83 protein-coding genes and 1 tRNA gene are annotated in these 101,466 nt (G+C 41.8%); 45 read left to right on the top strand and 39 right to left on the bottom strand.

Annotated elements, in window-relative coordinates; all coding sequences use genetic code 11:
* Nucleotides 1–115: 115 nt before the first annotated feature.
* Complete coding sequence (locus HWQ44_RS24910; RefSeq protein WP_292724359.1) at nt 116–796, top strand: DUF3800 domain-containing protein; 681 nt, start codon at nt 116–118, stop codon at nt 794–796.
* A 358-nt stretch (nt 797–1,154) separates the two neighbouring features.
* On the opposite strand, the gene HWQ44_RS24915 is transcribed toward HWQ44_RS24910, so the two are convergent.
* The 4 genes from HWQ44_RS24915 to HWQ44_RS24930 form a co-directional block, all read right to left on the bottom strand.
* Nucleotides 1,155–1,436 (bottom strand): hypothetical protein, encoded by a 282-nt coding sequence (locus HWQ44_RS24915; RefSeq protein WP_292724360.1) that lies wholly within the window; start codon nt 1,434–1,436, stop codon nt 1,155–1,157.
* A gap of 187 nt (nt 1,437–1,623) precedes the next feature.
* Nucleotides 1,624–3,030 carry an NAD(P)(+) transhydrogenase (Re/Si-specific) subunit beta gene (locus HWQ44_RS24920; RefSeq protein WP_292724362.1) on the bottom strand — a complete coding sequence of 469 codons (1,407 nt, stop codon included), beginning with the start codon at nt 3,028–3,030 and terminating at the stop codon, nt 1,624–1,626.
* On the bottom strand, nt 3,027–3,320 hold the full coding sequence (locus HWQ44_RS24925; protein WP_179066403.1) for an NAD(P) transhydrogenase subunit alpha: 294 nt from the start codon (nt 3,318–3,320) through the stop codon (nt 3,027–3,029). The genes HWQ44_RS24920 and HWQ44_RS24925 overlap by 4 nt, the downstream gene beginning before the upstream one ends.
* A gap of 79 nt (nt 3,321–3,399) precedes the next feature.
* Complete coding sequence (locus HWQ44_RS24930; protein WP_292724365.1) at nt 3,400–4,572, bottom strand: Re/Si-specific NAD(P)(+) transhydrogenase subunit alpha; 1,173 nt, start codon at nt 4,570–4,572, stop codon at nt 3,400–3,402.
* Between the two features lie 760 nt (nt 4,573–5,332).
* Here HWQ44_RS24930 and HWQ44_RS24935 point away from each other — a divergent pair.
* The 11 genes from HWQ44_RS24935 to HWQ44_RS24985 all read left to right on the top strand — a co-directional run bounded on the left by HWQ44_RS24935 (nt 5,333) and on the right by HWQ44_RS24985 (nt 15,014).
* Nucleotides 5,333–5,845: a DUF2808 domain-containing protein gene (locus HWQ44_RS24935; RefSeq protein ID WP_292724367.1), complete on the top strand. Its 513-nt coding sequence runs from the start codon at nt 5,333–5,335 to the stop codon at nt 5,843–5,845.
* Nucleotides 5,846–5,977: 132 nt separating this feature from the next.
* Complete coding sequence (rpmH, locus tag HWQ44_RS24940; RefSeq protein ID WP_094327629.1) at nt 5,978–6,112, top strand: 50S ribosomal protein L34; 135 nt, start codon at nt 5,978–5,980, stop codon at nt 6,110–6,112.
* A 25-nt stretch (nt 6,113–6,137) separates the two neighbouring features.
* Nucleotides 6,138–6,560 carry a ribonuclease P protein component gene (gene rnpA / locus HWQ44_RS24945; RefSeq protein ID WP_292724368.1) on the top strand — a complete coding sequence of 141 codons (423 nt, stop codon included), beginning with the start codon at nt 6,138–6,140 and terminating at the stop codon, nt 6,558–6,560.
* Nucleotides 6,547–6,939 (top strand): PH domain-containing protein, encoded by a 393-nt coding sequence (locus HWQ44_RS24950; protein WP_292724370.1) that lies wholly within the window; start codon nt 6,547–6,549, stop codon nt 6,937–6,939. Before rnpA ends, HWQ44_RS24950 begins: the two co-directional genes overlap by 14 nt.
* Nucleotides 6,940–7,122: 183 nt before the next feature.
* Nucleotides 7,123–8,274, top strand: coding sequence for a membrane protein insertase YidC (yidC, locus tag HWQ44_RS24955; RefSeq protein ID WP_292724371.1), 1,152 nt, complete (start codon nt 7,123–7,125; stop codon nt 8,272–8,274).
* Complete coding sequence (locus tag HWQ44_RS24960; protein WP_292724372.1) at nt 8,271–8,798, top strand: R3H domain-containing nucleic acid-binding protein; 528 nt, start codon at nt 8,271–8,273, stop codon at nt 8,796–8,798. The genes yidC and HWQ44_RS24960 overlap by 4 nt, the downstream gene beginning before the upstream one ends.
* A gap of 209 nt (nt 8,799–9,007) precedes the next feature.
* Entirely contained in the window at nt 9,008–9,523 is a 516-nt protein-coding gene (locus tag HWQ44_RS24965) for a DUF177 domain-containing protein (RefSeq protein ID WP_292724374.1), read from the top strand.
* Between the two features lie 348 nt (nt 9,524–9,871).
* Nucleotides 9,872–11,383, top strand: coding sequence for an AAA family ATPase (locus tag HWQ44_RS24970; RefSeq protein WP_292724376.1), 1,512 nt, complete (start codon nt 9,872–9,874; stop codon nt 11,381–11,383).
* A gap of 315 nt (nt 11,384–11,698) precedes the next feature.
* Nucleotides 11,699–12,250 (top strand): SH3 domain-containing protein, encoded by a 552-nt coding sequence (locus HWQ44_RS24975; RefSeq protein WP_292724378.1) that lies wholly within the window; start codon nt 11,699–11,701, stop codon nt 12,248–12,250.
* 260 nt (nt 12,251–12,510) lie between these two features.
* Complete coding sequence (locus HWQ44_RS24980; protein WP_292724379.1) at nt 12,511–13,983, top strand: peptidoglycan-binding protein; 1,473 nt, start codon at nt 12,511–12,513, stop codon at nt 13,981–13,983.
* A 128-nt stretch (nt 13,984–14,111) separates the two neighbouring features.
* The gene (locus HWQ44_RS24985; protein ID WP_292724381.1) at nt 14,112–15,014 is read left to right on the top strand and encodes a GTPase; all 903 of its coding nucleotides are present in this window, start codon (nt 14,112–14,114) and stop codon (nt 15,012–15,014) included.
* Nucleotides 15,015–15,031: 17 nt separating this feature from the next.
* Here the strand turns inward: HWQ44_RS24985 and HWQ44_RS24990 are convergent, their stop codons facing one another.
* Complete coding sequence (locus HWQ44_RS24990; protein WP_292724382.1) at nt 15,032–18,058, bottom strand: SMC family ATPase; 3,027 nt, start codon at nt 18,056–18,058, stop codon at nt 15,032–15,034.
* Nucleotides 18,059–18,401: 343 nt separating this feature from the next.
* Complete coding sequence (locus tag HWQ44_RS24995; protein ID WP_292724383.1) at nt 18,402–18,596, bottom strand: hypothetical protein; 195 nt, start codon at nt 18,594–18,596, stop codon at nt 18,402–18,404.
* A gap of 161 nt (nt 18,597–18,757) precedes the next feature.
* On the opposite strand from HWQ44_RS24995, the gene HWQ44_RS25000 reads away from it, so the two are divergent.
* The 3 genes from HWQ44_RS25000 (at nt 18,758) to HWQ44_RS25010 (ending at nt 23,761) form a co-directional block, all read left to right on the top strand.
* Nucleotides 18,758–21,031: an NACHT domain-containing NTPase gene (locus HWQ44_RS25000; protein ID WP_292724385.1), complete on the top strand. Its 2,274-nt coding sequence runs from the start codon at nt 18,758–18,760 to the stop codon at nt 21,029–21,031.
* 404 nt (nt 21,032–21,435) lie between these two features.
* Nucleotides 21,436–22,158 carry a conjugal transfer protein TrbI gene (locus HWQ44_RS25005; RefSeq protein ID WP_292724386.1) on the top strand — a complete coding sequence of 241 codons (723 nt, stop codon included), beginning with the start codon at nt 21,436–21,438 and terminating at the stop codon, nt 22,156–22,158.
* A 361-nt stretch (nt 22,159–22,519) separates the two neighbouring features.
* Nucleotides 22,520–23,761 carry an S-layer homology domain-containing protein gene (locus tag HWQ44_RS25010; protein ID WP_292724387.1) on the top strand — a complete coding sequence of 414 codons (1,242 nt, stop codon included), beginning with the start codon at nt 22,520–22,522 and terminating at the stop codon, nt 23,759–23,761.
* A gap of 105 nt (nt 23,762–23,866) precedes the next feature.
* Here HWQ44_RS25010 and HWQ44_RS25015 read toward each other — a convergent pair whose 3' ends face one another.
* Nucleotides 23,867–25,216 (bottom strand): ATP-binding protein, encoded by a 1,350-nt coding sequence (locus HWQ44_RS25015; protein WP_292724388.1) that lies wholly within the window; start codon nt 25,214–25,216, stop codon nt 23,867–23,869.
* A gap of 287 nt (nt 25,217–25,503) precedes the next feature.
* Here HWQ44_RS25015 and HWQ44_RS25020 point away from each other — a divergent pair, with 287 nt between their 5' ends.
* On the top strand, nt 25,504–25,821 hold the full coding sequence (locus HWQ44_RS25020) for a DUF3155 domain-containing protein (protein ID WP_292724389.1): 318 nt from the start codon (nt 25,504–25,506) through the stop codon (nt 25,819–25,821).
* Nucleotides 25,822–26,271: 450 nt separating this feature from the next.
* Here HWQ44_RS25020 and HWQ44_RS25025 read toward each other — a convergent pair whose 3' ends face one another.
* Both HWQ44_RS25025 and HWQ44_RS25030 read right to left on the bottom strand, forming a co-directional pair.
* Complete coding sequence (locus tag HWQ44_RS25025) at nt 26,272–26,802, bottom strand: cofactor assembly of complex C subunit B (RefSeq protein WP_292724390.1); 531 nt, start codon at nt 26,800–26,802, stop codon at nt 26,272–26,274.
* A 148-nt stretch (nt 26,803–26,950) separates the two neighbouring features.
* Nucleotides 26,951–27,298, bottom strand: a complete 348-nt coding sequence (locus HWQ44_RS25030) for a PadR family transcriptional regulator (protein WP_292724391.1) — start codon at nt 27,296–27,298, stop codon at nt 26,951–26,953.
* Nucleotides 27,299–27,973: 675 nt separating this feature from the next.
* Between HWQ44_RS25030 and HWQ44_RS25035 the strand changes: the two genes are divergently transcribed.
* The 5 genes from HWQ44_RS25035 (at nt 27,974) to rpsN (ending at nt 32,688) form a co-directional block, all read left to right on the top strand.
* Nucleotides 27,974–28,552: a DUF3611 family protein gene (locus HWQ44_RS25035; protein ID WP_292724393.1), complete on the top strand. Its 579-nt coding sequence runs from the start codon at nt 27,974–27,976 to the stop codon at nt 28,550–28,552.
* 597 nt (nt 28,553–29,149) lie between these two features.
* Nucleotides 29,150–30,430 (top strand): serine--tRNA ligase, encoded by a 1,281-nt coding sequence (gene serS, locus HWQ44_RS25040; RefSeq protein ID WP_292724395.1) that lies wholly within the window; start codon nt 29,150–29,152, stop codon nt 30,428–30,430.
* A 103-nt stretch (nt 30,431–30,533) separates the two neighbouring features.
* Nucleotides 30,534–31,634: an RIP metalloprotease RseP gene (rseP, locus tag HWQ44_RS25045; RefSeq protein WP_292724397.1), complete on the top strand. Its 1,101-nt coding sequence runs from the start codon at nt 30,534–30,536 to the stop codon at nt 31,632–31,634.
* On the top strand, nt 31,610–32,308 hold the full coding sequence (gene nth, locus HWQ44_RS25050) for an endonuclease III (RefSeq protein ID WP_292724398.1): 699 nt from the start codon (nt 31,610–31,612) through the stop codon (nt 32,306–32,308). Before rseP ends, nth begins: the two co-directional genes overlap by 25 nt.
* A 77-nt stretch (nt 32,309–32,385) precedes the next feature.
* Nucleotides 32,386–32,688, top strand: a complete 303-nt coding sequence (gene rpsN, locus HWQ44_RS25055; protein ID WP_292724399.1) for a 30S ribosomal protein S14 — start codon at nt 32,386–32,388, stop codon at nt 32,686–32,688.
* Between the two features lie 69 nt (nt 32,689–32,757).
* On the opposite strand, the gene HWQ44_RS25060 is transcribed toward rpsN, so the two are convergent.
* Complete coding sequence (locus HWQ44_RS25060; RefSeq protein WP_292724400.1) at nt 32,758–33,087, bottom strand: hypothetical protein; 330 nt, start codon at nt 33,085–33,087, stop codon at nt 32,758–32,760.
* 81 nt (nt 33,088–33,168) lie between these two features.
* On the opposite strand from HWQ44_RS25060, the gene aat reads away from it, so the two are divergent.
* From aat to HWQ44_RS25075, 3 genes are all read left to right on the top strand, one after another.
* A complete protein-coding gene (gene aat, locus HWQ44_RS25065; protein WP_292724402.1) occupies nt 33,169–33,744 on the top strand; it encodes a leucyl/phenylalanyl-tRNA--protein transferase in 576 nt (191 codons plus the stop codon).
* Nucleotides 33,745–33,837: 93 nt separating this feature from the next.
* Complete coding sequence (locus HWQ44_RS25070) at nt 33,838–34,020, top strand: DUF5615 family PIN-like protein (RefSeq protein ID WP_292724403.1); 183 nt, start codon at nt 33,838–33,840, stop codon at nt 34,018–34,020.
* On the top strand, nt 34,007–34,177 hold the full coding sequence (locus HWQ44_RS25075; protein WP_292724405.1) for a DUF5615 family PIN-like protein: 171 nt from the start codon (nt 34,007–34,009) through the stop codon (nt 34,175–34,177). The genes HWQ44_RS25070 and HWQ44_RS25075 overlap by 14 nt, the downstream gene beginning before the upstream one ends.
* Before the next feature lie 69 nt (nt 34,178–34,246).
* Here the strand turns inward: HWQ44_RS25075 and HWQ44_RS25080 are convergent, their stop codons facing one another.
* The 3 genes from HWQ44_RS25080 to HWQ44_RS25090 form a co-directional block, all read right to left on the bottom strand.
* The gene (locus HWQ44_RS25080) at nt 34,247–34,810 is read right to left on the bottom strand and encodes a Uma2 family endonuclease (protein ID WP_292724407.1); all 564 of its coding nucleotides are present in this window, start codon (nt 34,808–34,810) and stop codon (nt 34,247–34,249) included.
* A gap of 49 nt (nt 34,811–34,859) precedes the next feature.
* Nucleotides 34,860–35,537: a hypothetical protein gene (locus tag HWQ44_RS25085; RefSeq protein ID WP_292724408.1), complete on the bottom strand. Its 678-nt coding sequence runs from the start codon at nt 35,535–35,537 to the stop codon at nt 34,860–34,862.
* Nucleotides 35,538–35,922: 385 nt separating this feature from the next.
* Entirely contained in the window at nt 35,923–36,594 is a 672-nt protein-coding gene (locus tag HWQ44_RS25090) for a LuxR C-terminal-related transcriptional regulator (RefSeq protein ID WP_292724410.1), read from the bottom strand.
* Nucleotides 36,595–36,694: 100 nt separating this feature from the next.
* Between HWQ44_RS25090 and HWQ44_RS25095 the strand changes: the two genes are divergently transcribed.
* The 4 genes from HWQ44_RS25095 (at nt 36,695) to HWQ44_RS25110 (ending at nt 41,521) form a co-directional block, all read left to right on the top strand.
* A complete protein-coding gene (locus tag HWQ44_RS25095; RefSeq protein WP_292724412.1) occupies nt 36,695–37,351 on the top strand; it encodes a DUF3386 domain-containing protein in 657 nt (218 codons plus the stop codon).
* A 145-nt stretch (nt 37,352–37,496) separates the two neighbouring features.
* On the top strand, nt 37,497–38,006 hold the full coding sequence (locus HWQ44_RS25100) for a HugZ family protein (RefSeq protein ID WP_292724414.1): 510 nt from the start codon (nt 37,497–37,499) through the stop codon (nt 38,004–38,006).
* Between the two features lie 186 nt (nt 38,007–38,192).
* Nucleotides 38,193–39,077, top strand: coding sequence for an alpha/beta hydrolase (locus HWQ44_RS25105; protein ID WP_292724416.1), 885 nt, complete (start codon nt 38,193–38,195; stop codon nt 39,075–39,077).
* Nucleotides 39,078–39,214: 137 nt separating this feature from the next.
* Nucleotides 39,215–41,521, top strand: coding sequence for an FAD/NAD(P)-binding protein (locus HWQ44_RS25110; RefSeq protein WP_292724417.1), 2,307 nt, complete (start codon nt 39,215–39,217; stop codon nt 41,519–41,521).
* A gap of 113 nt (nt 41,522–41,634) precedes the next feature.
* On the opposite strand, the gene HWQ44_RS25115 is transcribed toward HWQ44_RS25110, so the two are convergent.
* Entirely contained in the window at nt 41,635–44,388 is a 2,754-nt protein-coding gene (locus tag HWQ44_RS25115) for a zinc-dependent metalloprotease (RefSeq protein WP_292724419.1), read from the bottom strand.
* A gap of 931 nt (nt 44,389–45,319) precedes the next feature.
* Here HWQ44_RS25115 and HWQ44_RS25120 point away from each other — a divergent pair.
* The gene (locus tag HWQ44_RS25120) at nt 45,320–45,715 is read left to right on the top strand and encodes a hypothetical protein (protein WP_292724420.1); all 396 of its coding nucleotides are present in this window, start codon (nt 45,320–45,322) and stop codon (nt 45,713–45,715) included.
* Nucleotides 45,716–45,840: 125 nt separating this feature from the next.
* Here the strand turns inward: HWQ44_RS25120 and HWQ44_RS25125 are convergent, their stop codons facing one another.
* On the bottom strand, nt 45,841–46,092 hold the full coding sequence (locus HWQ44_RS25125; RefSeq protein ID WP_292724421.1) for a hypothetical protein: 252 nt from the start codon (nt 46,090–46,092) through the stop codon (nt 45,841–45,843).
* A gap of 357 nt (nt 46,093–46,449) precedes the next feature.
* Here HWQ44_RS25125 and HWQ44_RS25130 point away from each other — a divergent pair, with 357 nt between their 5' ends.
* The gene (locus HWQ44_RS25130) at nt 46,450–47,898 is read left to right on the top strand and encodes an AAA-like domain-containing protein (RefSeq protein WP_292724423.1); all 1,449 of its coding nucleotides are present in this window, start codon (nt 46,450–46,452) and stop codon (nt 47,896–47,898) included.
* A gap of 295 nt (nt 47,899–48,193) precedes the next feature.
* Here the strand turns inward: HWQ44_RS25130 and HWQ44_RS25135 are convergent, their stop codons facing one another.
* The 3 genes from HWQ44_RS25135 to HWQ44_RS25145 all read right to left on the bottom strand — a co-directional run bounded on the left by HWQ44_RS25135 (nt 48,194) and on the right by HWQ44_RS25145 (nt 50,267).
* Entirely contained in the window at nt 48,194–48,571 is a 378-nt protein-coding gene (locus HWQ44_RS25135; RefSeq protein WP_292724424.1) for a hypothetical protein, read from the bottom strand.
* 192 nt (nt 48,572–48,763) lie between these two features.
* A complete protein-coding gene (locus HWQ44_RS25140; protein WP_292724425.1) occupies nt 48,764–49,402 on the bottom strand; it encodes a ThiF family adenylyltransferase in 639 nt (212 codons plus the stop codon).
* A gap of 34 nt (nt 49,403–49,436) precedes the next feature.
* Nucleotides 49,437–50,267, bottom strand: a complete 831-nt coding sequence (locus tag HWQ44_RS25145) for a hypothetical protein (protein ID WP_292724480.1) — start codon at nt 50,265–50,267, stop codon at nt 49,437–49,439.
* A gap of 100 nt (nt 50,268–50,367) precedes the next feature.
* On the opposite strand from HWQ44_RS25145, the gene HWQ44_RS25150 reads away from it, so the two are divergent.
* A complete protein-coding gene (locus HWQ44_RS25150; RefSeq protein WP_292724427.1) occupies nt 50,368–50,748 on the top strand; it encodes a hypothetical protein in 381 nt (126 codons plus the stop codon).
* A gap of 354 nt (nt 50,749–51,102) precedes the next feature.
* Here the strand turns inward: HWQ44_RS25150 and HWQ44_RS25155 are convergent, their stop codons facing one another.
* From HWQ44_RS25155 to HWQ44_RS25180, 6 genes are all read right to left on the bottom strand, one after another.
* Complete coding sequence (locus HWQ44_RS25155; RefSeq protein ID WP_292724428.1) at nt 51,103–52,074, bottom strand: helix-turn-helix domain-containing protein; 972 nt, start codon at nt 52,072–52,074, stop codon at nt 51,103–51,105.
* A gap of 77 nt (nt 52,075–52,151) precedes the next feature.
* The gene (locus HWQ44_RS25160) at nt 52,152–53,585 is read right to left on the bottom strand and encodes a vWA domain-containing protein (RefSeq protein WP_292724429.1); all 1,434 of its coding nucleotides are present in this window, start codon (nt 53,583–53,585) and stop codon (nt 52,152–52,154) included.
* Between the two features lie 255 nt (nt 53,586–53,840).
* On the bottom strand, nt 53,841–54,020 hold the full coding sequence (locus HWQ44_RS25165) for an SEC-C metal-binding domain-containing protein (RefSeq protein WP_292724430.1): 180 nt from the start codon (nt 54,018–54,020) through the stop codon (nt 53,841–53,843).
* A gap of 113 nt (nt 54,021–54,133) precedes the next feature.
* Nucleotides 54,134–54,202, bottom strand: a tRNA-Phe gene (locus HWQ44_RS25170).
* Between the two features lie 32 nt (nt 54,203–54,234).
* Nucleotides 54,235–54,960, bottom strand: a complete 726-nt coding sequence (locus HWQ44_RS25175; RefSeq protein ID WP_292724432.1) for a hypothetical protein — start codon at nt 54,958–54,960, stop codon at nt 54,235–54,237.
* Between the two features lie 471 nt (nt 54,961–55,431).
* The gene (locus tag HWQ44_RS25180; RefSeq protein WP_099100993.1) at nt 55,432–55,632 is read right to left on the bottom strand and encodes a hypothetical protein; all 201 of its coding nucleotides are present in this window, start codon (nt 55,630–55,632) and stop codon (nt 55,432–55,434) included.
* 733 nt (nt 55,633–56,365) lie between these two features.
* Between HWQ44_RS25180 and HWQ44_RS25185 the strand changes: the two genes are divergently transcribed.
* Entirely contained in the window at nt 56,366–63,460 is a 7,095-nt protein-coding gene (locus tag HWQ44_RS25185; protein ID WP_292724434.1) for a cadherin domain-containing protein, read from the top strand.
* Between the two features lie 106 nt (nt 63,461–63,566).
* Here HWQ44_RS25185 and HWQ44_RS25190 read toward each other — a convergent pair whose 3' ends face one another.
* The gene (locus HWQ44_RS25190; RefSeq protein WP_292724435.1) at nt 63,567–63,845 is read right to left on the bottom strand and encodes a hypothetical protein; all 279 of its coding nucleotides are present in this window, start codon (nt 63,843–63,845) and stop codon (nt 63,567–63,569) included.
* A 544-nt stretch (nt 63,846–64,389) separates the two neighbouring features.
* Entirely contained in the window at nt 64,390–64,881 is a 492-nt protein-coding gene (ruvC, locus tag HWQ44_RS25195; RefSeq protein WP_292724437.1) for a crossover junction endodeoxyribonuclease RuvC, read from the bottom strand.
* A 174-nt stretch (nt 64,882–65,055) separates the two neighbouring features.
* Here ruvC and HWQ44_RS25200 point away from each other — a divergent pair, with 174 nt between their 5' ends.
* Nucleotides 65,056–66,426: a gluconeogenesis factor YvcK family protein gene (locus tag HWQ44_RS25200; protein WP_292724445.1), complete on the top strand. Its 1,371-nt coding sequence runs from the start codon at nt 65,056–65,058 to the stop codon at nt 66,424–66,426.
* Nucleotides 66,427–66,501: 75 nt separating this feature from the next.
* On the top strand, nt 66,502–66,957 hold the full coding sequence (gene tsaE / locus HWQ44_RS25205; protein WP_292724447.1) for a tRNA (adenosine(37)-N6)-threonylcarbamoyltransferase complex ATPase subunit type 1 TsaE: 456 nt from the start codon (nt 66,502–66,504) through the stop codon (nt 66,955–66,957).
* A gap of 833 nt (nt 66,958–67,790) precedes the next feature.
* Here tsaE and HWQ44_RS25210 read toward each other — a convergent pair.
* Nucleotides 67,791–68,966: a patatin-like phospholipase family protein gene (locus HWQ44_RS25210; RefSeq protein ID WP_292724449.1), complete on the bottom strand. Its 1,176-nt coding sequence runs from the start codon at nt 68,964–68,966 to the stop codon at nt 67,791–67,793.
* Between the two features lie 614 nt (nt 68,967–69,580).
* Nucleotides 69,581–70,900, bottom strand: a complete 1,320-nt coding sequence (locus tag HWQ44_RS25215; protein ID WP_292724451.1) for a dihydroorotase — start codon at nt 70,898–70,900, stop codon at nt 69,581–69,583.
* Nucleotides 70,901–71,306: 406 nt separating this feature from the next.
* On the opposite strand from HWQ44_RS25215, the gene lepB reads away from it, so the two are divergent.
* From lepB to HWQ44_RS25240, 5 genes are all read left to right on the top strand, one after another.
* Nucleotides 71,307–71,948 (top strand): signal peptidase I, encoded by a 642-nt coding sequence (gene lepB, locus HWQ44_RS25220; RefSeq protein ID WP_292724452.1) that lies wholly within the window; start codon nt 71,307–71,309, stop codon nt 71,946–71,948.
* Nucleotides 71,949–72,169: 221 nt separating this feature from the next.
* Nucleotides 72,170–72,964, top strand: a complete 795-nt coding sequence (locus HWQ44_RS25225) for an MOSC N-terminal beta barrel domain-containing protein (RefSeq protein ID WP_292724454.1) — start codon at nt 72,170–72,172, stop codon at nt 72,962–72,964.
* A gap of 537 nt (nt 72,965–73,501) precedes the next feature.
* Nucleotides 73,502–77,248 (top strand): ATP-binding protein, encoded by a 3,747-nt coding sequence (locus HWQ44_RS25230; RefSeq protein ID WP_292724455.1) that lies wholly within the window; start codon nt 73,502–73,504, stop codon nt 77,246–77,248.
* Complete coding sequence (locus tag HWQ44_RS25235) at nt 77,245–79,080, top strand: EAL domain-containing protein (protein WP_292724456.1); 1,836 nt, start codon at nt 77,245–77,247, stop codon at nt 79,078–79,080. Before HWQ44_RS25230 ends, HWQ44_RS25235 begins: the two co-directional genes overlap by 4 nt.
* A 258-nt stretch (nt 79,081–79,338) precedes the next feature.
* Nucleotides 79,339–80,718 (top strand): response regulator, encoded by a 1,380-nt coding sequence (locus tag HWQ44_RS25240; RefSeq protein ID WP_292724457.1) that lies wholly within the window; start codon nt 79,339–79,341, stop codon nt 80,716–80,718.
* 125 nt (nt 80,719–80,843) lie between these two features.
* Here HWQ44_RS25240 and HWQ44_RS25245 read toward each other — a convergent pair whose 3' ends face one another.
* Entirely contained in the window at nt 80,844–81,518 is a 675-nt protein-coding gene (locus tag HWQ44_RS25245) for a response regulator transcription factor (protein WP_292724458.1), read from the bottom strand.
* Nucleotides 81,519–81,673: 155 nt separating this feature from the next.
* Nucleotides 81,674–82,771: a HAMP domain-containing sensor histidine kinase gene (locus HWQ44_RS25250; RefSeq protein WP_292724460.1), complete on the bottom strand. Its 1,098-nt coding sequence runs from the start codon at nt 82,769–82,771 to the stop codon at nt 81,674–81,676.
* A 253-nt stretch (nt 82,772–83,024) separates the two neighbouring features.
* Between HWQ44_RS25250 and HWQ44_RS25255 the strand changes: the two genes are divergently transcribed.
* Nucleotides 83,025–84,470, top strand: coding sequence for a deoxyribodipyrimidine photo-lyase, 8-HDF type (locus HWQ44_RS25255; RefSeq protein ID WP_292724462.1), 1,446 nt, complete (start codon nt 83,025–83,027; stop codon nt 84,468–84,470).
* A 186-nt stretch (nt 84,471–84,656) separates the two neighbouring features.
* Complete coding sequence (locus HWQ44_RS25260) at nt 84,657–86,201, top strand: hypothetical protein (protein ID WP_292724463.1); 1,545 nt, start codon at nt 84,657–84,659, stop codon at nt 86,199–86,201.
* A 94-nt stretch (nt 86,202–86,295) separates the two neighbouring features.
* Here HWQ44_RS25260 and HWQ44_RS25265 read toward each other — a convergent pair whose 3' ends face one another.
* The 4 genes from HWQ44_RS25265 to HWQ44_RS25280 all read right to left on the bottom strand — a co-directional run bounded on the left by HWQ44_RS25265 (nt 86,296) and on the right by HWQ44_RS25280 (nt 93,510).
* Nucleotides 86,296–87,273: a hypothetical protein gene (locus HWQ44_RS25265; protein WP_292724464.1), complete on the bottom strand. Its 978-nt coding sequence runs from the start codon at nt 87,271–87,273 to the stop codon at nt 86,296–86,298.
* A gap of 34 nt (nt 87,274–87,307) precedes the next feature.
* Nucleotides 87,308–88,528: an MFS transporter gene (locus tag HWQ44_RS25270; RefSeq protein WP_292724465.1), complete on the bottom strand. Its 1,221-nt coding sequence runs from the start codon at nt 88,526–88,528 to the stop codon at nt 87,308–87,310.
* 819 nt (nt 88,529–89,347) lie between these two features.
* Nucleotides 89,348–90,160, bottom strand: a complete 813-nt coding sequence (locus HWQ44_RS25275) for a hypothetical protein (protein WP_292724466.1) — start codon at nt 90,158–90,160, stop codon at nt 89,348–89,350.
* A 677-nt stretch (nt 90,161–90,837) separates the two neighbouring features.
* Complete coding sequence (locus HWQ44_RS25280) at nt 90,838–93,510, bottom strand: calcium-binding protein (RefSeq protein ID WP_292724468.1); 2,673 nt, start codon at nt 93,508–93,510, stop codon at nt 90,838–90,840.
* Nucleotides 93,511–94,616: 1,106 nt separating this feature from the next.
* On the opposite strand from HWQ44_RS25280, the gene HWQ44_RS25285 reads away from it, so the two are divergent.
* Complete coding sequence (locus HWQ44_RS25285) at nt 94,617–94,850, top strand: hypothetical protein (RefSeq protein WP_292724469.1); 234 nt, start codon at nt 94,617–94,619, stop codon at nt 94,848–94,850.
* A complete protein-coding gene (locus HWQ44_RS25290) occupies nt 94,843–95,124 on the top strand; it encodes a hypothetical protein (RefSeq protein ID WP_292724471.1) in 282 nt (93 codons plus the stop codon). The genes HWQ44_RS25285 and HWQ44_RS25290 overlap by 8 nt, the downstream gene beginning before the upstream one ends.
* 333 nt (nt 95,125–95,457) lie before the next feature.
* Here HWQ44_RS25290 and HWQ44_RS25295 read toward each other — a convergent pair whose 3' ends face one another.
* From HWQ44_RS25295 to HWQ44_RS25310, 5 genes are all read right to left on the bottom strand, one after another.
* On the bottom strand, nt 95,458–96,675 hold the full coding sequence (locus HWQ44_RS25295) for a glycosyltransferase family 4 protein (RefSeq protein WP_292724472.1): 1,218 nt from the start codon (nt 96,673–96,675) through the stop codon (nt 95,458–95,460).
* A 161-nt stretch (nt 96,676–96,836) separates the two neighbouring features.
* Nucleotides 96,837–97,028, bottom strand: a complete 192-nt coding sequence (locus tag HWQ44_RS33650) for a response regulator transcription factor (RefSeq protein ID WP_366931400.1) — start codon at nt 97,026–97,028, stop codon at nt 96,837–96,839.
* 3 nt (nt 97,029–97,031) lie between these two features.
* The gene (locus HWQ44_RS25300; protein ID WP_366931401.1) at nt 97,032–97,469 is read right to left on the bottom strand and encodes a hypothetical protein; all 438 of its coding nucleotides are present in this window, start codon (nt 97,467–97,469) and stop codon (nt 97,032–97,034) included.
* Entirely contained in the window at nt 97,466–98,302 is an 837-nt protein-coding gene (locus tag HWQ44_RS25305) for a trypsin-like peptidase domain-containing protein (protein WP_292724474.1), read from the bottom strand. Before HWQ44_RS25305 ends, HWQ44_RS25300 begins: the two co-directional genes overlap by 4 nt.
* Nucleotides 98,303–98,359: 57 nt before the next feature.
* Nucleotides 98,360–99,262: a trypsin-like peptidase domain-containing protein gene (locus HWQ44_RS25310; RefSeq protein WP_292724475.1), complete on the bottom strand. Its 903-nt coding sequence runs from the start codon at nt 99,260–99,262 to the stop codon at nt 98,360–98,362.
* A gap of 588 nt (nt 99,263–99,850) precedes the next feature.
* Here HWQ44_RS25310 and HWQ44_RS25315 point away from each other — a divergent pair.
* Both HWQ44_RS25315 and HWQ44_RS25320 read left to right on the top strand, forming a co-directional pair.
* Nucleotides 99,851–100,726 (top strand): uroporphyrinogen-III synthase, encoded by an 876-nt coding sequence (locus HWQ44_RS25315; RefSeq protein ID WP_292724477.1) that lies wholly within the window; start codon nt 99,851–99,853, stop codon nt 100,724–100,726.
* An 83-nt stretch (nt 100,727–100,809) separates the two neighbouring features.
* Nucleotides 100,810–101,109, top strand: a complete 300-nt coding sequence (locus HWQ44_RS25320) for a 2Fe-2S iron-sulfur cluster-binding protein (protein WP_292724479.1) — start codon at nt 100,810–100,812, stop codon at nt 101,107–101,109.
* Nucleotides 101,110–101,466: the final 357 nt, after the last annotated feature.

The raw sequence follows: 101,466 nt of genomic DNA on the forward strand, positions 1-101,466 counted from the left end.
GCTCAAAAGACTAGCTGCTAGCTAGCTAAAAAAGATATCAAATGGGTTCTATATAAGTCACCTCATGTCGATGCATTCTCTGTATTTACTTATCTTTACATAGTCTGGTTTTTTTATGCCCACCTACTTAGTATCAGAGTTTAAAAGTCGCTGGTTTATTCCTCAAGAACAACCCTTGCACGGTAATGAAATACGATCTCGCAAAAAAGGCTTTGCTTGGTTAGGTAAGCTTCAAAAACCAGAGCAAGATAGATTTTTGGAAGACTTGACACTTACTATCATTAGTTGTCCAATAATTGTTCATGCCTGCGTAGTGTCTCGTCAAGGATATCTCAATCGTTATCTTGAAAAGTATGGTGAGGAAACCTGGGAGATGATGAGAAGTGCATTCTCTATTGTAGTTGAACGTAGTGCCAAGTATGCTGGGATGAATAATGGTAGTCTAATGGTTTATTTTGAAGCCGCAGGAAGAAACGAAGATACTTTACTTAAGCAATACTTTCATGATTTAAGAGCAAAAGGACACCCTTTTGATGCTAATAGATCGGATAAATATTCACCTTTATCTGCTGAAGATTTATCAAACACACTACGTGGAATAGACAGTAAGACGAAGGCAAACGCAATTATGCAAATTGCTGATTTATGTTTGTATCCCATCGTTCGTAGCAAAGACAATCCTGATAACCAAGCATTTTTGTCCCTCAAGAATGCTGATCTACTTGTCGATTGTCGCTTGACACATAATCAGATTAATACATTAGGAATTAAGTACTATTGCTTTGACAACCCCTAAAAACAACAAAACCGCTTTGTTAGCGGTTTGTGATGCGGCAGTCATACGACTACCCCTAGGCTGTGCCTAATTACTATAATATCTTCTAACTTGCTGATTGTCAACTCAGAATCACTTAATGGAAATTTGGAGGTACGATCGCTTTTTTAACAAACCGCCAAGACACACAGTAATAAGAGGCGATCGCTTCTTGTTTTAAAGTTGAATTAGGTACTCGGATTTCTGTTTATTGCTACTACAAGAAGAACTGCCACTGGATAAAATCATTGTATTGGCATAGTGTCATTTCATATCCTTTGACTAATTTTTGGCTTCTTCTTGAGTTTCTTGTTCTAGTTTTTGTGTTGGTGTAGCTAGATTAGCTAAATAGTGAATGAGATGAACCAAATAGTGACTTGTGTGGTTGATTCATTCTTTTTTCTGTATACAATGCTGCTAAGTGCATATAATGCTGTGTCATTTCATATTGGTGCAGTTTTCTTTCATCCTCTTCGGCTAATTGTTCGCTTCTTTTTTGAGTTTCTTGTTCTAGTTTTTGTCTTGGTGTAGCTGGATTATATGAGCCAAATAGTGACTTGTGTGGTTGATTCATTCTTGCTCCTGTATATAATGCTGCCAAGTAAATAGGATTGTTACTCATTCAAGAAAAAACCTCTTGTAGTAAATCGTAAGACTTTTATTATAGAAATTTTATATAGAAGAATTACGGTATTAAGATTATTTTTGAGTAAAAAACTTGCCCTAGGAATATAACACCCCCAAGGCAAGCAAATTCTCTAATTCTTTCTTTACTTCGCGCCCTTTGCGCCCTTCGCGGTTCGTTTCTCTTAAAGTTGCTTCACTTCCGAAACCAACTTCGCCACCATATCCTTCGCACTACCAAAAAGCATCGTAGTTTTATCCTTGTAAAACAACTCATTATCTACACCAGCAAAACCCGTACTCATCCCGCGCTTAATCACAATCGTCTGCTTCGCCCGATCTACTTCCAAAATCGGCATACCATAAATTGGGCTATTTGTATCACTCCGCGCTGCCGGATTTACCACATCATTTGCCCCAATTACTAAAGCGACATCCGCTTGATCAAACTGGGGATTAATATCATCCATATCGTACAACTGCGTATAAGGCACATTTGCCTCTGCCAACAACACATTCATGTGCCCCGGCATTCTCCCAGCAACGGGGTGAATGGCATACTTGACATCAACGCCCATTTTTTCTAACTGATCTGACAATTCCCGAACGCTATGTTGCGCTTGAGCAACTGCCATACCATAACCGGGCACGATTACCACAGAACGGGCATAACCCAACATCATCGCTCCTTCTTCAGGATCGATACTGCGGACGCTTTGATCGGTTGCACCACCACTAGCAGCACCACCACCAGAACTAGAACCTGTACCAAAAGCGCTGAACAGCACACTAAATAACGAGCGGTTCATCGCCTTACACATAATCTCGGTGAGGATTAAGCCAGATGCTCCTACTAAAGCACCAGCGATGATTAACATATTGTTCATCACTACGAACCCCGCCGCCGCCGCCGCCACACCTGACAACGAGTTCAACAGCGAGATTACTACTGGCATATCGCCGCCACCAATGGGGATGACGAACATCACACCCAGCACTAATGAAACGCCAACCACTCCCAAGAATATGGGTAAACTATCTGGTGTGATGATTAAGTAGGCACTACCTACTATATAAGCACCCAGAAGCAAGAGGTTAAATGGTTGCTGGAAAGGAAATGTAATCGGGGAACCGCTAATTAAACCTTGCAATTTGGCAAAGGCGAGAAAACTACCTGTGAAGGTAACACCACCGATTAACACATCCAACAGCATGGAAATGTTGACATCTAGGGGTATCGCCTGAGAACTATCCAATAACCGCCAGAATTCGGCAACGGCTACTAATGCTGAAGCTGCACCACCCAAACCGTTGAGTAAACCCACCATTTGGGGCATTTCGGTCATTTGGACTTTGTAGGCTACGATCGCACCAATTCCCGATCCAATCGCCAAGCCCAACAATATCATCTCGTAGTTCAACACATGTTGATCGAGCATTGTTGCCACAATTGCTAGTAGCATCCCCACAGCCGCGACGAGATTACCGTTTCTCGCTGTAGCAGGTGATCCCAGCTTTTTCAAGCCCAGAATGAATAACGATGCAGCGACTAAGTACGTCAGCTGAATGCCAGTTGGTAAAAAGTCGCTCACGCCTTAATCTCCTTCTTCTTGAACATTTGCAACATTCTGTCTGTCACTAAAAAACCACCGACAACGTTGACTGTTGCTAATACCACAGCAATCAAACCAAGAATTACTGACACATTCGTTTCTCTAGCACCAGCAGCAACTATTGCTCCCAGTACCGAAATGCCAGAAATCGCGTTTGAGCCTGACATCAAGGGCGTGTGTAAAGTCGGTGGTATTTTGTTGATGACTTCAAAACCGATAAAAGATGCCAAAACAAATACAAACAAAGCAGCAAGTAATGCCTCTGTCATGAAATCAAAACTCCTTGTGTAAATGGGCATTGGGCATGGGGCATTGGGCATTCTCCTTGTCCCCTTGTCTCCCCACTCCCTAATTAACCGCTGGTTGTTGAGTATTCGATGCTTGTAATGCATCCCGCACTCGTTGATTGCGAATTTCACCTGCGTGGGTAACGCAAGCTGCATCAACGATGTCGTCGCTAAAGTCCACCTGTAAAGCTTTGTCTTTAATTAGCAATTGCATCAACGATGTTACGTTCTTGGCATACAATTGGCTGGCGTGAATTGGCATTGATGATGGGAGATTGATCGGGCCGATAATTGTTACACCGTTCCACACAATATCTTTGCCGGGTTCGGTGCAGGCGCAGTTACCACCCTGATCAGCAGCCAAATCCACAATTACTGAACCTGGTTTCATTTGTGCCACCATTTCTTCTGTAACTAGTCGTGGTGCTTGTCTCCCAGGCACTTGAGCAGTAGTAATCACTACATCAGAATTCTTAACGTGTTCGGCGACAACTTCTTGGGTACGTTGTTTGCTAGCCTCAGAAATTTCCTTGGCGTAACCGCCAGCAGCGACGGTTTCTTCGTCTAATTTGACTTCAACGAATTTTGCCCCTAAGCTTTGCACTTCTTCTTTGACAGCGGGACGGATATCAAAGGCTTCTACTACTGCTCCCAAACGTCTGGCAGTAGCGATCGCTTGCAATCCCGCTACACCAGCGCCCATAATAAATACTTTCGCTGGTGCGATCGTACCTGCGGCTGTGGTTAACATGGGAAAGTATTTCGGTAACGCAGCAGCGGCAATTAATACTGCTTTGTAACCAGCCAATGAAGCTTGCGAGGACAAAGCATCCATACTTTGCGCTCTGGTAGTACGGGGAATCATCTCCATACTCAAGGCTGTGACTTTCCGATTTGCCAGTTGCTGCGCCACAACAGGATTTCCCAAGGGATTGAGGAAACTGATTAAAACAGCCCCTTCCTTTAACAAATCAATTTCTGAGCGTCCATCTTCTCGTTCTTGCGGTGGGCTGACTTTCAGCAGAATATCTGTTTCGCCCCATAATTTAGCAGTATCGCTGATTATTGTAGCTCCTGCTGCTTCATAGTCAGGATCGCTGAAAAAAGATCGCTCTCCTGCACCTGTTTCTACCCATACTTCCAAACCTTGTTTTACCAGTCGGGCAACGGTGTCAGGAATTAATGCCACACGACGTTCACAAACTTCAATTTCTTTAGCAACTGCTATTCTCATGAAATCTCCTGAAGATAAATACCTAATCTCTGCCAAGTAAGCGATTGTCCAGATGATCCGTGTGCCGCACTCATAGTACTTAGGCAGGAACATCAGCCATGAATTTTACTTGTAGATTGAACCTTGAATCTTTCCTCTCCCACTCTTAGCTCTCCAGGCAAAGCCTCACTTTGCCGCTCGCAGATGTCATATTTTCAGATAGTTGCAAACAGGGTTACGTATTGCACATCCTAAATTGATTCCCAAATTTTGCATCTTTATCTTCAGCTTGTTTTCGGGATTGAGAAATTTTGGTATTCCTTTCTTATAGAGTAATATTGACCGAATTTTGAAAGCTTTATAATTTCCCAATCAAATTTTAATGATTACGACTTTCATTCCAACTTATTTTAATCAATCTATCTCAACTTAACTGGCGATCGCTGATGGCACGGCTCAATTTTTATAACAAAATTATCAAATTTAGATACACTTATACATATTTAGAAACACAATCTAATCCCAACTGTGTTTCTATTTAGTTCAAAATTTGACCAACCTTGTCATCAAATCAGCACTCTATAAGGGTAATGAAGTAAATCGAGTATATGGTAAATTAATAACTAAGTAATTTTGCTGTCGCCCAAAACTCAGGGAGGATGGCACCTTTTGTTGTTATTGAACGTCAATTGTCAGGAAGTCGGTAGTAAAGTTTAGTAACGAATACTAACACACAGTTCTTTAGATAACTGATTTATATTTTGGTAGAGGAAGCTCAATTATGCGACGTTTACTTTCTGCTTTAGCTGTGACTAGCTGCTTGCTGACTGGATTTCCAGCTATGACGTGGGCAGATAGCCTACCAGGATTTACCCTGTTTAGTGGTGTCAAATCCGAAAATCAACTGCCCTTCCGATTAGATTTTGGTGGACAAGCTAATGGTTGGGATCGATATATATTGAGGATTCCAGCCCAAAAAATGAAATTGGCTGTTGGTCAATTTGCCATTACCTACCCTGATTATTACAAAGGAACTTTTGACCAGAAACAAATTGAAGTCAGAGTCAAAGGCAAAGCAGTTCCGCTTTCTGAGGTGAAGTGGGACAAAGAAGGTAAACTAATTAATATTTTTCCCCAAGAGCCAGTGCCAGCAGGTAGTGCAGTTGAGGTAGTCTTATCTAACGTGAAAAACCCAGCCTTCGGCGGAGTTTACTATTTTCGCTGTCAAGTTCTCTCCCCTGGCGATGTGCCACTACTACGCTACATGGGAACATGGATTTTGAGCATCAATTAAGAGTGGGGAGTGGGAGATGAAGGAGACAAGGGGGACAAGCAGAATAACCAATTCCCAATTCCCAATTCACTAATAAAGTGATACAATTAGAGATTGTGAGTTTTTATAAAAATCACGTAATAGGAGAACAGTATGAAAAGAACACTGGGCGGCACTAGTCGTAAGAGAAAAAGAACCTCTGGTTTTCGTGCCAGAATGCGGACACCAGACGGCAGAAACGTAATTAGCGCCAGAAGAAGAAAGGGACGTCACCGTCTGAGCGTTTAGGGCATATCAAGCTAAAAGAGCATCTGTGGCTTTGCCTAAAGCAAATCGATTAAAATCCCGAAAGGATTTCCAGGCAGTTTTCCGGGAAGGAATTCGGCGTCATGGCTCTTATTTAACATTGAGAGCCTTAAAGCCGTTATGTTTAACAAAACTTTCTTTGGACACTGCCACCCAGACTACACAAGCAACTGACTTAAGAACTCTTGCCAGCACGCGGATTGGCATTTCTATAAGCACAAAAGTCAGCAAAAGGGCGGTAGTTCGTAACCGAATCAAACGGCAAATTACTGTTGCTTTACACAAGTTGCTACCAAAATTATCACCAGGATGGCGGCTAGTGGTGATTGTCAAACCCACAGCAGCAGAATCTAAGTGCGTAAGCCCACAATTTCTGCAAGAATTAGAGCAGTTGTTGGCACAAGCTGAGGTGTTCGATGGGAATTCGTGAAGATGTTTATTATGAAGGTGGCCCCCATATTGGGGATTTAATTATCAACCTGCTGATTGGACTAACCATTGTAGGGATACCATTAACAGTCGGGGCAATTGTTAGGGCATTGTGGCTGCGTTTCCGCATCACCGATCGCCGAATTACCGTAATTGGAGGTTGGCAAGGGCGCGATCGCACTGACGTAATTTACTCAGAAATTGTCAAAATAGTCAAAGTTCCCCGTGGCATTGGCTTTTGGGGAGATATGGCGATAACTCTAAAAAACGGCAGTCGTCTCGAATTGCGTGCAATTCCCAATTTTCGGGAAGTCTATGACTACATCAACGAAAGAATTGCCGCCAAAAATCCCGAATATATCGCCGCTGCCAACAAGTGATGAGAATAGGGAGTACAGACGCGATTAATCGCGTCTGTAGGGAGTAGGGGAAGAAGTAGCAATGCCCAATGCCCGATGCCCCATTTAAATGTGCGGCTATCCGTAGCGAAAGATAGTCGCCGACAAATGATGATTTAGATAAATTAGATTCAGTTTACAGTACCTCAGGTTGAATTCAGAATAATGGATTTTGGTATCGGCTTTCTCTCGAACAACGTGATGCTGCCAATCATAGATTTTTTCTATGGTATTGTGCCTAGCTACGGATTAGCGATCGTTGCTTTGACCTTGATAGTCCGCTTTGCGCTCTATCCCCTGAGTGCTGGCTCAATTCGCAATATGCGGAAAATGCGAATTGTACAACCTCTAATGCAGAAGCGGATGGCAGAAGTCAAAGAGCGCTATAAAGATGATCCGCAAAAGCAGCAAGAGGAAATGGTTAATGTCCAAAAAGAATTTGGCAACCCTTTGGCAGGCTGTTTTCCATTACTAGTACAAATGCCAGTCTTGTTAGCCCTGTTCGCCACTTTGCGGGGTTCGCCTTTTGCAAGTGCGAACTACAGCGTTAACCTGCAAATCTTTCCCGCAGAACAAATCGAACAAATTCAACCGCAAGCCTTTGCCACTGCTCCTCAAAATATTTACGTTGCAGATGGGGAACACGTTAAAGTAGCTGCAATCCTTCCCAGCGGAAACAAATTAGCCGTGGGAGAACAAACCAAGATACAGTATCAGACTGTTGAAGGTAAACCATTTCAGCTGCTTTTAGCAGAACACCCAGAAAATAAGCTGATTCCTGATTGGAAAGTCACCAAAGGGGAAGATAGGATAAAAATTGATGCCCTGGGCAATGTAGAAGCTTTACAACCGGGAGAAGTTACTATTCAAGGAACAATTCCTGGACTAGCAGCAGAAAAAGGCTTTCTATTCATTGATGCCTTAGGCAGAGTTGGCGCACAAGATGCAGATGGCACAATCCACTGGGATATCGTCGCCATGATCGTCTTCTTTGGAATCAGCCTTTATGTTAGCCAAATGCTTTCTGGGCAAAATTCCAGCGGTGGCAATCCGCAGCAGGATACAGTTAACAAAATCACCCCTGTGATCTTTTCTGGGATGTTTTTGTTCTTTCCCCTACCAGCTGGGGTGCTGATGTATATGGTGATTGGTAATATTTTCCAAACCGCACAAACCTATCTTCTTTCCCGCGAGCCTCTACCAGAAGAACTGCAAAAAATCGTGGAAACCCAGGAGAAAGAAGCAGCAGTCACAGAACAAAAAGCACTGCCGTTTGAACCAAAAAGTGCTAAGAAAAAGGCGACAGGGGGATCATGAGCAACATTCCGATGCAGCGAGGTCAGCAGTGGTTAAAAACGCTGCTAGAACTCACTGGAATACCTGCTGAGATTCAGGGTCATTTAGAAACTGCCCAATCTCAAGACAGCGATTCCCCAGAACCAGATAACTACTGGTTGACTATTGACCAAACCAATTTGACATCAGAACAAATCCAGCTATTAATTGGTGCTGATGGTTCTGTGTTAGATGCGATTCAGTATCTAGCAAATTCGGTTTTAAACCTCAGCCAACCCTCGGAGGAACAAGCCTCTTACACCATTGAGTTAAATGGCTACCGGGTCAAAAGAGAAGCTGAAATTCGCGCATTAGCAGAAGCAGCAGCCGATGAAGTGCGCTTTTCTGGTAGAGAAGTGGAAATTAAATCCCTTAGTTCTGCTGAAAGGCGGCAAATTCATACCTTCTTGAAGGAATTTGGAGATTTAGAAACCTTCAGTCGCGGTAAAGAGCCGCATCGTCATTTAGTTGTGCGTCCGGCTTCGTTGGAAGGAGTTACGAGTTAAGAGTCATTCAATTTTGGATTTTAGATTTTAGATTTTTCCTTCAATCCAAAATTGAAAATCTACAATTGTCAGAGTTAGGAGTTAATTGAAAACTCAGAACTATATAATTTCAAAATTTCTCTTGTTCTTAAGAGATAAAATAAAGATGTAATATCAGTATAATTGCTGATAATCAAGATAAATTTTAGTGAGGATGTCTCACAAATCCTATGGACGCAATTTTTATTCCGCAGCTAACTAAAGCCCCGGAGCGGACAGAGGAAGTTCAAGTTGAGGAATTTCTGCCTGGTCTGGAAACGTTGACACCAGTTCGCGGTCATGTGCGCGTGCAGCATCATGGCAATTATCTGGAAGTGTCCGGTCAGGCAGAAACAATTATTACTTGTACCTGCAACCGCTGTTTGCAGCAATACAATCGCCGTTTAGGGCTTGATACAAAAGAAATCATCTGGTTAGACGAAACTGCAAATCAGCCAAATGATTTGCCCTTAGAAAGGGAAGTCGTTATGGAAGATTTGCTTGAAAGCTTACCACCCGATGGTTATTTTTATCCCAACGAATGGTTGTATGAACAGATGTGCTTGGCAGTACCCCAGCGGCAGTTATGCGATCGCAATTGTCCAGGTATTCCTGCAACTACTGTTGATAGTTCTGATAGTCCTGAAACTCCAGTTGATAACCGCTGGGCTTCTTTGCAAGCACTGAAAAAGCAACTTCCAGGATAGTAACTTATCTAGTAGTTTACTCAGTTAATCTATGAGATTTATATAGAACCCGATTTTTTGAAGAAGTCGGGTTTTTAATTTATTTTTTTGCTTAAATAGTATATTTAAATATGTTTTCATAAAAAGATTTTTTTAAAATTGTAAAATTCTCAAATATCGTCATAATATAATGGTAAAAAAATTAAGAAATTCCTTAATAAAAGTCAGTAATTATTTTTATACTGAATGAACGCCACAACAGTGCGATCGCACTGGCAACTGCTATTAAATGGTAGATGTTGGTTTTTTAGTTGTTAGAGGTGATACAAACCTGAACAATGAGAGAATAACCAATAACCACAGCCAAATATGAACTTCCGTGAAGAGTTTAAGCTGCTGCTACGCGCCCGCTACCCCTTAATTTATATTCCCACCTATGAGGAAGAACGGGTAGAAGCAGCTATCCGGGAAGAAGCAACCAACCAGGGTAATCGCCCAGTGTATACCTGGGATTTTGTCGATGGCTACCAGGGAAACCCCAATGATGTTGGGTTTGGGCGACGTAACCCATTGCAAGCTTTAGAATTCATCGAAAAATTACCAGCTTCCGCACCTGCGGTATTGATTTTACGAGATTATCATCGCTTTTTAGATGATGTAGCGATCGCTCGCAAACTCCGCAATCTGTCCAGACTCCTCAAGTCGCAACCCAAAAATATTGTGCTACTGTCGCCGCGCATCGCTATTCCTGACGACTTAACGGAAGTGTTGACAGTCGTCGAGTTTCCCTTACCCGCCGCCCCAGAAATTAAAACTGAGGTGGAACGGTTACTACAAAGCACTGCTAACTCCCTTTCTGGGAAAGTATTAGATGATTTGGTGCGCTCTTGTCAAGGACTTTCGATGGAACGGATTCGCCGGGTTTTGGCAAAAGCGATCGCTACCCACGGAGAATTGCAGCCAGAAGACGTGGATCTGGTTTTGGAAGAAAAGCGCCAAACTATCCGCCAAACCCAAATCCTAGACTTCTACCCCGCCACTGAGCAAATTTCTGATATTGGCGGACTGGATAACTTGAAAGACTGGCTGATTCGTAGGGGAGGCTCATTTACAGATAAAGCGAGACAGTACGGATTACCGCACCCCCGTGGTTTAATGTTGGTGGGTATTCAGGGAACAGGTAAATCGTTAACAGCAAAAGCGATCGCTCATCACTGGCATTTACCTCTGCTACGTCTGGATGTGGGTAGGTTATTTGGTGGTTTGGTGGGTGAATCAGAATCTCGGACTCGGCAAATGATTCAAGTAGCTGAAGCCCTAGCTCCCTGTATTTTGTGGATTGATGAAATAGATAAAGCCTTTGCTGGACTTGGTAGCAAAGGTGATGCCGGAACAGCCAGCCGGGTGTTTGGCACTTTTATTACTTGGCTAGCCGAAAAAACCTCACCCGTATTTGTCGTCGCCACCGCCAACGACATCCAAGCCTTACCGCCGGAAATGCTTCGTAAAGGACGATTTGATGAAATTTTCTTTGTGGGTTTGCCCACCCAAGAAGAGAGAAAAGCAATTTATGATGTTCATTTATCCCGACTGCGCCCCCATAACTTAAAAAGTTATGACATCGAAAGGTTAGCTTATGAGACGCCCGACTTTTCGGGGGCAGAGATTGAGCAAACTTTAATTGAAGCGATGCATATTGGATTTAGCCAAAACCGCGACTTTGCTAACGACGACATTTTAGAAGCAGCCAGTCAGATCATACCCTTGGCGCGAACTGCCGTAGAGCAAATTCAGCAACTCCAAGAATGGGCTGCTGCTGGGAGAGCGCGTTTAGCATCTAAACACAGTCCTTTAAGCGAACGCCTGCGGCGCACTATGTGAAGACATTCAGCAGTAGCTACAATAATCAGTTAGTCAAAAGTCCATAGTCAATAGTTAATGATCAATTATTATGGACTATTGATTCTTATAGGCATGGGTTACTTGCTTCTCTACTTGTAACCCTTGAGAGCCAGTTCAACGCCACTCCTCGGAACGGAGGAAAATACGCACGTGACTGGCTCCCCTTGACAGTGCCAATTTTGGATTTTGGATTTTGGATAATGGAATTGGTTTTTCGGTTCGAGCAAGGCCCCTATACCTGCTCTCAAATCTAAAATCCAAAATTGTTTGACTCTTAATAATCAGGTTTTGACTATGTTGTCTGGCTTAACAAAATTTCTCCTTGGGTTTTTCTTAGCGATCGCTGTATTAATCGGTGGCGGTGTTGCAGTTGCACTCTATTTCATGAATAGAACTGGTATACCCCCTGCCAAACCCGTTTTTTCCAATGATAGCCCCTCAGTAAAAGCCCAAGCTCCAAAAACAACCGAGGGAGCAGGTAAACCCACCCTGACATCTGGGACAAATACTGAATCGTCTCCAAAATCAACTTCTACTCCCACCGCATCACCTAAAACTACTGCATCACCAAAGCCATTACCATCGGGAGCCTACCGAGGGCGTGTTAGTTGGGCTGAAGGCTTGAGTTTGCGAGCAGAACCAAAGCAAGAAGCTGAACGGACTGGTGGGGTTGCTTTTAATCAAAAAATTATTATCTTGGAAGAAAGCGAAGATAAAGCTTGGCAAAAGATCCGTTTGGAAGGTAGTGAACAAGAAGGTTGGGTAAAAGCAGGTAATACTGAAAAAGTTGATGAAAAACAGCCTGAAAAACCAGAGGATACACAGCAACCACAGCAAGAACAATAACAATCGAGACGTAAGGCAGGCTGCTAATAGCTAGCGGCCGTTATTTTTTTTGATAAGATGTCGCTAAATTTACAACTTTTATAGCCGAAAGCCCACCCAAGTTAAAGGTACTGGGTATTGGGGAAAACTCTTCTCCAGTCCCCATTACCCTTTAACTATTAGCGCTAGGTCAATTACTTGTAAAGAATCATACGAAAAGTAATTATCACACAGAGAAAGTGGTATGCTTTTTTATAGTCATAGCAACTTGAAGAAAGCAAGTGAAAACAGGGGTAGATAGCTATTTAACCAAGCTCGCCTCAGTCTACGAGGCATCCGAAAACATCAAGGTTGTTCCTATCGTAGTTAATTTCAAATTTTTGAATTGGAAAAAGTTATCTACTGGTGCTGCAATGCGTCTTTTATCTGTGGCACTGATTACGGGGCTTCTGAGTATTGCTGGGCAAGCTTTGGCACTTCAGAAAATAGGAAGTAATGGGCCTGAAGTTACCAGTAGCCAGAGGTGTTTAAAAAAGTTAGGCTACTTTAACGGCCCAGTGAGTGGCAAGTTTGCTAGCTTGACTCAAAATGCTGTGATCAAATTCCAGCAAGCCAATAGAATACCTGCTGATGGAGTTGTGGGTACTAATACTCAACGGGCCTTGCAACGAGCATGTCAAAGTAGAACTTCTAGTAAAAATACCAGTGGCACATTGCGTAGGCGCAGCCTACCGCAGGCATCGCCAGTTGGTCAATATCCTACACTCTCTCAAGGCAAAACTGGTACAGCCGTCACAAGATTACAACAGCGTCTACGGCAGTTAGGCTACTTTAATGCTAATCCCACTGGGAATTTTGGACAAATTACTAAAGATGCTGTAATTGCATTCCAGCGAAATTATCGCATACCTGCTAGCGGGATTGTGAATCGACAAACTTGGAACAAACTACTGGCTTCCTCTCCAACCCCAGCCAGATCGAGTCTCTCGACTCCACAAGTGAGAGAACTCCAAGTGCGTTTGCAGCAGTTAGGTTATTTTAATACTAATCCCACTGGGAATATTGGCCCAATGACTAGGGAAGCTGTCATCCAATTCCAGCGAAATTATCGCCTACCTGTTGATGGCATCGCCAATGCCCAAGTTTTGGACTCAGTGCGTAGAGTCTCCACTGGTGGATCTACTACTCAACAACCAAGTAGAAATTATCTGACTGTAGGCGATCAGGGAGAGAATGTCAGATTAGTTCAAGAGCGTTTGTCGCAGTTGGGTTTCTCTAATACCAATCCTGATGGCTTTTTCAACGATTACACCAGAGAATCTGTGATTGCATTCCAACAATCTTCTCGACTTAATTCTACTGGAAATGTAGATTGGCAAACTTGGCAAGCATTAGGGTTGAATAGCTCGACTGGGGGCAATTCTGCCGAGGCTAATGGTTATGTATTAGCTGACACTAATGAATATGTAGCATCTCAGACTAATCGCTATGTATTACCTCCTACTACTGACTATGTAGTACCTGTTAGCAATGGCAACACATTAGTTGCCAATAATCCTTACAGAGTAATAATTCCCATTTCCAGTAATGATACTCTGAGTAAAGTGCAGCAGTATATACCCAATGCTGTCCCGGAGCAATCCAATCTAGGGGATTATGTGAATGCTGGAGCATTTAGCGATCGCACCCAAGCCGAAACGTTAACGAAAAAGCTCCGCTCATTAGGTCTTGATGCACGGGTAAAATACAATTGAAGAAGAATACAGACTTCATAATTCAGAACAAGAAGCTGCCTATATCATGCTAGAGGTAATTAAAATGAGATAGATTTTGGGAACACTATATCTAACGCTTCTTTAGAATAGTGTACTTAATTATAAATATGCAGGCAGACATATTAGAACGCTTAAGTCAGTTTAGCCAACTACCGCGAGAAAAGGTAGAACAACTTAGACATTGGCTTTCTCAAACGCTCAGTTATGAGCCAAAAGTTGGTATTCTTGGCAAGACAGGTGTAGGAAAGTCAAGCCTCTATAACGCCCTTTTTGGAAAAGATGTTGCACCTGTCAGTGATATTGAGAGTTGTACACGAGAGCTTCAGGAAATTTCTGTAAGAGTGGGTTCAGGGAATATCAAACTAGTTGATTTGCCTGGCATCGGTGAAAGTCGAGAACGGGATCTAGAGTACAAAGATTTATATTCTAAACATTTACCAGAATTTGATTTAGTTCTATGGGTTCTCAAAGCAGACGATAAAGCTTTTAGCTCTGACGAGGAATTTTATCACAACATTGTTAAGCCTCACTTGAAACAAGGTAAGCCTTTTATCATTGCGCTGAATCAGGTTGATAAAGTTGAACCCTTTAGAGAATGGGACATAACCAATCATGTTCCTGGGCATCAGCAGCAAAAAAACATTGATGCTAAAAGTAAGAGCGTTGCTGAAAAGTTCGGTATTAAGAGTACAGCCGTTATTCCTGTATGTGCTAATGAAAACTATAATTTGATAACGCTTGTGGAAACAATCACCTATGCACTTCCAAAGGATAAAAAGGTAACTTTTGTGAATGCTCTGAAAGAGGAAAATCGTTCAGAGGAGGCTAAGAATGAAGCGAAGCGGGGTTTTTTCGAGGCACTTGGAGAACAAATAGGAGCTACTCTATTAGGAGATTTAGGAAAAGATATCGGAAAAACTTTAGGTGAAGAAACCGATAAAACTAATGTTGGTAAAGTAGTCAATTACATCGTTGATAACCTTGTCAAAATTTTTTATAGTTGGTGGTAATCCTGACTCCTGAATTCTTAAATTGACAAACTCAACTGCGAACCTTCTTGAGTTTTATTGACTTCAATCCTGGCTTGGAAGGCTTCTTTGAGGTGAGGCATGTGGGTAACGGTGAGGATGCAGGCAAAATCGGAAGCGATCGCATTAATCGCGGCAATCAAGCGATCGCATCCTTCGGCATCCTGTGTACCAAAACCCTCATCTACAATCAACAATTGCAACGCCGCCCCCGCCCGTTGCGCTAACAATTTCGCCAAAGCTAAACGGATGGCAAAGTTAATTCTAAAGGCTTCTCCACCAGAGTAAGTTTCATAAGCTCGTGTTCCTCTAGAATCGGCGATTAAAATATCTAAGGTGTCTATCAGCTTGGCATTTTTCTTAGTTGATTTAGCACTGCGTCCAGCTTTTTGAGTAATAAATTGTACATGAAACTGATTACCACTCAGCCGCGAAAGTAGTTGATTTGTCTCGGCTTCCAGTTGCGGTAACACATTCTCAATCATCAATGCTTGGATACCATTTTTACCAAAAGCTTGCGCTAATTCCTGATAAACCCGATATTCCTGCTTGCAAGATTGTAATTGCTGTTGTTGTTGGTCATACTGAATTTGTAGCGTTTCCAGTTGATGCGCCAGTTGTTCTAAACGCCCCAACTTTGTAATTTGCTCATCGAGTTGCCGTCTGCGTATTGCTAGCTGCTGCTCTAAAGCTTGAATTTGGGCAGATGGGTTAGCTGTTGCTTGTAGTTGCTGAATAATGCTTTCAATTTGTCCGCCAAGTTTTTGCCGCTCGGTTATTCTGGCACTTCTGGATTCCTCTAACTCTTGCAACCTAGTCTGGAGTTGCGGATACTGCTGCTGGGCTGATAGCAGTTGTTGATACCGCAAATGCCAAGATTGAGCTTTCTTTGCAGCCATACGCAGATTGTTGTGCTGCTCGGAACTGTAGCCAATTTCAGTAATTTGACGCTCAAGAGCGGCGATTTGTTTAGCACATTCAGAATCAATCTGATCTTGCTGGATTCTGGCTTGTAATTGGGCAATTTGGGATTGGAGTTCTGGTTTTCGGGCTAATAGTTGCGCTTGTCGCTTAGTTGCATCTTTAATTTGCCCTTGTTTAATTTCTGCCCATCGCCATCGCTCAACTTCACTCCGAGCGAGGGCATGATCTTGTTCATTATAATTAGCTTGTTGCAGATATTGGTCTAACTGCTGGAGTTCGGCTTGTTTATCGGGAGCGTAATCACCAGCTTGGAGCGATCGCTCTAAATGCTGTTTTTCAGCAGCAATTTGTTGTAACTGTTGTTGCACATCAGTTGTAGCTTCTAACTGGGCTGCCAACTGTCCCCGTTGTTCCCGTAAACCATCATAGCCAGCCAATTGTTGGGATATATCGCGATATTCCTGCCTAAGTACCTGAATTTCTCGGTCAGACACAGCCATTTGTTCTCTGACTACCCAAAACTGTCCTTGAGTATCCTCTAACTCACTTTGGGTTTTTTCTACTACTCGACTCCAGTGATGTTCGTCTAAAGGACGCTCGCACAATGGACAAAGTGCTTCAGGATTTTGCAGCATTTGCAATTTCTGCTCTAATTCTCCCAGCAGTTTTTCATAGTCCCGTTGATGAGCTTGCAGACGTTCGATAAAGTGCCGCCTTTCTTGCCCTTTTTCTTGGACTCGTTGCAGATAAACCCGCTTTTTCTCCAGTTCCTCAATCTGAATTGCTACATCCATAACCGCTTGTTGCAGTTGCGGTTGGCGACGGTGCTGGCGTTGCAATTGGTTCTCAGTACTTTGGAGTTGTTCGAGTCGCGCTACTAAACCAGCATGAGTGCGATCGAGTTGGCTTTGTAAAGTTGCTCGTTGTTGTAGCAAGGGAGTAACTTGCATTTGCAATTGATCTAAACGAGCAACATGGTGACGGGCTGCGGTTAGCTGTGACAAAGCGGCTTCTACTTCACCTGATTTAGTGAGAGTTTGTTGAATGTCTCGCTCTTGTTGTTGCAAAGCTTCTAGCTGCGCTTGGGCTTGTTGTAGTTGCCGTTCGATTTCGTGAATTTGTTTGGTAAGCTGTTGTTGCTTTTGTTGGCGATTCTGTTGGGCGCGGGTGTGTTCTTCAAATTTGACAGCAAAACCTTCTTCTTGAGATTGTAAACTTTGATATTGGGCATATCCAGCTTTAATCTCAGCTTCTTGGTGTAATATTTTTTCTAAATCTGATAGCTGAGAGCCAATAGCTGATTGTTCTTGTTGGAGGCGATCGCAATCTTGGGTAAGATTTTGGTATTGCTGCTTTACAAAGCTGAGTTGTTGTTCCCAATTTTGGCGCTGGTGCTGGACAACTTGCAAACTTTGTAATTGAATATTATCAAAAGCTTGCACCTGTTGCAGTTGGTTGAGTTCGGCTTCTAACTCCACTCTTTGCGCTTGGGTGATTTCGCGTTGTTGCAGCTGAATTTTTATCGACTCCAAAGAACGCTCTAACTCTAGCGCCCTTGCTTTGAACTGACGAGAAGATTCCTTTGCCCGTTCTTCTAAATCATCATACTGATTGAGTTTCAACAACTCCGCTAAAATTTCTTTGCGTTCCGTGGGACGCTTGAGCATGAATTCATCTGCACGACCTTGACGTAAGTAGGCAGAATTAATAAATGTATCGTAATCAAGCTTGATGTGTTCTAAAATCAAATCTTGGGTTGCTCTTACCCCTTTGCCAGTGAGTGAGCGAAACCCAGATGGTATTTCTATTTGAAATTCAAGGACACTAGTACCTCCTCGAATTCGAGTACGAATCACCCGATATTTTTGCTGGTTACTTTGGAAAGTAAAATCAACCCGAACTTCTTTTGCACCAGAATAGATGACATCATCTTCAACAGTGGCACGGCTTTCACCCCAAATTGCCCAAGTGATTGCTTCTAAAAGAGAAGATTTACCCGCACCATTGGAACCACAAATACAAGCCGTATGCAAACCACCAAAATCTAAAGTTGCATCACGGTAACTGAGGAAGTTTTTGAGGATAAGTTGTACTGGGATCATTCACGCTATAGCGCCACATCTACTTTTAATAATTAACAGTACAGATGCACTGTTTGTTAGTTTAGCTATCTAGATATCAGGTTTCTAGTCTTGAAGACATCAATTTTACAAAAATTAACAATATGATGAGTGAATTTTTCTTGTTGCATGAAAAAGTTTTGCTGTCTTCGGAGAAAAATGAAACTTTCCTAGAGGCTTTTGTTATTTCTTGCTGTTGTCTGAGAGAAAAACATTCTTATTTGATTTGCGAGAATTGAAAGTTACAGATCCCTAACTTTTCAAAGAAGTCGGGGATCTTTCTTATCGAATTTGTTATTGGCTAGTTGCGTAGGCGTAGCCCGTCTCAGACATCGCGATCGCTTGACCTTGACCGAGGTATCAATAATTCAATATATGTACCTATAGCAAATTTTGTTAAATCTAAAAATTGAGAGCGACTCTTCTCGTCAATAACTGCAAGAGTTAGAGAACCAATCACCGTAATCAGCATTACAGTAGCTAATACTTCATCCCTGAAAGGAAATTTACTGGATAACATTGAAGTACCTCAAATCGTTTGAATCACTACATCTCTAGCTTTACAGGTTAGTGGTTGTTGTATGCTTAAATACAAGCTTGGGATATGAGTGACTTGTGTATGCGATGAGGATGAATTGCCAAAATTGCAGTTAGAATCAGCAAAATTGTAGTGGTTAGGCTATGTCCGCGCGATCGCTTTGCTGTTCTCCAGAAAATATCCAAAAAGCAAAAAGAGCTTTGATCCGCTGTTCCTTAACTCAAAAGGCATTAGCTGATGAGTTAGAAATAACTCGGCAGCCAGTAGGAAAATTCTTTACAGGTAAACCTGTTGATCGCAATCTTTTTGTCCAGATTTGCGACAGGCTAGACCTAGAGTGGGAAGAAATAGTTGCTGAACCAGCTAGTGAACCAAAGGTAAGTCAAGATAATAGCATTGATATTGATGCGATCGTTCAAACAGTACGTCAAAAAATAAAACCTGGCATTCAAGAACGCTGCGGCACAATGCGGGTGCTGGATATGACTCAACCCATTGGGTTGAATGAGATTTATACCAGCGTTAATATTTTGGAGAAAATTACTGGGCGACAACGCTTAGGAATTGATGAATTATTGCAACAGTGTACTAGCGAAGATTTTGACAGATTTGGACTGAGCAGAATTACTCAAAAACGAATACCAGGACTAGAAGCGGTAGAAAATTATCCTAAGTTGATGATTTTGGGTAAGCCAGGAGCAGGTAAAACCACATTTTTGAAGTATTTAGCAATTCAGTGTATTGAAGGTAAGTTTCAGGCTAATCGTGTGCCAATTTTTATCACACTTAAAGATTTTGCAGAAGCTACAAACAAACCGGGATTACTAGAATACATAAGTGAAAATGCCATGAATCACGTTTTTGAAACAGATAGTATTTTAGACAGGCAATTTATAGCGTCTATCCAAGATATAATAACTCAGGGCAAGGCATTAATTTTACTAGATGGCTTGGATGAAGTTAGAGAAGAAGATAATAGCTTTGTCTTAAAGCATATTCGAGACTTTTCTGAACGTTTCTGGAACAATCAGTTTGTAATAACCTGCCGCATTGCAGCACGAGAATATACATTTGAGAAATTTACAGAAGTAGAAATTGCTGATTTTGATGAGGAACAAATTACGACATTTACAACTAACTGGTTTCAGGGTAAAGGTGTAAAAGCAGAGACTTTTATTAAACATCTGAAAGACAATAACCGAATCAAACAACTGGCCGCAAGTCCTCTCCTATTGACGTTACTATGTTTGGCATTTGAAGAGTCAGGGGATTTTCCAGCCAATCGTTCTGAGCTGTATAAAGAAGGACTGGATGCGCTACTAAAAAAATGGGATGCTAAACGCGGTATTCAGCGCGATCTGATTTACAAAAAGCTATCAATCCACCGAAAGGAAGATTTACTCAGCAAAATTGCCCTAACTACGTTTGAGCAAGGAGACTATTTCTTCAAGCAGAAAACAGCGGAACAATATATCATAGATTACATCCGCAATTTACCTGCTGCTAATACTGACGAGGAAGAATTGCAAATCGACAGTGAAGAAATTTTTTGTTCTATTGAGCATCATCATGGCTTAGTTGTGGCAAGGGCTAAAGGAATTTACTCATTTTCACATCTGACATTTCATGAGTATTTCACAGCTAGAGAATTTATTATTGTTAAGCAATCGTCAGAAACATCATTGCAAAGCCTGGTGAAGCACATCACTGAAAAACGCTGGCGTGAAGTCTTTTTGCTAGCAGTTGGAATGTCGCCAAATGCAGACTGTCTATTACTCTTAATCAAAAAAAAGGTTGATTTACTTTTGGCTAGTGATGAGAAATTGCAGCAATATTTAATGTGGGTAAATCAGAAATCCATTTCAGTTGAGGTTCCTTATAAGTTAGCTGCTGTTAGGGCTTTTTACTTTGCCCGTGCCCGCGTCCGTTCCCGTTTCCTCTCCCGCTCTCTCGCCCGCTCGCTTACCCGCTCCCGCTCTCTTGCCCGCGCCATTGCCCGTGCTCTCGATCTCGCCCGTGCCCTCGATCTCGCCCGTGCCATTGATATCGATCTGGCGCGGGATCTCGCCCGAGACCTCTCCCTCGATTCGGATTTCAAGAAAGTACAGCAACAACTTCAGGAGCAAGTACCTAAACGAGACAGTGAGAATGAAATATTTAAGCAATGGTGGAAAGCTAATAGCCAAGCTTGGACTGAGAAATTAAGAGTAGTCATGATTAAATATCGTACTACTTATCATGATTGGCAGTTCAGCGATGGGCAGAAGGAATTATTGAACCAGTATTACAATGCCAATAAGTTTTTGGTAGATTGCCTAAATAGCGATTGTTATGTTAGCCGGGAAGTACGACAGCAAATAGAAGATACCTTGCTATTACCGATCGCAGAGATTAAACAGCGTCAGCAGCAATCTTAAATACCCATATAACAGATAGTGAATCATTCGTTAAAAAAGCGAAAATATTTTCCAAGTCCTAGTAAATCAATCTAAAATGAAAGTAAGAGTTCGCAGTCAGCCGATTCGCCTCTATTCGATGGCTTAGATATGTGGACATGAGTAATAAAACATCATTTTGGAACAAAATGATACTCATCTACGTCGTATAAGTCTCTCGCCTCTTGCTTTTAGTGAAGCACATTAGCAGGATACAAATTCTGAACAGCGATATATACGACGGGCTACGCTCACGCGATCGCACAGACTTCCCATCATAATTGTATCTTCGGAACACGCCTATAGACAGGTTCCAAAACAGTCAGAAACAAACTCAGTGAATCCTCGTCATTAAATACATCACATACACAAAGGATAACCCTCTTATGACTCGCCTACATCAATGGAAATCTGGAACTGCTGCACTTATGGCAATGGCTGTTACTACAAGCCTCATTAGCCCTCTATTGAGCTTGGCTCCTGCTAATGCTCAATATAGAATTGATCAAAACAGAACTGGGCAATACGGAAACGCTACCATTCCTTCTGGAGTTGCTCTTCCTGTAACCTACGAAAAAGAGACAATTACTATTGCTCCTGGGGAAAGTAAATCTATAACCTTGAGAATAGCCAATGACATTATCGACAGAAATAGAAATGTCTTGATTCCTGCTGGTACTAAAGTACATGGACGGCTAGAATCTGTTGACTTAGATAGTTATTCAAGAGATACAAGAAATACAGATGATAACCAAGGAAAAGGCGTGCGGTTTGTCGCTCAAGAATTAGAATTTTCTAATGGTCAGCGTCAGTCGATTAATGCCACCTCTCGGACATACACCACAACTCAAAAAGTTTCACAGGGCCCCAACACCAGTCAGGTTTTAACTGACGCAGCTATTGGTGGGGGTGCTGGTCTTTTAGGTTCACTACTTACTGGTAATCGCAGAATTGACGATTTAAAACCTGTTCTCGGTGCGGCTGCGGGGGCGGGTGCTAGTGTCCTGTTGCGGAAAAAAGAAGGAAATGCTTTTGTCCTCAGACCTGCACAGGATTTAAAGCTCACACTGAATTCTAACTTGAATTTAGTACCTCAATCCCGCTACTAAATTCAACTTCATTCCAGTTGTGAATTTAATCATCCTCCATAGGCGATCGCCACTTTAACTATAGTGTGCGATCGCCTTCATTTTTAAACCTAAAAAATCTGTTTTCCAGCAACTATTCTCTTGATGTATCGTCTTACTCAGTATCCATATTTATTGGAATGCTTGTTTTCTTTTATTAATAAATAATAGGTTGATTACACTACTTTTATTACCAACTTCGTTTAATAGAGAATTTTTGTTTATGACTGTATGACTAAAGTAATGGTTTTTACAAAAAGCAGAAATAATTAGGAACCTTATACTTCAGTAAATGTCTAATTAATTAACAGTAAAAAAATAATTGTCTTGGAGTAAAAAAATAATGTTTAACTTAAATCGTTGGCAATCTAGAACAGCTGCAATCATGGCTTTGAGCGTCACAGTCGGTACTGTAGCGCCTTTCATTACAGCTTCGCCATCTTTAGCTCAAACTACTTTTTCTGATGTTTCATCTAACTATTGGGCAGCACAATTTATTCAACAATTGTCACAGCGAGGTGTAATTGCGGGATTTCCTGATGGTAGCTTCCGCCCTGAAGAACCAGTGACACGCGCTCAATTTGCCGCGATGGTCAACAAAGCTTTCCAAAAAGCACAGCAACGTCAGCCAATCAGTTTTGCTGATGTGCCTAGCAACTATTGGGCATCCACTGCCATTCAGCAAGCTTATACCATTGGTTTCTTGTCAGGATATCCCGGAAATCGCTTTGAGCCTAATCAAGCTATTCCCCGTCAACAGGTTTTGGTTTCCCTCGCTAACGGTCTGGAATATAGTCCCAGCGGTAATACCGAAAGCACTCTGCAATACTTCAACGATGCCTCTAACATCGCTAGCTATGCCCGTAGCCCGATCGCAGCAGCAACTGAAAAGCAAATTGTGGTGAACTATCCGAATGTGAAGTTCCTGAATCCAACTGCAACTGCTACTCGCGCCCAGGTAGCAGCTTTTATCTACCAAGCATTGGTTAGTTCTAACCAAGCCTCAGCAATTAACTCGCCCTATGTCGTGGCTGTCGGGTCTACTACCCCAACGCCTGTATCAGTCACAATTCCCCAAGGGACTGCTATTCCTGTGAAGTATGACAAGGCAGAAAAAATTCTAGTTACAAAGGACGAAACAGCGCCTTTGACATTGACAGTATCCCAAAACGTGGTTACGCAAGACGGATCTGTAGTGATTCCTGCTGGTAGTCAGGTTATTGGTCAACTCAAACCTGCTACAGGCGGTTCTCAATTCATTGCAGAGAAACTGGTTTTGACCAGTGGTCAAGAGTATCAGCTTAACGCTACCTCTGAAGTAATTACCAAAACTGAAACCGTCAAAAAGGGTACTAGTATTGGTTCAATTATCAAGAATACTGTATTGGGTGCAGGTGCAGCAACTGCGGTATCTGCTGTCACTGGCGATCGCGCTATTGCTACAGAAGAAGTTTTGGGTGGTGCTGGTATCGGTGCGTTGGTTGGTCTGTTCTTCGGTAAGAATAGTGTTGACTTAATCGCCATTGACCCAAATACCGATTTACAAATGACAATTAATCAGAATTTGCTGGTTTCACTAAGATAGTCATTAGTCATTGGTCATTGGTCTTTACAAAGGACAAATGACCAACTCTCAACTTCAGTTATTAGCCATTAGTCTTTACAAAGGACAAAGGACAAATGACTAATTTTAAACTTCCGGCAACCAAATAATAAATGTAGTCCCCGGCGTATCGGGTGAAGTTAGCTTAGAGTTGATTGCAGGGCTGAAAACCTCGATTTCGCCCTGCATTTGCTCTATTAATTGTTTAGCGATCGCTAACCCCAAACCTGTGCCGGGGATTTCTGTTTGCGCTTGTACACCCCGATAATGCCGTTCTCCAAGATGTTCTAAATCCTGGGGTGGAATGCCAGGCCCATTATCACTAATGACTATTCCTTGAAAATTAGCTTTTTCTTGCCCCGCCTGAATCAAAATTTTGCCGCCAGTGGGAGTGTATTTTAAAGCATTATCAATAATGTTAGTTAACACCTCTCGTAATGCTTTGACGTTGGCACGTACTAGAGAGGAATTCTGTTGAATTTCTGTTATTAGTTTTAGCTTTCGCTCTTGGGCGATCGCTTTGGCTGATATTAATAATGGTTCTAATATATCTGCTAGCGAACAGTCAACTGCTTTATCTCCAGTTCCCGGCAATAATAGCGGCGGTTTAGCGTCTTTTTGGATAGTAGCTTCTACAAAGACTTCATCTTCCGCCAGATGTAGTGGTGCTAAATCAGCCTCTGTCAAGTCAATTACTTGATCAAATTGTTGCAGTAATTCTTGGAGGCGATCGCTTTCCCGCACAATACTATTTGCCACATCTCGGTTAGCGTCTGCTGGTCGTAGTCGTTTCAATAGCAGTTTGCCAAAAGTCCGTAATGCCGTTAATGGGTTACGAAACTGATGCAACAGGTTATCTAGCAAATCCCGCTGTTTTTCTTGGAGAATTTGTTGCTCACGTAACTGTTGTTCAAACCATGCTCGCCGCTGATCTAAAATACAAGCGATCGCTAATGTTTGGGCTATCCGTTGAATCTGACTTTGCTCATGTTCATTCCATGCCCGGTCTTTCCTACCTGTCACTAGTAACCCCATCATCACACCCTCATAAATCAGAGGTAAAACAATTTGGTTGCTACTAAGTAGGTATTCCTCTTTTAGATCGGGTTGAGAAGCATCTGGTATCTCAGACTCCCGTGACGAGGTTGGAGATTCTGAACCTGCTGTCAATAACTTTCCCTGATGATTGGGTAATACAAACACATTTCCAACTTGAAGTTGCTTGTGTACTGTCGCTTCAGCAATCTCCTCCCCTGGCGGTAATAATGCTGTTTCCGGGTAAATTACCACAGGAATAAGTTTTGCATCGCCTGAAGAAGTCTCTACCAATTCTTGTGTTAGGTACACAATACTTAAAGTTGCTCCCAGCCCTTGGGTTAGCAGTGCTATTTGCTCTCGACACAGAGCAAGAAAATCGGAACTGGCAGACATTAACATTTTTTAGCTCTTGCTCAAGATTACAGATTTTGAGGCATGATGTTAAGAGAGGATACTTAGTTTTTACCTCACTCATTTAATAAAGCTTAACTAAAATTTTCTTAGAGATGGCTTGTTCCAGGGGATTATATCCGAATGGTAATTTTGTTTTCTCTATTTTCAAAGATATTAACTTTCTTACATGAAAAGGTTAAAAGCTATTGATATTTTGAACTAGAACCTATATAATGACGACGGATTTTGTAGCTATAACTACAATCTATAGCTTGAAAGAGGAGGACAATAGATTGGCAAGGAGACGCAAAAGGAAGAGTCGTCGTCGTCAGGAAGGACGGCGCATTTTGGAGCACGTGCCTCAATATAGCATCGAAAGTGGCGAAGAAAAGCCTGTGACAGCAGCGAGAAGATTCATTCAAGCTGAAGGGATTTTGCCACCGGCATTGCTGCTCGTAAAGCGAAATGAACACACCACAGACCGTTATTTCTGGGCAGAAAAGGGACTGTTTGGTGCTCAATACGTGGAGGAAAACCATTTCTTGTTTCCTAGCTTGAGGGTGTTAGAACCTTCGCCAGGTCAGGAACCTGTTGCTTTAGCTACTCGGTGAACCATAGCTGGTCATCTTAGGCATTGAATGTGGCTCCTGACTATTATTAACTGGCAAAATTGCTAAGTTTATGCAAAATTTAATTTTTTTTTAGTTTGTAGCTGATTTGCCAGTAAATCTAGTCCAGGTAATTGGAAAGTGAACTTGTCTCAAACCACGCTAGATTGCATGGGTTGATACTATTTTGATCATCAATAAGGGAGTGGGTATAGAGCCAAGCGCGTCTAAAAGTGCTAGTGAAGTTGCGCTCTTATGCCGTAGATTGTTAGGCAAGCTCTGTCAATGAATTTAAGTTAATGAATTTAAATTTTTTCCCCACGATTTATATCGTGGGGAAAACTGACAAAGCAGAAGTCTTGATTTTCTCCTTCCTACTTTCCATTGCCTAAAGAGTAGGTCAGGTCAGAAGTCTGCATATCATAGTTAAGAGATGGTCACAAAAATCAACAATTATTTCCCAGGCTTTAGCTGTAGAGTCCTCTGTAACTCACTGAGCTCATCTCGATGGGCAGCTACGGTTATCTTACTTGAGGAGGTTTGTTCGCTCTGAGTTGTTTCTACTTTGAGCGACACCTTCTCAAGTCTTCCAGATTTTTTCCAATAAAATAGACCACTTAAAGGCGACAGCAGTACCATCGCCAAAACAAGAGTACTGAGGCTAGGAAAAAGCAGGGATACTACCAGAGATAGACAAACAATCCCAGTAGCTGCCAGTAAAGTTAGAAATATAGCTAAGAACCAGCTGGGGCGAACATTACCTTCAAAAGTCACCTGGTTTTGTTCTCGGTCTACCGCTGCCACTCGATAAGATCGCGATCGAAAATACTCTTTTAATTGAGACATCAAAGCAGCTTCGTCTTGCTCAGATACCAGTTGCGCTATTTCTATGCGGTCTTTAGTCGAAGCACGAATAAAGAAAAACAGCCCAACCGATAACAACAAGGTTAGCAGGAACGTAGATGGCAGAATAGCAGTATCCATAACTAATTGTTAGTGTTTGACTGGAGGAGACTTATTCATTATCAATTATTCGTTATACCAATTTGAACAATGATTGCGACAAATGGAGCGCCAAAAAGCAATTACCAGGGACTCTTCCACAATCCAAAATCCAAAATCTAAAATGGTATTACTTTGTCCTCCTGTTAATGTAGTCAAGCCATTGAAAAGCTAAATCTTGAGCTTGAACTTGCCACTCGGGAGAAACTTGGTACATCCGCCTGGGACGTCCCCGTCCTTCGAGTTTTTTCCAATATCCAGTAATTGCCCCTTGGTCTTCCAGAAATTTGATTGCACTATAAAGTACGGTATCTGAAAGCCGATAGATGGGATATTCAGTTTCTAATTGCTCGATTAATTCGGTTCCGTAGGATTCACCTTGTAATAAAACAGACAGTATGTAACAAACTGCTAGTTCCTGACAAAGGTAAGTTGGCGGAGGATTTTCAAAGAATTGATATATATCCTCAAGTTTCATGGTTATTGAATGGCTAAAAAAATGCCTTAGGGTAAGGTCTACAATTCTTGTAGTCAGTATACAGTGCTACTGCTAAGAGAGTAATACAGATAAAGCTACTTAGATTAGATATCCATTGTGTAAACACCAAATAATCACCCACGCCTGTGAAGTTGTGGGAAGAGTTTGCGAGTTTTAGGGGCACAAAATAATGTATCCCTATCCAAGCTTGATACGGTGTGGTGAGGAGCGAACAGACAGTGGCTAACTCACTATCTTGGTGTCAAGTGATGCCGAACTGGTTAGAACCGCTTAAGCAATAAAATGCCATCGAAGAAATTTTACAGGTAAAATGCTATTTTGTCTGTAAAAGTTAATAAACACTTTGTTTTACAGTGATTTTCCCAATGCGAATTTTAAAAGCTTACGCTAAAGGATATGTCAGGGTTAAAGCTGCTACGCCAGTGAAAACACTTAAGCAGTAACCATTATTGATTTCCTCGACAAGAGAATCTTTTGTCTCTTATGGCAAGTGTGATAGTAAATTTATCAAAGAAGACCTTAAGGCGGAGGCAAAGAAGACGGGGAGAGGGGGAGATACTCTGACGCGGGGAAAGAACTCTTCCTGTCCCCATGTTTCCGCGTCCCCGTTTCCTCGTGTCCCTTAATCAAGCGCCCAGCACATTGGTGATCACTATGTCACAAACTCCCGATGCCCCATCATCTTCCTCAACTCTCAGGGCAATTGCCCAAACTTTTCGCCTTACAGGTTGGATTAGCTTCTGGATTCAGCTAGTACTAGGCGTTGTTTCTAGCATAATTGTGCTGCTGTTCGCCGTCTTTAATCAAAAAACTGGCAGTTCTAGTAATAATCCTGGGACTGGCTTTGGCGTATTTTTAGCAATTTGTGGACTGGTTGTCTTGGGTGGGGGGATTTATTTAGCTTACCGTTACACTAGAATTGGCAAGCAATTAGAATCCTCCAATCCCAGCAACCGCCCTCGCAAAAGTGAGACTGTGCAAGTATTACGCTTAGGGCTGTGGGTGAATTTAGGAGGAACGCTGGTGACTCTTTTGGGGGCGCAGGCGATCGTAGGCACACTGGTAGCAAGATCCATCTCTCCTCAAGCGATAACTACACAATTTTTTGATCCCACCCGAATTATTAGCGGTCTAGATATGCTTGTAGTACAGGCAAACACCAACACCGTCTCAGCACACTTTGCAGGGCTGGTGGCGTCGCTTTGGTTACTCAATCGCATTAACCGACCTTAGAAAGGGGAGTCAGAAGAAAAGGTAAAAGTCAAAAATCAGCAATTGTTTTGACTTCTTTTCTTGCTTACTTTTCTCCTCGTTTTCAGAGGTTGTATGGCGAATAATTCAAATATGTTAATCTTACTTTTCTGAAATTATCGAAGTATAGTGTGAAAACCAATACTAGTTACTTATATTTAGCATCTATCTACAGAGTGATACTATAACCGTTAGAAGCGTCAATTAATTGTTATTAGAGGTCTTACACTAAAAAAAACTATAAATCTGGAAATTTGGTATATAAGTACTTTTTAGTACATTGATGATTGGATTGTGTAGTTCCCTAATCTTTATGGAACGCAATAATAGCCAAAATCAAGCAATGTACTGGAGTGGTTTATCAGGAGTACTTGCTTACTGGCTATCCTCACCTGCGAATACTCAGGAGTTTGGAAAATCGCAGAAGTAATCCCAAATTTTGGATTCTAAATTTTTCTAGCCTTGGCAAGATTGGCAGGGCAAAATTTTTATGGTTGCTTTTCTGCTCATGCCAAGCCAAAATCAGTATATGCTGATGTGTTGGCAGGTAGATAATAGGCTAAAAACTGAGAAAAATCTGTGCTGGATATCAAGCAAATACGGGAAAATCCGCAATTAGTTCAAGAACGATTGAATAGTCGTAGTGGTAAATACGACATCGAACCGATATTACTGTTAGATCGGCAACAACGGGAACTTGAGGGGACGCGTAGTCAACTCCAAGCCCGTAGCAACGAAATTGGTAAAATTGTTGGGCAGAAAATTAAATCTGGGATCAATCCTCAAGATCCAGAAATTCAAGCTTTGCGGGATGAAGGTAACTCTGTCAAGGCTACATTGAGCCAACTGGAACCCCAGGAAAAAGACCTCAAAGCCGAAATTGCTCAACTTGTGTTGGCGCTTCCCAACTTGCCAAGCGACTCTACACCCCTTGGTAAGAATGAGGAAGATAACGTAGAGGTGCGCCGTTGGGGTGATGAGTACATTCCCCAAAATCCGAATATTCTCCCTCACTGGGAAATTGGCGAAAAGTTGGGTATTCTCAATGTTGAACGAGCTGTAAAAGTTGCCCAAAGTCGCTTTGTGACATTGATAGGTGCTGGTGCGGCATTGGAGAGGGCATTAATTCAATTTATGCTGACTCTCCATACTCAAGCTGGGTATGTGGAAGTTAGTCCACCGCTGTTAGTGAATACCGAGTCTTTGACAGCGACCGGTCAGTTACCCAAGTTTGGAGAAGAAAGCTTTAAATGTGCTGATGATGACTTATGGCTGATTCCTACGGCAGAAGTTCCAGTTACAAATCTCTACCGGGGTGAAATTCTCGCTGCTGAAGATTTGCCTATTTACCATTGTGCCTTTACTCCTTGTTTTCGCCGCGAAGCTGGTAGTTATGGGCGCGATATGCGGGGATTAATCCGCCTGCATCAGTTCAACAAGGTGGAAATGGTGAAATTTGTCGAACCCAGTACGTCTTTTGATGAATTGGAGAAATTGGTGGGGAATGCAGAAGCAATTTTACAGGCGTTGCAGTTGCCTTACCGAGTAATAAATTTAAGTACTGGAGATTTGGGATTTGCCTCTACCAAAACTTATGATTTAGAGGTTTGGTTGCCCTCTTCTGGCAAATACCGCGAAATTTCTAGTTGTTCTAATACTATAGATTTCCAGGCGCGACGGGCTGATATTCGCTTCAAAGAGGCGGGGAAAAAAGGTACTCAGTTCGTACATACTCTAAATGGTTCGGGTTTGGCGGTAGGACGGACGATGGCAGCAATTTTGGAGAATTACCAACAACCTGATGGAACGGTGAAGATACCAGAAGTGTTGCAACCTTACTTGGGACGTGAACTTTTGTAATTAGTCATTAGTCATTTACCAATGCCCAATGCCCAATGCCCCATGCCCAATACCCAATTAGAATGGAGATAACTATAGCTTAATATCTTCACTAATTTACTCTATGTCAGTTTTAGCAGCGATCGCAGTCTTGGCTGTTTTGATCTTGGTACACGAGTTGGGACATTTTGTTGCAGCCCGTTCTCAAGGCATTCTCGTTAACCGTTTTTCTTTGGGTTTTGGCCCAGTTCTTTTGAAGTACCAAGGTTCACAAACCGAATATGCTATCCGCGCTTTTCCCTTGGGCGGTTTTGTGGGCTTTCCCGATGATGACCCCGATAGCGATGTTCCACCCAATGACCCAAATCTGCTGCGTAACCGTCCAGTTTTAGATCGGGCGATTGTTATCAGTGCCGGAGTGATAGCTAATTTAATATTTGCCTATTTGGTGTTGGCTCTGCAATTGGGAATTGTCGGCATTCCCAAGGAATTAACCTATCAAGCTGGTGTCGTTGTCCAGCCTGTTAATCAAGAATCTGTTGCCTACCAAGCAGGAATTCGAGAAGGAGATATTATTCTGGCTGTTAACGGTCAAGAACTCCCGGCTTCTGATAAGTCAACTCCTTTGCTGACAAAAGAAATTCAAACTCATCCCAATCAGCAAATCGAACTGAAAATTCAGCGTGAAAACCAACAACAAACCCTGAAATTAACACCAAAACTGGGAGCTGATGGCAAAGGCGTAGTTGGTGTGGCACTCAGTCCAAATGCTACAGCAATTTATCGCCGTCCTAATAGTCCTTTTGAAATTTTCGGTCTTGCAGCTAACAGGTTTCAACAATTATTTGTTGGGACACTCAGCGGTTTTGGACAGTTGATTACCAACTTTCAACAAACTGCTGGACAAGTTTCTGGGCCAGTTAATATTGTCAAAATAGGTGCAAAGTTAGCTGAGGACAATAGCGTAAATCTGTTGTCTTTTGCAGCAATTATCAGCATTAACTTGGCTATTATCAACATTTTGCCTTTACCCGCTTTGGATGGCGGACAACTCGCTTTTCTGCTGATTGAAGGTTTGCGCGGTAAGCCTGTGCCTGCCCGGATTCAAGAAGGTGTAATGCAAACTGGTTTGGTGTTACTCTTAGGCTTAGGAATTTTTCTGATAGTCAAAGAAACTACCCAATTAACTAGCCAATTGGAATGGGTGCAAAAATTATTCCAGTGAAAATAGCGAGTAGTGAAAAGAAAGTTTCACCTTTAAGAAAGCGATCGCTAGAAATTTTAGCTCGTCTGAAGCGTCTTTATCCAGATGCTACCTGCTCTTTGAATTACTCAACGCCAGTACAATTATTGGTGGCAACGATTCTATCTGCTCAGTGTACTGATGAGCGGGTAAATAAGGTGACACCAGCTTTATTTGGTAAGTTTCCTGACGCTGAAAGTTTAGCGATCGCTGACTTAGTAGAGTTAGAAAGTTTGGTGCGTTCAACTGGATTTTATCGCAATAAAGCCAAGAACATTCAAGCCGCCTGTCGGATGATTGTCACTGAGTTTAACTCTGTTGTCCCCAACCAAATGGAACAGTTGTTAAAGCTTCCAGGTGTGGCGCGGAAGACGGCAAATGTAGTCCTAGCTCATGCTTATGGCATTAATGCTGGCGTAACAGTAGATACTCACGTCAAGCGCCTCAGCGGACGTTTGGGTTTAACTGAAGCAAAAGACCCCGTTCGGATTGAGCAAGATTTAATGGGTTTATTGCCTCAGCCTGATTGGGAAAATTGGTCAATTCGGCTAATTTATCATGGTCGTGCGATTTGTAAAGCCCGCTCTCCCGTGTGTGTTGCTTGTGAGCTTGCCGATTTATGTCCTGCTGCTAATAAGCCAGTGGTTGTAGGGTAAGCGACACAAGTAACCCCAGAATTGATGGGGAGACTGTAGAATGGAAAACGGTGTCTTTAAATTAAGTTAGAGAATTTATGGCAAAAAAGAGCTTGATTGAGCGCGAAAAAAAGCGCACCAGGTTGATAGAAAAGTATGCTGACAAGCGAGAAGCGCTTTTAGAAGAGTTCAGAAGTGCAGCATCTCCTCTGGATAAGCTAGAAATCCACCGGAAGATTCAACAGCTACCCCGGAATAGTGCGCCCACCCGCCACCGCAACCGTTGTTGGTTGACTGGTCGTTCTAGAGGTGTTTACCGCGATTTTGGGTTGTCTCGGAACGTGCTACGAGAATGGGCGCATGAAGGTCTTTTGCCTGGAGTTGTTAAGTCTAGTTGGTAGTCAAGAGTCATTAGTCATTAGTCATTGGTAAATAACAAAGGACTAATGACAAAGGACAAATGACAAAAATTATTGACCACAACACTTATCAATTCCCAGACTTTCTAAGAGTAGATCGCTGACGGCGTTGGCGATCGCAAACTCTCCGTAAAAACTATTAGAAAAATCATACGACTGCATCTCTGTGACAATGGCAATTACCAGAGAACCAAGGTCGTTTTCTCCTTCCATCCGTTGACGCACAAAAATCTGTGCGGCTCGTTGGGCAATATTTTGGTTTACGGCTTCGGGGATAAATTCTGTATCTAGCCACCGTTGTAAACGTTCTCGTAACCATTCACCTTCGAGCAACGGATTTTCAGGCAGTGGTAGGGTGATGGGTGGAATTGGTTGAGTCATCTTTTTTTTAACGCAGAGGAACGCTGAGGTTGACTAGTAGCATCAAATTGCGTTTCTAAGAGTGTTTTTTTATATTTATTTATGCAATATGATATCGCCGCTATTGTTGAGGGCTATGCACAAGGCTATTTTCTCATGGCTGATGAACGCGATCGCTTGAGTTGGTACGCAAGTCGCGATCGGACTTTTATTCCTTTGGATGAGCGGTTTCGTTACCCCAAGTCTTTACAGCGCGTTCTGAATCAAGAACGGTTTACTGTGGCGATTAATCGGGACTTCCAAGCTGTGGTGGCTGGGTGTGCTGACAGAGAGACAACTTGGATTTCACCGGAATTGGAAAAGATTTACTGGCTACTTTACCAGAGTGGTTATGCTTTTAGTTTTGAAACTTGGCAGGGTGACGAGTTAGCTGGGGGAATTTTAGGGATTGTCATCGGCGGGGCTTTTATTGGCGAGTCGATGTTTTACCGCATTCCCGAAGGTTCAAAGGTGGCGATGGTAAAGTTGGTGGAAAGATTGCGTCAGAGGCAATTTGTATTTTTTGATGCCCAAATGATGAATCCGCATTTGCAAAGATTTGGTGCTTATCGGGTTGAGGATAAAGAGTATCAAGTTTTACTCAAGCAAGCGTTGCAATGTCGTTGTGCTTTGATGTAAAGGCTGACAGATTTTTTAAAACAGCTTTTCTCTGTTGTGTAAGGGAATTTATATGTACGCTTCACGTAAGCTCAATCATCCCGTTTTGGTCGCATGACGATCTGGATAGATGCACATCTCTCACCTGCAATTGCAACTTGGATCACCATCACATTCGGCATAACTGCATTAGCTTTGCGTGATGTTGGGCTGAAAGATGCCGAAGATGCTGAGATTTTCGAGGCAGCTAGGGCTAGAGGAGTCATCTTCATCACCAAAGACAGTGACAAAGCTTGACTTAGTTGATCGTTTTGGAACACCGCCACAAGTTATCTGGTTGACCTGTGGCAATACGTCAAATGACCGATTGAAAGAGATTCTGAATTCAACATTGCCAGAAGCATTAGACCTTTTGCAATCTGGTGAAGCGTTAGTCGAAATCAGAGGAGATTAAGGGTATACACTCGCCATAGATTAGGTTCTTTAGTATAAACCCAAGATTTTCTTCCACATTCACCAATAGTCACTCCAGCAACCACCTAAATAAACCTTCTACTGTTAAGCTAAAGTCTTGAGCAAATTCTGGCACTGGTAACTGTGTTCCGAGTTCTTCGTAAAAAGTGGTTGGTTGATCTGGCAAGTAGACAAACACAGATTGTTCTTTAGGATCAATCAGCCATCCCATCTGAGTACCATACTTCAGGCAATGCAAAATATTCTTGGTAACTTTAGTTTGACTTTGATCGGGAGATAGAATTTCAATTGTCCAATCTGGGGCAATTGAGAAAACGTTAGCAATCCCACCATTATCTTTTCGGGGAATTCTATCCCACGTAAACACAGAAATGTCAGGCACAATTGAATGTTCGCCAAAAGTACAGCGAAGTTCACAGAAAGCCCGTGCAATCTGTTTAGGTTTTAATACCAAGTTAATTGCAGGTGCTAACTCGGTCTGAATGGCACTGTGTTCTCCTTGTGGCATCGGTTTTTGGATTATCCGCCCATCAATGTATTCACTGGTAGGTTCTGTCTCTGGCAAATCCAGGAATTCACTTAAAGTCAGCGTTTTAGCAGGGATCTGTACCATTTAAGGTTTCCGTCAAAAACTCATTATTCATCCATCAAGATGTTGGAGATTACTTGCACATTTGCAACGTGCGGCGATCGCTAGCAGTGATAGAATTTAACCGATAAAAGTCTTGCAGAGCCAGTGAGTAAGCATAAGAATTTGACTCATCATCATTAACTTTAGGCAGTCTATTGCTTGTAGCTACCTGATTCGATTGATTAGAGTTGGCTTCATTTGACGAACTATTAACTGTCATCGCCAACTCTCCTGATGGGTTGATCGTACCCTGAAAACAATTAAACTCTGATTGCGGCATATACAAAGCACCCGTTACCTTGGCTTGCTGCTTTTGAAATATGATATAACCTTGACCAAGTTGGTTTGCGTTTGGGGATTGACCATAGAGGTAAATCCCATCTTTTACAGGAAAATCTGCTTTTGGTAAAACTCTTGCGCTTTTTGTAGCTCCCTGATCGCCCGGAACCAGCGCTGTGATTAGGGGTACTGTTTTTCCGCCTCCAGAAGCCGCATTCAGTTGACTTCTCTGCTCTCGAACTTTTCTCAGCTGCGACAAAAGAGAGTTTTCAGAGGTTTTGTGAATCTGAGCCGATGATAATCGAGAATCTGTAACTGATACTACTTGAGTCTGCTTGGCTATAAACCCCAAACCGAGAAGTAAGCCTAAGCCCGCGAGGGAAATTGCCCACTTACGGGGAGATAATAACTGATGAAGGTTGTTAAGCACCCTACTTCTCCTGTTAAAAAACTAACTAAGTTCTCTAGAACTTACTTAAAGTATAACCAAGTCCTAATTGTTAAAGACTTTATTCACGACTTATATTACTATTGTCCAAAAAAGAAAACTGTCAAAAACAAAAGTTTTTATTTAATTTGGTCCAACAATCTTAGATTACCATCAGTCAGAGTCTTTATAACAGAAGGCAGATAGCGTAGCGTGTTGTAGAAAGGCTAGAGGGCAGGATTAACCCACGTTTAAAAGCTTGAGATTGAAGTAAGAAGAATTGTATCTTGCTGCACTCTACTCAATACAATTCTTCTTTTAAAACTGGGTTTTATACCCAGAATGAAAGTTTTTATTGATCATTCTTTCCTTTTACCTGCTACCTCCTTCAAGAAACTTGTATATCTTGTAGCTTTGCCACCATTTCTGCACGCGCCGAAACCTTCAACTTCCGAAACATCCTCTTTAAAGCTTGTTTGACGGAATTTTGCGTAATCCAAAGTTTTTCTCCAATCTCCGCATTCGTGAACCCCTGCGCCACCAAATCGGCAATTTCTAACTCACGCGCTGTTAAAGGACTCACTAAAAGAGAATTGGATATTTTGGGTTTTGTGCGTAGGGTTGCCATTTTTGCTGACAAATGAATGCATAAAGCGCTCAAGTCAGCTAAATCATTGCCATTAAAGGCAGGATTTCCCTTGTCACGAGCCAAGTTAAGGGTTCCGACAAGACGACCATCGCAAACAATTGGCCCAGTCATCACATGTTCGTGATCGGAACGAGAGCAAAAATGCTTCCAGTCTCCTGGTGATAATAATAACTGTTCATGAGCGGGAGCATGACGCTCAACCACGTAGCGCCCCACTGGATTGCTTTCTAAGCATACTGCCGGAATGCCTGGAACATTCATATCAGTGCTTGGCTCGTCATTTAGGAAATAAATACCCCAATTTTGCACGCCAAAATGCTCACCAATTTTATCCGTAAGAGCGAGCCTTAATTCTTGCTCATTCTGGACATTGGCGATCGCATGAAATGCAGCGTGTAGAGAATTAGCCATAAGTGTACCCAGTTGGGGACTATCCAAGCCTCAACAATTACTTCTATGCTAATACCAAGGAAACTAAAACGCTAATTACAGTAGCGACTAGGAGAAGCACATGACAGTTACACAACTCTCTGCTCAGGAACTTTTCCGGGCTGCTTATGAAAACCGCTATACTTGGGACAAAAATTTTCCCGGTTATACCGCAAATATTACCTTTAAGCATGATGATAAAGTGTTTACAGGCAAAGTTATCATCAGTGCCAATCTCAAAGCCGAAGTTTTGGATGTAGATGATGAGCCAGCCCAGAAAGCAATTCATGGTCAAGCCTGGGAGATAGCAATTCACCGCGTCCGCCGCAGCTTTGAAGACACCCACAGCGCCAATACCTTTAGCTATGGCAAAACTGACGAAACTGGTGCGGTTGAGCTTTTAATGGGTGGTAAGGCTGAGGGCGATAAATATAAAGTCCGCAATAATGAAGTCTGCCATGTTCACCGTCTAATCCACGGTACTTTTGTGACCATTGACACGTTCAGCAGTCACGACACTGGAGAAGGCTACCTATCTCACCGCTATGACTCTGTGTACCATGACCCCAAAACTGGGGAACAAAAGGGCGGTAGAAGCGAATTTATTGATGAGTATGAAAAAGTTGGTGACTATTTCATCCTAAATCGTCGGGAGATTCGCACCGAGACAGCAGGACAATTTTCTACTCAGGAATTTATTTTCTCTGACATTAAATTGTTGGAACCTGTTGCTGCTTAAGCTGTATTTTAAAATCGAAAAATTAGCGATCGCTCTTTATTTAAAGAGAGCGATCGCTTTTACTTTTTGGGCATTCTATGGCTCGTAGACACCGCTCAATCACGTTAGGATACTTAATGTTCCTAATAAGCGTGGTAATTTACTTATGAGTCAACTTGAAAACATTCAAGCTGAGTACGAAAAATTTCCTGAAGCATTTGAGAGTGTAATCATTAGCACCGTAAGCGCACAGGCAATACCCAATGCTAGTTATGCTCCCTTTGTAATGGATGATTCCAAAAATATCTACATTTACGTCAGTGGTCTTTCGACTCATACCAAAAATCTTTATGCCAATCCTCATGTTAGTGTCTTGTTTATCGAGGATGAAGCTAAGAGTAATCTAATTTTCGCCCGTCGTCGTTTGAGTTTTGATTGTACGGCAACATTGATAGAGCGTGAAACTGACAATTGGAATCAAATTGTTGAGCAATTTCAAGGGCGGTTTGGTGAAATTGTCGAGGTTTTGCGCGGCTTGTCTGACTTTCGGATTTTCCAGCTAACTCCGAGTGAAGGTCGTTTTGTAGTTGGTTTTGGGAGAGCATATCAAATCAGTGGTGATAACCTCCATCAACTTGTTCAAATCACAGGAGATGCCGACAAAAAACAAGGGTAAATTATGAATTATGAATTATCAATTAGCAAATATACTTGGCGATTAGAAATTGTAGCTATACAAACTAAGCCCGCCTGCGCGGACTCTAAGAATTTGAAACCCACGGAGGTAGGTTTTGTCTGTATAGCCGCGAATTTAATTCGCCAGGTCTAGGGATATTTTTACTAAACTAAACTTTTTAATTTTATGCTTCAGTTTCAACCTCCTGGCTTTGGACATAAAGTCATCCATACATCCTTAGGGGCAATGGTTTACTATACCCAAACGAATGCACCTTGGGCGATTGCTGACACTGAAGATTTATCTCCACTACTGTTTCTCCATAACTTTGGTGGTGGAGCATCTGCTTATGAATGGTCTAAAGTTTACCCGGCTTTTGCCTCTAATTACCACATTTTAGCCCCCGATCTCATCGGCTGGGGAGAATCGGCCCATCCAGTCCGGGATTATAAAATTAGGGATTATCTCAGCACGATTGCAGAGTTTATCATTCAAACTTGTCGCCAGCCTGTGACAGTGATAGCCTCATCTCTTACAGCCGCTTTTGCTATCCGTCTAGCTATTGTTCAACCCAATTTATTCAAAGCACTGTTTTTGGTTTCCCCCTCAGGATTTGATGATTTTGGACAGGGTGCTGGACGCAGACTTCCGCTTTCGGTAATCAATGCGCCTCTGTTGGACAATTTTATTTATATGCTTGGTGCAGAAAATGAAATTGCAGTCCGAAATTTTTTACAAAGTTTTCTGTTTGCGAAGTCACAACGAGTATCCCAAGAGATGGTGGAGGCTTATTTAACTTCGGCACAACAACCTAATGCCAAGTTTGCTGCTTTGGCATTTTTGCGGGGCGATCTTTACTTTGATCTGAGTTTATATATTCAACAACTGACAATTCCCACCGTCATTTTTTGGGGAGAAAAAGCGCAATTTACCAACATCAAATTAGGACAACGCTTGGCAAACTTAAATCCAAGAGCAATTCGAGATTTTACTGCGATCGCAGATGCCGGAATATTACCTCATTTGGAAATAACGGAAGTTTTTATTGGTCTGTTGCAGAAGTATCTTTAAGAATTAGGACACATTTTCCTAGTCAAGTTAGAATAGACAACATGGGAGGAATACACTAAAAACCGATAGGTATATAGTATTTAAATTAATTGAGTTAATTGAGAAAATAGTTACCATACACTCTATCTAGCACTGTGATGCATTCTAATGTCCTGATAGCCCATCCTTCAACCACTACGATCGCCCTCGTTGGCGCTGGCTTTAGTGGTTCTCTAGTAGCGGCTCACCTGTTAAAAACTGCCAACCGCCCCTTGTTGATTAAACTGATTGAGCGCAGTCACGACATTGGCAAGGGAGTCGCCTACAGCACCGACACCATCAGCCATTTGCTGAATGTATCCGCAGGCAAAATGAGTGCCTTTCCCGATGATCCCAGTCATCTGCTGCGTTGGTTAAACTATAACCGCACTGAGTTGGCGGCATTTCTGCCTAATGATCTGAACGCCAGCAGCTTTATTCCCCGTCAGATATTCGGGCTTTATGTCCAGTCGATTTTGGAGGAAGCTGAAGCCACGGCATCAAGTAACGTCCGATTGGAGCGCGTTATTGATGAAGTGGTGGCAGTGGAGCCACAAGCCAAAGGTGCGATCGTCTCCTTGGGTAGCAGCCGTACTTTCGTCGCAGACAAAATTGTGTTGGCATTAGGAAACGCACCTTCCGCCCCTCCTGGATCGCAATCCTCTGAGGACAATGACACTCCCTACCTACGTCATGCCTGGTCAGCCGAGGCGTTGGCAGAGCTTGAGCCAGATGCAGCTGTATTGCTAATTGGTACTGGACTGACGATGGTGGATATGGTGGTGTCACTCCACGCTCGCAACCATCGGGGCAAAATTTATGCCGTGTCTCGCCGGGGCTTGTTTCCGCTACCGCATCAATCGACTAAACCCTACCCCCCTTTCTTGACCCCAGATACCGCGCCGAAAACGGTTCGGGGCTTGCTGCGGCGCATTCGCAGTGAGGTGCAGAAGGCGACAGTGCAAGGTTATAACTGGCGATCGGTGATTGATTCCCTGCGTCCCATCACGCAGCAACTCTGGCAACAACTGCCCCGTGTGGAGCAAAAACGGCTTTTACGCCATGCTACCTCCTATTGGGATGTACATCGGCATCGAATTGCCCCCGAAATTGGCAAGATTGTCCAAGCAATGCTGGATTCTGGGCAACTAACTATTACCGCCGGGCGGATTCAGGATTATCAAGCGGCATCTGATGCGGTGGCTGTAACCGTTCGCCAGCGCCAAACACAAAAGAATCAGGTCTTGCAAGTCAGCCGCGTAGTAAATTGCACTGGGGTACAGGCAAATTATCAGCGATCGCCCCAATTCCTAATTGCCAATTTACGCACCCAAGGATTGATCCGCCCTAACGATATTGGCTTGGGTTTGGATACTGCCACTGATGGTGCTGTATTAGATGCTCAGGGCAAGCGTTCAAGCCTACTCTATACCTTGGGCACTCCCCGCAAAGGCAATTTGTGGGAAACGATCGCTGTCCCCGAACTGCGTGAACAAGCTCAGGCATTGGCAGCAACGGTGTTGCAGTCGCTACCTGTGCGGGTGCGTCCCGTTTCGCCCATTTCTCGCGCCACTAAACAAGATTACGGCGACCTTCGAGCCACTATCCCCCAGTCAACGCTGTTGTTTCGCCAATTTTTTGACCCAGAATCCAGCACCTACACTTATCTGATTGCAGACAGTCAAACTAAAGATGCGGTGCTGGTAGATACAGTCTTGGAGCAGGTTGACCGTGATTTACAAGTGCTGGATGACTTGGGGTTGAGTCTCCGCTACTGTTTGGAAACTCACATCCATGCTGACCATATCACTGGTGCTGGTAAACTGAGGCAGCAAACCGGTTGTCAGGTGATGGTGCCCCAAAATGCCATTGCTAAGTCTGCGGATCACTCCCTTGGCGATCGCGAAACCTTAATTGTGGGCGCGGTGCGAATTGAGGCGATCGCTACACCAGGGCACACCGACAGCCATCTAGCTTATTTAGTGAATAATACTCATCTATTAACGGGCGATGCCTTATTGATTCGCGGTTGTGGACGCACAGACTTTCAATCGGGCGATGCGGGTACTCTGTACGATACAGTGACGCAACAGTTATTTACTCTCGCAGAGGAAACCCTGGTTTATCCCGCCCATGACTACAAAGGGCGAACTGTTTCCACTATTGGCGAAGAAAAACGCCTCAATCCCCGATTTGCCAATCGCACCCGCGATCAATTTATCGCCATTATGAGCCATCTGGGTTTGAGCTATCCCAAAAAGATGAACGAAGCCGTACCCGCCAATGAATACTGTGGCGATTTCATGCCTGAAGAGAGTTTCAGCAATGGCATGAGTTTGGCGATCGATGTAGACCGTGAAAAAGTAGAACAAACGCTATCAACCAATACTGAAATTTATGAGGACTACTTTGCCATGTACATTTAGTGAGTGCTGAGTGCTGAGTAGTGAGTGATGGAGATGAAGGAGAAATAACTCCTCCCCTCTGCCCCCTGCCCCCTGCCCCCTGCTCCCTGCCCCCTGCCCCCTGCCTCCTATTGCTACCTAGAAACTAACTGCGCGTTTAATGCTTTAGTAATGCGATCGCCAGAAGCTTCTAAGTGGGCTAAAGTGTAAATATCAAGGCTTTCACCAATTTGTTTGAGTCTGACATCAATGGCTTTTTGCAGTTGGCATAATTCATACCAAGCCAATGTTCGACCATCTTCGGGTGTATTAGTAGTACCCAACATTATCTGGAGCAAAATATTCAGATGTTCCCGTTGCAATGAACGGCGGATGCTAGAAATTGGCTTTGGTTCTCCGGGGGCGAAAACTTCTGTCCAGATGCCTGTTTGTAGGGTGTCGAACAATTCTGGTATGGAAAGCGCTTCTCCAGGCAGAGTTTTTAATTCTATATCTTGTAACCGATTTAGGCGATCGCTGTCTAATAGCGATCGCAATATGGCACTTTGAAAACTCAGAATGCGATCGTGAATTGGATAATCAAGGCGGTTATTAGGTGCAGAACTACCCCAGTGTTCCCAACGCGACGGTGCTAGCTGATTCAGTAATTGTGGTGAAAAGCTGAAAGCATCTTCAGCGAAGACATACTGTTGCAACTTTGTCAATGCTTGACGCTGTTTAAAAAGTGAAACTGGTACAAATGCCCAAGCAGCATCATCACTGCTATGAAGACGCCGAAACGATTGTCCACCAATGTATTTAGAAAGCAAAGTGGCGTTCCGAAAATAATATTTAAGTACTCTATTGAATTTAAGGCGCAGGTTACTATAGCTTTCTCCTTTCGATAGATAACCCTTATCAAGACGCTGCCACATAAAACGAGCATTATCCATTTGCCACTGCGAATAAAGTAGCACATCACTACTCATATCCCAGACATTTGCCAAAGGATTGATGTCCCAGATATCTTCATCAGTTGCGTAAGATAATTCTGGTTGAGGCGATGCCAGTGCAATCTGGTCTAAAAAACTTTTTTCTGATTCTGGAATAGTTACCTCAAGTGCTGTTGATGGACATTTTTTATAACCATACTCAATTGCCCATTCGTCATAAGCCCCAATAACACCTGGAAAATAGTCACCTTGCTGTACTCCCTGTGGTGCTATATTCACAGGTAGATAATCCATCACCGAACCAACTAAACCTTTGGTGTGAGTGATTTCAGTATTATTTAATTCTTCTGGCGCTAACATAGTGCTGCCATAAAAGTTGTGGCGCAAACCTAGAGTATGCCCGACTTCGTGAGCGATGAGAGAACGCAAATATTGATGCACATACTCCTTCCTCGTTTCACTACTTGGTGTAGTGTTTGGCAAAATTGACAACGCCAGCGCCCCCATCGCTGCTTGATTTGAAGATTCCATACCATAGCAGGACTCAGAGGAGGAAAAGTGAGCAGGGGAAGATGATGCAAAGAATCTATCCAGGAATTTCCCCGCGTCTTCATGTCCTTTTGTCTTTTCTTGACATGGGTTTGTCCTCAGTGATGAATTTGTCTCCATCAGTGCGTGATATTCTTGCTGAATTAAGCGCACCATATTGGCATCCACAATGATATCTGCATCCAATATTTCCCCAGTGAATGGGTTGACGCGCATCGGCCCTCTGGCAAAACCTGCATCCAAAGAATTGAACCAGCGAATAGTATTGTAATGTACATCTGCTGGCTTCCAATCAGCATCATCTGGCATTTGTTGCACTTCAATGGCATTTTGAAATCCGGCTTTTTCAAATGCTTTGTTCCACATCAAAACGCCTTCACGAATCGCATCGCGGTATTCTAGTGGCACAGCATTTTCAATCCAATACACAATTGGCCTTTTGGGTGGAGATAAGGGAGCGTTAGGATTAGATGGTTCTAGATGCCAGCGATTAATATAATGTACAAATGATTCGTGAACATTATTGTTAGAGAAATCTTGGAAAGCGGTAGTAAAATATCCAACTCTGTCATCAGCAAGTCTGGGAATATAACCATTGTTTTCTCTCAACTGAGAAAAACTGTAGTGTACCTTCAGAGAAAGTGCTCTGCTATCGGGTACGGTAACTAAATTTGATCCTTCTAGTGATGAAAAACCGTAAATTGAATCAATCTCTACGTTTTCTGGGAAACTGTTAACATCACCAAAATATGACTTGCGTGCATCTAAGCGGTAATCAGCCTGTAAAGAGTATTTCAATAGAGGAGTTAATCCAGGAAAATCCTGCATTAGCAGTTCATTCAGGTTGATCAGAATATTTTGACTCTTTGGATCAATAGTGGCTATTTCCAGTGAATAAAGAACTGAATCGCTAAATGAACGAGCAAGCGATCGCTGTTCTGGTTCACTGTCTGTACGGAATTTCACATTACGCAAAACAAAATGCAATCTATTATTTACTCGTCGGAAGTAGAAGAGAAAATCAGAAAGAGGTAATCCACTATAAATTCCACTTTCCCCAACTCCCGATTCTAATGTTACTATAGCTAGGTAGTCTTTATTTAGCTGCTCTGGTTTAAGTTCTAAGTAAACCTTGCCCGAATCTTCGCTGCAATAAAGTGTAAAGAGTCCTTCTAGTTTATCTATCCGATTAACAATTCCATTAAATCGGCAAAAATCTTCTTTTTTAATCTCAGTAAAATTCTTGTCAGCACTTGCTAATTTTTCAACTGCTGGGAGTTCATTTAATGGCTGTACATCAATATTAGAAGTATTTGAAAGTTGGTTTGCTCCCGCGTAATCATTTGATAGGAACAAGCCATACAGTAATACGATAAAGATTGCTAATTTCGTTATCCAGTATTTCATCCTTTGGCTTTCCACCTGAAGCAGTTCTCGTATTAAGGAAAAATGTGGATTAGTTTGCCGTCTGTAAGTCCTTCAAATAGCTAGGAATTACGATATAAATAAATCCACTTATTCAGATAAACAATGCTTCTAGTACAGCACAGCAGATATCCAACGAGCATCTTAGTTAACCAGACAAGTTGCTTAAGCAACTTGTTAAAGGTAGACAAACTCTCGCCACAGTGTACTAGCCTAAAAGTCATGTGACTATTAACTGTTATTAGTAACTCTTTAGGAATTATCCATTAAGCATCTATGTCTTAAGCTAGATAATTTTTCTAACTAAAGATACATGCTTTTTAATTCTATTTTTATTAAAGACCAAATGTAGCATTAAAAATGTATTTAGTGCTACATTTGGCAGTCGAAGGAATCTCAAGCATGATTTATAAACTAAAGATATAAAATTCTAAAAAAGCTGTTATTAAGCAATTAAATGCTTTTTTCGGATTAATTGTGGAAATTCCTTTAAAATTTGGATGGGCATTCAGATCCCAACCAAATCTTAAAATTCCCAGTCCCTAGAAACATCGGGCGATTGGAAATCGCGGCTACACAAACGAAGTCCGCCTACGCGGACTCTCTGAAACCCGCGCAGGCGGGTTTAGTTTGTATAGCCCCAGACTTCTAGTCTGTTCGCGTAGCGTGCGCCTTAGCGCAGGGCGAGATCCGCCAAAATGGGATGCTCCTAAATCAGCTTGCTTGCCTAGTTCTCGCCCTTTCACTAGATTGACGAAAATCGCTTTGAGTTGTTTGGGGTTGGAATGGGATAGAGCAAGCAATCTAGCTACAAACCGATATTTTTCATAATTGAGATATGCCTTTTGTTAGAAGGATAATTGTTTTTTTATAGTTAGTCTTTACTTGTACTCCAAAAAGCAACCTACTTGGCATGATAAATTTGATTTCTAGGACGATTAGTCACATCAGTACCTTGCTTAAAGGACTTCAGATAAAAAGTTTTTTGGCTGTTGTCATTGTTGGTTTTCTGATGCTGACGACGAATGTTGCTTATGGGCAAAATGATAAAGCCTTAGGTGAAAGAGTTCGCGAACAGGTACAGCAAGATGATTCTCAAAGACCGAAAACAATAGGAGAGTGGAATAAAGAAGCTCGTGAAACCGAAGGTTCTCCTGGTAAACGACTGGAAAAGATTGGTAAAGAGTCAGCAGAAGCCTTTAAACAATTTGGATCTGGGTATGTAGAGGGTGCTCAGAAAACTGCTAATGATGTAGGGGACAGTGCGGTACAGACAGGCAAAGATATCTCTAACCAAGTTCGACGCTAAATGCGTTACCGTACTATATTTGCAGCAAGTCCTAAGAACACCGAACTGTTCTAATACTTGAGTAATGCGCTTACTCTTCCTGATGAGAGATTGTAGGGTTTTTAAGTTGCATAAAATATAAGTCTTTAGTAAGGGCGTACAGCTAACTGTGCGCCCTTACTGCGTGTTGAATCCAACAGATAATCGCTAATTTTGAGAATCGTCACCCTTAGCGAGTCTTGTCTGCGAGAAGCGAGCGTCACAGCCCGTCGTAGACATCGCCTACACCTTGTTGAATGCATCTGCACTGCAAAATCCAGATGAATACCAGATAAGAAATAACTTTCAGTAACACTGAGTAAATCGGTACGAATAAAGTGAACTAAGTTAATCGTCATTCAAATTGCATCTTTACGTCTCTGCATCCCCGTGTCTTTCTAGCGATTTGAACTATGCAGCTTAAAAGCGTATCAGATTATTAAGGCTAACATTTTTTATTTGCAAGTAACAAAAAACTCTTGATCCAGCAGTGTCAGCGGCTTTCCATAGAAGGGGCAAAAATGACAATCAATTATAGTTATGTTTGTTTATACCCACTCATCCAACTCTCATAAAACAATATTGTATATTTTTTTACTAACTTTATAATAGTTCAAGAACAGCTAAGTAACTGTAGAATAACCGTTTGAAAACATGAAACAATGAGGAGATAGCTAAGACGGTAAAGAAAAAAAAGCAGATAGATAATTAGCGATATGAAGCAATCTAAGAGCACGCGAAGACGAGGACTTGTCCTAACGATAGCTGGGTTGAAGCGTTTACAGGCGTCGATTCTGGCTATGGAAAAGGTACAAAATAATGGGCATCGCTTCACTCTAGAAGATTTAGGCGATCGCATGAATGTTTCTACCAAAACTCTAAACCGATTATGGTCGTTGAATACAGGCGTAGATCAAAAAACCCTGAAATTGTGCTTTAGCGCCTTTAACTTAGAATTACGCAGGGAAGACTATGCAATCTTGAGTGAACCGAATCATACTGTAAGTTCTCAAACTCTCTCATTAAGTTTAGACACAGAAGAAAAAGAATTATCTCCGTCTTTATCCTTAGATTCATTTGTTACTCAACATCATAACCAACTCGAAAATCTTTGGTCATACCCAGATGGCCCCGTACCTTTAGATTCCCCCTTCTATGTAGAACGTCACCCTATTGAGGAACTAGTTTATCGAGAAGTAATTCAACCAGGCTGTGTGATCCGGATTCGAGCACCAAGAGAGATGGGTAAAACTTCTCTTGTGCTGCGGCTGTTAGCCTTTGCCAAAATGCAAGGTTATCATCGGGTGAACGTGAATTGCAACCAAATCGATTCAAGCTGTCTAACAGACTTGAACAAGCTTTTGCGTTCTCTTTGCTGGCAAATTGCAATAGAATTAGGCATTGATCCCAAGCTAGATGAAAAATGGGATGAGGAAATAGGCTGTAAGTTGAGTTGCAGTGTATATTTGCAATCTTATTTGCTTAAGCAGAGTAAAAGTCCAGTAGTTTTAGTGTTAAATGAGGTTGACCGTTTTTTTGAATATCCTGAAATTGCTCAGGAGTTCTTTGGTTTGTTGCGCTCTTGGTATGAGGAAGCACGACAAGATAACAACTTGCAGAAACTGAGGCTAGTAGTGGTTTACTCCACAGAAGTATATGTCTCCCTGGATATTAACCGATCCCCATTTAATATCGGACTACCGATCCGGTTACCAGAATTTACTGAGCATCAAGTAGAATATTTAGGCCAACGGCATGGGCTAGACTGGGGCTATAATAACGAAGTTGCCCAACTGATGTCTCTGGTGGGGGGACATCCAGCACTGATTCGGATTGCTCTGTATTATCTTTGCTGTCAAGGAATTACTTTAGAAGAACTGATCCGGGATGCGATCACTAACGGCGGTATCTATCGTTATCATTTATGGCGACACTGGGCAATCCTGCAAGAAAATCCCAGTTTGGTAAAGGCATATATTGAAGTTGTGGCCGCAAAGCAAAGCATTTCTCTAAATCCCATTGACGCTCATAAGCTCGAAAGCTTGGGGTTGATCGCTTATGAAGGCGATCGCATCCTCCCGCGTTGTGAACTTTACCGTGCTTACTTTAAAAAACAACTAGGCGTTGCTGAATTTGAATATAAATCATTGCAAAAACGTGCCTGATCAAAAACTATCAGATACTCGTTTTCTTGTGCCCACCTTACCTCTACAATACAAGCAAGCTAACAAGATGCAACCTTTTGTAGAGAAGGAAAGGAGAAGTTTGAGCGGCAATTTACTCCGCTCAGACTTCTCTTGAGTGTAAGCTTTTTACAATGGATTGTTAAGTTAGTGAGGTAAACTATTTTGATCTATAAGCCAGATAAAAAGCCTTTTTTAATCCTAAATGCTGACGACTAAAGCCTTTATTTTGCTGTAGTTTAAAGCTGCTAATTTTGGTATTTTCAACGAAAAACAATTAACTAGCTGACCAAGAAAGCTGGTAATCTTCAATATCAAATATTCCATTATTAGAAGACATTTTGAAAAATAAGTAATAATCTCCTGGTTCCCAAATACTAAATTCTTGCTCTTGTTCTTGAATATTAGCAGTCGAACCACTATTAGGGATGGTTATGCTAGCAGTTTGTGTTCCGTTATATGCTTTCATCAAAAAAACTTCTAGCAGGCAGAAACCCTGTAATTTAGCTGAATAACGAATTTTGAAACGGATTTTTCCCCCATCCCTTAGAGTCTTTTGAATAGAGAATTTTTCGGTTTGAATGGGATTGGCAGACAGATAAATGCCTTGACCTTGTGTTAATATATGGCTTTGCCTTTGATTGACTGAACTCATGACTTTTTCCTCAAAAAGAATAGACTCTATTGAGCTAATTACATTGTTGACAAATGTTTTTTCCTAGCGCGTTTGTATTTTCTCGCCATCGGCAAGAAAATGCAATGACAGATAAGACAGTTAAGAAGACAGTTAAAAAATAAATTCTGATGGGCGATGTCTGCGACAAGCTGCTAAGAGCTTCTACGCAACCTATAAAAACAGAGATTGAACAGTCAAATCCTTTAGGGTAATGGTGAAGTTACGCTGTTCTGCTGTTGCAATGAATGAGATAATCGCTTCACACGCCACAGCAACGGTTAACATCACCAGGTTTCGTGCCAAAGGATAATCACAGACATCATCATTCACCTCAGAAGGAACCCGATAAACTTCATTCCAAATTACTTCTGCATAATCAGCCGATAGTCCAGCATGAAGACAAGGAATGTTTAATTGTTCAGCATAATCTTTCACTGCTTGACGTGCCACGCTATTGTCAAAGACATCAACAATTAGCTGGCTGTCTTGAAGTAATTGATTTGTATTTGCTGGTGTCAACTCCTTTGTTTTGGCATCAACTTTAGTACCAATTGCTCGATATAAATTGTTTGCCAAGATTTTCGCTTTGAACGCTCCCACATCAGAACGGTAGTAAGGCTGAGTTGAAAGGTTACGCTCCTCAATGCGATCGCGATCTATCACTGTAAGTTTATCAAAACCAGACCGAGCTAAGTTTTCCGCAATGTTAGCTCCTAATGCTCCAGCGCCACAAATTGTTACACGATAGTTCTTCAACTTTGTCATCACAGCATTGCTGCGGTAAAGCTGTTCGTGAAAAAAGATACTCATAATAATTCGTAATTAATTAGTCAGCTTGTTCTCACTAGTCTTGTTGTTCCATGACACCCACTAAGGATTGCAAGTCAAAATCGCGATCGCGTCCACTCAGACAAATACCAGAACTGACAACTGTCAAATCAGTTTTAGCGATCGCACTACTATGGCGAACACCATCAGCAGTTATCCAATCTACTGTCCAGTAATCGTTGCGATCGTGGAATTGATTTAATTCACCGCCACCCATTTGCAAAGCCTTTTTTAGTCGCTTTTCATCCTGTTGGGGTTGAGTAAAGCCCTCAATGCGCCGCGTTGCTAATTCATACACTGTGCGGATTTCTGGAGTAATGCCCTTAAACTGTAATTCTTCAGCAGAAATGAGTTGCTTGACAGCAGATTGCAGAGTTTCAGAAATTGCCGGATCGGTACGGCGATCTACTTCCTCGAACCAGCATGACTGTCCATTCCATCGGGCAATGATTTGCTCAAAGGTAACGCCCTCGGTTACTAAGTGGACTGCGATCGGCTTAACTACTTTCAACCGTTGACGCATATCTACTTCATTAACCGGGTATGCTAACCAAGTTTGTCCCCGCAGCTGGTGTGCTAACCGCAGCCGTATTTGGGGAAAGTGTTGCAGGTATTCTGCAATTTGGGGTAAATCTGCTTCTTCTACAACCGTTGCTGTTTTCTCATCCACAGCCTGAAAGATGCCCCAACCTTCAAATTTACTAGGCTTTGGACTGAAGGTGTAGATCATCCCGGCTACCCGTGTGCGAACTCGTCCACCTTTGACACAGGGCGCAAGGAATTGGGTTGTAGACAATTGTGCTTCTGCGATCGCAATTTGGTTGATTAACTTACGGATGTCAGTCATCATTATCTCTGTTTACGCATAATTACCCAAGATTATTACTAGCAACGGAGTATATAAAAAAACATAATATCGATCAATAAATCCAAAAAATAGAAAAATAATGACTACCCAAATACAACAAATATCAGAATCCCGAAAAAAGTTAGCAGCTGCTTACCGTGCAGTTTACGCAATTGGAGTTTTGTGTATTTTTCTAAGCATAATATTCTTTGTTGCTGGTAGTCGATTGCCTGATTATCTAATATTGGTTTTTTGTTCTTTATTTTTTGGTTTACTTTATTTAGTTCTAGGTTTCTTTGTACAACGTAAATCAAAAATTGCACTAGGTATTGCAGTAGGATTGATGTCGCTAAATGTGTTGACTGGCGTTTACAATTTGATTCAAACAGGTAAACCGTTTGGCTTGGCTATTCCCATGATATTTTTAGGTCAGACTATAGAAGGATTTAAAGCTATAGAAGTATTAAAGTCAAAGACTTGAAGTTAATTTTCATTTTGTTAATCGATAGCCTTTTACTTAGAAAGTAGTACAATTCCTGCGTGCAAGTTGGTGGAGCATTGCGTGTTCTCAGTTACTAAAGGGACTCCGCTGGTGAGTTGTTATACACTCTTTCAAGGATGGCTACTTTTAAGCCTACCTCCCAGGTTCTTCGCACTCCCCGTTCACACACGCCCACTGCATTTGGCAGTGTTACCTTTCCTCTCGTACTAGTATGTAGGCTCCAAGAGTTGGGGCACGCAGGATTTTAATATAATACAATATACTACATAAAATTGGAAGAGATGAAAAGGGAGATTTTGGAGTAGAGCGATCGCTGAATTTTATCAGCAGGACTTAAACTTTAGTTACTGTCAAACAATTGTTCTTGAGGACAAATGCAAAAAAACCACTATTAGTCATTCCAGGCGATCTAATTTTCCATGCACCAATATACGCTCTTTCTGAATCAGCATGTTCCTTTGGAATAGCAAGCTTAATGGATGTATCTGTAATTCTAAAACTAGTTCCCTTGAATATAGGCAATTTCCCAGGAATAGCCCAGTTTTGACTCAGCTGTGTAACAGATAGTTTTTGATCATCCTTCAAATTAAGAAAGACATTATCTGCTGTTATTGCTAAATCAGTAGAGTTAGATAATTTTAGAGCGGAATCTATAAAGACCTCCATCACAGCATAGGATGCAGGTTCTTCTGATCTATTTTCTACAGCAATAATCATATCTACTTGTTCAGAGAATGGCTGATCTTGAAAAAACTGTATTGGAACAGGCTCTTTACCACCAAGAGAAAAATTAAAGTGTAAATCAGGTGTTGTTGCTCTACGAAGAATATCTCTAATCTCATAATCCTCCATTGCGAAAGACTCAAAATTGAAGCGTTTGTAATATTTCTTGTCGGCAGCTTGATGAGGTGCTCTTGTTGTAGCTTGAGGAATTGAAACTACATACAATACATGACCTGGGTTAGTAGTAACCAGTTCTATTTGCTTAATGATAAGTTCGTTGATACGAGGATGAATGTTTGAATTTATAGTCTGTTCTAATCTCTCTTTTGACAAGGTATTAGGATCAAATCCTGTATCAATTTCAGTAGGGATCTGCCCATTTTCTTTTATACCGTAGATAATTCTGCCTCCAGCAGAGTTAGCAAAAGCTGAGACATCTTTGCTAAGTTCTATTTTCTTTTTATCAGTAAGTGGAAAGATTGCAGGACATTCCTTATAATCAAGTTCAAGGCTTTCCTGAACTTTATCTTTTATCATAGAGAGAATAGTTTCTTCAGACCATTCTTTGAGTGGTGTAGTCATCGTTATCTTAAAAGCTCGTAATTGAATGGAGAGCATTGCTCATCATTTCTACTGACAAGCAATGCCATATTCTAACCTTACTTATCCTCTCTTACAGGCAACGGCATATCCAAAATCTCCATCAGCAAATCCAGGCGAGAGGGGCGCGTCAGGAGTGGGACGATGTTCGGCAAACTGTAGTAGTCACCCGCGAAAGTGAACGTATCTACAGGTGCTTGCTGCTGCTTTAATTGACTCTCCACCCAGTTGTAATGAGTACCCACACGGACAATCACCACATTGGGCATTATCGCCAACTCCCGGCAGTAGTTCTTGTAAACTTCACCGAAGTAAGGAGCCGCATTTTCGCCCTCATCCGTCACCAAAATTATCTGGTCAACTACCTGCTTCTTCTTCCGCATTGCTTCCAATGCACAGCCGATGCTAGTACCACCGCCTGCATTGATGTGCTGGAAGGCACGCTCCCAGTCAGTCAACTCTTTGCCCTTTGCCGTAACAGCGTAAGGAATGGTGTCGAAGGCGTAGACAAACAGTTCTGCGTTAGTGATACCAGAGATTAGGGCAGCGAGTTGCTTACCGATCGCGATCGCATTTTCCATTGAACCAGACTTGTCTACCAATAAAGCAGTTGGACGAGCGATCGCACCACGCCGTTTCACCTGTTCGTTTGTCACCTTTTCCAGTTGGGCAACGGTGTCTGCGTCAAAATCTCCTGCGTCTGTGGCAATCTGTGCTTTGAATGCTGAGACACGCCCACTCTTAGACGCTGCTTCCAGTTTGGAATCAATCAGCTTCTTAACTTGTGGGTGATCCATTGCACCTCTAGTCTGGAGAGACTTGAGGTTGTTGATCGCTTCTTGTGGAGACATGCTATTGATTAACGCCACCAAGACAACTGGTGTAAGTTGCTTGATTGCACCAATTGCGATCGTGTAGGGAATTTTGAACTCCACAATCAGCCGTGCCTGTTCTGCCGCACTTTCTGCTTTAGCAAGCTGCTTCAGCACATTTGCTAAGGAACCCTCTGGAGGAGTATCGCGGAACAGAATCGCATTTGCCCGCTCATTTGGCTTGATGTGCAGCGAAGCATATAAGTGCTTCATTGCTTTACGACTTCGCAAAGCGGCGCGATCGAACAGAGCCGGATTGCTCTCCCGTGTCTTCAAGTAACGCCGTACCGCAGTCCGAGCGGAACGAGGCAGTTTATTCTGCTGCTGCTTCATGAAGTCCACCACACGAGCTACCTGATAGGGTGGAAACTCTTGCAGCATCATAAATCCAGCATCTCGGTGTTCAGTCAAATTGCTAGTTAACAAATGAGCAATAAACACCTCCTTGTGGTCGCGGACATCACCATGACGCTGATACCAAACTGCCAGGTGTCCGTAGAAGATGGGATCGAGTTCAACAATTAACTGATGAATTTCTGCGACTTGCTCAAGTTTGCGGTGAGGAGTTGTGAGCAAACTGTTGAGCATTTCCAAACGCAGGTCACGTTCTGCGGTATTCATTATGAACCTCCTCTAGTTGTGATGAATGAGGAGGCAGATGTTGCACGCGAGGTGATATCACCGCGCAAGTTGTAGAAGCATTGTGTATAACTTGTGCAGAGTTATGTAAGCTTCTGCGATCGGGGCGCGGCAACAACTGCCAAGTAAAAGGGACTGGGGATTAGGGATTAGTGACTGGGTAATGAGCGAAAAATTATCAAATTTGCTCTTATTCCCTAAAAGTAGTAGCTGCGTAAGCTGCCATCATATCTGCCGCTATTGCGACAGCACTTTTTGAAAGCTGCGACCAGAACCACAAAGACAAAGGTCATTGTTACCAAGCTTTTCTTGTAGTTCCTTGTCGCCATGAACGAGGCGATTGCCACGTTTGACAGCTTTTTCAGATGGGTAGCCACGACGACGTTTGCTTGATGGTTCAAAAGCAGAAATCGTCAAATTCGTCGAAATTTTCAGGCTCGATGTTGAAAGAATTAATTTTTTTCATCGTACTCACCTCCATATTGAAATGAAATAAGATCACCTCGTGCAAGTCGAAAAAGCTGTTGATTCACACACGGGATTTGAAACCGTAGTTGCTTGAGCTTCAGTCAAGTGCCTTACCATTCGGCTAGTATGTAAGCTTTTTCAGTTAGGGCACGAAGTGAAAATTTTAGGTTTTAGAAAGTTGATTTAAAATAAATCGAATTTCTTTCTTGTTACACTGCTGTTTCCTAACAGCGTAAATCATTCGACCTCTATACATTGCCGCAGAACGATGAATTATCCCTTTGACAACATCCGTCACATAATGAGTTGGTGGCGGTGGAAAATCTTCAAAGGTAATGAAATACCAAATGTCGTTTAGCTTCTGGTATTGATGATAATTATCAATGATGACAATATCACTTTGTTCCTGCTTTTGCTTCTGCTTTCGAGGCACTGTCTCGACTGCACAAAGAATTCTGGTTTCAGGATGGATATAGAAGCGATCGCGTTGGCTTGTATTTAGCTGATTTCGATACCCTTGATAAGGCTTGCTATAGAAACCACCATCAATTATTTCCACATGCCGTTCAACATAGTCCCACACATGATCGATAACATGCTGTCCTGCCATTGTGCTGGGATCTAGCCGTTGACACAGTTGGCTGTAAACCTCATTCCAAGGTTGTCCGACTTGCGATCGCAAAAAACGACGCAGAGGGCCGAGATGGTCTGAAAGATACTTGGATTTATTTATTGGTTTAATCAGGTAGGGATTCAACAATCCATCCTGAATGGCATCCTGGGTGATTTTGTATAATTGCTTCTTAAAGCCAGTCACCTTTTTGAGGCTAATTCTCCTCCCACCGCGAGGACGCTCAATTACAATCTCGCTCAAACGATGTTCGCTCATATCTCACGTTTTTTAAATGCAGTTGTACTAATTGAGTTGTTATTAAACATGAGTTAGCTAACATCATTGAACTCACCTCCGTATTGAGTAAAGGTTATCGATAAATACAATTCAAATAATTGAAATTCCGCACAAGTTAGCAAAGCAGTTTTCACAATTGCCTATACCAATTTGGCTACGCTCCCATCAAAGGGAGCGACAGGAATCGAACCTGTGATCCGTTGCCGGATAGTGTGTAGACTTTACAAGTTAGGGCGCGGAATTAAGTCTTAATTCATTCCGTGCAAGTTCAAGAAGCTTTTTACAGCTACGGTCGCTCTTACCAAATATTGGCAGTGGGCACGCACGCTAAATCTGCGAGAGACTTAGAAATCATGCTTCGCTTATTCGATCGCTCGAATTTTACTACCTTAGGGCCGTTATCAATGTGTATGTATGCTTTTTCTGTTAGGGCACGGATGACTAGGAAATTTAACCATAGACAGCTTCAGGGCGGACGATCAGATCGCCACTAGGACGGCGATCTATTACGTAAGCAGAAAGGCGATCGCTATTCACATCTAAATGCCGAGCAACGCGCTCTTTCACTGCCAGATCATTCATCCCTGCTGCAATTCCCAATTGTGTTTTTGGCACATCAACAGAACGTCCTTCAAATCGAATATGAACCATTGCAATCACCTCTTGTTTTAATTACGAATTGATATTAGTGGATCTGATCGGGATTGAACCGATACCCTCCCTGTGAGAGTTACACTCACACCTCGTGCAAGTTGAAAAAGCTGTGGTTACACCGCAGGAATCGCACCTGCAACTTATCGTTTTAGAGACGATAGCTCTACTATTGAGCTAGTATGTAAGCTTTTTCTGTTAGGGCACAAGTGACATCTAGGAACTCTACCGTTAGAGCTACAGACCCAAGTTTAAATCAAGCCGATGCTCTTATTGAGGCGATGTTACTCGACTTATTGAGTAAGCATTTACGCAACTTCAATCGAAGTAGAGTCTAGTGGAGCCGTCGGGAATTGAACCCGAATCCTGCAACCGTCCGTTTGTTGGTTTCGGAGCAGTCGAACACCAATCGCGGCCCCAACCAAAAGTGGACATTACCGAAAGAGGTTGCTAAACTAATCCCCAAAAAGTAGCATCTATACAATTGTCAAGGTTCCGAGAGGTTTTAGTTTTGCCTTTTGAGGAGGCTTTTATCTTTATACTACATTTGTAATACAAAATCTACATAATGTCAAGAGGATACTACAAATTTTTTAGTAGGACTTACGTACAAGAGATCCCCCAACCCCATTAAAAAGTTAGCTCTCCCTGAGCTTTAGCCAGTTTCAAAGAGTTTTGCCCTGCTGTAAGATTATTAACTCCTGTGCATTGAGCTTTAAGTGGCGTTGCATATTTGCGGATTGTTACCCTCAATTCAATCAACGAAGATCCGATCGCACCGTCTGGAGCAGTCGGTACCTTAGTTTCCTCATTAGTGAGCTTAGGAGGAAACGTCAACGACCCCAACAGTGGAGCAGTAACTGGTATAGCTATTACTGCGGCGAACACTATTAGCGGTTCGTGGTGGTACAGCACTAACAATGGGGAAAACTGGTTGAGTTTGGGTACAGTGTCCAATATCAGCGCTCGCCTGTTGGCAGCAGATGCTAACACCCGTGTTTATTTCCGCCCATCCTCTAACTTCAACGGCAATATCAGCAACGCCATCACCTTTCGTGCTTGGGATCAAACTAATGGAACAAATGGTGGCTTGGCCAGCACAAGTGCTAATGGTAGTTCCACCGCTTTTAGTAGTACTACTGACACAGCTTCAATTACGGTTAATGCTGTCAATGATGCACCTGTAGTTACATCCATTTATCCTTTAAGTATTCCTGAAAATGCTAGCAACGGCACAATCATCGGTACTTTAACAGCTACAGATGTTGATGCAAACACCACCCTTTCTAACTGGGCGATCGCAAGTGGAAATATAGACGCAGATGGTGACGGTAATCAAGCTTTCAGTATTAACCCCAATACCGGACAGTTGGCTATCAATGATCTTGATGACCTTAATCCCCAAAGCAACCCCAGTGTAAATCTGCAAGTCAACGTCAGCGATGGTATTGTAACCAGTGCCAACCAAAACGTTACTATCAAACTCGTACTTAATCCTGGTGACCTCGACACTAGTTTTGGTAATGGCGGTATAGTAACTACTACTTCTAATATTTACGCTCGCTGTGTTGCTATTCAGCCGGATGGCAAAATTGTTGTCTTCGGAGGTTTTGGTCAGTTTGATTTAGCTCGCTACAACATTGACGGCAGTTTAGACACTAGTTTTGGCAATGTAGGTAAAGTTAACACTTCTATCGGTAGCGGAACTGAAGATGGGTATAGCGTTGTTCTCCAGTCTGACGGTAAGATTGTTGTTGCTGGGTATATTTGGGGAGACAGTACCCAACCGAACCAACCAGATTTTGCTCTGGCACGTTATAACGCTGATGGTAGCTTAGATAACAGCTTTGGCAACGGTGGCAAAATTATCAGCAATTTTGGTGAGGACTTCGGTCACAAAGTCTTGGTTCAAGCAGACGGCAAGATTATTTTAGCGGGGTATATCGGCAACGGTAATGCAGATTATGTTTTAGTACGCTACAACACCAATGGCAGTCTAGACACAAGCTTTGGGAATGCTGGCAAAGTCAATGGTACAAAAGGCTATGCCGTTGCAATTCAGTCTGATGGTAAGATCATTGTTGGGGGAACAGCTACCAATGGCAGTGACATTGATTTTGCCCTAACACGCTATAACAACGATGGTAGCCTGGATACAAGCTTTGGCAATAGTGGTAGAGTTTTAGCAGCGATAGGTAGTTCTGGTGAAGAAATCCATACCATTGCAATTCAGTCTGACGGCAAAATTGTTGTTGCAGGAAGAGTATGGAAGTACGTGAATGGTAGTAGCTATAATCAAGATGACTTAGCCATTGCCCGTTTTAATACGGACGGCACTATAGACGCTAACTTTGGCAATGGTGGTAAAGTGATTACGCCTCTTAGCGCTAGCACTAGTGACCGTGCTAATAGTCTGTCTATTCAGCCAAATGGCAAAATTGTTGTTGGTGGCTATATTGATAGCGGAACTAGCAGCCTTAATCGCACCACTGTTCTATTAGCTTACAATCCTGATGGAACTTTAGATAGCAGCTTTGGCACAGGCGGTCAGGTTATAACTTCGATTAAGAGTCAATACGATGAGACTGATGTCGTTGCGACTCAATCGGATGGCAAGATTGTTGTTGTAGGCAGTGTGAATAACAGCTCCTTTGCAGTAGCACGCTTCCTCGGTGTTTCTAACGTAGTACCTCCTGCGGTTGCGAATACAGCACCCACTTTAACTGATACCATCGTCACCCTCAATGCCATTAATGACAATGCAGGTACACCTGCCAGTACAGTCGGCACATTGGTATCATCCTTAGTCAGCCTTAACAGTAATGTTACAGACCCCAACAACGGCGCTTTAACAGGCATCGCAATTACCGCTACTAACACTGATAATGGTACTTGGTGGTACAGCACTAACAATGGCACAATCTGGAATTCTCTGGCTACAGTGTCTGCAAGTAGCGCTCGTTTGCTAGCAGCAGATGCTAACACCCGCATTTACTTCCAGCCTAATGGTAATTTCAATGGTGATATTGGTAATGCTCTCACCTTCCGTGCTTGGGATAAAACTAGCGGTATTAACGGTGGTACTGCTGACACCACAGTTAATGGTAATACTACTGCCTTCAGTAGTGCCACAGACACTGCTTCTATAATAGTCAAATCTACCGCACCTGTCTATCATCAACTGGCAGAGAGTGACTTTAGCCAAGACTGGTCAAATCCAAATTTAATTAATATTGATGATGATTGGAGCAACATCCCCAGCATCAGAGGATTCCGAGGCGATAATTTAGTCAGTAGTACTGGCATTGACCCACAAACACTGCTTACTAATGGTTCTTTAACTCCTGTTGATGTGAATGCTAATCAAAGTAATCCTAGTACTTACACAAATAGCGGTGTTACAGAATTTGTATATGAAAGTAACCCAACTATTGCTCTGCGAGGTTCATCAACAGCTGTAGCACCCCATTTGGTGCTTTATTTAAATGCTACAGGACGTCAGAACGTCCGGCTAAATTTCACGCTCAAAGACATTGATACGTCAACACGCAACTCTATTCAACCAGTTGCTGTACAATATCGCATTGGTAATACAGGGGATTTCATCAACCTGCCAGCAGGTTTCGTCTCTGATGCTTCTAATAACGCCACAACGCCCTATTCATCCGATGCACGAGAAGCACGCTTAAGCGTTTTGTTGCCACCTGAAGTTAGCAATCAGGCGCAAGTGCAAATTCGCTTGATTACAACTGATGCTAATGGGGAAGATGAGTGGATTGGGATTGATGATATCAAGGTGACGAGTACAGCTATTAGTGCTAATCAGGCACCAGTGGCAACAAACGATAGCTATTTAGTTTCGGAAAACTCCTCACTGACGACTGGTGCTGCAATTACAACACTGATTTTAGATAGCGATCGCGGTAATTATATTGGTCAAAGCGATTATTATAGCTATACTCCAGCTACAGGTAATTTTGGGGCTTCACGAGCCTACCCAACAAACACTAGTAGCAATAATGCTGTACGAGTTACTTACACTGAACCTGGAACTGGTGGTAAATCGTGGGATCTTTCATTTGCAGCTCCATTTAACGCACCACTCACAGCAGGTACAACATACACAAATGCGGCACGTTTTCCATTCCAAGCTACCAATCAGCCTGGTTTAAGTGTCAGTGGTGATGGACGTGGATATAACAGCCTGACTGGTGAATTTACTGTTAACCAAATTATTTACGGTGTTGGCAGTGAGATTCTCAGCTTTGATGCCACATTCCGAGAAAATGGTGATGGCGACCCGATAAACGAAAGCTTTAAGGGACGCATCCAATACAATGCTACATCCGGCAATCAACTTCTTGATGTACTTAGAAACGACACCGATAGCGAAAAAACAACCCTGAAAGCAACCCTTGTATCTGGGCCACAAAACGGCAACTTAGTATTCAATGCTGATGGCTCTTTTAATTACACCCCCAACACTGGCTTTAAAGGCATCGATACCTTCGCCTATCGGACTAACGATGGCATTGCTGATTCTAATATTGCCACAGTCTCCTTAAAAGTAGGTGTTAGTGATGCCCCTGTTATCAGCAGTTGGCCAGGATATGCTGCTGGCTACACAGAAAATGCCCCTGCTCTTTTGATTACAGAATCTTATACAACTGTTAGTGACCCAGATTCTGCCAACTTTGAAACTGGTAAATTGACTGTTAGCTTCAAGAGTGGTGGTAGCATCGATGATCGTCTAGCCATCCGTAACGAAGGCGCTAACATTAATCAAATCAATCTCAACGGTAATATCGTCAAGTACGGTACTCTCTTAATCGGTACTTTCTCTGTAGGTACTGGAAGTGAGAGTTTGGTAATTAACCTAAATGCCAATGCAACACCCGTTGCTGTCGAAGCTTTACTGCGTAATATTACTTATGCAAACATCTCTGAAAACCCTTCAACTACTCCTCGTACTATTGAAGTTGTCCTTACAGACGGTGATGGTGGTATCAGTGCTGCGGTGAGTAGAACAGTTAATGTTAAAGCTACCAATGATGTACCAATTATTGGCACGCCAGCAACTAATTTGCTAATTTACGATGAAAAAACTGGCAAGTTCCCCACAGAAGCGGCATCTGCCCCTAACGGCCCTTGGTTTTCTCGTCTGTTCACATCAAACGGAGGTGGTGTAGCTGGTGCGGGTAATTCAGTAGCTAACGGAGTTTCTACTGATAGTAATAATCCTGCTTACGCTGGTTACACTAACCACGGAATTATTAACCAGTACATACCTGGTTCTGGAGAGCAAATTGACTTAACTACCAGTCCTCTCAATGCCGCTTTCCCCATTCTGAATACTCAATCGGGCTATGCCCTTAGCTTTACCGCGCAACTGACTTCAGAAGACCATAGTTCTTCAGGAATTGTAGATAAAAACAATGATGGTAAAGCAGATACTGCTGGTTTTAGCGTAATTGCAATTGGCAACGATCGCAAGGGTATCCAATTAGACTTTTGGACAAACCGGATCTGGGCACAAGAAGACGGCTCCCAAGCTCCCGCTACAAATCCAAACCTGACTTTGTTTACTCAAGCAGAAGGAGTCAACTTTACTACCACTAATCGCGTAAACTACAATTTGACAATTCAAGGCAACTCCTACACTTTATTTGCCGACAATAATCTGATCCTTAACGGCAGACTGCGTGATTATACTGGTTTTGTACCTCCCACCAGAGTTCCTGACATCTATGAAAAATCCAATTTAATTTTCTTGGGAGACTATACGCCTTTTGCCCAATCAGCACTTAAGCTGGGTAGCATTGCAATTACCGCGAATTCTGACTTACCCGGTGTTACAGTCAATGAGGATACTTCAGTCCCAATTCCTGGCATTGTAATTAATGACCTTGACGCTGGAACTTCTGCCCTTACCGTCATTCTCACAGCAACCAAAGGTACAGTTACAGTAAAAAGCGATGTGGTAGGTGGTTTAACCTCAACCAGTATAAGCAACAACAGTAGTAGCAACGTTACTCTCACTGGTACTGTTAGCCAAATTAATGCCACCCTCGCTGATATCGTTGGACTAACCTATCGAGGTAACGCCAATGTCAATGGTGCTGATATCGTTTCCATTGCTGTGAGTGATGGAAATACAGGAGGAAGTACTTCTAAAAACCTACCAATTACTATTAACTCAGTCAATGATGCTGCTGTAATTACTGCCAGTCAAAGCTTCAGCGTTAATGAAAATACCAGCAATGGTACAGTGGTTGGTACTGTAGTTGCTACAGATGTGGATGGCAGCACTTTCTCCAACTGGACAATTATTGATGGTAACTTAGATAGCGATCGCGATGGCCAAGCTGCCTTTAATATCAACTCCAGCACCGGACAAATTACTGTCAACGATAGTGATGACCTCGATTTTGAGAGTAATCCCAACTTCCAGTTGCAAGTTACTGTCAGCGACGGCATTAATGTTAGTACTGTACAAGCCGTTACAATCAACCTTCAAGATTTCAGTGAAAATACTCTATATGGTACAGCGTCAGCCGATCTTTTAACGGGAAGCCTAGCTGATGATATCATCTACGGTTATGCAGGTAGCGATCGCCTTTATGGAGAAACAGGCAAAGATACCATTTATGGTGCTGCTGGCAATGACTCTCTCTATGGTGGTGCTGGCAATGATATCCTCGATGCTGGTGATGGCAATGACTTTCTCTACGGGCAAGAAGGCAACGATCGCCTCATCAGTGGGGCTGGCAATGACTTTCTCTATGGTGGTGCAGGTGATGATTTCCTCGACGGTGGCAATGGCAGTGATTCTCTCAATGAATCAGGTGATGTCAACTTTACCTTGACTAACAGTCAACTGTCTGGGCTAGGTAATGACACCCTCATTAGTGTTGAACGAGTAACTTTGACTGGTGGTATTACTGACAATATTTTAGATGCTTCAGCCTTTAGTCTTGGTAACGTCTCTCTCTATGGTGGTTCTGGCAATGATTACTTGTTAGGTGGCAGTATCAATGACTACCTCTATAGACAAGATGATAGCGATCGCCTCTACGGTAATGCTGGCAATGACTATCTATATGGGGGTAATGGTAATGATAGTCTCAACGGTAGTGTTGGCAATGATTACCTCTACGGAGAGAATGGCAATGATAACCTGATTGGTGGTGCTGGCAATGATTACTTTTTCGGTGGTGTAGGTGATGATGCCCTCGATGGTGGCGATGGCATTGATTCTTTAACTGAATCAAGTAATGTCAACTTTACATTGACTAACACTCAACTTTTTGGGTTAGGTAACGATACCCTCACCAGCATCGAACGAGTAACGCTGACTGGTGGTATTAGTGACAATATCTTGGATGCTTCAGCATTTAGTCTTGGTAATATCTATCTCTATGGCGGTACTGGTAATGATACCATCAACGGTGGTGCTGGCAATGATTACCTTTATGGACAAGATGGCAGCGATCGCCTCATTGGTGGTGCTGGCAATGATTACCTTTATGGGGGTAATGGTGATGACTTACTCAATGGTGGTGCTGGCAACGACTACCTCTATGGGCAAGCGGGGGCGGATATCTTTGTTCTCGCCTCAGGTAATGGTACTGATACCATTTATAACTTTCAGGATGGCATTGATAAACTTGGTTTATTTGGTGGTTTGACTTATGGAGCTTTGACTATCTCTGCAAGTGGCAATAATACTTCTATTCGGATTACTTCCACAAATCAGGTGTTAGCTACTTTAACTGCCATCAATCCTAGCTTAATTGGCGAGAATGATTTTATTCCGTGTGATGTTTAACGTAAGTTTGGAGTGCTGAGTTAGGGGGGGAGGAGTTAGGAGAATGGATTCTTCGTTTTGAATTTTGAATTGATTTGTCTCCCCCTGCTTCCCTGCACTTCTTCTCCTATGCACTAGTCGAAGTCTTTTTACTCAAAGCTTCTGCTTTCATTTTTGCATTCACTTTGGGATATTTACTTAAGACAGAAGTGCTTAAATCTATGTTTTCCGAAGATGATGTTGAAATTGACGAATTAGAGCTAATTTCTTCCGTTTGTTGATCTAATGGTGTTTTTCCTTCCCATGAGTAATTACATATTTTACTATGAAGCAGTGTACCAAATGTAATATTAATTACAAAGGCAAATGAATCGACGAAGATTATGTCTATAGCTCGATTAATCATGAGTCCTCCCTTGATCTGATGAAAGCATCAAGTGATGTTTGAATTTGAATTTGACTACACAAGGCACAATGCTTCTTCCAGAAATCTCCCGAAATACTTGTAACTTAGTTTTGGTAGTCTGATTACATATAAAAAAGGGAAAAGTGATGATTAGGAATTAGCTTCTGCTAATATCTAGCACTTTGGGTATAAAATAAAAATATCACTTTGATTGGATACGACTATTATATAAATCTCTTACACAATATCTGATGAAAAAAGTCATGAATCTGACCATGACTTTAGCCACAATTTATCGGTTTAGTGGCTTATATACTAAGACTTTACTGTATCAATCCTATCTCTCCATACTCTTTTATTTTGCAAATATATTGTTATAAATAGTACGATATCAACAGCATCTATTAAGCAGGATTATTTACTTAATAGATTTTATTATCAGTAATCACCCGAACTTGATATTAGACCTCTCCCCAACCCCAGAGCGGCTACATCTCCATTACAAGTATTTATCTGAATTTATCCGAACATGATATTACAACACCTACAACTGATAAGAAGCAGTCAAAGCTACCGCCAAAGCATCCGCAGCATCATCAGGCTTGGGAATTTCATCTAAATCCAACTCCCGCGCCACCGCTTCTTGCACTTCCGACTTATCGGCATTGCCATACCCCGTTAAAGCTTGTTTAATTTGAGCAGGCGTAAACTCTACATAGGGGAGACGACGCTGCCCCAACACCAAAATGACTATACCCCGCGCCTGTGCAACCAGGATTGTACTTGACATACGATAGAAGAAGAGTTTCTCGATCGCAACCAAATCCGGTTGAAATTCCTCCATCAAGGTGTGTAAATCATCGAATAAGGTACATAGGCGCTGTCCCATTTCTACATCTGCCGACGTTTTAATTACCCCAAAATCCAGCATATTTACTGTAGTCTCTGGCACTTTGTTGAGCTTTTGTGTATAGCTAATTGCCCCAAACCCTAAAATTGCCAGTCCTGGATCTAATCCTAAAATTCGTTTTTCCATTAAAATCACTTTTACCAAGCCAGGGTATTGTTTAACTAGGAATACTGGCAATCTTGACCACTTGCTCTTAGTCTAATGGGATTGACAAATATAATAGTTTCACGCCTAGTGTTTTAAACCAAGTGGTGTACGTTTTCTGTTAATTATTGTTTGTAGCACTGCTCCGAATCAGGTATGTCAAATGGTTTTCTCAGACAAGCCCTCAACGCCCTGCAAAAGCAGTCGCGCTCTCGTACTTCCTATCGGGTTAACCAGTGGTTCAAATGGTTATCCCCTGGACTATCGGTAAAACGTTGGTTGTTGATCAGTGTTGGGGGTGTACTGCTGGCGAGTTTGGGGTTAGCTATTTGGATTAAGCTCACCCCAATTTTTTGGATGATCGAGTTGGTTAGGGGTTTCCTGGGAGTAATCACCAACATGTTGCCCAACTATATCAGCGGGCCTTTGGTGCTGCTTGGCGGTTTGCTGTTAGTACTTTGGGGGCAAACTCGCACCGTCGGCTCAATTACTAAGGTACTGAGAGCAGAAGGTGGCGAGGAACTCATTGATGTCTTGATGGCTCATCGTCGATTGTACCGAGGCCCGAAAATAGTGGTAATTGGTGGTGGTACGGGACTTTCTACGTTGTTGAGAGGACTGAAAACCTACAGCGCGAATATTACTGCGATCGTCACTGTAGCTGATGATGGTGGATCTTCTGGGCGGTTGCGTCAAGAATTTGGAGTGTTACCACCAGGCGATATTCGCAATTGTTTGGCTGCACTAGCAGATGAAGAAAAGTTATTAACAGAATTGTTTCAATACCGTTTTCGGGCTGGAGATGGGTTAACGGGTCACAGTTTTGGCAATTTGTTTTTAACAGCAATGAGTGATATTACTGGAGATTTAGAACAAGCAGTTGCAGCCAGTTCTAAAGTGCTAGCAGTGCGGGGGCAAGTACTACCAGCAACTCTCAGTGATGTTCGCCTCTGGGCAGAATTAGCCGATGGTCGCCGGATTGATGGGGAGTCTAGCATTCCCAAAGCTGGTGGTAAAATTGTCAAAATAGGCTGCATTCCAGATAATCCTCCAGCGGTGCCAGCAGCTATTAAGGCACTTAAAGAAGCTGATTACATCATTATTGGCCCAGGTAGCCTTTACACTAGCCTGATTCCTAATTTATTAGTACCAGAAATTGCCGATGCGATCGCTCAAACAGCTGCCCCCCGTATTTATATCTGCAATATAATGACTCAACCAGGAGAAACTGAAGGCTATACTGTTGCCGATCATATCAGAGCAATTGATGCTGCTTGTGGGCAAAGACGGCTATTCGATGCTGTGCTAATACACAAAAAATCCCCCTCGGAGCAATCACTCATCCGCTACGCCCAACAAAACTCCCATCCCGTTTTCCTGGATAGAGAAGCCGTAATTCAGCTTGGACGAAGGATTGTTCCAGCTAATGTTTTGTATGAAGATGAAACGGGTTTTGTCCGTCACAATCCGCAGAAACTAGCACAAGTGTTGTTACGGTGGTACGGTAAAGGTCATCACGGAAGATAAAAATTAGTCATTAGTCATTACTCATTTGTCCTTTGTTTAGACTAATGACTAATGACCAATGACCAATAATTAATTATGAAAATTTTTCTTGCGGATACAGAGGCGACGCTACGCTTAGGTATTACTCTTGGTGAATCCCTGACCCCTGGGAGTGTAATTTTACTAGAAGGTGATTTAGGCGCTGGTAAAACTACCTTAGTTCAAGGCATTGGCAAAGGTTTGGGAATCGCTGAACCCATTGTTAGCCCCACTTTCACACTGATTAATGAGTACACAGAAGGACGCCTCCCCCTTTACCACCTGGATTTGTATCGCTTAGAACCACAAGAAGTTGCAGCCCTGAATTTAGAAAGTTACTGGGAAGGTGTTGAAGTCATGCTAGGAATTGTGGCAGTTGAATGGGCAGAACGATTACCCTACAAGCCAGATAGTTATCTGAGTGTGAGTTTGACTTATGGGCATGGGGGCACTCGTCAAGTCGAACTCACACCATTCAATTGTGCCATTAGCAAAGTTATTGCCGCTATTTAAGCTCATCTCTCGACTTAAGTCCGAGGGATTTAACTTTTTTAATCACAACACTAAAAAATTTCTGCAAATAGTCAAGGGAGAACTTTACACTCGTCCTATCTGCCACTACCACGCTCGCCACTATCAGTCACTAACATTGTTATATCAACCAAAAAATCTCAAATCAGCTTTTCTTCAATCTAAAATTGGCAGTCAGCCAAGCCGACGCCAGTTACTATAACTTTGGGAAAGTTCGCAACGCACTAACTCTCTTGAAAAAGGGTGTCAATCCAGGCGGGCGTATCTTATCCGAATAGTATTGAACCTACAGTGATTCTTAACTAAATGGGATGTATATTCAGGATTGGCATCTAGTAGCTTTATTACTGTAATAAGCAGTTAAAAACTGATTTAGATGGTTGGTGTACGAATCAAGCAAGTGTAAATAAACTGTTGTTGGGTTAAATGAAAGTTTTTACAGAACTTAATCAGCTTAGTTGAAGTAGATTATTTCTCTACTGTCATTTGGAGAAATAATCTGGATTATTTAGCAGTGAAAGCTAGTAGAGAAAAGTTAAACAATAATCAGCTTCTGTATGAGTCCTCTAACTTTCCTTACACTTAGTATTCCCAAGTTAGGTTCAAAATCTATACATAAAAGAAACTAATTTTTAAATTTGTAAAAATAATTTTAATAATTTTAACTAGCAATAAATTCTTTTATTCACATCTGTAATTAGCACTGACGTTAAGAACATATTAACTAAAAATCTCGTATTTCTACAGAAATTATCGTAGAAATACGAGATTTTTTATCCTAAATTAGCTGACGTTAATATGCCTACGTGAATGCACTAGTTATCTCTAATGAAAGAAGTGATCGCCTTTTTGATCGGGGAACCGTAGTCGTCTCTGGTATAGTACGTAAGACCTTGATCAATAAATGCAGAAGTAGTATCTATTAACTCCTGAAGAATCTCGGAATTAGTGTTATCTATTTCTTCACTGACTTTTTCGCCTGTAAATCGGTTTTTTCGATCTTCTGGAGGTAATACAATCCGAGGATCTTTATAAGTCTCTTTTGGCTTGGGTTTAAATGTCTCATTTAAGTCAAACTGAAGACGTAAATAACGTTTAGAATCATACCCACCCATGATTTGTCGGCAAATTGTACTATCAATCTCAGATGTAGGTTCCATAAAGATGTTAGTAAGATTTTTTACCCAGTCTAAGCCTCTCCATTTGCTTATTTGCTCATATTGATATGGTTCACCAGTTTGACCAGTACCAATAGAAAGGATAGAAATATCTTCCAATCGCAGATTATCGAGTTTATATTTTTGCTTGATTTCTGGAGAGACTGAAGACTGACTGATCCTCATAACTAGACTCAAAGCTGCTAGAGAGGGGTTATTAGCAGAAACTCCGCCATCAATGTGGGGAAATTCCCAATCACCAAATTTTTGTTTATCTACAGGTTCTAATTTATATGCTGGAAATAAAGTGGGTGCTGAAGCAGAAGCGGTACATATTTCCCATAAATAACAGTCATCGTACCATCTGTCTCCTAAATCGGGATGACAATTTGTAAAAAAGGTGGTGTTTCGATATAGCGTATCGTAAGCAAGAATCAAAATCATAGGTTTTTCAATATCCTTTATTCTTGTAGATTTATAGGCATCTTTGAGGACGCTAATAATTCCATCATGAGAATATTTAGATTCTGAGAATACATCAATAATTGATTTGATAATAGACGGCAAGTTTTTATAACGCTCTTTTCTCTCTAGTGGGAATATATCTTTACCTCTATCTCTATACAGTTTAATAAGTTCATTACTCTCCTTTCCTATAGCAATCCCTCCTGCTAATATTGAACCAGTAGAAGTACCAGCAATCAGATCAAAGTATTCGTGTAAAAAGTTTCCTTTCCCCTGATTTCTAATTTCTTGTTCTACTTGTTGAAGTATTCGCGCTGCAACGACTCCCCGAATACCGCCACCGTCTAAAGCCAAAATTTTAAAAGACATAGCAATTCTCCTTGATTATTTCTATGGTTATGTTTCCAGACATAGTTTCTGGGGAATACATGACCTGGATGAAGGTCAAGTATTATCAGATTAGTCGCAATAGGGTTTTATTTTGTTTACTCTTATCCGGTTGAAAGAATACCTAAGTTTTTTTAACGTAGATGTGGTACGCCATCGCGCAGCATCTCGTTAGAGAAAATAAGAATAAATAGGTAATCTTATAACAGGAAGGGAGTAGTTATTGAAGATTTGACTTGAAACACTTGCAAATCAATTCAGGGTTTCAAGTTGCAATTTTTGATACAGAGACAAGTCAATACTTTTTGGTTAAAAGGTAAAGGAGGAAAAACAAAAATTTTCGCCTTTTAGGTTTAACCAAACTGCATTGGTCTAGGGCGTGTTTTTCAAGTCTTAGATCCCCCATTAAAAAGGGTAGCCACTGCGTTTTGAAGCAAGTGGCGTGGATTTAGAGGGATCTCAAACGTTAGGAGGCTAAACGAGTAGTTTGAAAACACACCCTAGTCTTGACTCTGGATAGATGAAAATCTTGCCAGTTCAAGTATGACTTTGATATATAGTTATTCGTCTACTACGTAAGCTTAAATAAATATTTGCTATAAGAAAGTTAAAGCTTTACCCCGCACTTGCGTATTTACCTGGCCTTTGTCATAAACTATTTCACCGCCAACAATAGTGGTTTTAGCCCAGCCGGTTAAGTTCCAGCCTTCAAAAGGACTCCAACGACATTTCGTTAAAAGCTCCTCGCGCCGGACTGGGCGGTATGTGTTTAAATCTACAAGCACTAAATCGGCATCATAACCAGGTGCGATCGCTCCTTTATTGGGAATACCATAAGCTACAGCTACAGCTTTAGACATCCAGTTAACAACTTGGGCAACAGTACACTTTCCCTGCATCGCCGCAGTTAACATCAAAGCTAGGGAAGTTTCTACCCCAGGCATTCCCGAAGGACTATTGGGGTATTCTTGAGCTTTTTCTTCTAAGGTGTGCGGCGCGTGATCTGTAGCGATGAAATCAATCACGCCATCGCGTAAAGCTTGCCAGAGAACTTCGTTATCGTGGGGCGATCGCAAAGGTGGATTCATCTGTGCTAAAGTACCAATCTGCTGATATGCACTAGTATTCAACAACAAATGCTGTGGCGTTACCTCGGCTGTCACCCAACTCGGTTTCTCCTGCCGCAGCAAATCTGCTTCTAGCGCTGTTGACATGTGGAGAATATGCAGACGACGTTGATATTTTTGAGAAAGTTTTAATGCCAGTTGGGTTGCCAGCAACGCCGCTTGATCATCTTGAATTTGGGAGTGAACAGCTGGATCGTGAATGTTGGCAAATTCTTGGCGTCGTTGATTGATTCTAGCTTGGTCTTCGGCATGAACGGCAATCAAGCGATCGCCTTTGGCAAATATCGCAGAGAGTGCTGTTTCGCCATCAACTAGCAACTGACCATGCATCGACCCCATGAAAATCTTAATTCCCGGTGTTGGTTTTGCTAAAAGCAAATCTGGTAGATTCTCTGCTGTTGCCCCAATAAAAAAGCCATAATTAACCAAGGACTTGTGGGAAGCACGTTCTAGCTTATCGTCTAAAGCCTGCTGTGTCGTTGTTAAAGGACGCGTATTGGGCATTTCCAAAAATGTTGTGACTCCCCCTTTAGCACAGGCACAACTAGCAGTGAATAAATCTTCTTTGTGTTCTAGTCCAGGTTCCCGGAAATGCACCTGCGGATCAATAACTCCTGGCAACAAAGTTAAGCCTTCTGCGTCAACTTCAGTGGCTAGTGGTGTTTGGGAGATTTCTGGCGCAACTTCGACTATTTGGCGATCGCGCGTCAACACATCCCCAATCATCAGTTCACCATTGGGTAAGATTATGCGAGCGCGGCGAATCAGTAAAATTTGTGGAGATGACATAGGGATAACTTTGTTCAGACAGGGGGCTATGTATTACAGAGAACTATGCTTTTAGGTTAAACTGATTCGCGATCAGAGTAACCAATTTTTGCCACGCGTTAAAAAAAAGTTTATTTTTAATTTATGAAGAACCCCGTCAATCAATTTTGGATTTTAGATTTGGGATTTGGGATTGAGCGTAGCATAGAAGGGATGCGGCTTAGTTATTTTACATTGGTTTCGCCCACCAGAGGCGAGTCATGACCCAGAACAAACACCCCAATCCAAAATCTAAAATCCACAATCTAAAATTGGTAGTCAAGATGCAAACATGACTAGGAAATTAAAATTTTCCCGTTAAGATTAACAGATAAAGTCTCACTAGGCGAGTTAATTACCTACATCTCTCATCAAGTTAAGTAATTTCATGCATAATCAAGTGTCTGATAACAACTCTAGTCAACAACCTGATAATTCCTGGATCGCAGAGCTAGGTAGAACAATTGTATTGAGTATTGTTCTAGCTCTGGGAATTCGTACCTTTGTTGCAGAAGCACGGTGGATTCCTTCTGGATCGATGGAACCGACTCTGCATGGTACGCCAAACCAGTGGGAGGCAGACAAAATCATTGTCGATAAGTTGAAGTATAAATTTGCTGACCCCCAGCGGGGAGATATTGTAGTATTTTCACCTACCAAAGAGCTACAAAAAGAACAATACCAGGATGCTTTTATTAAACGTGTAATTGGCTTACCTGGAGAAAAAATACAACTTAAGGATGGCAAAGTCTATATCAACAACAAACCCCTTCCAGAAGCCAATTACCTCAGTTCTGGGCAGACCACAGTCATTGATGTTTGCCAATCAGGGCCACAGCCACCTTTTTTGGCAAAACCCCAGACTATACCAGCCGATTCATATTTAGTACTAGGTGACAATCGTAACAGTAGCTACGATAGCCGCTGCTGGGGTGTTGTTCCCCGTCAGAATATTATTGGTCGTGCTGTAGTTCGCTTCTGGCCTCTAAATCATGTTGGAGGAATAGATAAATCGCCAATATATCCATAATTAACAATATTGATCAAATGGATTAAGTAACAAAATAATTTTAGATTTTAGATTGGAGACTGCTAAATCGCCAATCTTTAATCCAAACTCCGTCTTGAAAAGTGATGCTCCTGTGTCGCTAACAGGTGCCTACGGCGGGTTGCGCTAAGGCCAAAAGCCGGCGCTCCGACTTTTGTCTCCGACACGCTACGCGAACGCAAAATCCAAAATCCAAAATTGCTATGACGCCTTACCTAGCAAAGATTTTGCTGTATCCAGTTAAGTCACTCGATGGTGTTGAAGTTGAGAACGCTAAAGTTCTTGCCAGTGGCGCACTACAGTATGACCGTGAATTTGCCATTTTTGACGAACAGAGTAGATTTGTCAATGGCAAACGTCACGCTAAAATCCATTTGTTAAGGGCGCAATTTGCACTCTTAAATAGAACTATCTCGTTGCAAATCCCAGATAGCGACTTCCAACAAATTTTTCATCTGGATCAGGAACGGCCAGCATTAGAAGCGACTTTGAGTGATTTTTTTGAGTTTGCTGTCATATTGGGACAAAACTCTCTGATTGGTTTTCCTGACGATACACACTCACTTGGCCCAACGGTAATTAGTACGGCAACCTTGGCCGAGGTAGCTTCTTGGTTTCCCGGTTTAAGTGTAAATGAAATGCGGCGGCGGATGCGTGCCAACATCGAGATTGGGGGTGTACCAGCATTTTGGGAAGATCAGCTATTTTGTGAACAAGGTGATTTAGTCTCCTTTCGAGTGGGAGATGTCCACTTTTTTGGGGTTAACCCATGTCAGCGTTGTATAGTCCCAATACGCGATTCTTACTTAGGGGAAACTTACCCAAACTTTCAAAAAATTTTTACAACCCAGCGACAAGCAACTCTGCCAGATTGGGTTGCTTCATCACCCTTTAATCATTTTTACAGATTGAGTGTTAATACGCAATTACCCCCGTCGTCATCTGGAAAAATTTTACAAATCGGCGATGAGGTTGACATACTTCCACAACAAATTTAACATTTATTTAAAATAAAAAATACTAAGTAAATTTTTTGGGATTTTTTTGTTTTTACTGTGTATTTGCATGACAATTTTAAAATTGTTGTACTTAAATACAAGTTTTTGTACACGTCCAGAGGTTTTGAGAGCAGAAAATCAAGACATCAGCAATTAAAAATTAAATTTAGGATTGAGTGCTAATGGCGACCTGAATTTTAGAATGGCATACTGGAGCTTATGGGTTAAATTTCAGTTCATCCGAGAAAATCTGTTGACATATTGCCAGATAAAACTGAGTAAATTCAGGTGCGATGGCGTATCTGCCCAACCTAATCGATGTCTACGACAGACTACGCCTAAGCAAAGTTTGAAAACTAGGCGTTGGAGGAACTCAGCTAGTCAAACAAGTATACAATTAGATTTTTGGTTCTTTTTTATACAAATAATATAAAAATATGTGATTATAAGGGGGTATAACCGTAATTATGCTGTAGTTAAATGTAGCTTATATTGCAAAAATGCCCCTAATATATGCTGGGGAAGAATTAAACAACAATGTTATCCAAACTTCAGCCCGTCAAATCTATTAATCGCTTTGTTGGCAAAGTTTATGCCAAAATGCCCTTGAGGTATGTTCTGATTGTGCCCTTTATATTGCAAATTTGTGGGGCGGTGGGACTTGTGGGCTATCTTTCGTATCAAAACGGCCAAAAAGCGGTAAAGGAACTTGCTACGCAATTAGAAAATGAAATCTGCGATCGCATTGAACAACATCTTGATAGCTATTTAACAACCCCGAAGCAAATCAATCAAATCAACTTAGATGCAATTGAATTAGGTTTGCTTAACCTTTCGGACTTTAAAACCACCGGAAATTACTTTTGGAAACAAATGCAGGTTTTCAATGTTGGTTACAACAGCTTTGCCAATCCCAAAGGTGAATTTATCGGTGTTGAACGTCTAGATAATGACCAGATATTGATTAATGAAGTTAGCGAAAAGTATGGTACAGGGAAACTTTCTGTTTATAGGACAGACAATCAAGGAAATCGCCGCCATTTGCAGGAAGTCAAAAATTACGATCCTCGCGTGGAAGCTTGGTATACAGATCCAGTTAAGGTAGGCAAACGAGTTTGGAGTCAAATTTATCAATGGGAAGATAAACCAGAAATTTTATCCATATCTTCCAGCTATCCTGTTTACGATAAAAATCGCAAATTTGTTGGGGTGATTAGTGTTGATTTGCTGTTGTCACAAATTGGCAAATTTTTAGCCAAGTTAAAGATCAAAGAGTCGGGTAAAACTTTTATTTTAGAGCGTTCTGGGTTAATAGTGGCTTCTTCCACTAGCGATCCACCATATACCATAATTAATGGTAAAGGAAAACGTCTATCAGCATTAAATAGTCAAAATTCTTTAATTAGACTCACAACACAGTCTTTGATCAAACGCTTTGGCAATCTTGGGTTTGTTGCGGGAAAACAACAGCTAAGTTTTACCGCCGATGGGATGCGTTATTTTGTGCAGGTAAAAAGTTGGAGGGACGATCTGGGTTTAGATTGGCTAATCGTAGCAGTGATTCCCGAAGACGAATTTATGGAGCAAATTAACGCTAACACCCGCATCACCATTTTGCTGTGCATAGTTGCTTTTTTAGTAGCCACAAGAATTGGGGTTTTGACTGCGCGTTGGGTAATTAAGCCGATTTTACAATTAAACACATCAGCTAAGAAAATTGCTGAAGGTGAATGGGAGCAAACGCCAGAAATTCAGCGTTCCGATGAGCTGGGGGAACTAGCCAAGTCATTTGAAACGATGGCAAAGCAACTGCAAGCATCCTTTAGTGCTTTATCAGCAAAGAATGCCCAGATGCAAATCTTAAATGAGGCACTATCTCACAGTCAAAGTCGGCTCACTCAATTTTTAGAAGCCATACCGGTAGGTGTATTTATCATAGATGCTGAAGGTAAACCTTATTATACAAATCAAATTGGGCAGCAAATTCTTGGTCAAGGAGCGATGTCTAACGACAAATCGCTAGGCGTCCACGCAAAAGTTAGCGCCCAAAAGTCAGAAATATCTCAAGCTTACCTTGCCGGGACAGATCAACTTTATCCTAGCGATCGCCTGCCGATTTTGAGGGCATTGCAAGGAGAAAGTACCAGGGTTGATGATATGGAAATTCGCTATGATGACAAAATTATTCCCATTGAAGTTTTGGGAAAACCCATCTATGATGAATCCGGAAATCTAGGTTTTGCGATCGCCACATTTTTTGATATCGCCCAACGCAAACAAACAGAAAAGTTATTAGCAGAATACAATCGCACCTTAGAGGCTCAAGTAAAAAAACGTACTGAAGAGTTTCAGCAAGTTATCGAGCAACTGCAAACTACCCAAGAAGAACTGATTCAATCGCAAGAAATTGCTGCACAAGAACAACAAGCAGCCATTCGAGAAGCCGCACGAAGCGCTGCTGCCAACCTCGCCAAAAGCGAATTCCTGGCTAACATGAGCCACGAACTGCGTACCCCACTTAACGCCATTCTTGGTTTTACCCAAGTCATGAGTCGAGATTATTCACTATCTGGCGAACATCAAGAAAACTTAGCAATTATTAATCGTGCTGGCGAACATCTGCTCAACTTAATTAACGACATTCTAGAAATGTCCAAAATTGAAGCCGGCAGAATCACATTAAATTGCAGCAGCTTTGACTTAATTCATCTGTTGAAGAACTTAGAAGAGATGTTACACCTGCGTGCTGCATCTAAAAATTTAGAATTACGGTTTGAATATGCACAAGACATCCCTAAGTACATAGAAACGGACGAAAATAAACTGTGTCAAGTCTTGATCAACCTCTTGGGAAATGCCATTAAATTTACTGATATAGGGAGGGTGACACTACGGGTGAGACTGGGGACTGGGGACTGGGGGCTGGGGACTGGGGACTGGGGACTGGGGACTGGAGAGCAGGGAATAGAGAGCAGGGAGCAGGGAGCAGGGAGCAGGGGGGAAAGAGATAATTATTCATTCTCCCCCTTACCCTCTACTTCCTACCCTTCTGCCTCTTGTGCCCAATCCCCAGTCCCCAGTTCCCAATCCCTAATCTTCGAGGTACAAGACACGGGCTGTGGTATTGCCCCACAAGAAATTGACTTGCTGTTTGAGGCTTTTGAGCAAACTGAAATTGGTAGAAAATCACAACAAGGGACGGGACTGGGTTTAGCGATTAGCCGCAAATACGTGCAACTGATGGGAGGAGATATTACTGTCAGCAGTATGCCTGGTGTCGGTAGTACATTTGCCTTTGATGTGCAGATTGCTCTAACTTGCCCCAGAGAAATCCCGAAAAACCAAATTAAATCCAAAATTTTAGCTTTAGCACCTACTGAAAAAGCATACCGGATCTTAGTAGTTGACGACTCCAAAGAAAGCCGTCTGTTGCTAGTTAAAATTCTTACATCTCTAGGCTTTGAAGTCAAAGAAGCTACAGATGGGACTGAAGCGATCGCTAATTGGGAATCTTGGCAACCACACTTGATTTTTATGGATATGCGAATGCCCGTCATGGATGGCTATGAAGCCACAAGAATGATTAAAGCAAGAGAAATAGCAGATGGGGTGGGCAATACGTTGCGGAGGTTCCCAAAATTGAAACAACTGGCGTCATCGGGGAGCCAGTATGCGGCAGGGTTCCTTGATTCAGGCGACTGCAAGGTTCTCAAAGTTGTACGCAAAGCATCTCCCACAGGAGAAGCAACTGGTGTCATGGAAAATCATGCTTCTGATGCCTCCGCGTTTGCAAAGCGGACGCCAAGAGCCTTAGCTCCCCCTTGCGACTTCTCTGGAGCAACACAGGATTGCTCCAATACACACACGATCATTATTGCCCTAACTGCTAGCGCCTTTGAGGAAGAACGCCAGAAAATTTTGTCCATTGGCTGCGATGATTTTATTCGCAAGCCATTCACACAGGAAGTATTATTGGAAAAACTGAGTCAACATCTGGGTATAAAGTATACCAACCAAATACAAACCACAAGCACAGCAGTTGTCGATCAACCTACACAGATATTTGTCAGTGTTGCCGAACTCCTAAGCCATTTATCACAAATGTCACCTGAGTGGCTCCAACAAATCCACTATGCCGCAGCTAGCTGTAGCGATGAACTGATTTTAGAGTTACTCAAGCAAATTCCATCAGATAATGGTCAAGTTTTCCAAGTTCTTAGGGATTTAGCAAATAACTACCAGTTTGAGAAAATTATGGAATTGACTAGAACAAACATAGAATGAATTACGACCATTTAGACCCTGATAAAAAAGATATTTTGATCGTTGACGATATGGCTGATAACCTCCGGGTTTTATCTTCTATATTGACAAGGGAAGGGTATAACGTTCGTAAAGCCTTGAATTGGCAAATGGCATTAACAGCAACTCAAACAGTATTACCGGATTTAATACTACTCGATATTATGATGCCAGAAGTAGATGGCTATGAAATTTGTCAGACCTTAAAAGCTTGGGAGCTAACAGCCGATATTCCGGTGATTTTTATTAGCGCTTTAGATGATGTTTTTGACAAAGTTAAAGCTTTTAAGGTGGGTGGTGTAGACTACATTACTAAACCTTTTGAGTTTCAAGAAGTTTTAGTACGCGTCCAGAATCAACTGGCATTGAGATCGGCACGATTAGAAATATTGAAACTAAATATCGAACTGGAACATCGAGTAAAACAGCGAACTGAGGAGCTAGAAAAAGCTCTACAAAAACTTCAGCAAGAAATCAATTCCCGGCAAAAATTGCAAAGTCAACTGCTAGATATAGCACTGCATGATTCTCTGACTGGATTACCAAACCGAGTTTTGTTTATTAGGCGACTAGAAAATGCTCTCAATCGGGCGAAGCAAGAATCTAGTTATCAGTTTGCGGTACTTTTTTTGGACTGCGATCGCTTCAAAGTAGTCAATGATTCTCTTGGTCATCCGGTGGGAGATGAATTGCTGATAGCCATTGCTCGTCGCCTGCAAGCATGTTTGATACCTATTGATACTTTAGCGCGATTAGGTGGGGACGAATTTGGGATTCTCTTAGAGAATATCACAGATATCAACATAGCAATCCAGGTTGCCGAACGGATTCTACAACAGCTATCACTTGCTTTTAAACTGTCAAGATATGAAGTATTCATGAATGCCAGTATTGGTATTAGTTGGGGCAATAAAAATTACGAACGCCCAGAGTATTTGTTACGAGATGCTGATACGGCAATGTATCGAGCGAAGGCTCAAGGAAGAGCCAAATATCATGTTTTTAATCCAGCGATGCATCAGGAGGCTATTCAGCTTTTAGAGTTAGAAAATGATCTGCGAAGGGCTGTTGAAAGGCAAGAATTTCTTGTTTACTATCAGCCAATTGTTTCCCTGACTACAGGCAGGATTTCTGGATTTGAAGCCTTGGTACGTTGGCAACATCCGATTCGTGGTTTAGTTTCTCCCACAGAATTTATTCCTGTGGCAGAAGAAACAGGTTTGATTAATGTTATCAATACTTGGGTATTACAGTCAGCTTGTCATCAATTAAGTATCTGGCAACATCATCTAGTGACACCAGAACCCCTAACTATTAGTGTTAATTTGAGTGCTAGATTATTTTTACAACCCAATTTAGTAGAACAAATTGACCGAATAATTTATGAAAATAAAATAAATCCTGCATACTTGGAATTAGAAATTACCGAAAGTGTAATTATGGAAAATACTAATGCGATTAAAATAATTCTTCAACAACTAAAGCAGCGCAAAATAAAGTTGATTATGGATGACTTTGGTACAGGATATTCCTCTTTGAGTTACCTGCACAGCTTTCCTTTGAATGCACTGAAAATTGATAAATCTTTCGTCAAACGGATGCAGGAGAACAAAGAGAATATGGGGTTAGTACCAGCAATGATTGGCATTGCCAACTCAATGGGGATGAGTGCTATCGCAGAAGGCGTCGAAACACAAGAACAGTTAGCCCAATTGAGAAGTTTAAACTGTAATTTTGCTCAAGGATATCTGTTTTCTCAACCCATAGAACAACAATTAGCTCTTAAGTTGCTCACCTCAGCACCTCAATGGTAGCTATCAAGTGGCATCTGGAAAAATTCAATTGTCGATCCTCGGCTAGATAATCTGCACGTGCTATCTACTATACTGCTTACAGCAGTTCATCAGATTTGCAAAGGTCAATAGCTTCGATAGTCTGCAAAATTCTCTAGTCACTATGAGAGTTAAACTATAAATATAAGCATTTCGGTGAAATCGATCAACAAATTTCAGGGTGATTTCAAAGAAGGATTTACTATCCTCAATAATTATACGCATAACTTTTGATCAATAATGCATTTTAATCAAACTAACCATCAGAAAAGAAATATTTTGGTGGTCGATGATACTCCAGATAATTTGCGGCTTTTATCGGCGATGTTGACTGCACAAGGTTTTGAAGTTCGCAAAGCCTTAAACGGTAAAATGGCACTGACTGCGTGTCAAATGGTTTTGCCCGATGTGATTTTGCTGGATATTAATATGCCAGGTATGGATGGCTATGAAGTTTGTCAACAACTGAAAGCTGACGATAAAACTTGTGAAGTCCCAGTAATTTTTATTAGCGCCCTCGATGATGTTGTAGATAAGGTAAAAGCCTTTGATGTTGGTGGTGTAGATTATATTGCCAAACCTTTTCATGGTGCAGAGGTGGTGTTGCGAATTGAAAATCAGATTAATTTACGTTTGCTGCAAGTTAAACTGCAAGAAAAAAACTTTCTACTCCAACAGGCTCTTGACAACTTGAAAACTTCTCAAGTTAAACAAATTCAGAACGAAAAGATGGTGGCGCTAGGACAGTTAGTAGCTGGGCTGGCTCATGAGATTAATAACCCGATCAGTTTTATTTATGGGAATCTCCAATATGCTGGTCAATATGTAGAAGACCTAGTGAATATGATTGAGGTCTATCAACAGGAATATCCCAAACCCACACCAAAAATTCAGCAAGTAGCCAAAGATGTAGACCTAAATTTTATGATTAAGGATCTGCAAAATCTCATAGGTGCAATGTATAGAGGCTCCGATCGCATTCGGGAAATTGTACTGGCGCTACAACACTTTTCTCGGCATGATGAAGCAGAGATGAAGCGGGTAAATATCCATGAAGACATCGAAAATACTTTGGTGATGTTACAACATCGGCTCAGGGAAGCAACCGAGCGTCCGGCAATTATTGTAGTGAAAGATTATGGTAACTTGCCCCTAGTAACTTGTTATGCGAGTGAACTAAATCAAGTATTTATGCATCTGTTGAATAATGCTATTGATGCAATAGAAGAGGGAGTGGGGAATGGAGAATTCGGGGCCCCCTCTGGGGATAAAGGGGAATTGAGAGTAGAAAATCAATCTTGTATTCCCTACTCCCTACTCTCCACTCCCCAAATTCGGATTCACACAGAGGTAACAGACTTAAATATGGTCAAAATTGCGATCGCTGATAATGGTTTTGGTATTGAAGAGTCGTTGCGATCGCGTTTATTTGACCCATTTTTTACAACAAAACCTGTGGGCAAAGGTAGTGGGCTAGGATTATCCATTAGTTATCAGATTATCGTGCAAAAACACCGAGGAAATATTAGCTGTACCTCATCTGTTGGCAAAGGAGCAGAGTTTGTGATTGAAATTCCCATAGATCAACCTGATATTTTATTACAGGTTTCAAAATCTTAAAAGGGACTGGGGATTGGGGATTAGGGGCTGGGCACAAGAGGCAGAGGGGCAGGAAGCAAGGGGCAAGGGGAAGAATGAAATTACCTCTTTCCTTCCCAGTTCCCAGTCCCCAATTCCCAATAAATCTAATTAATCAATAATTCTGGTGCTACCAATCCTTTTTGGATAGCTAATACTGCAGCTTGAGTGCGATCGCGTACTTCTAGTTTCTGTAAAATAGCATGGACATGAACCCGGACTGTACCAGGGGCAATGTAGAGTATTTCAGCAATTTCTTGATTGCTTTTGCCAGCTGCTACCAGTGCCAAAATTTCTTGCTCTCGCTTAGTTAAAGGATTTTCTAAGGTTTCGTCAGTTTTTGCGGGCTGCACCGCCATAGAATTGCCCTCAAAAGCGGCTCTAATTTCTGTTGTTGCCGTTTGATCCCACCAAGAAGCGCCTGCTGCAACCGATCGCACCGCCAATATCAGAGACTCAGCAGGAATACCTTTCAGACAGTAACCTTGTGCCCCGGCAGCAATTAACCGCGAAATCAGGGGTTTTTCAGAACGAGACGTTAAAACGAGAATTGGTAAATTTGGGTGTTTCTGCTTGATTTGGCGACAAGCCTCAATCCCGCCAATTCCCGGTAAACCTATATCCAGCAAGACCAAATCTAGAGGATAGCGATTTGCTAATTCTAGAGCTTGTTCTCCATCTTCCGCTTCTGCGACAATCTCCAAACTAGTTTCTTGCTGTAACCGCATCCGCAGACCAAGCCGAAACAATTCATCATCTTCAACGAGTAAGATTTTTGTCATTAGTAATTGGGCATTAGGGACTGGGGACTGGGGACTAGGGATTGGGAACTGGGGATTGGGGATTAGGGATTAGAAATTAAGGATTAGGGATTGGGGATTGGTTATTAATTCTTCTTCCCCTGCTTCCCCTGCCTCCCCTGCTTCCCCTGCTCTCCTCATCTCCCTGGCGGTGGACAAGCAGGGAGTCGAAAACCAAACAGTGCGCCCCGTGGTGAGCGATTCTCTGCCCAAATTGTACCCCCATGAGCAGTAATAATTTGCCTGGTTAAATAAAGCCCTAGTCCAGATCCTGAGACGTGGCGATCGCTATTTCCTTGATAAAATCTCTCAAATAAGTGGGGTAACTCTTTTTCAGTAATGCCAGAACCAGTATCGAGTATTTTTACCACTTGATCGCTAGAATAACCTTCAAAGACTACTTCCACTTTACCGCCACGAGGGGTATGGTTAATGCCATTACTCAGGAGATTGGTGAACACTCGCCCAAGTTGCAAAGAATCACCATTTACCCACAGAAAACTACGAAAATCTGATTCGCCATAGTGCAAAGAAATATAAACCTGACGTGTTCTCGCTAGTTCAGTCAGGGTAGCTATGATCTCCTCTGCAACTGTCACCAAGTTAACAGGTGATATCTGTAGTTTCAGCCCTTCGGCATCATTGCGGTACACATCTAAAAGAGTTTGAACTAATTGCAGTGTACTCCGATGACTACGAGCCATTGTTTGTAAGACTTTTGCTTGCATTGGCGTAATTTCACCAAATTGCTCATTTTGAAAATATTTCAGCGTTTCAATTGCACCTAATAGAGGTGTTTTCAAATCATGCGTTAGGGTAGAAACAAAATCTTCACGCATGGTAGCTAGTTGTTCTTGCGAACGTAATTGTGCTTGCGTATAAGCGATCGCTTCTTCATTGCGGTGGTTGCGATCGCTTAACCAACCCGTTACCATCAACGCCAACACTGCAATCAACCTATTTGCCAGCGTTGGGAGATTAATTATTTCTCCTCCGGGAACAAACAAATTCAACAATGTTAATCCTGTAGCTGCAAGAGTGATCCCTAAAACTGCTCTCCGATTCAATCGAGAATCTGCTAACAAAATCGTCCCTGTGTAGAGGTAGCCAAATACGTACTCAGGGGGTGTCAAATATTCCAGTACTATCACGATAGCAAAGGCGATCGCTATTAGCCCATAAGTCTCCCCACGCTCATTGATAGCTTTTTTCATAGTCAATAATTGACTTAACATAATGATTTATAATTTACTCAGGACTTACGCGCATTAGCCTAACTTCACTCCACAACTGAATCTCTCTCAAATCACCCACTCTACTGCCTGATATTTTAAACACCTACCCTTGAAAAATCCCCATTGCCCTTTATTCCCAGAGGGGGCCCCAAGTTCCCCAATCCCCACTCACTGAATAAATTTATCGCCAGAATGATGCTCATTGGTACCACTAGCATCTAAGCTAGTACGGGTGAACTATATCCAGCATAGAATGTCTGACTTAATTCTGTTTTGGCATCGGCGTGATTTACGCATTTCTGACAATACGGGACTGGCTGCGGCAAAACAGCAGAGTCCGAAGGTGGTGGGTGTGTTTTGCCTTGATCCGCATATTCTAGAACGGGATGATGTTGCTCCTGTGAGAGTAACTTATATGATTGGCTGTTTGCAGAAACTCCAAGAGCGATATGCTCAAGTTGGCAGCCAGTTATTAATACTCCACGCTGATCCTGTACAAGCTATACCAGCTTTAGCAGAGGCAATAAATGCCAAAGCTGTTTTTTGGAATTGGGATGTAGAACCTTATTCACAAGAACGCGATCGCACAATCGTAAATGCCCTCAAAGAAAAAGGTATTCAATTTCTTAACCAAAACTGGGATCAAATCCTCAACTCCCCAGATGAGATCCGCACTGGTGGTAACAGCCCTTACACGGTTTACACCCCCTTCTGGAAAAATTGGATTATCAAACCGAAGGCTCAACCAGTAGAAACACTGCAAAATATTGAAGGGTTAACAGAAGCTGAACAGGAAATTGCCAAACTTGCAGGAGCGATGGCATTACCTTCAGCAAAAGATTTAGGATTCATTTGGGATGAACAATTGATTATTTCACCGGGAGAGGCAGCGGCGCAAGAACGATTAGAAGAATTTACTAATAGAGCTATTACTGAATACCAAGAACAGCGAAATTTCCCCGCAGTGGACGGTACATCACAACTGAGTGCAGCTTTAAAATTTGGCGTAATTGGCATTCGCACCGTTTGGCAAGCCACTATAGAAGCATTAGAAAATAGCCGCAGTGAGGAAACAGCAGTTAATATCCGCACATGGCAACAGGAATTAGCTTGGCGGGAGTTTTATCAACATGCAATGTATAACTTCCCCGAATTAGCTGATGGTGCTTTCCGCGATACCTTTAAGAACTTTCCCTGGGAAACTAACGAAGAACAATTCCAAGCTTGGTGTGAAGGAAGAACAGGCTACCCCATTGTGGATGCAGCAATGCGCCAGTTAAATGAAAGCGGCTGGATGCACAACCGCTGTCGGATGATTGTCGCCAGTTTTCTCACCAAAGACTTGCTAATTAATCCCCAATTGGGAGAAAAATACTTTATGCAGCACCTAATTGATGGTGATTTATCTGCCAATAATGGCGGTTGGCAATGGAGTGCTTCTAGCGGTATGGATCCCAAACCTGTGCGAATTTTCAACCCAGCTAGTCAAACACAAAAATTTGATCCAGATGGTGAATATATTCGGCAATGGGTATCAGAATTGCGGTCTGTAGATACAGAATATTTAGTTACTGGGAAAATTCCACCTTTAGAACGTCATGCTGTTGGTTATCCTGATCCAATTGTGGATCATAAAATACAACAACAGCAGTTTAAACAGCGTTATCAACAGCAAAAAAATATTAGTAGTGGTGAGTAGAATTGTGAGTTTTTTAATATAAATATCCGAAAATAACGTAGGCACAATTCATGAATTTTGCTCATCAATAATTTTGAGTAAAGCATAATTAATTTATGAAGATATCTAATGTTTAGTTAATGGCGATATGGTAACATATACAAATGTTGCTACGTTCCATCTTAGTTTGCTGCTCTTTAACTACAAATGGATTTTAAAAGTTTTTCTGAGCTACGTGAGTTTATTCGCCGCTACAACTCAACATCCGTTATAGAAATTGGAGCTAAGAAATGCTGGCAAAACTGGGAACCGAAAAAATACTCCGATCCTTTAGATTGGTTGCATAGCAATACTGAACGTAACTATGCTGTCCGACTTATGTTACTAGCTAGTGGAGGTAATCCCTATCGGCGTGGGGATATTAGTGTTGAGGCGTTTGACAGCTTAATTAATGCTTACCACAATTGGGAACAACATACTATTTCAGACAAACGTATTCTTGATAAAGAAGCAGAAGCCCTATTAACTTCTATCCAAAAGTGGGAAATTGAACATGAGAAGATAACACGTAATTGGTCGTTAAAATTGAGTAATATTTTGGATTTAGAAGTAATTCACACTCATGTAGCTGGTTTATTTTTACAAAGGCTAGTAGCTTTTCAAAATGCAGGTTTTGGATACCCAGTTGCTCGCATATATCGAACTATAAAAATGATTGAGCTACTGGATAAACATTCCGATCAAAAATTTTTAGATGATTTTTTAGAGCGCACAAAGCTAAGTCAAATAAATTATTTCAAACAAATTATAGGTTGCTTAATGGTGTTTGGCAATTTTTATAATGGAAAAGGATTTTGGGATTTTTCTCAATTTCTCGATATAGATGATAAAGTTCAAAAACAAGGTATTAACCCAGAAAATATAAAAATATTTGTTAAGCAAAATAGTGAGCTTTTTTCCTCGCAAGCCGATAATTCCTTTCGGAATAAAATCAATCAAACACTTAATAGTGTTCCTGATTATTATCAGCCTCTATTTTACAATTATTTTCTAGAAGTTCCTTTTATTAAATTGAATAATGAAAGATTCTGTTTGCCAGATCCCTTCTCTTTTTCTGAATCTTGTTGGAATCAGATTAGAGGACTTGTTTTCGAGGATAGTACTAGAAAAAAGTTAGAAGGATTATTAAGTCGCTCATTCGAGGATTATCTTGAAAATACACTTCTTCCTTTTATTATTCCTAATTCTTTTAAGAGAATTCCCGAAGTCAAAAATTCTACCTCTAGCAAAGATAAGCGTGCTGATTTTCTCATTGAAACTTCAAGTTCATATATCGTATTAGAATGCAAAAGTAGTATTATGTCTGCCGATACAAGCGCCTATTTTCATGCTGATAAACTTGCTGATGTTTGGTGTCGAATTCATTCTGCATTCGAGCAAATTTGCAACACAGTAGAAGCTTTAAATCTTTACGATAAGCCAGTGATTCCTCTTGTTTTGACTTTTTATGACAGTATTGCTGCATCTACAGTATTTGAGGAGATAGTAAAGCAAACTGACTATTGCTCTCGTATGGGGTTGAATATACCGCCAATTGTGTATTCTCTACATGAGTTTGAACATTGGATTTCCGATAGAAGTCTTAATAATTGGGCAGAATCAATTCTTTCAAAACAGAATGCTTCTTATCCTATACAACGTGATAATAAAGGACATAATTATGGACACTTAAACAATATTTCAATTCTGTAAAATTTATCTATAATAACTCAGATAAGTTATTATTTTATTCTAATTTTACAATTCAGCTTACTGGAGTTAAACTAGTTACAACGCTAACATTATATTAGGTCTTTACAGGTAAACGAGAAATTGTCCATAAGATGAGCAGGAAGATTAAGTAAATTACGCCAACCAGCCCAAACTCAATTAGAGGAATATAGGTTACTTCGTAAATTCTCCCCAAGCCGCGTTCAGTCAGTGCATAAACAGCCAGTACACTCACTAAAAAGGCTCCGTAGATAGTACGTTTAGTCGATATACCCACAGGTAAACCGTGAAGCTGAGTAAGCACGAGAATGCCAAGAAAACCAAAGAGAAATGTTGGCCACTTGCTTTGTCCTAGCATCAACGACACAATCACACTATGTAAAACCACCGTAATTTCCAAAGAAAACGTCCACCAACGGTTTACATGGGTGCGGTTAAAGATTAACGACGATTGCAGCAGAAGCAAGAACATATAGAGAAAACCAATTAAGTGCCCCAAGGTCGCTTCCATTGGATGATACCAAAAGGTGTAGATAGCGGCGAAGGAGAAAAAATAGCCGTGGTACAGTTTGATAATTTGCAAAAACTGTTGATGGAATGGCACAGAATTACCAAAAAACAAACCACGTCGAGGCGTTTCTAAAATTAGTACGAAGACCAGTAGGAGGACAACTGCACCTTGAGAAGCCCAAATTGAAGTATCTTGAGCTAGAGCATCGTACCAAATATAGGTTTGGAGAAAGTGTAAAGCAATGAATACACCATTAATGGCAAGCATAAGGTAATTTATCGGGTGCAATGCTGATTTGTATTTCAACTGCGATCGCTGCGCCCACAAGATACACGCCCAAATGCTAAACTGATGCCCAAGATACATACCCCAAGCCGTCGCTCGACTCCAAAAGGTTGGTTGGGGAAGCTTCCAATAGTACCAGTTTAATCCTTGGTCAGGAAGTTTAATGATGCTTGCAGGAATGCTCCCACCGATCCAAATTGCGTAGGTGAGGAGGATGCTGATAAAGATGCCTAAAAATAATACTCGGCGACCTGTCATATTAATTCGTAATTCTTAATTAAGACCTAGATTTTCAAGCTACACGTTCTGTTTTTGATTCAGATGCACTTTGAGTCACTCGCAAACTAAGAGTCAAAGCTACTAGCATTGCTAAAAATCCACTCAAAAAAGGAGCAGAAATCCCAAAATTCATAAAACTAACCCCTGCCCATGTTGGCCCACCGATGCGTGCTAAAGCAGAGCAAGAACTGGCAATTCCTAATATTTGTCCTTGTTCTTCTGGGGCTGTCATCTGGGAAATCAGGCTGTTTAATATCGGTTGGCTAACACTAATTCCCCATGCCATAAGCGTGGAGGCAACCAACAATAAAATTAAGCTTTGTGAGAATCCAATTAACAGTAATCCTAAACCTAACCCTAATATCCCCAAGTTAAGTAACTTGATTTCACCCAATTGTTTCTTGAGGAATCCGATTAGTCCTCCTTGAATGATTGTGCTGACAATCCCCATGAAGGCAAAAAGATAACTAGTTTGTTGAGGGCCCCAGTTTAATTGCTGCTTAGACCATAAAGCTAATGTAGAGTCCATAGCTGCAACAGCAAAGGTGACTAAAAAGTAGATACCAACAAGCACACAAAACTGTGGACGCTGTGATAGTTGTAGCAAGTTCAGCCGTCGCTGACGGTGGCGATGAACTTGAATTTTGGCTTTAGTTTCAGAATTTAGGGATTCTGGAAGTAATATCAAAGCACAAACGAATGCCAATAAAGATAATCCGCCTGCAAACAACGAGGGTAGATGAAAGTTAGCGTTGTTCGGATCTGACCCGATTAAAAGACCTCCAAAAGCTGGGCCAAGAATAAACCCAAGACCAAAAGCTGCCCCGATTACACCCATGCCACGAGCTCGATTAATTGGCGTGGTAATATCTGCGATGTATGCCTGAGCAGTAGCAATATTCCCTGCCATAATCCCAGCAAGACTACGAGCAATAAACAAAATCCATAATGAGTTAGCAAAGCCTAAGCCTGCGTATGCAATTACCGAACCGAATAAAGTCAGTAATAAAATCGGACGGCGACCGTAGCGATCGCTAAATCTGCCCCATAATGGTGCAAATAAGAACTGCATTAAAGAATAAATAGCTATCAGCAGAGTTGCTTCGTTAGGTTTTGCGCCGAATTGTTCAGCATACAACGGCAGTATCGGCAGGATAATTCCAAAACCAAGCAAATCTATAAATACAGTCAAAAATAAGACGAATATAGCCCTGCTATTCTTTTTACTTTCCATAGTGCAATTCACTTTTAGAAAAAACATGTGTAATACCAATTACCTGTGAGGTTGCATAGCACAAGGGGCTTAAGCCTCAAGTCTGACCAAGCGTGATTTTATGCAGCTTCTTAGAGAATTGGTATAACTTGGATTAGTTTTATAGACATTAGGCAAGGCTTAATAATAAAAGCCCATTGAATGCAACCAGTAATCAGTTCAAGCAAAATGATTGAATTTGAGTGTGGTTAAGCAAAATAGCGTGGAACAAACCCATTATAAAAAGCAAGCCGATAATACTACTAATAAAAGCAACTACGATCTCGTGCTTCCGTATAGCTTTTTGTATCTTAGTCTCTATGATGTGTTCTAATTCTTTGTATGACATTGACTTTAATTTGGCTAAAGATAAGAATTCTGTGGAACTTACGTCTGACAGAAGTTTGAGTATGTTCAAAACATCAAGTTGTTTATTCAATGACGCTAAAAGCATAGCTTGCTTCTCTGTAAGAGTACGCGGACTCGTTACTGCTGCGCTAACGTAATTCGTAATTACAATCAGTGTTAAGCGATTTCCGGAAAATAAATTACCTAATAGATAGATTGAGTCAGTTCTGATTCCATACTGGGAAAATGACTGTTCTAACTGTCCTGCTAATTTCTTATTCCGAAATTTCCTTAGCTCTGGACTTATCACTGATAGCGACACGAGAAAGGGAGTCTGCGTCCCTCTATGGGAAAGCAAGCTACGCGCAGCTTCTTGTAAAGAGCATCTTGCAGACCACCCAATCAGAAATTTTTCTGTGGGCCGCTGTATACTTTTTAATTACGAATTATGAATTATGAATTATTTTGCCAAGTGCGTTGGCGTAGTTTCAAAACAGCACCTGAAATACCAACAGCTAATATCGCCAAGGTATAAGTTGGTTCGGGAACTGCAAGAATGCTTACCTGATTTATGGCCAAGCCAAATTGGGGAGCAGAACTACTAAAAACTAGTCGTGAGATGTTTGGAGTGTCACTACGAACCCCCAAGAACACTGCCGAATTATCTAATGCTAAGGACGAAATATTTGGAACTGAGAAACTAGCCAGCAGGTTATTGGTGCTATCAAAAGCGTTGAGAAAAGTTTCAATTTTCAATTTACTACTGTCTATAGCTATCTGAGCCCCAGCACCAAAAACAGGCTGGGCAAAACTAATTGTTAAAGGTTCACCATTCCCCTTAGTACCAGGATCAGGAGTACCAGGAGGAAGAGGGATAAAACCTGTTGGATCTATACCTCCAAAGAGAATAAAATCACCTGAAGCGAAGTTACTCCGAATGCCAGGGGAAGGTAAAGTTTGAAAAACAAACGGTGGAGTAACCCGAGGATTATTAGTTGGAGCTATATTGATATCTAATCCTAAACCACTTTGGGATGTTGTTGAGAAAGAGTTAGGTAAGAAAACAGAAAAGTCAGGAGCAGAAGGATTGAATACTTTACCTAAACTTTCCCAATTAACTTGATCGTTGCCTCCTAAACCAGCGCGTTCCGTTACTAAAAACGTAGCTGCCTTAACTGGTAACGGGAGAATCGTTAATATAGCTGTAAGTACGGTTAAATATTTTACAGACAACTTGTTGAATAATGGATTGATTGTAAATTGCACAAAGCTCACTCCTTAATTTTGTAGAATAATATCATCAAAATGGAATAAGTCAAAATCAAAAATTAAGCAGTCAGTTACTTAGAGCAAACGTACAGTATTTATAAAAGCCTTGTCCTAAAAGGCTTTTAGTTAGAAGATAGCCTAAATTATCAAACGCCAAGCTCCTTACTGTTAAAGGATTCTTAGACGTTAGATGCGTTTGCCATAGTGTGTTAGGTCGATAAAGTTGAAGCAACTACCGTGTTCAATGAACGTGTTGCAAAAATTTTGGGTCTTCAGTATCTTTGATGGCAAACTATTAGTTAAACACCAAAATTTGACTTTAAAGTCAAGCTTATAATGTCTAAATCTGAGAAAAACCCAAAATTTTAAAATATAACGCCTGTTTTTGTCCTACAGCAATATTTTTAGGTTTCTAGGGGATTGATTTAGCATATCATGTTCTGAAAAACCAAACTTTTTGAGGGCTAGCTGGTGAGAGTTGACACAATTCATACTTTTACCAGCCAACCTCATTCTATTTTTGCAACACACTTTTACCCTGGAGTACAAATATGATTACTCGTGTCTGTACTACTCTCAATCTGTAATGGGTAAACTAATAGTTAGTATTTCCACAAATCTACAACAAAGGGCAAAAAGCTTTAACTTGTCATGGAGATGTGATGCGTAGAACTTTACACCAACTGAATACTCACATTGGATGAGAGATTTTCAATGAAGGCAAACTGAGTTTCTTTGAAAGACAAGTTACCGCTAGAGGCATTATAGGAAAAGTCGTTGAGGCTAGTAGTACCAAACCCTGCTTTAGAAACTTGGATTACGTCGCTCTGACCAAAGTTGTAATCTTTGATAGTGTCAAGACCTTCATTAACGCTGTTGAAAATAAACTTATCTGCACCAGAGCCACCTGTGAGAACATCGTTACCTAGTCCACCAGTGATGGAGTCATTACCGAAGCCACCGGAGATAGTGTCATTACCATTTCTACCTTCTAATCGGTTATTTTGGCTATCACCAGTAATGCTGTCACCTGCATTTGTACCGATGAGATTATCAAAGTTGAGTACATTAAATGTTATTGTCCCCAGACTAGGAACGTTAAGGGCAGAGATAGTTTGTTCCTGTAAGTTAGCGTTGATAGATACACCAGCAACAGATTGGGAGGAATCTATGGTGTTATTAGCAACACTAGCATCAGCAATAACTGTTTCTACTTTAAACACTGTGTCTGTGCCGAAGCCACCAGCTTTGGTAATTTGTCCTACACCTGATAGGGTGATGGCTTTACCTAGTTTGCTGTAGTCTGCGGTATCAAAGCCATCACCACCATTAATGCTGTCGTTACCCTGACCACCCTTAAAGGTGTCATCGCCTGTACCACCTATCAACGTGTCATTGCCTTCTCCACCATCAATCAGGTCATTGCCACCTCTACCATCAATTAGGTCATTACCAGCAAGACCAGTTAATTGATTGTTTTGCCCGTCGCCTTTAAGACTGTCATTGTTAATTGTGCCGATAACATTGTCAAAGTTGACTACATTAAATGTCAATGTTCCTAAACCAGGAACGTTCAGGGCAGAGATAGTTTGAGCTTCTAGGTCAGCAACGGCAGCTACCCCAGGCAAAGATTGAGACGCATCTATAGTGTTGTTGGCAACGCTAGCATCAGCAATCACCTTTTCTACTTTAAAGACTGTATCTGTTCCGAAACCACCAGCTTTGGTAATTGTCCCTACACCTGACAGGGTTATTTTTTTACCTAAACTGCCGTAGTCTGCCGTATCAAAGCCATCTCCACCATTAATGCTGTCATCACCTCGACTACCCTTAAATGTGTCATTGCCCGCATTACCTGTTAATTTATTACTTTGGCTGTCGCCAGCAATGCTGTCATTTGCATTTGTGCCGATGACATCATCAAAGTTGACTACAGTAAATGGCAATGTCCCTAGACCAGGAACGTTATTGGCTGTCAAAGTTTGGCTTTGTAAATTAACGGTGATAGATACACCAGCAACTGATTGAGATGCATCTATGGTGTTATTAGCAACACTAGCATCGGCAATAATCTTTTCTACTTGCAAGAGTTGGTCTTGCCCCAATCCACCAGCTTTAGTAACTGTCCCTACTCCTGAGAGGGTAATAGTTTTACCTAAGCTGCCATAGTCTGCGGTATCTGTACCAAGTCCACCATCAATACTGTCGTTACCCTGACCACCCTTAAAGGTATCATTGCCTGCACCACCTAACAACGTGTCATTACCATCTCCACCATCAATCAGGTCATTGCCACCTCGACCATCAATTAGGTCATTACCAGCAAGACCAGTTAATTGGTTCTTTTGTCCGTCGCCTTTAAGACTGTCATTGTTAATTGTGCCGATAACATTGTCAAAGTTGACTACATTAAATGTCAATGTTCCCAGACCAGGAACGTTCAGGGCAGAAATAGTTTGGGCTTCTAAATCAGCAACAGCAGCTACCCCAGACAAAGATTGAGACGCATCTATAGTGTTGTTCGCAACACTAGCATCAGCAATTACCTTTTCTACTTTCAAGAGTTGGTCTTGCCCCAATCCACCAGCTTTGGTAACTGTCCCGACGCCTGATAGAGTAATGGTTTTACCTAGTTTGCTGTAGTCTGCGGTATCAAAGCCATCACCACCATTAATGCTGTCGTTACCCTGACCACCCTTAAAGGTGTCATCGCCTGTACCACCTATCAACGTGTCATTGCCTTCTCCACCATCAATCAGGTCATTGCCACCTCTACCATCAATTAGGTCATTACCAGCAAGACCAGTTAATTGATTGTTTTGCCCGTCGCCTTTAAGACTGTCATTGTTAATTGTGCCGATAACATTGTCAAAGTTGACTACATTAAATGTCAATGTTCCCAAACCAGGAACGTTCAGGGCAGAGATACTTTGAGCTTCTAGGTCAGCAACAGCAGCTACCCCAGACAAAGATTGAGACGCATCTATGGTGTTGTTGGCAACACTAACATCAGCAATCACCTTTTCTACTTTAAAAACTGTGTCTGTTCCCAAACCGCCAGCTTTGGTAATTGTCCCTACACCTGACAGGGTTATTTTTTTACCTAAACTGCCGTAGTCTGCCGTATCAAAGCCATCTCCGCCATCAATACTGTCATCACCTCGACTGCCTTTAAATGTGTCATTACCCCCATCACCAGCCAACTTATCATTGCCATCTCCACCATCGATTAAGTCATTTCCAAGACCAGCAGAGATATTGTCATTGCCTCCACGACCAAAAATCTGATCGTCATCACTACTACCCAACAAAAAGTCATCGTTAGGAGTACCAACAATAGTGGACATAATATATAACCTTTATAGTTTTGCAGATCAAATTCATTTGATCGTTGTAATACTCGCATATTACAATAATCAGAATTATAAATTTCTGATGAAATATACTTAAATATAATGAATGCTATTTTATATATCTGGTCAGAGAAAAATAGGATTTTTCTCTGAAATTATTTAAACCTCTTCATGGGCCTCAAAAATGCAGGCGTTCTGGTACTGGAAATATTGGAAAGCAATAATATTTAAGACTTACACACTATACAAACTAATCGTAATATGCATGAATGAAAATAGGTTATTTCAGGCTTTTATTAATTTTATTTGATAGTAAATAAACCATATTATAGGGGCACACATCTGTACATTGATATCAACTTAAGAGGATACAAGCCCATATTTGCGCTTATGTAAGTGTCAATTCTCGATGGCGCTTACGCCTTTGTTTAACAAGAAAGAATAAAGAAGCCAGTCGCCAGAATTCATAATTGAATTTGTAACTCTTGCTAGACTTCCTTCGGTGTGAGCGCTCAGTCGAATGCTGAATAAACGGTGAAACACCAGCACAAACGCATCTAAAGTAGTCTTGTTCACAACTAAGTTAAAAACCAATAAAAAATTAACATTTCTTGTTTTATTTATTTTCTCAGCCGCAAAGCATCTATACCTAAACCCTCTGTCAAGATGGATGGCTTAATGCGATTAATTTCGGTTTTGTTGAGAATAGGATTTTCTTCTTGACAAGATGTGGTCGCCCTGTGTTTAATGTGAAGACAATAAGAAATAATTTGCTTTTAGACCCTGCCTGGGGAGGGTCATAGAGAAAAATATCCTAGGAAATCTACTAAACAGACTTAATTTAGAGATTTCCTGCAAATAAATTCTCCAATCTTATGGTAAGATTTATTATAATTTATACATATTTATACGGATTAAGGCAACGATCGCACCTAGGTTGAAATTGCCGAACTCTCAGCCTAATTTGTATAACTTCCGATACATTACCGCAAATGCGCTGATATTTTAATTTCCTCTCTTCATAAATTCCGCAAAAACACCGTTACGCTATTTGTGCTTGTGATCAAAACTTAGAGCATCCAGTTTATGAGGGCGTGTTTATGACCAACCCTGTAAAGACGGTTATCCAAGTCAATGTGGAGATGGCTCTAGAAGTAGCTCAAGAATTGGAGCAAGCTCCATACACTCAACTCAGTACTTATTGTTTGGAGATTTTACGGGAAATAGGATGTGCTGGTATTGAACTCCCAGTTAACTTACAAACTCGCGATCAGCAGCTAAACTTTATCACAGGCTTTGCATCTTATGCTTTTGGGGAGGTACAAAGTGTATAAAACATTAATTGATGATATATTTTCTGATTCAGAAGGGGCAGAAGAAACTACTTTTCCTGCCACAGATGAAGATTTATTAATCTTAACAGAAAAATTTTTAGGGTTTGAAATTCCCTCAAAGGTTTTCTTGCAAGCTATAGCTATTGCTGATTACGACGGCGCAGCTGCTTTTCGTTACGTTGATAATTATTTGACTACTCTCAAGAATAAGAATAAGCGTAAGCATCAGAAATTACTTGTGTTAGGTTGTTCGACTAGGTTTGAGAATAATTGATGTGCTTATTCACAAACTAACTAAAAACCAATCCGATTTAGATAAGATAATTTGCACGACCTATGTAGAGACGTTGCAATACAACGTCTCTGCACATATTTGTCCCACACCGATAATATCATGTTCGGGTAAAGACTTATCATTTAGACCGCAGGGGTGCAGGGGGCAGGGAGCAGAGACAAAGAGCTTTTCCTGACTTTTGCACAGATGCGGTAATCATAAGTAATTAACCGGACTTGATATCAGATAGAAAAATTAGAATTTATCTAGAGTTAGTGGTGGAATCTTTGTTAGACCAAGGATTTTTATGTATGTGCTAATGACGAATTAGTATTACTCTCTCCCAAGACAAACTTGTTCATAGCTTTTACCAGCAATATCCCAAGTGAATTCTGTTTCTACCAATTGTCTGCCATTATGAGACAATTCTGAACGCAGATGTGGCCGATCAAATAGTTGACTAATAGCGGTGACGTACTCTGCTGATTTATTGGCTCGTAATGCCCGTGATGGTTGACTAGCAACATCTACAGCTAATCCTTCTAAGCCGCGATCGCTAGCTACTACAGGTACACCAGCTGCCATTGCCTCTAAAGTTTTATTTTTAATGCCAAACCCAGTCCGCATGGGTACAACGCAGATGGTGGCTTGATGTAAATATTCTACCATTGAAGGCACACGCCCAATCACATTAACTCCTGGTTTTTGGTCGAGTGCTAAAACTTCTGGTACTGGATGAGAACCGACAATATCAAAAGTTGTATCGGGATATAATTTTTGGATTTCTGGTAAAACTTCGTTGCTGAAAAAGCAGACAGCATCAATGTTTGCTAAATTATCCATTGCACCGATAAAAATTAAGCGTTGCCCCCCTGGATCGGTGATCCGGTTGGGGAAAGAAACTAAATCTACGCCATTGGGAATAACTGTAATTTCACTATTGGGATTAAATTCTTGTAGTTGAATTTTATCTTCTTCTGTTGTCGCGACAATTGCCGAAAATTTTGCACAATAGTTTTGCTCATAACGACGCAAAAGTGGTAAGTTAATTTTATCTCTGAGTGAATTTTCCGAAATGCCAGTTGCTAGTTGGTTACGACAAGTAGCGTAAACAGAACTATGAACATTAACTATAGTTTTTAGCTGTTTCTGAAAATGTGGCGGCACATAAATTTCATTGACACTATGTTCGCAAGTAATCACATCACATTTCTCCGCTTCCACCCAGTTATCAATCCATGTTTGCATTTCAACTGAGTAGCGATTAAGTACACTTGGCGGTGTCCCTTGTTGCAAAAATCTCCCAAATCGCTGTATTTTCTTCAATATTCCGGTGGTTCCAGAATCTGGCGGGCGTTCAAAAATTGCTAGATGATCCACACAATCGCGTAATCCTGCTACTTCTGCATCTGTAACATCGCCATCGCGTTGAGTCGCGAGGGTAACAGTATGGCGTTGACTCAGATATTTAAGTAAATTAAATGTCCTGACTTGGGTTCCCCCGCGCGTTGGTGGGTAGGGAAAGGTGGAAGATAGCATTAAAATGTTCATAAAAGTGATAAATCAAATGTGATACATACACCATGACCTCATTGGAGGCTGTATGTCATCATTTGATTTATCAAAAAGAATTCAGGAGTCATATCAAGTCCGGTTGAATACTTATCATTAGGGCTGACACCAGGACGTGGGGACACAGAAATAACCACAAATCACAGCATAATCAAACCGAGTCGCACGCCTACAGCAACAGCCTCGGTACGACTGGAGACACTAAGCTTTTGAAAAATGGATGAGAGATGAAATTTGACGGTATGCTCAGAAATATGCAAATGTTTAGCGATCGCTTTATTTCCCAACCCTGACCCAAGCATTCCTAAAACCTCTATCTCCCTTGGTGTCAAGGTTTATACAGGATTTGTTACCACTTTTTCGCGAATAGACAGTAATTCTACAGCATCCGGGTGGAATACTACTAAACCAAAAGCGATCGCCTCCACAGCCGCAACAATTTCTGACTCTGTACTAGTACTGGGCAATATCCCCCGGATACCAGAACGTAACCCCGTCTCTAAGTCGATGCTGTCAAGTTCTTCAACAATGACGATCATTCCTAATGGGTATTGCTGTTCTTGAATCAGCAGCAATTTTTCCCACACCGATTGTTGAAGATTACTACTCAAATCTACCAGCACCACATCTGGTTGTAATTGCCCAACTTCCCTCGCCAATACATCCAAATCGGATGCACTCCCCACAACTGTCAGCCGAGGATTGGTAGTTACCACAGCTGATAACCCCGCCCGCACTACAGGGGAAGTAGCAACTACCATCACTCGGATCATGTCGCCTCCACAGCAGTTTTCCCAGACTGCACGGCAACATAAATCACTAATTGCTGTCTACCGCGTAGGAGTTGTAGCGGCACAGATCCTTTACTGTCATGAAGATATTTGGTTAAGTCATTCATGCTAGTAAATAATCGCCCCGAAACTCCAATTAAAACATCGCCGATTTGCACACCAGCAGTTTCCGCTGCACTACCAGGTAAAATCGACAACACTAATAAACCCAAGCTACGCCTACCTAAAAGCACAGGTTGCAGTGTAACTCCCAGCTGCGGACGACTATTACCCTCTAAAAAACGCTCAACGGTGTTGCTGGGAACTGCTACAGCCAAACCATTAACAATCATGGTGTTAATTCCCACAACTCGACCGAGACAGTCGGCAAGTGGCCCCCCAGAATTACCAGGATACAACTGCAAATCGGCTATAACTGCTTGTGGATTATTTGCATAGATAATTCCAGTTGTCACAGCACCACTTTCAGCAAAGGGATTACCCACCGCCAAGACTAATTCACCCACTCGTAGCGCCTCTGAATTACCAATGGTTGCAGCAGTTAAATCAGTGGCGACAATTTTCAGGGCTGCTAAATCCTGCTGTGGATCGAATTGTGTACGCACCGCATCAAATACCCTGCCATCTGCCAATTCCACAGTTGCGCGGTTGCTGGTTGCCACATGGGCATTAGTGATAATTAGTCCGTCAGATTGCCAAATTACACCAGAACCGACTCCCAAAGAGCCACTTTTCACTTTGACAGTGCGATCGCCTAGTTTAGCAGCTACCTCTGTCAATTCAGCAGCGATGTTAGTTAATGTTGTGTTTGCCATCTATTTCAAAATTAGGAATTACGTAGCTTGCTTCTCGCCGGAGGCGAGTATTACGAATTACAAAGGTCGTTCACCAACTGCGATCGCTAACTCAATTAACACTCCACCCCGAACAACTTGCACATTGACAGTTTTACCAATGCGATCGCTACTATTGAGCAGCGCCAATACATCACCTGTATCACCCACAGTTACGCCATCGAACGTTACCAAAACATCGCCAAGCAGTACACCTGCATTCTCAGCAGGCCCCGCAGCCTCAACGTTGACAACAATTACCCCAGTTGCAGAAGTTAAATTGAGAGCAGTTTTCAGATTCTTTGGTAAACGTACAGGTTGCATTCCCACACCCAAGTAGCCCTTAGAAATACGTCCTTTTGCTACTAATTGGTCAACCACGCGATCGACTGTCGCAGTGGGGATAGTCAGAGCAGTACCACGCCGCCCCGATGTATTCATCCCTACCACAAAACCAGCAGCATCTACAAGCGGCCCACCTCCAAAGCCAGAGTATAGAGTGATGTCTGGGCGAATGAATTGGTCAATATTCCCGCCATTCATACTCCGCCAAGCACCGCTAACTATGCTGACTGCACCCATCGCTGCTCTTAAGTCACCTTCGCTACCTCTTGCCAGTCCTAGTACCAAATGACCGACTTTAAGCGCTTTGGCATCGCCAACTTTTGCCACAGGTATTTCTACATTTTCTAGTTTAAAAACAGCTATGTCGGTGCTAGAGTCATGACCGACGAGTGTTACTGGTGCAGTGTTACCATTCGGTAGAGTGATGGTGATATCGTCATAGCGCTGGAGGCACTCATCAGAACTAACAATGATGCCATTACGCCAGTGAATGCCGCTTGGGGAAACACGTGTACCCCCATTCACAGCAACTACAGCACTTCCAGCTTGTTCTACGGTATCAGCTAAACTGTTGGACAAAGCCAGTAATGAAGACATAAGATTTTTCCGCGAACGTTTTTAGATATTCATATCGTGTCGTTTTATCAACACAGATGGCATCGGAAAAATGGGGAGAATTTATCCTAGAAAAATGGCTAGGATTTATATAAGTTTTTTGGCGTTCCTGAATAAACATCTCCAGAAATTAAATATGCGTTATCCAGAACCCTTGTAGAGACGCAGCAGTGCTACGTCTCTAGATTCTTTTTCAGATTTGAAGCGATGTATATGACTATCCTTGGTGAAAGGGAAAATTCCAGTCCTTTTAACCCAGAATTTAAGTTTTGGACGGGATATCGGTCAGCACGACACTTTGACTCTTAGAGGATGTTTAAAAAGTCTTAAAGTATACTAAAAACCCCTCTCCAAACCTCTCTCCGTTTCGGGGAGAGGCTTTAAATCTTACTCCCCAACGCTAGTAGGGAAGGGGTTGGGGGTTAGGTTTTTGAGGCTTTTATGTTACCAAAAATACTTTTCAAACATCCTCTTACAAAAATCTGGGTGATCACAAGCGGAGCAAAATATTACGCACACCGAGTGTATTGCGTTCTAAGGTGGAATAGCAATGAAATGGGAGACAAACCAATGCACACCCAATCAAGAGAAATCAACCTGCTGACTCCATCTAGTAACTTACCTCTATATGGCAAGAGAATTTTAGTAACAGCACCGAGAAATTATGCTTATAGGTTATCCGAACAAATCATCAAAAAAGGTGGTTTACCTGTTTTCATGCCTACTATCGAAACCTGCTATTTATCAAACTACACTAAGTTAGATGCCGCTTTAGCCCATATAAACGAATTTGATTGGATTCTCTTCACAAGTCGAAACGGAATCGCGGCATTTTTTCACCGCATAAATGATTTGAATATTCCTATATCTGTAGTGCAAAAATGTCACTTATGTGCTTTGGGAAAAGATGCAGAAAGCTTATTATCTTTTTCTGGCAAGGTGGATTTAATCCCAACAGAATCTAGCCCAGCCGGAATTGTCGCTGAATTAGGGAAACTGCCGCAAATTCGCGAGAAAAAAGTGCTGATCCCGGCTCCAGAAGTTGTTGGTTTACCTGAGCCTGATATTGTACCCAATTTAATTACAGATTTGCAGAAATTGGGCATAGAAGTAACTTGTGTACCCGCATATATTACGCAGGGTTTAGACAAAAGTATCTACAGTATGGAATTAAACCTGATGCGTCAAGCAATGATCAATGTAATTGCCTTTAGTAGCACCGCAGAAGTAGAAAGCTTTTTGACAATGGTCAACTCGCAAAGCGATTATGAACATTGTGTTGTTGCATGTTTCGGCCCTTATACAACTGCTAATGCCCGAAAGTTGGGTATGAATGTTTCTATAGTGTCTAGGGATTATAGTTCCTTTGAAGGATTTGCAGAAGCGATCGCAGGATTTTTTACTCTTACTTCCAGTTCACATTCAGCGCTTCAGGATATAGAGTGATCAACTAAATTTCACTCTAGACTAGCTGCACATAAACCCGTAGTATCGAAAATGGAGTTTATATTGAGTTAGGAATTTTTTACATGGCAACTTACAATGTAACATTACGTACTCCAGATGGCGAAAAAGTAATTGAAGTCCCTGATGATGAGTACATCCTAGAGATCGCTAACGAAGAGTATCATCTGGACTTGCCCTATTCCTGTAACGCTGGTTCTTGCTCTACCTGCACCGGGAAGCTGATTTCAGGTACAGTTAACCAAGATGATCAGAACTTCTTAGACAACGATCAAATTGACGAGGGATGGGTTCTTACCTGCGTTGCCTATGCCACTTCTGATTGCGTTATCGAAACCAATCAAGAAGAAGCGCTTAACGCTTAACTAAGAAATGTGGATTTAATAAAGAGCAAGTTTTGTAGGGGAGGCAGGATGAACAACGGTTACCCTGCGGGTTCTTTCGCCCTCGGTGCAGCCTCTCATAGAGAAGCAGACGCACTAAAAGGCATCATAACTGCTGTTGTGTTAGGATGAATTTCCTTAAGACATCTCAAATCTAAGGTAGTGCCGTATTCTCGGCGGTAACATACCTTACTAGATTTAAAATTTTGCACTTTCCTAGAAAATCTGTATAGGCTAAGTAATTCACACTAAAAAGTGCTCCCCAAAAGGGGGCGCTTTTTATTTAACGTGAGTTCGACGGTTAGAAAACGGCAGGAGGTAGTGCAGGTAAATCTTTTG

Source organism: Nostoc sp. JL34 (genome assembly GCF_017114945.1).
GTDB lineage: Bacteria > Cyanobacteriota > Cyanobacteriia > Cyanobacteriales > Nostocaceae > Nostoc.

What these genes read in the sequence shown, in the direction of transcription:
- aat (WP_292724402.1), top strand. Translation starts at nt 33,169, where the DNA reads ATGCAATATGATATCGCCGCTATTGTTGAGGGCTATGCACAAGGCTAT.
- HWQ44_RS24925 (WP_179066403.1), bottom strand. Translation starts at nt 3,320, where the DNA reads ATGACAGAGGCATTACTTGCTGCTTTGTTTGTATTTGTTTTGGCATCT.
- HWQ44_RS24910 (WP_292724359.1), top strand. Translation starts at nt 116, where the DNA reads ATGCCCACCTACTTAGTATCAGAGTTTAAAAGTCGCTGGTTTATTCCT.
- HWQ44_RS25130 (WP_292724423.1), top strand. Translation starts at nt 46,450, where the DNA reads ATGAAGCAATCTAAGAGCACGCGAAGACGAGGACTTGTCCTAACGATA.
- HWQ44_RS25320 (WP_292724479.1), top strand. Translation starts at nt 100,810, where the DNA reads ATGGCAACTTACAATGTAACATTACGTACTCCAGATGGCGAAAAAGTA.
- rpsN (WP_292724399.1), top strand. Translation starts at nt 32,386, where the DNA reads ATGGCAAAAAAGAGCTTGATTGAGCGCGAAAAAAAGCGCACCAGGTTG.
- HWQ44_RS25280 (WP_292724468.1), bottom strand. Translation starts at nt 93,510, where the DNA reads ATGTCCACTATTGTTGGTACTCCTAACGATGACTTTTTGTTGGGTAGT.
- HWQ44_RS25300 (WP_366931401.1), bottom strand. Translation starts at nt 97,469, where the DNA reads ATGATCCGAGTGATGGTAGTTGCTACTTCCCCTGTAGTGCGGGCGGGG.
- HWQ44_RS25125 (WP_292724421.1), bottom strand. Translation starts at nt 46,092, where the DNA reads ATGACGATTAACTTAGTTCACTTTATTCGTACCGATTTACTCAGTGTT.
- HWQ44_RS25270 (WP_292724465.1), bottom strand. Translation starts at nt 88,528, where the DNA reads ATGGAAAGTAAAAAGAATAGCAGGGCTATATTCGTCTTATTTTTGACT.
- rpmH (WP_094327629.1), top strand. Translation starts at nt 5,978, where the DNA reads ATGAAAAGAACACTGGGCGGCACTAGTCGTAAGAGAAAAAGAACCTCT.
- HWQ44_RS25105 (WP_292724416.1), top strand. Translation starts at nt 38,193, where the DNA reads ATGCTTCAGTTTCAACCTCCTGGCTTTGGACATAAAGTCATCCATACA.
- nth (WP_292724398.1), top strand. Translation starts at nt 31,610, where the DNA reads ATGGGTGCAAAAATTATTCCAGTGAAAATAGCGAGTAGTGAAAAGAAA.
- tsaE (WP_292724447.1), top strand. Translation starts at nt 66,502, where the DNA reads ATGAAAATTTTTCTTGCGGATACAGAGGCGACGCTACGCTTAGGTATT.
- HWQ44_RS25030 (WP_292724391.1), bottom strand. Translation starts at nt 27,298, where the DNA reads ATGAAACTTGAGGATATATATCAATTCTTTGAAAATCCTCCGCCAACT.
- HWQ44_RS25090 (WP_292724410.1), bottom strand. Translation starts at nt 36,594, where the DNA reads ATGGCTAATTCTCTACACGCTGCATTTCATGCGATCGCCAATGTCCAG.
- HWQ44_RS25110 (WP_292724417.1), top strand. Translation starts at nt 39,215, where the DNA reads ATGCATTCTAATGTCCTGATAGCCCATCCTTCAACCACTACGATCGCC.
- HWQ44_RS25225 (WP_292724454.1), top strand. Translation starts at nt 72,170, where the DNA reads ATGACGCCTTACCTAGCAAAGATTTTGCTGTATCCAGTTAAGTCACTC.
- HWQ44_RS25095 (WP_292724412.1), top strand. Translation starts at nt 36,695, where the DNA reads ATGACAGTTACACAACTCTCTGCTCAGGAACTTTTCCGGGCTGCTTAT.
- lepB (WP_292724452.1), top strand. Translation starts at nt 71,307, where the DNA reads ATGCATAATCAAGTGTCTGATAACAACTCTAGTCAACAACCTGATAAT.
- HWQ44_RS24930 (WP_292724365.1), bottom strand. Translation starts at nt 4,572, where the DNA reads ATGAGAATAGCAGTTGCTAAAGAAATTGAAGTTTGTGAACGTCGTGTG.
- HWQ44_RS24970 (WP_292724376.1), top strand. Translation starts at nt 9,872, where the DNA reads ATGAACTTCCGTGAAGAGTTTAAGCTGCTGCTACGCGCCCGCTACCCC.
- HWQ44_RS24985 (WP_292724381.1), top strand. Translation starts at nt 14,112, where the DNA reads ATGCAGGCAGACATATTAGAACGCTTAAGTCAGTTTAGCCAACTACCG.
- HWQ44_RS25100 (WP_292724414.1), top strand. Translation starts at nt 37,497, where the DNA reads ATGAGTCAACTTGAAAACATTCAAGCTGAGTACGAAAAATTTCCTGAA.
- HWQ44_RS25235 (WP_292724456.1), top strand. Translation starts at nt 77,245, where the DNA reads ATGAATTACGACCATTTAGACCCTGATAAAAAAGATATTTTGATCGTT.
- HWQ44_RS25115 (WP_292724419.1), bottom strand. Translation starts at nt 44,388, where the DNA reads ATGAAATACTGGATAACGAAATTAGCAATCTTTATCGTATTACTGTAT.
- HWQ44_RS25285 (WP_292724469.1), top strand. Translation starts at nt 94,617, where the DNA reads ATGACCAACCCTGTAAAGACGGTTATCCAAGTCAATGTGGAGATGGCT.
- yidC (WP_292724371.1), top strand. Translation starts at nt 7,123, where the DNA reads ATGGATTTTGGTATCGGCTTTCTCTCGAACAACGTGATGCTGCCAATC.
- HWQ44_RS24960 (WP_292724372.1), top strand. Translation starts at nt 8,271, where the DNA reads ATGAGCAACATTCCGATGCAGCGAGGTCAGCAGTGGTTAAAAACGCTG.
- HWQ44_RS25150 (WP_292724427.1), top strand. Translation starts at nt 50,368, where the DNA reads ATGACTACCCAAATACAACAAATATCAGAATCCCGAAAAAAGTTAGCA.
- HWQ44_RS25215 (WP_292724451.1), bottom strand. Translation starts at nt 70,900, where the DNA reads ATGTCATCTCCACAAATTTTACTGATTCGCCGCGCTCGCATAATCTTA.
- HWQ44_RS25260 (WP_292724463.1), top strand. Translation starts at nt 84,657, where the DNA reads ATGGATTTTAAAAGTTTTTCTGAGCTACGTGAGTTTATTCGCCGCTAC.
- HWQ44_RS25135 (WP_292724424.1), bottom strand. Translation starts at nt 48,571, where the DNA reads ATGAGTTCAGTCAATCAAAGGCAAAGCCATATATTAACACAAGGTCAA.
- HWQ44_RS25265 (WP_292724464.1), bottom strand. Translation starts at nt 87,273, where the DNA reads ATGACAGGTCGCCGAGTATTATTTTTAGGCATCTTTATCAGCATCCTC.
- HWQ44_RS25175 (WP_292724432.1), bottom strand. Translation starts at nt 54,960, where the DNA reads ATGAGCGAACATCGTTTGAGCGAGATTGTAATTGAGCGTCCTCGCGGT.
- HWQ44_RS25230 (WP_292724455.1), top strand. Translation starts at nt 73,502, where the DNA reads ATGTTATCCAAACTTCAGCCCGTCAAATCTATTAATCGCTTTGTTGGC.
- ruvC (WP_292724437.1), bottom strand. Translation starts at nt 64,881, where the DNA reads ATGGAAAAACGAATTTTAGGATTAGATCCAGGACTGGCAATTTTAGGG.
- HWQ44_RS25120 (WP_292724420.1), top strand. Translation starts at nt 45,320, where the DNA reads ATGATAAATTTGATTTCTAGGACGATTAGTCACATCAGTACCTTGCTT.
- HWQ44_RS25200 (WP_292724445.1), top strand. Translation starts at nt 65,056, where the DNA reads ATGTCAAATGGTTTTCTCAGACAAGCCCTCAACGCCCTGCAAAAGCAG.
- HWQ44_RS25010 (WP_292724387.1), top strand. Translation starts at nt 22,520, where the DNA reads ATGTTTAACTTAAATCGTTGGCAATCTAGAACAGCTGCAATCATGGCT.
- HWQ44_RS25140 (WP_292724425.1), bottom strand. Translation starts at nt 49,402, where the DNA reads ATGAGTATCTTTTTTCACGAACAGCTTTACCGCAGCAATGCTGTGATG.
- HWQ44_RS25025 (WP_292724390.1), bottom strand. Translation starts at nt 26,802, where the DNA reads ATGGATACTGCTATTCTGCCATCTACGTTCCTGCTAACCTTGTTGTTA.
- HWQ44_RS24915 (WP_292724360.1), bottom strand. Translation starts at nt 1,436, where the DNA reads ATGAGTAACAATCCTATTTACTTGGCAGCATTATATACAGGAGCAAGA.
- HWQ44_RS25145 (WP_292724480.1), bottom strand. Translation starts at nt 50,267, where the DNA reads ATGACTGACATCCGTAAGTTAATCAACCAAATTGCGATCGCAGAAGCA.
- HWQ44_RS25245 (WP_292724458.1), bottom strand. Translation starts at nt 81,518, where the DNA reads ATGACAAAAATCTTACTCGTTGAAGATGATGAATTGTTTCGGCTTGGT.
- HWQ44_RS24975 (WP_292724378.1), top strand. Translation starts at nt 11,699, where the DNA reads ATGTTGTCTGGCTTAACAAAATTTCTCCTTGGGTTTTTCTTAGCGATC.
- HWQ44_RS24950 (WP_292724370.1), top strand. Translation starts at nt 6,547, where the DNA reads ATGGGAATTCGTGAAGATGTTTATTATGAAGGTGGCCCCCATATTGGG.
- HWQ44_RS25255 (WP_292724462.1), top strand. Translation starts at nt 83,025, where the DNA reads ATGTCTGACTTAATTCTGTTTTGGCATCGGCGTGATTTACGCATTTCT.
- HWQ44_RS25155 (WP_292724428.1), bottom strand. Translation starts at nt 52,074, where the DNA reads ATGACTACACCACTCAAAGAATGGTCTGAAGAAACTATTCTCTCTATG.
- HWQ44_RS25070 (WP_292724403.1), top strand. Translation starts at nt 33,838, where the DNA reads ATGACGATCTGGATAGATGCACATCTCTCACCTGCAATTGCAACTTGG.
- HWQ44_RS25305 (WP_292724474.1), bottom strand. Translation starts at nt 98,302, where the DNA reads ATGGCAAACACAACATTAACTAACATCGCTGCTGAATTGACAGAGGTA.
- HWQ44_RS25015 (WP_292724388.1), bottom strand. Translation starts at nt 25,216, where the DNA reads ATGTTAATGTCTGCCAGTTCCGATTTTCTTGCTCTGTGTCGAGAGCAA.
- HWQ44_RS24965 (WP_292724374.1), top strand. Translation starts at nt 9,008, where the DNA reads ATGGACGCAATTTTTATTCCGCAGCTAACTAAAGCCCCGGAGCGGACA.
- HWQ44_RS25240 (WP_292724457.1), top strand. Translation starts at nt 79,339, where the DNA reads ATGCATTTTAATCAAACTAACCATCAGAAAAGAAATATTTTGGTGGTC.
- HWQ44_RS25180 (WP_099100993.1), bottom strand. Translation starts at nt 55,632, where the DNA reads ATGGTTCATATTCGATTTGAAGGACGTTCTGTTGATGTGCCAAAAACA.
- HWQ44_RS25080 (WP_292724407.1), bottom strand. Translation starts at nt 34,810, where the DNA reads ATGGTACAGATCCCTGCTAAAACGCTGACTTTAAGTGAATTCCTGGAT.
- HWQ44_RS25000 (WP_292724385.1), top strand. Translation starts at nt 18,758, where the DNA reads ATGTCCGCGCGATCGCTTTGCTGTTCTCCAGAAAATATCCAAAAAGCA.
- HWQ44_RS25295 (WP_292724472.1), bottom strand. Translation starts at nt 96,675, where the DNA reads ATGAACATTTTAATGCTATCTTCCACCTTTCCCTACCCACCAACGCGC.
- HWQ44_RS25035 (WP_292724393.1), top strand. Translation starts at nt 27,974, where the DNA reads ATGTCACAAACTCCCGATGCCCCATCATCTTCCTCAACTCTCAGGGCA.
- HWQ44_RS25005 (WP_292724386.1), top strand. Translation starts at nt 21,436, where the DNA reads ATGACTCGCCTACATCAATGGAAATCTGGAACTGCTGCACTTATGGCA.
- HWQ44_RS25250 (WP_292724460.1), bottom strand. Translation starts at nt 82,771, where the DNA reads ATGTTAAGTCAATTATTGACTATGAAAAAAGCTATCAATGAGCGTGGG.
- HWQ44_RS24990 (WP_292724382.1), bottom strand. Translation starts at nt 18,058, where the DNA reads ATGATCCCAGTACAACTTATCCTCAAAAACTTCCTCAGTTACCGTGAT.
- HWQ44_RS25060 (WP_292724400.1), bottom strand. Translation starts at nt 33,087, where the DNA reads ATGACTCAACCAATTCCACCCATCACCCTACCACTGCCTGAAAATCCG.
- HWQ44_RS25315 (WP_292724477.1), top strand. Translation starts at nt 99,851, where the DNA reads ATGCACACCCAATCAAGAGAAATCAACCTGCTGACTCCATCTAGTAAC.
- HWQ44_RS24935 (WP_292724367.1), top strand. Translation starts at nt 5,333, where the DNA reads ATGCGACGTTTACTTTCTGCTTTAGCTGTGACTAGCTGCTTGCTGACT.
- HWQ44_RS25210 (WP_292724449.1), bottom strand. Translation starts at nt 68,966, where the DNA reads ATGTCTTTTAAAATTTTGGCTTTAGACGGTGGCGGTATTCGGGGAGTC.
- HWQ44_RS24995 (WP_292724383.1), bottom strand. Translation starts at nt 18,596, where the DNA reads ATGTTATCCAGTAAATTTCCTTTCAGGGATGAAGTATTAGCTACTGTA.
- HWQ44_RS25310 (WP_292724475.1), bottom strand. Translation starts at nt 99,262, where the DNA reads ATGTCTTCATTACTGGCTTTGTCCAACAGTTTAGCTGATACCGTAGAA.
- HWQ44_RS25160 (WP_292724429.1), bottom strand. Translation starts at nt 53,585, where the DNA reads ATGAATACCGCAGAACGTGACCTGCGTTTGGAAATGCTCAACAGTTTG.
- rseP (WP_292724397.1), top strand. Translation starts at nt 30,534, where the DNA reads ATGTCAGTTTTAGCAGCGATCGCAGTCTTGGCTGTTTTGATCTTGGTA.
- HWQ44_RS25190 (WP_292724435.1), bottom strand. Translation starts at nt 63,845, where the DNA reads ATGATTAATCGAGCTATAGACATAATCTTCGTCGATTCATTTGCCTTT.